Source organism: Bilifractor sp. LCP19S3_H10 (assembly GCF_052119185.1).
Lineage (GTDB): Bacteria > Bacillota > Clostridia > Lachnospirales > Lachnospiraceae > Bilifractor.
The window spans coordinates 1-115,343 of record NZ_JBQKFT010000001.1 but is presented as its reverse complement, the minus strand read 5'-3'; the positions used below and the strand labels follow the sequence as shown (position 1 = coordinate 115,343).

The 115,343-nt window shown below is 49.7% G+C and carries 92 protein-coding genes, 2 tRNA genes and 3 pseudogenes (1 of these 97 running past the window's edge); 79 read left to right on the top strand and 18 right to left on the bottom strand.

The window, feature by feature from the left end:
• Positions 1-1,278 carry the 3' portion of a hydroxylamine reductase gene (gene hcp, locus ACTQZS_RS00485; RefSeq protein WP_441474084.1) on the top strand. It extends 585 nt beyond the left edge of the window, so 1,278 of the gene's 1,863 nt are visible here — the last part of the coding sequence; its start codon lies beyond the left edge, outside the window; its stop codon occupies positions 1,276-1,278.
• Positions 1,279-1,450: 172 nt separating this feature from the next.
• On the opposite strand, the gene ACTQZS_RS00480 is transcribed toward hcp (ACTQZS_RS00485), so the two are convergent.
• Positions 1,451-2,503, bottom strand: a complete 1,053-nt coding sequence (locus ACTQZS_RS00480; protein ID WP_441474083.1) for an SPFH domain-containing protein — start codon at positions 2,501-2,503, stop codon at positions 1,451-1,453.
• Between the two features lie 368 nt (positions 2,504-2,871).
• Between ACTQZS_RS00480 and ACTQZS_RS00475 the strand changes: the two genes are divergently transcribed.
• The 8 genes from ACTQZS_RS00475 to ACTQZS_RS00440 all read left to right on the top strand — a co-directional run bounded on the left by ACTQZS_RS00475 (position 2,872) and on the right by ACTQZS_RS00440 (position 11,111).
• Positions 2,872-3,609, top strand: a complete 738-nt coding sequence (locus ACTQZS_RS00475; protein WP_441474082.1) for a hypothetical protein — start codon at positions 2,872-2,874, stop codon at positions 3,607-3,609.
• A 32-nt stretch (positions 3,610-3,641) separates the two neighbouring features.
• The gene (gene cls, locus ACTQZS_RS00470) at positions 3,642-5,204 is read left to right on the top strand and encodes a cardiolipin synthase (protein WP_441474081.1); all 1,563 of its coding nucleotides are present in this window, start codon (positions 3,642-3,644) and stop codon (positions 5,202-5,204) included.
• A gap of 453 nt (positions 5,205-5,657) precedes the next feature.
• Complete coding sequence (sufC, locus tag ACTQZS_RS00465) at positions 5,658-6,419, top strand: Fe-S cluster assembly ATPase SufC (RefSeq protein ID WP_441474080.1); 762 nt, start codon at positions 5,658-5,660, stop codon at positions 6,417-6,419.
• Positions 6,420-6,428: 9 nt separating this feature from the next.
• Positions 6,429-7,841 (top strand): Fe-S cluster assembly protein SufB, encoded by a 1,413-nt coding sequence (gene sufB / locus ACTQZS_RS00460; protein ID WP_441474079.1) that lies wholly within the window; start codon positions 6,429-6,431, stop codon positions 7,839-7,841.
• A 10-nt stretch (positions 7,842-7,851) separates the two neighbouring features.
• A complete protein-coding gene (locus ACTQZS_RS00455) occupies positions 7,852-8,928 on the top strand; it encodes a SufB/SufD family protein (RefSeq protein WP_441474078.1) in 1,077 nt (358 codons plus the stop codon).
• Positions 8,915-10,150 carry an aminotransferase class V-fold PLP-dependent enzyme gene (locus ACTQZS_RS00450; protein WP_441474077.1) on the top strand — a complete coding sequence of 412 codons (1,236 nt, stop codon included), beginning with the start codon at positions 8,915-8,917 and terminating at the stop codon, positions 10,148-10,150. The genes ACTQZS_RS00455 and ACTQZS_RS00450 overlap by 14 nt, the downstream gene beginning before the upstream one ends.
• Positions 10,140-10,631: a Fe-S cluster assembly sulfur transfer protein SufU gene (gene sufU / locus ACTQZS_RS00445; protein ID WP_441474076.1), complete on the top strand. Its 492-nt coding sequence runs from the start codon at positions 10,140-10,142 to the stop codon at positions 10,629-10,631. The genes ACTQZS_RS00450 and sufU overlap by 11 nt, the downstream gene beginning before the upstream one ends.
• A 12-nt stretch (positions 10,632-10,643) precedes the next feature.
• The gene (locus ACTQZS_RS00440) at positions 10,644-11,111 is read left to right on the top strand and encodes a DUF1934 domain-containing protein (RefSeq protein WP_441474075.1); all 468 of its coding nucleotides are present in this window, start codon (positions 10,644-10,646) and stop codon (positions 11,109-11,111) included.
• Between the two features lie 143 nt (positions 11,112-11,254).
• Here the strand turns inward: ACTQZS_RS00440 and ACTQZS_RS00435 are convergent, their stop codons facing one another.
• The gene (locus tag ACTQZS_RS00435; RefSeq protein WP_441474074.1) at positions 11,255-11,725 is read right to left on the bottom strand and encodes a hypothetical protein; all 471 of its coding nucleotides are present in this window, start codon (positions 11,723-11,725) and stop codon (positions 11,255-11,257) included.
• Positions 11,726-12,222: 497 nt separating this feature from the next.
• On the opposite strand from ACTQZS_RS00435, the gene ACTQZS_RS00430 reads away from it, so the two are divergent.
• The 6 genes from ACTQZS_RS00430 to ACTQZS_RS00405 all read left to right on the top strand — a co-directional run bounded on the left by ACTQZS_RS00430 (position 12,223) and on the right by ACTQZS_RS00405 (position 20,152).
• Positions 12,223-13,977, top strand: coding sequence for a hypothetical protein (locus tag ACTQZS_RS00430; RefSeq protein ID WP_441474073.1), 1,755 nt, complete (start codon positions 12,223-12,225; stop codon positions 13,975-13,977).
• 251 nt (positions 13,978-14,228) lie between these two features.
• Positions 14,229-15,467 (top strand): trigger factor, encoded by a 1,239-nt coding sequence (gene tig / locus ACTQZS_RS00425; RefSeq protein ID WP_441474072.1) that lies wholly within the window; start codon positions 14,229-14,231, stop codon positions 15,465-15,467.
• Entirely contained in the window at positions 15,460-16,458 is a 999-nt protein-coding gene (locus ACTQZS_RS00420; protein ID WP_441474071.1) for a sigma-70 domain-containing protein, read from the top strand. The genes tig and ACTQZS_RS00420 overlap by 8 nt, the downstream gene beginning before the upstream one ends.
• 475 nt (positions 16,459-16,933) lie before the next feature.
• Positions 16,934-17,866: a cysteine synthase A gene (cysK, locus tag ACTQZS_RS00415; protein WP_441098864.1), complete on the top strand. Its 933-nt coding sequence runs from the start codon at positions 16,934-16,936 to the stop codon at positions 17,864-17,866.
• A gap of 208 nt (positions 17,867-18,074) precedes the next feature.
• The gene (locus ACTQZS_RS00410) at positions 18,075-19,376 is read left to right on the top strand and encodes an O-acetylhomoserine aminocarboxypropyltransferase/cysteine synthase family protein (RefSeq protein ID WP_441098863.1); all 1,302 of its coding nucleotides are present in this window, start codon (positions 18,075-18,077) and stop codon (positions 19,374-19,376) included.
• Positions 19,377-19,717: 341 nt separating this feature from the next.
• Positions 19,718-20,152, top strand: a complete 435-nt coding sequence (locus ACTQZS_RS00405; protein ID WP_441098861.1) for an RrF2 family transcriptional regulator — start codon at positions 19,718-19,720, stop codon at positions 20,150-20,152.
• A 79-nt stretch (positions 20,153-20,231) separates the two neighbouring features.
• On the opposite strand, the gene ACTQZS_RS00400 is transcribed toward ACTQZS_RS00405, so the two are convergent.
• Positions 20,232-21,056 carry an HAD-IIA family hydrolase gene (locus ACTQZS_RS00400; RefSeq protein ID WP_441098860.1) on the bottom strand — a complete coding sequence of 275 codons (825 nt, stop codon included), beginning with the start codon at positions 21,054-21,056 and terminating at the stop codon, positions 20,232-20,234.
• Positions 21,057-21,421: 365 nt separating this feature from the next.
• On the opposite strand from ACTQZS_RS00400, the gene ACTQZS_RS00395 reads away from it, so the two are divergent.
• The 18 genes from ACTQZS_RS00395 to argC all read left to right on the top strand — a co-directional run bounded on the left by ACTQZS_RS00395 (position 21,422) and on the right by argC (position 39,195).
• Positions 21,422-21,492: transfer RNA gene (locus tag ACTQZS_RS00395), tRNA-Gly, on the top strand.
• A gap of 42 nt (positions 21,493-21,534) precedes the next feature.
• Positions 21,535-21,606 (top strand) — tRNA-Gly (locus tag ACTQZS_RS00390).
• 152 nt (positions 21,607-21,758) lie between these two features.
• Positions 21,759-21,929, top strand: a complete 171-nt coding sequence (locus tag ACTQZS_RS00385) for a hypothetical protein (RefSeq protein WP_441098859.1) — start codon at positions 21,759-21,761, stop codon at positions 21,927-21,929.
• On the top strand, positions 21,929-22,507 hold the full coding sequence (locus tag ACTQZS_RS00380; protein WP_441474070.1) for a hypothetical protein: 579 nt from the start codon (positions 21,929-21,931) through the stop codon (positions 22,505-22,507). The genes ACTQZS_RS00385 and ACTQZS_RS00380 overlap by 1 nt, the downstream gene beginning before the upstream one ends.
• A 165-nt stretch (positions 22,508-22,672) precedes the next feature.
• Positions 22,673-23,140: an Lrp/AsnC family transcriptional regulator gene (locus ACTQZS_RS00375; RefSeq protein ID WP_441474069.1), complete on the top strand. Its 468-nt coding sequence runs from the start codon at positions 22,673-22,675 to the stop codon at positions 23,138-23,140.
• Between the two features lie 172 nt (positions 23,141-23,312).
• Positions 23,313-24,461: an alanine racemase gene (gene alr, locus ACTQZS_RS00370; protein WP_441474068.1), complete on the top strand. Its 1,149-nt coding sequence runs from the start codon at positions 23,313-23,315 to the stop codon at positions 24,459-24,461.
• 178 nt (positions 24,462-24,639) lie between these two features.
• Positions 24,640-25,410, top strand: coding sequence for a formate/nitrite transporter family protein (locus ACTQZS_RS00365; RefSeq protein WP_441474067.1), 771 nt, complete (start codon positions 24,640-24,642; stop codon positions 25,408-25,410).
• A gap of 205 nt (positions 25,411-25,615) precedes the next feature.
• Positions 25,616-26,482 (top strand): transporter substrate-binding domain-containing protein, encoded by an 867-nt coding sequence (locus ACTQZS_RS00360; protein WP_441474066.1) that lies wholly within the window; start codon positions 25,616-25,618, stop codon positions 26,480-26,482.
• Positions 26,483-26,653: 171 nt separating this feature from the next.
• Positions 26,654-27,310: an amino acid ABC transporter permease gene (locus tag ACTQZS_RS00355; protein ID WP_441098853.1), complete on the top strand. Its 657-nt coding sequence runs from the start codon at positions 26,654-26,656 to the stop codon at positions 27,308-27,310.
• Positions 27,311-27,551: 241 nt separating this feature from the next.
• Positions 27,552-28,322 carry an amino acid ABC transporter ATP-binding protein gene (locus tag ACTQZS_RS00350; protein WP_441474065.1) on the top strand — a complete coding sequence of 257 codons (771 nt, stop codon included), beginning with the start codon at positions 27,552-27,554 and terminating at the stop codon, positions 28,320-28,322.
• A gap of 285 nt (positions 28,323-28,607) precedes the next feature.
• Positions 28,608-30,044 carry an adenylosuccinate lyase gene (purB, locus tag ACTQZS_RS00345; RefSeq protein WP_441474064.1) on the top strand — a complete coding sequence of 479 codons (1,437 nt, stop codon included), beginning with the start codon at positions 28,608-28,610 and terminating at the stop codon, positions 30,042-30,044.
• Positions 30,045-30,255: 211 nt separating this feature from the next.
• On the top strand, positions 30,256-31,551 hold the full coding sequence (locus tag ACTQZS_RS00340) for an adenylosuccinate synthase (protein WP_441098850.1): 1,296 nt from the start codon (positions 30,256-30,258) through the stop codon (positions 31,549-31,551).
• Positions 31,552-31,594: 43 nt separating this feature from the next.
• Positions 31,595-32,422, top strand: a complete 828-nt coding sequence (locus ACTQZS_RS00335) for a hypothetical protein (protein ID WP_441474063.1) — start codon at positions 31,595-31,597, stop codon at positions 32,420-32,422.
• Between the two features lie 147 nt (positions 32,423-32,569).
• A complete protein-coding gene (locus tag ACTQZS_RS00330; RefSeq protein ID WP_441474062.1) occupies positions 32,570-33,967 on the top strand; it encodes a glycine--tRNA ligase in 1,398 nt (465 codons plus the stop codon).
• A gap of 35 nt (positions 33,968-34,002) precedes the next feature.
• The gene (gene arcC, locus ACTQZS_RS00325; protein ID WP_441474061.1) at positions 34,003-34,953 is read left to right on the top strand and encodes a carbamate kinase; all 951 of its coding nucleotides are present in this window, start codon (positions 34,003-34,005) and stop codon (positions 34,951-34,953) included.
• 128 nt (positions 34,954-35,081) lie between these two features.
• A complete protein-coding gene (locus ACTQZS_RS00320; protein ID WP_441474060.1) occupies positions 35,082-36,962 on the top strand; it encodes an ABC-F family ATP-binding cassette domain-containing protein in 1,881 nt (626 codons plus the stop codon).
• 251 nt (positions 36,963-37,213) lie between these two features.
• On the top strand, positions 37,214-38,098 hold the full coding sequence (gene dapA, locus ACTQZS_RS00315) for a 4-hydroxy-tetrahydrodipicolinate synthase (protein WP_441474059.1): 885 nt from the start codon (positions 37,214-37,216) through the stop codon (positions 38,096-38,098).
• A 158-nt stretch (positions 38,099-38,256) separates the two neighbouring features.
• The gene (gene argC, locus ACTQZS_RS00310; RefSeq protein WP_441474058.1) at positions 38,257-39,195 is read left to right on the top strand and encodes an N-acetyl-gamma-glutamyl-phosphate reductase; all 939 of its coding nucleotides are present in this window, start codon (positions 38,257-38,259) and stop codon (positions 39,193-39,195) included.
• Positions 39,196-39,307: 112 nt separating this feature from the next.
• Here the strand turns inward: argC and ACTQZS_RS00305 are convergent, their stop codons facing one another.
• Positions 39,308-40,183, bottom strand: coding sequence for a LysR family transcriptional regulator (locus ACTQZS_RS00305; RefSeq protein WP_441474057.1), 876 nt, complete (start codon positions 40,181-40,183; stop codon positions 39,308-39,310).
• 123 nt (positions 40,184-40,306) lie between these two features.
• Between ACTQZS_RS00305 and thiE the strand changes: the two genes are divergently transcribed.
• The 3 genes from thiE to ACTQZS_RS00290 are packed head-to-tail and all read left to right on the top strand — an operon-like array spanning position 40,307 to position 42,706.
• Positions 40,307-40,981 (top strand): thiamine phosphate synthase, encoded by a 675-nt coding sequence (thiE, locus tag ACTQZS_RS00300; RefSeq protein ID WP_441474056.1) that lies wholly within the window; start codon positions 40,307-40,309, stop codon positions 40,979-40,981.
• A gap of 1 nt (position 40,982) precedes the next feature.
• On the top strand, positions 40,983-41,984 hold the full coding sequence (locus ACTQZS_RS00295; protein WP_441474055.1) for a class I SAM-dependent methyltransferase: 1,002 nt from the start codon (positions 40,983-40,985) through the stop codon (positions 41,982-41,984).
• Between the two features lie 11 nt (positions 41,985-41,995).
• On the top strand, positions 41,996-42,706 hold the full coding sequence (locus ACTQZS_RS00290; protein ID WP_441474054.1) for a C39 family peptidase: 711 nt from the start codon (positions 41,996-41,998) through the stop codon (positions 42,704-42,706).
• 148 nt (positions 42,707-42,854) lie between these two features.
• Here the strand turns inward: ACTQZS_RS00290 and ACTQZS_RS00285 are convergent, their stop codons facing one another.
• Both ACTQZS_RS00285 and ACTQZS_RS00280 read right to left on the bottom strand, forming a co-directional pair.
• A complete protein-coding gene (locus ACTQZS_RS00285) occupies positions 42,855-43,481 on the bottom strand; it encodes a YczE/YyaS/YitT family protein (RefSeq protein ID WP_441474053.1) in 627 nt (208 codons plus the stop codon).
• A 151-nt stretch (positions 43,482-43,632) separates the two neighbouring features.
• Positions 43,633-44,640 carry a LacI family DNA-binding transcriptional regulator gene (locus tag ACTQZS_RS00280; RefSeq protein WP_441474052.1) on the bottom strand — a complete coding sequence of 336 codons (1,008 nt, stop codon included), beginning with the start codon at positions 44,638-44,640 and terminating at the stop codon, positions 43,633-43,635.
• Between the two features lie 326 nt (positions 44,641-44,966).
• Here ACTQZS_RS00280 and ACTQZS_RS00275 point away from each other — a divergent pair, with 326 nt between their 5' ends.
• The 5 genes from ACTQZS_RS00275 to ACTQZS_RS00255 all read left to right on the top strand — a co-directional run bounded on the left by ACTQZS_RS00275 (position 44,967) and on the right by ACTQZS_RS00255 (position 52,634).
• Positions 44,967-46,370 carry an L-fucose/L-arabinose isomerase family protein gene (locus ACTQZS_RS00275; protein WP_441474051.1) on the top strand — a complete coding sequence of 468 codons (1,404 nt, stop codon included), beginning with the start codon at positions 44,967-44,969 and terminating at the stop codon, positions 46,368-46,370.
• A gap of 2 nt (positions 46,371-46,372) precedes the next feature.
• Entirely contained in the window at positions 46,373-47,203 is an 831-nt protein-coding gene (locus ACTQZS_RS00270; RefSeq protein WP_441474050.1) for a transketolase, read from the top strand.
• The gene (locus tag ACTQZS_RS00265) at positions 47,196-48,131 is read left to right on the top strand and encodes a transketolase family protein (RefSeq protein WP_441474049.1); all 936 of its coding nucleotides are present in this window, start codon (positions 47,196-47,198) and stop codon (positions 48,129-48,131) included. Before ACTQZS_RS00270 ends, ACTQZS_RS00265 begins: the two co-directional genes overlap by 8 nt.
• Before the next feature lie 21 nt (positions 48,132-48,152).
• Positions 48,153-49,640, top strand: coding sequence for a glycerol kinase GlpK (gene glpK / locus ACTQZS_RS00260; RefSeq protein WP_441474048.1), 1,488 nt, complete (start codon positions 48,153-48,155; stop codon positions 49,638-49,640).
• Positions 49,641-49,829: 189 nt separating this feature from the next.
• Positions 49,830-52,634 carry a family 78 glycoside hydrolase catalytic domain gene (locus tag ACTQZS_RS00255; protein ID WP_441474047.1) on the top strand — a complete coding sequence of 935 codons (2,805 nt, stop codon included), beginning with the start codon at positions 49,830-49,832 and terminating at the stop codon, positions 52,632-52,634.
• Between the two features lie 82 nt (positions 52,635-52,716).
• Here ACTQZS_RS00255 and ACTQZS_RS00250 read toward each other — a convergent pair whose 3' ends face one another.
• From ACTQZS_RS00250 to ACTQZS_RS00230, 5 genes are all read right to left on the bottom strand, one after another.
• Positions 52,717-54,279: an ASKHA domain-containing protein gene (locus tag ACTQZS_RS00250; RefSeq protein ID WP_441474046.1), complete on the bottom strand. Its 1,563-nt coding sequence runs from the start codon at positions 54,277-54,279 to the stop codon at positions 52,717-52,719.
• A gap of 303 nt (positions 54,280-54,582) precedes the next feature.
• A complete protein-coding gene (locus ACTQZS_RS00245) occupies positions 54,583-56,193 on the bottom strand; it encodes a hypothetical protein (RefSeq protein WP_441474045.1) in 1,611 nt (536 codons plus the stop codon).
• A complete protein-coding gene (gene tnpA, locus ACTQZS_RS00240; protein ID WP_441474044.1) occupies positions 56,186-56,599 on the bottom strand; it encodes an IS200/IS605 family transposase in 414 nt (137 codons plus the stop codon). Before tnpA ends, ACTQZS_RS00245 begins: the two co-directional genes overlap by 8 nt.
• A complete protein-coding gene (locus ACTQZS_RS00235; protein ID WP_441474043.1) occupies positions 56,577-56,774 on the bottom strand; it encodes a hypothetical protein in 198 nt (65 codons plus the stop codon). Before ACTQZS_RS00235 ends, tnpA begins: the two co-directional genes overlap by 23 nt.
• Complete coding sequence (locus tag ACTQZS_RS00230) at positions 56,774-57,229, bottom strand: hypothetical protein (RefSeq protein WP_441474042.1); 456 nt, start codon at positions 57,227-57,229, stop codon at positions 56,774-56,776. Before ACTQZS_RS00230 ends, ACTQZS_RS00235 begins: the two co-directional genes overlap by 1 nt.
• Before the next feature lie 346 nt (positions 57,230-57,575).
• Here ACTQZS_RS00230 and ACTQZS_RS00225 point away from each other — a divergent pair, with 346 nt between their 5' ends.
• Complete coding sequence (locus ACTQZS_RS00225) at positions 57,576-58,040, top strand: DUF2798 domain-containing protein (protein ID WP_441098833.1); 465 nt, start codon at positions 57,576-57,578, stop codon at positions 58,038-58,040.
• Between the two features lie 538 nt (positions 58,041-58,578).
• Positions 58,579-59,100 carry a phosphatase PAP2 family protein gene (locus ACTQZS_RS00220; RefSeq protein ID WP_441474041.1) on the top strand — a complete coding sequence of 174 codons (522 nt, stop codon included), beginning with the start codon at positions 58,579-58,581 and terminating at the stop codon, positions 59,098-59,100.
• A gap of 233 nt (positions 59,101-59,333) precedes the next feature.
• On the opposite strand, the gene ACTQZS_RS00215 is transcribed toward ACTQZS_RS00220, so the two are convergent.
• Positions 59,334-60,278 (bottom strand): DMT family transporter, encoded by a 945-nt coding sequence (locus ACTQZS_RS00215; protein WP_441474040.1) that lies wholly within the window; start codon positions 60,276-60,278, stop codon positions 59,334-59,336.
• 332 nt (positions 60,279-60,610) lie between these two features.
• Here ACTQZS_RS00215 and ACTQZS_RS00210 point away from each other — a divergent pair, with 332 nt between their 5' ends.
• The 6 genes from ACTQZS_RS00210 (at position 60,611) to ACTQZS_RS00185 (ending at position 68,913) form a co-directional block, all read left to right on the top strand.
• On the top strand, positions 60,611-61,639 hold the full coding sequence (locus tag ACTQZS_RS00210) for a Gfo/Idh/MocA family protein (RefSeq protein WP_441474039.1): 1,029 nt from the start codon (positions 60,611-60,613) through the stop codon (positions 61,637-61,639).
• Between the two features lie 54 nt (positions 61,640-61,693).
• Entirely contained in the window at positions 61,694-62,122 is a 429-nt protein-coding gene (locus ACTQZS_RS00205) for a hypothetical protein (RefSeq protein WP_441474038.1), read from the top strand.
• Positions 62,123-62,782: 660 nt separating this feature from the next.
• Positions 62,783-63,358: an RNA-guided endonuclease TnpB family protein gene (locus ACTQZS_RS00200; protein WP_441474037.1), complete on the top strand. Its 576-nt coding sequence runs from the start codon at positions 62,783-62,785 to the stop codon at positions 63,356-63,358.
• Positions 63,359-63,537: 179 nt separating this feature from the next.
• On the top strand, positions 63,538-63,855 hold the full coding sequence (locus ACTQZS_RS00195; RefSeq protein ID WP_441474036.1) for a hypothetical protein: 318 nt from the start codon (positions 63,538-63,540) through the stop codon (positions 63,853-63,855).
• Positions 63,856-63,962: 107 nt separating this feature from the next.
• The gene (locus ACTQZS_RS00190; RefSeq protein ID WP_441474035.1) at positions 63,963-66,260 is read left to right on the top strand and encodes a glycoside hydrolase family 3 C-terminal domain-containing protein; all 2,298 of its coding nucleotides are present in this window, start codon (positions 63,963-63,965) and stop codon (positions 66,258-66,260) included.
• A gap of 175 nt (positions 66,261-66,435) precedes the next feature.
• Positions 66,436-68,913, top strand: a complete 2,478-nt coding sequence (locus ACTQZS_RS00185; protein ID WP_441474034.1) for a glycoside hydrolase family 2 protein — start codon at positions 66,436-66,438, stop codon at positions 68,911-68,913.
• A gap of 21 nt (positions 68,914-68,934) precedes the next feature.
• Here ACTQZS_RS00185 and ACTQZS_RS00180 read toward each other — a convergent pair whose 3' ends face one another.
• A complete protein-coding gene (locus ACTQZS_RS00180) occupies positions 68,935-70,134 on the bottom strand; it encodes a helix-turn-helix domain-containing protein (RefSeq protein ID WP_441474033.1) in 1,200 nt (399 codons plus the stop codon).
• A 230-nt stretch (positions 70,135-70,364) separates the two neighbouring features.
• Between ACTQZS_RS00180 and ACTQZS_RS00175 the strand changes: the two genes are divergently transcribed.
• From ACTQZS_RS00175 to ACTQZS_RS00160, 4 genes are all read left to right on the top strand, one after another.
• A complete protein-coding gene (locus ACTQZS_RS00175) occupies positions 70,365-73,004 on the top strand; it encodes a glycoside hydrolase family 3 C-terminal domain-containing protein (protein WP_441474032.1) in 2,640 nt (879 codons plus the stop codon).
• A 77-nt stretch (positions 73,005-73,081) separates the two neighbouring features.
• Complete coding sequence (locus ACTQZS_RS00170) at positions 73,082-75,829, top strand: family 78 glycoside hydrolase catalytic domain (protein WP_441474031.1); 2,748 nt, start codon at positions 73,082-73,084, stop codon at positions 75,827-75,829.
• Between the two features lie 99 nt (positions 75,830-75,928).
• Positions 75,929-77,329 carry an MFS transporter gene (locus ACTQZS_RS00165; RefSeq protein ID WP_441474030.1) on the top strand — a complete coding sequence of 467 codons (1,401 nt, stop codon included), beginning with the start codon at positions 75,929-75,931 and terminating at the stop codon, positions 77,327-77,329.
• A gap of 769 nt (positions 77,330-78,098) precedes the next feature.
• Positions 78,099-79,016 carry an AraC family transcriptional regulator gene (locus tag ACTQZS_RS00160; RefSeq protein ID WP_441474029.1) on the top strand — a complete coding sequence of 306 codons (918 nt, stop codon included), beginning with the start codon at positions 78,099-78,101 and terminating at the stop codon, positions 79,014-79,016.
• Here the strand turns inward: ACTQZS_RS00160 and ACTQZS_RS00155 are convergent.
• Entirely contained in the window at positions 78,985-79,209 is a 225-nt protein-coding gene (locus ACTQZS_RS00155; protein WP_441474028.1) for an AAA family ATPase, read from the bottom strand. The genes ACTQZS_RS00160 and ACTQZS_RS00155 overlap by 32 nt on opposite strands.
• Before the next feature lie 56 nt (positions 79,210-79,265).
• Between ACTQZS_RS00155 and ACTQZS_RS00150 the strand changes: the two are divergent.
• The 6 genes and pseudogenes from ACTQZS_RS00150 to ACTQZS_RS00125 all read left to right on the top strand — a co-directional run.
• Positions 79,266-79,451, top strand: a pseudogene (locus tag ACTQZS_RS00150) (phage tail tape measure protein); the annotation flags it as partial.
• Between the two features lie 137 nt (positions 79,452-79,588).
• The gene (locus tag ACTQZS_RS00145) at positions 79,589-79,768 is read left to right on the top strand and encodes a hypothetical protein (protein ID WP_441474027.1); all 180 of its coding nucleotides are present in this window, start codon (positions 79,589-79,591) and stop codon (positions 79,766-79,768) included.
• Positions 79,722-80,903, top strand: a pseudogene (locus ACTQZS_RS00140) (flavodoxin domain-containing protein); the annotation flags it as partial. The gene ACTQZS_RS00145 and the pseudogene ACTQZS_RS00140, both read left to right, overlap by 47 nt.
• A complete protein-coding gene (rd, locus tag ACTQZS_RS00135; protein ID WP_441474304.1) occupies positions 80,877-81,113 on the top strand; it encodes a rubredoxin in 237 nt (78 codons plus the stop codon). The pseudogene ACTQZS_RS00140 and the gene rd, both read left to right, overlap by 27 nt.
• A gap of 100 nt (positions 81,114-81,213) precedes the next feature.
• Positions 81,214-81,393: pseudogene (locus ACTQZS_RS00130) on the top strand (DNA topoisomerase III); the annotation flags it as partial.
• Positions 81,394-81,549: 156 nt separating this feature from the next.
• Positions 81,550-81,639, top strand: coding sequence for an HNH endonuclease (locus ACTQZS_RS00125; protein WP_441474026.1), 90 nt, complete (start codon positions 81,550-81,552; stop codon positions 81,637-81,639).
• A 6-nt stretch (positions 81,640-81,645) separates the two neighbouring features.
• On the opposite strand, the gene ACTQZS_RS00120 is transcribed toward ACTQZS_RS00125, so the two are convergent.
• Both ACTQZS_RS00120 and ACTQZS_RS00115 read right to left on the bottom strand, forming a co-directional pair.
• Positions 81,646-81,951: a helix-turn-helix domain-containing protein gene (locus tag ACTQZS_RS00120; RefSeq protein WP_441474025.1), complete on the bottom strand. Its 306-nt coding sequence runs from the start codon at positions 81,949-81,951 to the stop codon at positions 81,646-81,648.
• Positions 81,952-81,956: 5 nt separating this feature from the next.
• On the bottom strand, positions 81,957-82,322 hold the full coding sequence (locus ACTQZS_RS00115; protein ID WP_441098814.1) for a type II toxin-antitoxin system RelE/ParE family toxin: 366 nt from the start codon (positions 82,320-82,322) through the stop codon (positions 81,957-81,959).
• 181 nt (positions 82,323-82,503) lie between these two features.
• Here ACTQZS_RS00115 and ACTQZS_RS00110 point away from each other — a divergent pair, with 181 nt between their 5' ends.
• The 3 genes from ACTQZS_RS00110 to ACTQZS_RS00100 all read left to right on the top strand — a co-directional run bounded on the left by ACTQZS_RS00110 (position 82,504) and on the right by ACTQZS_RS00100 (position 84,056).
• The gene (locus tag ACTQZS_RS00110) at positions 82,504-82,923 is read left to right on the top strand and encodes a tyrosine-type recombinase/integrase (RefSeq protein ID WP_441474024.1); all 420 of its coding nucleotides are present in this window, start codon (positions 82,504-82,506) and stop codon (positions 82,921-82,923) included.
• Positions 82,924-83,328: 405 nt separating this feature from the next.
• A complete protein-coding gene (locus ACTQZS_RS00105; protein WP_441474023.1) occupies positions 83,329-83,808 on the top strand; it encodes a low molecular weight protein-tyrosine-phosphatase in 480 nt (159 codons plus the stop codon).
• A gap of 92 nt (positions 83,809-83,900) precedes the next feature.
• A complete protein-coding gene (locus ACTQZS_RS00100) occupies positions 83,901-84,056 on the top strand; it encodes a hypothetical protein (protein ID WP_441474022.1) in 156 nt (51 codons plus the stop codon).
• A 132-nt stretch (positions 84,057-84,188) separates the two neighbouring features.
• On the opposite strand, the gene ACTQZS_RS00095 is transcribed toward ACTQZS_RS00100, so the two are convergent.
• Entirely contained in the window at positions 84,189-84,857 is a 669-nt protein-coding gene (locus tag ACTQZS_RS00095; protein WP_441474021.1) for a Crp/Fnr family transcriptional regulator, read from the bottom strand.
• A 265-nt stretch (positions 84,858-85,122) separates the two neighbouring features.
• Here ACTQZS_RS00095 and hcp (ACTQZS_RS00090) point away from each other — a divergent pair, with 265 nt between their 5' ends.
• The 4 genes from hcp (ACTQZS_RS00090) to ACTQZS_RS00075 all read left to right on the top strand — a co-directional run bounded on the left by hcp (ACTQZS_RS00090) (position 85,123) and on the right by ACTQZS_RS00075 (position 91,540).
• Complete coding sequence (gene hcp, locus ACTQZS_RS00090) at positions 85,123-86,766, top strand: hydroxylamine reductase (RefSeq protein WP_441474020.1); 1,644 nt, start codon at positions 85,123-85,125, stop codon at positions 86,764-86,766.
• A gap of 186 nt (positions 86,767-86,952) precedes the next feature.
• On the top strand, positions 86,953-87,156 hold the full coding sequence (locus tag ACTQZS_RS00085) for a hypothetical protein (RefSeq protein WP_441474019.1): 204 nt from the start codon (positions 86,953-86,955) through the stop codon (positions 87,154-87,156).
• 410 nt (positions 87,157-87,566) lie between these two features.
• Positions 87,567-88,859: a phosphopyruvate hydratase gene (gene eno / locus ACTQZS_RS00080; protein WP_441474303.1), complete on the top strand. Its 1,293-nt coding sequence runs from the start codon at positions 87,567-87,569 to the stop codon at positions 88,857-88,859.
• 701 nt (positions 88,860-89,560) lie between these two features.
• On the top strand, positions 89,561-91,540 hold the full coding sequence (locus ACTQZS_RS00075) for a glycoside hydrolase family 31 protein (protein WP_441474018.1): 1,980 nt from the start codon (positions 89,561-89,563) through the stop codon (positions 91,538-91,540).
• A 70-nt stretch (positions 91,541-91,610) separates the two neighbouring features.
• Here ACTQZS_RS00075 and aguB read toward each other — a convergent pair whose 3' ends face one another.
• Positions 91,611-92,489: an N-carbamoylputrescine amidase gene (gene aguB, locus ACTQZS_RS00070; protein ID WP_441474017.1), complete on the bottom strand. Its 879-nt coding sequence runs from the start codon at positions 92,487-92,489 to the stop codon at positions 91,611-91,613.
• 384 nt (positions 92,490-92,873) lie between these two features.
• Here aguB and pepT point away from each other — a divergent pair, with 384 nt between their 5' ends.
• The 13 genes from pepT to ACTQZS_RS00005 all read left to right on the top strand — a co-directional run bounded on the left by pepT (position 92,874) and on the right by ACTQZS_RS00005 (position 115,029).
• Entirely contained in the window at positions 92,874-94,085 is a 1,212-nt protein-coding gene (gene pepT / locus ACTQZS_RS00065; protein ID WP_441474016.1) for a peptidase T, read from the top strand.
• 306 nt (positions 94,086-94,391) lie between these two features.
• Entirely contained in the window at positions 94,392-95,417 is a 1,026-nt protein-coding gene (locus tag ACTQZS_RS00060; protein WP_441098805.1) for an SPFH domain-containing protein, read from the top strand.
• A 250-nt stretch (positions 95,418-95,667) separates the two neighbouring features.
• Positions 95,668-95,862, top strand: a complete 195-nt coding sequence (locus ACTQZS_RS00055) for a PTS ascorbate transporter subunit IIC (RefSeq protein ID WP_441098804.1) — start codon at positions 95,668-95,670, stop codon at positions 95,860-95,862.
• Between the two features lie 245 nt (positions 95,863-96,107).
• Positions 96,108-96,860: a LytR/AlgR family response regulator transcription factor gene (locus ACTQZS_RS00050; RefSeq protein WP_441474015.1), complete on the top strand. Its 753-nt coding sequence runs from the start codon at positions 96,108-96,110 to the stop codon at positions 96,858-96,860.
• A 4-nt stretch (positions 96,861-96,864) separates the two neighbouring features.
• Entirely contained in the window at positions 96,865-98,244 is a 1,380-nt protein-coding gene (locus tag ACTQZS_RS00045) for a GHKL domain-containing protein (RefSeq protein WP_441474014.1), read from the top strand.
• A gap of 368 nt (positions 98,245-98,612) precedes the next feature.
• Positions 98,613-101,195, top strand: coding sequence for a glycoside hydrolase family 2 TIM barrel-domain containing protein (locus ACTQZS_RS00040; RefSeq protein WP_441474013.1), 2,583 nt, complete (start codon positions 98,613-98,615; stop codon positions 101,193-101,195).
• Between the two features lie 342 nt (positions 101,196-101,537).
• Positions 101,538-104,657 (top strand): glycoside hydrolase family 3 C-terminal domain-containing protein, encoded by a 3,120-nt coding sequence (locus tag ACTQZS_RS00035; RefSeq protein WP_441474012.1) that lies wholly within the window; start codon positions 101,538-101,540, stop codon positions 104,655-104,657.
• Positions 104,654-105,037, top strand: a complete 384-nt coding sequence (locus ACTQZS_RS00030; protein WP_441474011.1) for a hypothetical protein — start codon at positions 104,654-104,656, stop codon at positions 105,035-105,037. The genes ACTQZS_RS00035 and ACTQZS_RS00030 overlap by 4 nt, the downstream gene beginning before the upstream one ends.
• Positions 105,038-105,215: 178 nt before the next feature.
• Positions 105,216-108,020 (top strand): family 78 glycoside hydrolase catalytic domain, encoded by a 2,805-nt coding sequence (locus ACTQZS_RS00025; RefSeq protein ID WP_441474010.1) that lies wholly within the window; start codon positions 105,216-105,218, stop codon positions 108,018-108,020.
• Complete coding sequence (locus tag ACTQZS_RS00020) at positions 107,998-109,755, top strand: MFS transporter (RefSeq protein WP_441474009.1); 1,758 nt, start codon at positions 107,998-108,000, stop codon at positions 109,753-109,755. The genes ACTQZS_RS00025 and ACTQZS_RS00020 overlap by 23 nt, the downstream gene beginning before the upstream one ends.
• A 40-nt stretch (positions 109,756-109,795) precedes the next feature.
• A complete protein-coding gene (locus ACTQZS_RS00015; protein ID WP_441474008.1) occupies positions 109,796-110,938 on the top strand; it encodes an alpha/beta hydrolase fold domain-containing protein in 1,143 nt (380 codons plus the stop codon).
• Positions 110,939-111,127: 189 nt separating this feature from the next.
• Positions 111,128-112,417: a glycoside hydrolase family 5 protein gene (locus ACTQZS_RS00010; protein ID WP_441474007.1), complete on the top strand. Its 1,290-nt coding sequence runs from the start codon at positions 111,128-111,130 to the stop codon at positions 112,415-112,417.
• A gap of 140 nt (positions 112,418-112,557) precedes the next feature.
• A complete protein-coding gene (locus tag ACTQZS_RS00005) occupies positions 112,558-115,029 on the top strand; it encodes a glycoside hydrolase family 3 C-terminal domain-containing protein (RefSeq protein WP_441474006.1) in 2,472 nt (823 codons plus the stop codon).
• The last annotated feature ends 314 nt before the right edge of the window (positions 115,030-115,343 follow it).

Genomic DNA, 115,343 nt, shown 5'->3' with positions numbered 1-115,343 from the left:
GCACTTGTGATGGAGACCGGACGCTATGGCGTTCGCGGCATGGATCTGCTGGACCGCGCCAACACGGAGACATACGGCAATCCGGAGATTACAAAGGTGAATATCGGCGTTCGCAGCAACCCGGCGATTCTGATTTCCGGTCATGATCTGAAAGATCTGGAGATGCTTCTGGAGCAGACGCAGGGAACCGGCGTGGACGTATACACACACGGCGAAATGCTTCCGGCGCATTACTACCCGGCGTTCAAGAAATATGAGAATTTTGCCGGCAACTACGGAAACGCGTGGTGGAAGCAGAAGGAAGAGTTCGAGAGCTTCAACGGTCCGGTTCTTCTGACCACGAACTGCCTGGTTCCGCCGAAGGATTCTTACAAGGATCGTCTGTTCACAACCGGCAATGCCGGCTATCCGGGCTGTGTTCACATCGACGCGGATGAGAATGGACACAAGGATTTTTCCGCGATCATCGAGATGGCTAAGAAACTGCCTTCACCGACGGAGATCGAAACCGGAGAGATTGTCGGAGGCTTCGCGCATAATCAGGTATTTGCGCTTGCGGACAAGGTGGTGGACGCGGTAAAGAGCGGAGCGATCCAGAAGTTTATCGTGATGGCCGGCTGCGACGGCCGCGCGAAGACCAGAAGCTACTATACGGATTTCGCGAAGGCGCTGCCGAAGGATACGGTGATTCTGACAGCGGGCTGCGCGAAGTACAGATACAACAAGCTTGATCTCGGAGAGATCAACGGGATCCCGAGGGTACTGGATGCTGGACAGTGCAACGATTCGTACTCCTTGGTTCAGATTGCGCTCAAGCTGAAAGAGGTGTTCGGATACGACAATCTGAATCAGCTTCCGATTGTCTACAACATCGCATGGTATGAGCAGAAGGCGGTAATCGTACTGCTTGCTCTCCTTTACCTGGATGTCAAGCACATTCATCTGGGACCGACGCTGCCCGCGTTCCTTTCCCCGAATGTCGCAAACGTGCTGGTGAAGTATTTCGGCATTTCCGGAATCGGCACCGTTCAGCAGGATATTGACTCCATGCTTGGAGGTTCTGATCAGCTGATCCGCGCGGATATGATTGTCGGCGATATTGTGCAGGCATATCCTTCTCTGGTGCCGGTAATGCTCAGCTGCGGTCTTCACTGCATCGGCTGCGGTGTCTCTGAAATGGAGACACTTGAAGAGGCATGCATGACCCACGGACTGGATGTGTATGATATGCTGGATATTCTGAATGACGAGCTTGCGCACGAAAAGAATAACAAGTGATTTTCTGATGCAGATATGAGAGACCGCCACACCGGCTGTATTGCAGTTGGTGTGGCGGTCTTTTATTTACGCGAACAGTGAGCCGCAGCCGAATGCGAAGTATTCGTGTGCGGCGAGCGTCGCGATAGCGAGATAAAACTCGCGCAGCGTGTTTTATCTCGTTGGCGGTGCGTTATATTTCAGTGTTGTCAGAGCGCTGATCTTCAGAGACAACAGAAGAATTGATCGCGGCGGAAGCGGCTGCCGCTTCCCGTCCGCCCCGTCCGGTCTCGTTCGTGATGCAGGGATCCTTCGGAACTGGCGGCTTCGGTTTCGCGTTGCGGTTGATGGGTGTCGCATCACCGATTCCCAGTGCCTCCCCGGCTACGCCGAGAGAGGAGATGACATTCGCAATGTCAGAAGGCATGTAGATCTTGGTGGCTCTGCCGTCGGAGACGTCCTTGAGGGCTTCGATTCCCTTCAGCTTCAGGACACTCTCACTGATGCCTGCCCTGTTCAGATCGCTGATACCTGCAGCCTCCGCCTCATAGACGAGCTTGATGGATTTTGCGCGCCCCTCGGCCAGAGCGATCTGAGCGTCACGTTCCGCTTCAGCGGCCAGAATCTTCGCCTTCTTGTCGCCCTCTGCCCGGCTTACAACGGCTTCCTGATGCGCCTGTGCCTCCAGAACAGTCTGACGGCGCTCGCGTTCTGCCCTCATCTGCTTCGTCATGACCTCTTCGATCTCCTTCGGGGGCTGGATATTCTTGATTTCCACGCGGGTGACCTTGATGCCCCAGGGATCGGTCGCCTCGTCGAGAATTGCCTGCATTCTTCCGTTGATCGTCTCGCGGGAGGTGAGCGTCTGATCCAGTTCCATGTCGCCGATGATGTTCCGCAGCGTCGTTGCGGAGAGGTTCTGCAGACCGGAGATCGGATTTTCAATTCCGTAGGTATATAGCTTCGGATCAAATACATAACAGAAGACAACCGAGTCGATCATCATGGTGACGTTGTCCTTGGTAATGACTGGCTGCGGCGGAAAGTCCAGTACCTGTTCCTTCAGGGATACTTTTTTGGCGATTTTTTCAACGATAGGCATTTTCAGATGAAGACCCGCATTCCAGATTGTCTTGAACTTTCCGAGGTGTTCAATGACGTATGCCTCTGCCTGCGGAACAATCCGAATGTTCGCCGCGATCAGCCAGATAACGAGAATCGCCAGAATAATCCAGATAACTGCCATATGAAATACTCCTTTCATGGATGACTGCAGGGCTGCTTATATGCAGCGCATGAAGCAGCGCGGCAGCCGGGTTTATACAGTATTGTAGTGTGGGTAAAGCCCGCGCAGGCGGCTGTCGAAGTCTCTGCCCGCGTTCTTACGAGATGGCGGCTTCAGCTGTATCATTAGTATATCATGACATATCCGCCATCGCATTAATTATTTTCGGAAAGTAAGTGAACTATCTAAAAATAGTGAGAATTGTATTCTGCGAACGTAAGGTATGCGACAGTAAACCCTCATCCCCCGCAGCCGGATTGTTTTTAGGTGTCTGAAGTTATAAAATAGATAGTAACTCGTTACAAAAACTGAAGAAATGTGAGGACAATATGCGATTTAAGAAGAAAAATACGGAGGTGATTGATGACCCGGTCCGTCACGCGGAATCCGTGTATCAGAAGAGATTTCACGTTGTGCAAAAGGCAGTACCGTGGGAATCGGTTTCTGGTGTATGCGTGACCTCGCAGTTTGCTTCCCTGGGAAAGGGGTATCAGAGACACTGCGGCCCTGTGGCGATTACAAATCTGATTCTGACACTGGATAAATGGTCTCTATGTGGAAGAAATCGGGGAAATTCTGTAAGAATGAACGGGAGATCTACGGATTCCGGGCAGAACTGGCAGGATTCCGGGCAGTCTCTTCTGCCGGAGGACGTTTTCCTTCGGGTGAGCAGAATCGGTGAAAAAACGCTGATCTATCATAACATGGATCTTTTTCATCATTTCGGAGGAACCAGTGATGCTCTGACGGGACTTTATATCCGGGTCTGCCTGAGAAGGTATCACCTGTCATGCTCCGTCCTGCCATGTGTTCCGTATCGGAAGGGCCTTTTCATGGAATGGGCGAAGGAGGGACGGATCCTGTATCTGCAGCTGCGGAATCATCCCTGCTACGGGGATCATCATGTGATCTGCTACGGGGCAGTAGAGGTAGAAAGCGGGGACCGGGAGGAGCACGAGCTCTACCTTGCGATCGCGGACGGATGGGCGCCGCATCTGCGGTATCTTGCCGTGTCCGGACTCGGGATCTGCTTCGTGCATCAGATTATTCCGGAGAAGAACAGATAAAAAATATCCGCAGGGAGAACAGGAGGAGCGCTTTGAGTGAGAAGATGAGAGTCGAGCAGAAGAGCTGGACAAAGACAAGTATTGTGCGGGTGTTTTTCTTCGTGATCCTGATCGTTATACAGTTCGCGTGGATTTTTACAATGATCACCAGTCTGGAGGCCAGGCTGCCGTGGCTTTCCACGACGATTACCTTCGGCGCCATGATTCTGACGCTTACGATTTTTGCGCGGCACATGAACGCGTCGTATCGGATGTTTTGGATGATGGTTGTAATGGCTTTCCCGATGGCGGGAATTGTCTTTTACGCGATCATGGGAAGAAAAAATTCCACCCGGCGCATGCGGCGTGAGTTTGAGGCAATCGATCATGAGCTGTTCCGGAAGCTGAAGCAGAGCCGAAAAACGCTGGAGACATTGGAAAAAGAGGATCAGAGAGCTGCCGGAGCCTCCAATTATCTGTGGAAGACCTGTGGTTTTCCGGTGTACCAGAACACGCGGGTGAAGTTTTTTCCGGATGCGGCGGAAGCCTTTGAGTCACAGCTTCAGGATCTTGAGAATGCGCAGCATCATATCTTCATGGAATATTTCGCAATTGAAGAGCAGGGCGCCTTTGAAAGAGTGTTCCGGATTCTGAAGAAGAAAGCCGCGGAGGGCGTGGAGATCCGCATGATCTACGATGATATCGGAAGCATTGCTTTTCTGAACCGGAAATTTAACCGGAAAATGGAACAGGCGGGCATTCACTGTATCCGTTTTAACCCTGTGCTCCCGCTGCTCAATATCTTCATCAACAACAGGGATCACAGGAAAATCATGGTGATTGACGGAAAAATTGCCTATACCGGCGGATACAATATGGCGAATGAATATTTTCATATAACAAAACCGTATGGCTTCTGGAAGGATACCGGAATTCGTCTGGAGGGCGCTGCCGTGCGCAGTTTTTCTCTGATCTTTCTGGAAATGTGGGATCTGCTCAGTCACACCGACCCGGATTGCGATGTGAAGAAATATCTGCCGGAGATTCCCGGCGGGATCGAGAGTGACGGCTATGTGCAGCCCTATGCGGACAGCCCTCTCGACGATGAGCCGACCGGTGAAGAGGTGTACATGAATATGCTCAGGTCGGCCAAGAACTACGCGTATTTTGTGACACCGTACCTGATTATTACGGACGAAATGCGGCGGGAGATGGTGGGCGCCGCGAAGAGAGGGGTTGACGTGAGAATCATCACCCCGGGGATCCCGGACAAGAAACTGGTCTACCAGGAGACAAGGTCCTACTATTCGGGACTGGTCCGTGGAGGTGTGCGGATTTATGAGTATACGCCGGGCTTCTGTCACGCAAAGATGAGTATCGTCGATGACCGGTCGGCCACAGTCGGGACGATCAATCTGGATTACCGGAGCCTGTATCTTCATTTCGAGGATGGGGTTCTGTTCCACCGCAGCAGTATTGTCGGGGAGATCAAGGCGGATTTTGAGAAGATGCTGCTGGAATCCGAAGAGGTGACGGATCGATACCGGAAGGGTGCGCAGACGATCCTGCAGCGGTCTGTGCGCGCGCTTCTCCGGTTCGTTGCGCCGCTTCTCTGAGACGGTAAACAGCGTCACATACTTTATTGGGTGGGGATTGCTTCGTGTTCTGCACCAGAGTCTCTTATGTTGTGCTTCTCGTGTGACGATCCGTTGTGTCGGATCCCTGTCCGCTGGGATTTGCGTCTCTTACGCGCGTTTTGCGTGCGACGCTCCTGTCTGCGTTTTCGAAGATGTGATACAGCAACAGGAATCCTTCCCGGTTTTGCAGAATGCCGCTTGCAATTGAAAATACAGTGTTATATAATGAAGCGACTGAAAAGTGTAGCATTTTACTAGGGTTTATTTTACAGGAACCGCGAAAAGCGAGGAGATGGAGGACTCACACGGTATGCGATGCTATGTGCCGCGTGCCGCGCGAGTGCGTATCACGAAGAAATTCGCGGCCTGTACAGTTTGCGATCCAAGCAGATCGCAGGAATGTTTTACGGACAGTGATATCAGGAGGATGTTATGGCAGATATTTTATTACAGGTGAAGGACCTGTCAGTCAGTGTAGAGGACAAGGATATCCTGAAGGGATTAAACCTTGAGGTGAGAAAGGGAGAGACCCACGTTCTGATGGGACCGAACGGAGCGGGCAAATCCACACTCGGAAATGCGCTGATGGGCAATCCGAACTACATCGTCAAAAGCGGCGATATTATTTTTAACGGCAAGAGCATTCTGGATGAGCCGGTGAATCAGAGAGCAAAGGACGGCCTGTTCATGTCCTTCCAGAACCCGCTTGAGGTTCCCGGAATTTCTCTTTCGAACTTTATCCGCAACGCGTTGGAGAACCGGACAGGCGAGAGAATCCGTCTCTGGGATTTCCGCAAGAAGATTGCGGCGGCAATGGATGTTCTGCAGATGGACCACTCCTACGCGGAGCGTGATCTGAACGTTGGCTTCTCCGGCGGCGAGAAGAAAAAGGCAGAGATTCTTCAGCTGCTCATGCTGAATCCTTCTCTTGCGATCCTTGATGAAACCGATTCCGGTCTGGATGTCGACGCCGTGCGCACCGTATCCAAGGGAGTTGAGGAGTATCAGAAGAACAGAGACGGAGCGCTGATCATCATCACACACAGCACTCGTATCCTGGAGTCGCTTCATGTGGATGCCACACATGTCCTCGTAGACGGCACGATCGTTGAGAACGGCGACGCGTCACTCGTAGATGAGATCAATGAGAACGGATTTGAGCGATTCATTAAGGAAGAAAACGGAGAGGCATAAGGAGATCATATGGCAAAGGAAAAGACATACGTCGAGGATATAGACCGGAGTATGTACGACTTCCGAAATGAGGAAAAAGATGAGTTCCGAATCGAGGAAGGCCTGACTCCGGATATTATCCTTGAGATTTCAAAAGAAAAAAATGATCCGGAATGGATGAGGGAGTTCCGTCTGAAATCTCTGGATATCTACAACAAAAAGCAGGTTCCGGACTGGGGACCGTCCATTGAAGGCCTGGATATGGACAACATTGTTACTTATGTGCGTCCGAATTCCAAGCGTATGGCAAAAGACTGGAACGATGTTCCGGATGAGATCAAGGACACATTTGAACGTCTCGGAATTCCGCAGGCGGAGAGAAAATCTCTTGCGGGCGTGGGCGCGCAGTATGATTCCGAGCTTGTATATCACAACGTAAAGGACGAGGTGGCGGCACAGGGCGTCATCTACACGGATATTGAAAGTGCGCTCCGCGGAGAATACGCGGATATGATCCGGAGCCATTTCATGAAGCTGGTACCTCCGACCGATCATAAATTCGCGGCTCTTCACGGTGCCGTATGGTCGGGCGGATCCTTTGTGTACGTTCCGAAGGGGGTTCATGTGGACATTCCGCTGCAGTCCTACTTCCGTCTGAACGCCAAGGGCGCGGGACAGTTTGAGCATACGCTGATCATCGTGGATGACGATGCATACCTGCATTTCATCGAGGGCTGCTCGGCTCCGAAGTATAATGTGGCAAACCTCCACGCGGGCTGCGTCGAGCTTTACGTAGGAAGAAATTCGACACTTCGCTACTCCACGATCGAGAACTGGTCAAAGAACATGTACAACCTGAACACAAAGCGTGCGCGGGTTGAAGAGGGCGGAAAGGTAGAATGGATTTCCGGTTCCTTCGGCTCACACGTATCCTATCTGTATCCGATGAGCATTCTGGCCGGAAGAGGCGCACGGGCGGAATTCACAGGCGTGACCTTTGCGGGAAAGGGACAGAATCTTGACACCGGATGCAAGATGGTGCACAGCGCACCGGATACTTCCTCCTATGTCAGCACCAGATCCATCTCGAAGGACGGAGGTATCAGCACCTTCCGCAGCTCCGTTGTGGTCAACAGTCAGGCGAAGAACAGTAAGTCATCGGTGTCCTGCCAGTCTCTGATGCTTGATGCCGAGTCCAGATCAGATACGATTCCGGCAATGGATATCCGGACACAGCAGGCAGATATCGGACATGAGGCAAAGATCGGCCGTATCAGCGATGACGCGGTGTTCTATCTGATGAGCAGAGGACTGTCCGAGGAGGATGCCCGCGCGCTGATCGTCAGCGGATTCGCGGACAATGTAGGCAAAGAGCTTCCTCTTGAGTACGCGGTTGAGATGAATAATCTGATCCGTCTCGAGATGAAGGGCAGTATAGGTTAAGGAGGCAGATATGGGAGAAAACGGAAATATTAAAATCAACCGGCTGCCGGCTATTACCTGGTACTGGCTGAATATGAATGAGGCAAGTGTCGGAACAAAATTTTCCGGCGCGGCTGTGGCTGACGCGGAGGTTCCGGAGGGTATACAGACCCGTGAGTCAGAGAAAAGTCTGTTTCCGGAGCAGCCAACCGGAGCGGGAAAGGCATTTACAGAGGCAGTAGAAGCATCCGCGCAGGGCGTACAGGTGTATGCCGCGCCGGCGGGCACGAAGACGGTGGAGCCTCTTCGCCTGAAGTATACCTATCAGGACGGTGACAGAAGGGTGAACGCGGTGAACCTTGTGGCCGAGAAGAACAGCGAACTCACCGTTGTGATGGACTATACCGCTGTTCCGGACGCTTCCGGTGCCGCGGCGGTTCAGACAAAATTTTCTGCCGGCGAGAATTCAGTTCTCCGCCTGGTGCAGATCGTCCGGGTCGGTCAGAATTTCAGCTTTATCAATGATCTCGGAGGAAAAACAGGAGACAACGCAAGGGTTGAGGTTATTCACCTCGTGCTTTCCGGAAAAGAAGTCTATCAGGGCTACCAGATCGATCTGGCCGGTTACCATAGCAGCCTGAAGACAGATATCGCCTATCAGGTCGCTGGGAACGGTCATCTCGACATGAACTACTTCGCAAATCACATCGCCAGAAAGACTGAGTGCGAGATTAATGTCAACGGTGTTCTGCGCGACAAGGCCTCGAAGATTCTGCGTGCCACGATCGATCTCAAGCGGGGCGCTGTGGGCGCGGTCGGAAATGAGAAAGAGGATGTTCTTCTGATGGATGAGGGCGTCAGAAACCAGACGATACCGCTGATCCTGTGTACAGAGGAGGACGTGGTTGGAAATCACGGAGCCACGATCGGAAGACTGGATGAGAGCCTCATGTTCTATCTCGAGTCGAGAGGACTGGACAGAGAAGAAATTTATGAAATGATGGCCAAGGCCAGAATTGACGCCACGGTGCGGATGATCCCGGATGAGAAGACAAAAGAGGACATCAATGAGTTTCTGGGAGGAGGCCTGGAGAATGACGAAGACTGAACGCAGGGAGGAGGATGAGCGGATCCGCAGGGATTTTCCGCTTCTGAATCCCGGTGAGGCATATCTGGATAATGCGGCGACAACCCAGAAACCACAGGCTGTTCTGGATGCGGTTACAGAGTACTATCGGAAATCAAACGCAAATCCGCTCAGAGGACTGTATGCACTGAGCGTAGAGGCAACCAGGGAATACGAGGATGCGCGGGAGGCGGTCCGCTCGTTCATCAACGCGAAGAGTACGGAAGAAATTATTTTTACCAGAAACGCGACGGAGAGTCTGAATCTGATCGGCTATGCGTGGACGGAGGATCATCTGAGCGCTGGAGACGAGATACTGATCACCGTTATGGAACATCACAGTGATATGCTTCCGTGGCAGCAGGCCGCAAGAAGAACCGGCGCGGTTCTGAGATATCTGGAACCTTTAGAGGACGGCACCATCACGGAGGAGATGTTCCGCAAGGCTCTGACGCCAAGGACCAGACTCGTGTGCATGACGCAGATTTCCAATGTGCTCGGCTGCAGAAACGATGTGAAGACATTTGCGTCCATCGCTCACGAGCAGGGAGCGGTGTTTGTATGTGACGGCGCACAGAGCGTGCCCCACATTCCGGTGGACGTGCAGGACCTGGATGTCGATTTTCTGGCATTCTCCGGTCACAAGATGCTTGCGCCGATGGGAATCGGCGTGCTGTACGGCAGGAAGGAGATTCTGGAGAAGATGCAACCCTTCCTGTTCGGAGGAGAGATGATCGAGTACGTCACCCGCGAGGGCGCGACCTACGCGGAGCTGCCGCACAAGTTCGAGGCAGGAACCGTAAACGCCGGAGGCGCTGTCGGCCTTCACGCGGCGATCGATTACTACAACAGGATCGGGTTTGACCGCATCATGGAGCGGGAGGAATACCTGACCCGATACACCATGGAACGGATGAGAGAAAATCCGTATATTACAATTCTCGGGTCGGAGGATCCGAAGAACCATCACGGCATCATCACCTTCAAGGTCGAGGGAGTTCATCCTCATGACATTGCGGCAATTCTGGACAGTCTTCATGTGGATGTCCGGGCAGGCCACCACTGCGCGCAGCCGCTTCTGAAGTTCCTTGGCATCCCGTCCACCACGAGAGCCAGCTTCTGCTTCTACAATACGGAGGAAGAGGCAGACAGACTGATCGATGCTTTGAATTCGGTGAGGAAGGAAATGGGCTATGCAGAATAATACATTTTATAATGAGATTCTGACCGATCATAATCTTCACCCGGCGCACAAGCATGAGCTTGAGGACGCGGATTATGAACTGGAGGGTGTGAACCCGAGCTGTGGGGATGATATCGTCCTGAAGCTGAAGATTAAAGACGGAAAAATTACAGACGGGGCGTATGTCGGAGATGGCTGTGCCATCTCACAGGCTTCCGCGGATATGATGCTGGATCTGATCATCGGAAAAACTATTGAGGAGGCAAGACATCTCTCTGACATTTTCCTTCGAATGATCAAAGGAAAAATTACGGATGAGGAAAGAGACGAGCTCGAGGAGGCCGGCGTTCTTCAGGATATTTCACACATGCCTGCCCGTGTAAAGTGTGCCGTCCTCGGATGGCATACGATGGATGAGATTTTCGATGATCCGGAGAAGGCGAAGAAGAACTTTACGTCGATTAAGGGACCGTCCGATTCCTCGAACATCTGTCATATGTAACCGGTACAGAAAATGGATAAAAATGTCATTGTCTCATTAAAGGGTTTTCAATATGTCCGGTCAGACGATGAGAACAAACCGGTGGAGATTATGATGCCCGGAGTGTACTACCATAAGAACGGTCAGCATTATGTCGTGTTTGATGAGGTTGAGGAAGGGTTATCCGGAAAGACGCACAGTGTCCTGAAATTTACAGAGGACAGGCTTCTCGTCCGCAGAAGCGGGACGATCGAGGTAGAAATGCTCTTTGAGAAGGAGAAGAGAACATGTGCGTCCTATCATACACCTTTCGGGATGATGAATCTGCAGATCGCCGCAACATCGTTCCGGCTGGAGGAAGAGGAAAACCGCATCGATTACCGAGTGGGCTACGCGCTTACCGTGGAAGACGATGTAACCGCGGACTGTGAGGTTGAGATTCGCATTGAGTCAAGACACGGCGGGGAGTTCCATCTGACTGACAGCCAGAGTGAACGGTGAAAACGCGAAAAACGTTTTATAATAGGATCAGGCTTAAGGCCTGCATAATGCATAACAAAGAGAAAGAGGTCAGAATCTCAGAATTCTGACCTCTTTTCATAATGACCGCTGAATGCGGATCAGATTGGGAAGATGCGAAAACGTTACTCCTCGCCGCGTCCCTTGCGGAGCAGCTGTTCCATTTTGCTTTCTTTCTTTTTCTTGCCGGCATTATCAAGCTTGCCGCGAATTGCGCGGACATCTGTTATGTACAGGCCGGAAATCGTAGCCTTGACTTCCTTCTTCAGGGGAATGACGTCAAATACGTTCTTGTCGCAGATGAAAGAAGAAACCATGGCACCTCTTCCGGTATTGACTCTGGCCTTTACGACAGGAAATTTACGACCGCGGAGCATTTTCGGGGTCTGCTGCAGGACAATATCCGGAAAACCGGCATCCTTCAGTTTTACCTTTTTCTTGTCAATAACCAGCATTGTGACATTTTGCTTTTGCGCATCGATCTGCTCCTGCTGTTCCGCCTGCTTCTTCTCGGCGCGTTTACCCAGAAAATACAGGATGGCAATCACAGCGGCGGCGATCGCAATTACGATGATCAGAACTACCCACCAGCGCATGTCCTCATACCTCCTACCTTTATGTTGAAAATATCTATCCTATTCTAGCATTCCTGCGGGCAAAAGGCAATCGGAACCATTCATGGTGCGTCCGAAATCTTTGTCGGATCTGTATGACATATCCGCCGGATTATTATCCGGAAAGCAGGGAGGAGACGGCGGATCTTGCGCGCTTTCAGCTGTGCGTGTAAACAGCCAGTTGTTTTCCGGCAGACAAGGCGAAGACAGCGGATAAAGAGCGCTGCCATCAGCGCGTGAGGAGGTGTTCCGGAGCGCGGATATTGCGAAGAACGCATATTTGCGTTATGATTTACGCGAACAGTGAGCCGCAGCCGAATGCGAAGTATTCGTGTGCGGCGAGCGTCGCGATATCGAGATAAAACTCGCGCAGCGTGTTTTATCTCGATATTCACACGGTCGGCCAGTCCGGCAAGGTATGATGAGGTTAATTTACGAGATGTATTCGCAGGAAGAGAGATGCCTGCAGGGGGTATCCGTTGACTGATAACAAGAACAGGCGGAGAAATTCAAGCGGAGACAGCAGAAAAGCTGACGGAAAGAATTCCGGTATGCAGGAACTGAGAACAGGTGATGAGCAGAAACCGGAACAGGATGAGGAGCGGCTGGCAAGAGAGAGAGCACGAAGGAGACGAAGGCGGCAGGAGATGGCGCGCAGGCGTCGTAAACGCCGCAGAATCATCCGAATGGTTCGGATTTTTCTGTGTATCGTGGCAGCTGTACTGGGCTTTGCCGGCGTGATGGCTGTTGTCGGAAAATACAGGCGGGACAAGGCTAAGACAGAATCGGATGCTGCCGCGGCGAAAGCGACGGCCCAGACAATGGATACCTATCCGGGATCCGAGGTGCTGAATCTTACGTTTCCGGTTCTGACGCTGGATGAGGCTGCAACTTCCGGGACATCGCAGTCCGGATCGGCGGATCAGGACGAAACATCAGATCAGAACCGTGCAGCGGATCAGGATGACAGCTCGGATCCGGGCGGGACGTCAGAAGACAATGACACATCGGATCAGAACGGCACAGCAGATCAGGAGGACGGCACAGAGGATGCAGATTCTGCGGATGAAAGCATTGCAGAGAGTTCGTCGTCGGGAACCGACGGAGTTTCTGTTCTGACGGTTACGGAGTTCAAGGAGATCCTTCAGGATTTGTATCGCCGAAACTATGTCCTGGTCGATCCTGAAAGCATTGCCGACAGCGGAGACGGCACGATGAAGGAAGGAAAGGTATCGGTTCCTATCGGGAAAAAACCACTGACCATCACGGAAACAGGTGCCGGTTATACGCCGGGTTATGACGGACATGCAGACAGCCTGACGCAGAAGGAGGATGGAAGTCTGACAAATACCTATACCGATTCGGACGGGAAGGTTCAGACGGGAGATGTCGATGTCATCACCTGCCTTGACGCTTTTATCAGGGAACACCCTGATTTTTCCAGTCAAGATGCCCGCGGTGTCATCGCTGTGACCGGGCAGAACGGGATGTTCGGATATGCTCTTGAGGTGAGCGGAAGTCAGGCAGGAAAGCTGAGCGCGGACGCGGTCCGTGAGGTGCAGGAAAACGAAGCGCGTTATTCCGGATCCGATACGGGAGATACCGGAACAGGCAGCACGGGAAGTGCAGACGCTGGAACAGAAGGTACAGGAACAGAAAGTATGGAATCAGGCGCTTTCTCAGGAACTGACGGCTCCGGGACAAATCTGATTCAGCCGGGAAACGTCGGAGATGATTCGGAGGAATCATCGGGGACAGAAAGCGTCTCTGCGGACAGTACTGAGAATGCGGACAACCCGGGAAGTGCAGGAGGCGTGACTTCTGAAATCACAGAAACACAGGTGGAACAGAATAAGGAAACGCTTTCTTCTTTGATCAAGGCGCTACGGAATGAAGGCTGGTGCCTGGCAAGCGGTACTTATGCGGATATCAGCTATGCCGGTGATTATGAACTGATAAAGGCGGATGCGGACAACTGGGAGGAGAAGATCGGAAGCCTTCTCGGGAATACTGACATTCTGGTTCTTCCTCATGGGGGAGATATCGGAAGCTGGAGCGGTTATTCAGACGGTGATTCGCGGTACGAATATCTGAAGAGCCTGGGTTTCCGGTATTTTATGACAGAAAATGATCAGGAGCTGACATGGATTCAGACGGGGAAGGATTATGTACGAATCGGGATGCATACGATTTATACTGCCGACGTCTACCAGACTGTTATGAATCTGCAATAGGGGCAGTGTCCGGTGCATGAGCGGTTTTCCGGCAGCAGGGCAAGAGACTGTAGTGAGTATGGAGCAGAGTGCAGTGCCCGGTGCATGAGCCGTTTTCCGGCAGCAGGACAAGAGTCTGCCGTGAATATGAAACAGATAAACGTGCCCTGGATGCAGGGCATCACAGATCGGATACTTCGCCAGTGGAAGACAACATCGGCTACAGACAAAGGACAATACTCTGCGGGCGCAGTTTTACAGGATGAATCATTATGAAAAGAAAAATATTAATAACGGCGATGTGCCTCATGGTAACGTTGTCTGCCGCGGGATGCGGAGCATCTGGCGGAAAAAACACTGTACAGGAAACGTCACAGGAAACATCATCGGACACGTCGGTGATCTCGTCCGGGTCTGACGGAGCAGAGGCGGCTTTATCCGCGTCTTCCTCCTCGGGAAGCCTTACGGATCAGATTCTCGCCGCTCCGGTCAGGGACGGGGATTTCAAGATCGCAGACGCGATTACGCTGGGCAATTATAAGAAACTGAACCTCACGAAGGAGATTCAGACCGTGACAGATCATGATATCACTTCCTATATTGAATCACAGATGACACCGGAGGAGGTGACAGACAAGAACGCAGCAGCGGCATTGGGAGATACCGTAGATATTGCCTATGAGGGGAAAATTGACGGGAAGGCTTTCGATGGCGGATCCAGTGACAGCTATGACCTTACCCTCGGATCCGGAAGCTTTATTGAGGGATTTGAAGACGGCGTGGTAGGAATGAAGAAAGGAGAAACGAAGGATCTGAAGCTTCGTTTTCCAGATAATTACTATTCCTCCGATCTTGCCGGAAAGGATGTCGTTTTTACTGTTACGGTAAATGCCATCAAAAGGATACCGGAGCTGACGGATGACTGGGTAAAGGATTATACAAATAATTCGATCTCTGATGTTGCGGATTACAGGGAGTCTGTCAGGAAATCTCTGACACAGCAGGAAGAGGAAAAAGCAGAGTCCGAGCTTCAGGGAGAGGCGTGGAATCAGGTGCAGCAGGCCAGTGTCTATCATTTCCTGCCAAAGGAATATGTAAAGAACGGGGAAGAATCATTCGAAGCCAATATCAAGTCAGAGGCGGAGAAATACGGTCTCTCGCTGGATGAATATATAGAGCAGTCCGGGATCGACCAGGATACCTACAGCAAACAGAAAGAACAGAATGGGAAGTATGCGGCCGCAAGTAAACTAATGCTGGGTGCTCTGGTGAAGGCGGAGAAGCTTTCGGAGAATAGTCCGGCCTACCAGAAGGAACTGCAGAAGGCGGCAGATCTCTACGGCGTTTCTTCTGATGATCTGATCAGCAAAAACGGGAAGGATAACGTTTATAACTATGTTATGACAAATGTTGTGCTGGACCGGATTATCGGCTATGCTCGTGTAAAGGAAAAGAAGGTATCATCAGCTGAAAATACAGATCAGGATTTGACAGGTGATTACAATGGATAAGGATAGAAACATGAAGCCGGAGGAATTCCGGAAGAAGCTGCAGAGGATTCTTCAGAATGCCAACGATCTCGGGGGACATATAGCAAAAAATGATGTAAGTAAGTTTTTTGAGGAGGACGGTCTATCTGCGGAACAGATGAACCTGGTGTATGATTTCCTGTTGTCAAAGAAAATCATTGTGGAAGGTATTGACAGGAAATTGCCATTGGAAGCGACAGGGGGATCAAATGAAGCGGCGGAGCCGGAGGCTTCCGATGATGAAAATGACGGCTATCTCTGGACGGACGAGGATCAGGCATGGCTGGAGGATTATGCCGAAGAGCTGAGCGGGATTCGCGCGGAAGAGGACGGAGAATGGGAGCGCCTGGCGGAGGAATGCAAGAACGGAAGCACGGCGGCAAAGCGAAGGATCTCGGAGCTCCTTCTTCCGGAGGTTGTCGAGACGGCAAAGCAGATGTATGAGCCCGGTGTGCACCTCTCAGATATGATACAGGAAGGAAGCCTGAATCTGGTTCTGTATCTGGACGGGCTGGATCCCTCTGAGCTGACGGATCGTGAGAACGTGAGGCGGAAGCTTATGACAGAGGTCCGCGAGGGAATTCTGGCGATGCTGGAGGAGCAGCGGGACATCCATACACGGGATGAACGGATGGTGGAAAGAGTCGAGGATTTGAAGAGGAGTATCACGGCTCTGAAGGAACAGCTCGGCAGAAAGGTCTATGTCGATGAGTTGGCGGAGTATATGAATATTTCAGAAGATGAAGTGGAGGACATCCTCCGCCTGGCGGGAGAAAATATTCCGGAAGACGGGGGAGAACAGGGAGGGCCGGTCTCCGGTGCGGTTTCCGGAGAAGACGCGGGCGGAGCACCGTTTTCTGCGGAAACAGACAAAACCATGAAAAACGGCGCTTCTTACCGGACTTCCGGGGTTCCTGACCGGAAGGGGAGGAAGACTTTTTATAATCCGGCCGGGCGCATCCGCCGGAGATGAGAATATAAAATCCAGGGTGAGATTTTTACAAGAGTATAGTTTGCCAATTGAAAAAATACAGCTGTGAGAGTATATAATGAGAGAAGTTACAGCCGGAGCAGACGTATGTCAGGGAGACACGCCTGCTCCGGCATATTTTTTTTAAAACTTCTAATTTCCTATTGACAAACAGGACATTAATCCCTATAATCCTATATATCAGCTAGGAAATACGAGATATAGGAGGTAACAAAGATATGAATCACCAGTTGAACAACCTTCCGGCTGTGAACGGAGACATGCGATGTTGTTGCCTCCGGTCGACAGAATAATACAGCAGAAGAGAACAGAGAAGTGAACGGCAGACAAAGCCGGTGAGACAACGGTTAAGTGATGCAGGGCTTCCAGTAATGACGGATGAGCAGAACTTATCACAGAAGGAACACAAACGGAACAATCATGAGATCCTCGGCAGAGGAAGAAAAGGAGATTTGAAATGGCTAATATTTACAAGAACGCAACAGAACTGATCGGCAAGACACCGCTGGTAGAGCTTACAAGCTTTGAAAAGGAGTACAACCTCGACGCGAGACTGCTGGTAAAGCTTGAGTACTTCAACCCGGCGGGAAGCGTCAAGGACAGAATCGCAAAATATATGATCGAGGATGCCGAGAAGTCCGGAAAGCTTCAGCCGGGCGGGACCATCGTAGAGCCGACCTCCGGAAACACCGGAATCGGTCTTGCGTCCGTAGCTGCTTCAAAGGGCTATAAGGTTATCCTGACAATGCCGGAGACCATGAGCGTCGAGCGACGCAATATCCTGAAAGCATACGGCGCACAGCTTGTTCTTACAGACGGAAGCAAGGGCATGACCGGTGCAATCGCAAAGGCAAAAGAGATTGTGGAAGCAACACCGGGAGCGGTTCTTACCGGACAGTTTGACAATCCGGCGAACCCGAAGGCTCATTATGAGACGACCGGCCCGGAGATCTGGAACGATACCGACGGAGAGGTAGACTACTTCCTGGCAGGCATCGGAACAGGCGGAACCCTTACCGGAACAGGCAAATATCTTAAGGAGCAGAAGCCCGACGTTAAAGTGATCGCCATCGAGCCGACAACATCACCGGTTCTTACGGAGGGCCATGGCGGACCGCATAAGATTCAGGGTATCGGCGCGGGATTTGTTCCGAGCATTCTGGATCAGAAGGTTTATGACGAGGTTATCACTGTCGATAACGAGGTTCCCTTCCAGACCGCAAAGGAACTGGCACATAAGGAGGGAATTCTGGTTGGAATTTCTTCCGGCGCGGCACTCTGGGCAGCTCTTCAGGTAGCAAAACGTCCGGAAGCCAAGGGCAAGACAATCGTAGCGCTTCTCCCGGACAGTGGTGACAGATATTATTCAACCGCACTGTTTGAGAATTAATTAAGAAATATAACGCAGACGAGAAAAACACGACAGCCGGCGGCATGAGCGCAGAGATAGAATGTGTGACAGCCGGCGGCAGGAGTGCAGCGATGAAATGTGCGACAGCCGGCGGCAGGAGTGCAGAGATGGAATGTGCGACAGCCGGCGGTGCAGAATTTGAGACACGGAGATTTTACCGATCAATCTGAATGACAGGAGAAAAAATATGAGCGAATTAGCAGATAGAAAGCTTCACTTCGAGACACTTGCCCTTCATGTAGGACAGGAGCAGGCAGATCCTTACACTGATTCCAGAGCAGTTCCGATTTATCAGACATCGTCCTTTGTATTCCGCAACAGTGATCATGCAGAGGCAAGATTTGCGCTGAAGGACGCCGGCAATATCTACGGAAGACTGACAAACCCGACAGAGGATATTTTTGAGAGACGTATTGCAGCTCTTGAGGGCGGAGTTGCGGCACTTGCCGTTGCATCCGGCGCAGCTGCTGTGACATACGCATTCCAGGCAGTCGCAAAGGCGGGCGATCACATTGTCTCCGCGAAGAATATTTACGGCGGCACCTATAACTTCCTTGCACACACATTTGTTGATTATGGTGTTACCACTACATTTGTAGATCCCTTTGATCTGAAGGCTGCGGAAGCGGCAATCAAAGAAAACACCAAGGCGCTCTACATCGAGACGCTCGGAAATCCGAACGGCGAAGTAGTGGATATTGAGGCATGGGCAAATATTGCTCATAAGCATGGCCTTCCGCTGATCATTGATAATACTTTTGCAACACCTTATCTGATTCGTCCGATCGAGTATGGCGCTGATATCGTTGTTCATTCCGCGACAAAGTTCATCGGAGGACATGGAACCACCATCGGCGGCGTTATCATCGACGCAGGAAAATTTGACTATAATTCTCCAAAGTGGCCGTGGCTGTCCACTCCGAACCAGTCCTATCATGGTCTCACCTTTGCCAAGGATACGGCTCCGGCGACAATTGCGACTTATATCCGCGCAATTATCCTTCGTGATGAGGGAGCTACGCTTTCACCGTTCCACGCATGGATTTTCCTGCAGGGCCTTGAGACGCTGAGCCTTCGTGTGGAGCGTCAGGTTGAGAACACAAAGAAGGTTATTGAATATCTGCAGACAAAACCGGAAGTGGAATCCATCAGCCATCCGGCTGCATCCAAGGATCCCGCACAGCAGGCACTTTACAAGAAGTATCTTCCGAACGGCGGCGGCTCGATTTTCACCTTTGATCTGAAGGGCGATGAGAGACATGCCAAGGATTTCATCGATCATCTGAAGCTGTTCAGTCTCCTGGCGAATGTAGCGGATGTAAAATCTCTGGTTATTCATCCGGCATCCACCACTCATTCTGAAGATAACGACGAAGAGCTTGCAGATCAGGGCATCAAGAAGAATACGATCCGCCTGTCCATCGGTACAGAGCATATCGATGATATCATTGCAGATCTTGAAGAGGCATTTCAGGCTGTAAAGCAGTAAGGAAAAAGCAAACGCAGAAGAAAGAATGTCAGCCGGAGCTGTTGCGGCTGACATTTTTACTTACGCGAACAGTGAGCCGCAGCCGAATGCGAAGTATTCGTGTGCGGCGAGCGTCGCGATAGCGAGATAAAACTCGCACAGCGTGTTTTATCTCGTTACTCGAATAGGAAGTGAGGCGCGGCTGCTTACACGAAGAGCAGCCGGGCGGTGCAGGCAGCGCAGGCAGAAGATGTGAACGGCTGCTGCTGTGTGGACGACGAGCAGACAGTTGAGTCGGGGCTGTGCACCGCTGAATCAGACGATGGACTGTCAGGTGTGCCTGGTATGATGGAGGGAATGAAATGAAAATATCTACAAAGGGAAGATACGCTCTGCGCATGATGCTGGATATTGCACAGCATGATACGGGAGAACCGGTGAGAATCAAGGATATTTCCGCCAGACAGGATATCTCGCTGAAATATCTGGAACAGATCGTATCTGTATTGGTGCGCGCGAACTATCTGCGCAGCATCCGCGGCCCGCAGGGCGGCTACCGGCTGACGAAGAGACCGGAGGAATATGTGGTAGGTGATATTCTCCGCCTGACGGAGGGAAGTCTCTCACCGGTGGAGTGTCTGTCGACAGATCGTAATGACTGTCCGCGCGCAGACAGTTGTGTGACACTGCGGATCTGGAAAGAACTGGATGAAGCGATCAGGAGTGTCGTGGACAAGTATACCCTTGAGGACCTCCTGAACTGGAGCGAACAGACGGTGAATAATTTCGTGATCTGAGAAGAGCAGCTGTGTTGTCTGCGCGTGTTACGGAATAAGATTACGGAAAAAATCGCATTCATGAGACTGACATGACGTGTCAGGTGGCCGAAGGCGCATCCGGAGTGCTGTGCTCTGCCGAAGCTGCTGCGCGGGCGGGAATGTCTCCGACTCCGCTGAGAACCGCGGACGGACGATAACCGTACATCCGGAGCGTGTCCGGGGTGGAAATGCCGGAAAGAACCAGAACGGTGGACATACCGCTCTCCAGGCCGGAGATGATATCGGTATCCATGCGGTCACCGATCATGACGGCATCCGCGGAATGACAGTTCAGCATGCGCAGACCGGTGCGCATCATCAGGGGATTCGGCTTGCCGCAGAAATACGCCTTGACACCCGTAGCAATTTCAATCGGTGAAATAAGTGCGCCGCAGGCAGGAGCAATTCCATTCTCAATGGGACCGCTGACGTCGGCGCATGCCCCGATCAGCTTGGCGCCGCCGAGAACCAGGTTGCAGGCCTTGGTCAGAGAATCAAGGGAATAATTGCGTCCTTCACCGACGACCACATAATCGGGATCCACATCATTCATCACGATGCCGGCGTCGTACAGAGCGTTCAGAAGACCGGCTTCGCCGATCACATAGGCGGAGCAGCCGGGCGCCTGATCCTGAAGAAAAGCTGCAGTCGCCTGCGCGCTGGTATAGAAGTGCTCCTCGCCGACTTCAAGACCCATGCGGGCCATTTTTTGCTGCAGACCCTTCGGTGTCAGATTGGAGTTGTTGGTCAGAAAGAGAAATTTCTTGTCATTGTCCTTCAGCCAGTTGAGAAATTCCGGTACGCCCGGCAGGATCTCGTTTCCGTGATAGATTACGCCGTCCATATCGGAGATAAAACCATGTATATTGTTGAAATCAATCATTTTTCATATTCCTCCCGTTCGAAATATTACGTAGATGGACTTTGCTGCAGTGCAGAACAGGTGGAGCCGTATCTGCAGCCGGGGGGTCATCGCCGTTCCGCCTGCCATGGAAACAGAAAAGAACAGGTGAAGCCGCGGCTGGAGTTCTCCATATCTCTCTATCTTAATCCCGCGGCAGGAATCTGTCCATGAGGTTCCTGCGCGTTTTTACATACAGTTCATGAGGCGGAAAATTTCAAAAAGTGAAGTGGAAAAGGTGAAGTGAAATTTCAAAAAGTGATTGACAGCCTGGAAACTGTGTTATATAATCTAACACGTTGACACGGAAAGACAGATCGGATCTGATCCGTCAAAACCATAGCGATGCAGGTGTAGTTCAATGGTAGAACACCAGCCTTCCAAGCTGGATACGTGGGTTCGATTCCCATCACCTGCTTGAACAGAGGAATATCATTCATTTCTGTTCTTAATTGAATATGCGCGAGTGGCTCAGGGGTGGAGTACAACCTTGCCAAGGTTGGGGTCGCGGGTTCGAATCCCGTCTCGCGCTGATTATACCGGAAACCAGATCAAAGGTTTCCGGTTTTTTTTATTGTTTTGAGATTTGTACGTCATCTGCTTTCACTTTTTTTGTATTTGTATTAAGATAGAGACGTAACGTTTGGCGTTCGGATTTGTGTTACACGGAGAAAGGAGATCTATATGGCAGTATTGGACGGATGTGAAGGAGCTAAGAAGACACCTGTATTACAGGAGGTCAAGTGCCCGGTATGCGGCGAGACCGTAGAGGTTTTCACGAAGGAGAGTATTCTCGCGGCAGACTCCAAGTGCGAGAAATGCGGGTATGTGTTTAAGGCCGGAGAGCATATCTGATGACCGGTCCGATCTCTGAAATTATGTCAGGGCTCACGGAAGCCCTGGCCGTCGGCAGCCTGATCCTGGGGATTCTTCAATGTTTCTTCGGCTTCAGGCTGCTTCGGTTCTGGATCTCTGTGACGGGATTTCTTCTCGGCCTGTACCTGGGCAGGACGATCTCCTCGAAATTCATTTCCGAACCGCGGTATGCACCATGGCTGATCGGCGTTGTCTGCGGATTTCTGCTGTGCTTTTTTGCGTACAGAATTTATCTGTCCGGAGTATTCATTTTCTGTGGCCTTCTGGCGGCATCTGTGATCGGTATGATTCCGTTTCCTGAGGGACGCGCGTGGAAAGTAGTGCTGTATATTCTGATGGCCGGTGGATTTGTGCTGGCAGGTGTGCTGGCAGTGAAGTTCTCACGGCCGGCCGTGATCTTTATTACCGCCGGGGCAGGAGCCGCCGTATCCGTACATGCGCTTGCGCTGATGAAAACGAACCTTTCGGGGAACCCGGATCTTCAGAAGCTGGTCATTGCGGTCCTGTTTGCGGCCGGTGCGGCGGTGCAGTTTCTGACAAGCAGAAGGAACGCCTGAAGTCTGAGCACGCCGGTATTCTCTGCCCTTTGCCGTGCCGAAAGCGGTGGCAAGGGCTGGAATGAAGTGATATTTTCTGCTTGCACATGAAAATTTATCGTGTATACTTTATTTTTGCAGAATAATTTTGGATTTCTGCAAAAATATGATGCGAGGCAATGTTATATGGATCAGATTGACTATAAGATCTTAAAGGCGCTGCAGGAAAATGCAAGAGAGACCGCGTCCAATATTTCCAAGCAGATTCATCTGTCTGTTTCTGCTGTGATCGAGCGTATCCACAAGCTGGAGGAGAACCATGTGATCGATAAATATACGATCATCGTCGATGAGAAGCAGGTCGGAAATCTGATGACGGCTTTAATGGAGGTCGCTCTTGAAAAACCGATGTATTATGACGGTTTCGCGGATGCAATCCAGGAGATGGACAGCGTTGTTTCCTGCTACTATGTGACAGGAAGTATGGATCTGCTTCTCAAGATCGCGTGCAACTCACCGGAGGAGCTTGACCAGATCCACCGAAAGATCATGGAGCTTCCGGGAATCAAGGACACAAGGACGCACGTGGTTCTGAAGAATGTGAAAAATGTATACTCGGCGATCCGCAAGCCGAAAAACCCTGAGAAAAAGTAGAGAAGAAAGCGGCAAAAAAAGAAGCAACAAAAAGAAGAAGCAACAAAAAGAAGAAGTAACAGCAAGAAGCAATAATGCAAAAAAAAGAAGTAAAAAAGAAGCAAGCGAAATAACAAGAGAAATGCAGGGTAATTGCGGAAAGAGATTAAAGTAACCGAAAGAAGGAACAGTCATGGATAAGTATCTGAGAACGTATGCGGAGGTTTCTCTCCCGGCTATTCATCACAATGTTGAGGAAGCCAGGAAACGGATTCTGCCGGGGACGAAGATCCTGGCGGTGGTTAAGGCCGATGCTTACGGACACGGTGCCGTGCGGGTCGCAGAGTCGCTTGAGGATATTGCGGACTTTTTTGCTGTCGCGACACTTGAGGAAGGAGTGGAGCTGCGGGAGCATAATATTGTGCGTCCTGTGCTGATTCTGGGATATACCTCACCGAGACAGTACAGTGAGATGATTGCATGGGACATACGCCCAAGCATATATAATTATGAAGATGCCCGGAAGCTGAATGAGGATGCGGTTCGGGAAGGGAAAAAGGCACGGATTCATATCGCGCTTGACACGGGAATGACAAGGATCGGATTTCAGGTCACAGAGGAGGCCGCGGATGAGATACTGAGGATATCCGAGCTCCCGAACGTGGAGATCGAAGGTCTATTTACGCATCTGTCCTGCGCGGATATGACAGATAAAACATACTGTGAGGAACAGTTCGGGAAGTATGACGCAATGCTCTCAATGCTCGCAGAGAGAGGGGTCAGCATTCCGATCCGGCACGTCTGCAACAGCGCCGCGATTATGGAGTACGAGCCGGACGATCCGCACCGTTTTGAGATGGTGCGTTCAGGAATTATCACGTATGGAATCTATCCGTCGGAGGAAGTAAGAAAGGACAGACTCGATCTGATTCCTGCGCTTGCGTGGAGGGCGCATGTCATTCATGTGAAGGATGTCGGACCTGGTATGGGAGTCAGCTATGGAGCAACTTATGTTACCAGCCGTCCGGTAACCAGAATTGCGACCGTATCAGTGGGATACGCCGACGGATACCCGAGAGCACTTTCCTCTAAGGGCAGAGTTCTGATTCACGGAAAGTCCGCACCGATTCTCGGGCGCGTGTGTATGGATCAGATGATGGTCGATGTGACGGATATTCCGGATGTCAGGGTGGAGGACATTGTCACACTGGTCGGACATGACGGAGAGGGTTATATCCCGATAGAGGAGATCGCGGATCCCGCGGCCAGCTTCAATTATGAGATGCTCTGTCATATATCACCAAGAGTTTATCGCGTTTATACTAAGAAATTGTGCATTTAAGCACAAATATTTAGGGAGCGGGTTGGAAAACACGCGCAGAACTTTGTGCAGAAAACTCGCAAGAAAAAGATGCAAAATTCTGTGAATTCAGATAAAGTATAGATGGAACATGAAAAAGGATGTTCTGAGTGAAACGGCTTCAATATTTCATCAACTATTTAGAGGAGGAGATTGCTGGATGTTTGGTCAGGAATATGATGCTTTATCGAATGGCGCAGTCGCGAAAAGAAATCTGCTTCAGAAGAACCCGCTGGGTTATCTGCTGCTGAGCGCACTTGCGGGAATGTATATCGGATTTGGAAACCTGCTCACAAATGTGGAGGGAGGGCTTCTGAACGGAGCTCCTTATACGAAGATCGTCATGGGCGTATCCTTCGGAGTAGCTCTGAGTCTTGTAGTTATGGCTGGCGCCGAGCTTTTTACCGGAAACAATCTGGTAATGATGAGCGGTGTGCTTAAGAAGAAAATAGGAATCGGCGATGCCTGCAAGGTGTGGGTTGTCTGCTGGATCGGCAATCTTCTTGGCGCGATTGTACTCGCTCTTCTGTTCCATTTTTCCGGAATGAATACGGAGGCGGTTTCTACATTTCTTGCCACAGGTGCGGCGGCAAAGATGAGCGCTCCGTTTGTGCAGCTGCTGATGCGTGGTATCCTCTGCAATATTCTTGTCTGCCTCGCAACCTGGTGCGGCGTGAAATTAAAGAATGAAGCAGCGAAGCTGATTATGGTCTGGTGGTGCCTGTTCGCGTTTGTTACCTGCGGATTCGAGCACAGCATCGCAAATATGACACAGCTCACGGTAGCGCTTTTGGATCCGGCGGGACAGGCGGTCACCATCGGAGGATATTTCTATAATCTGATCACGGTCACAATCGGCAATATGATCGGCGGAATCCTTTTCGTCGCGATTCCTTACTTCATTGCACAGATCAGGGACCAGGCTGCGTAAGAGAACTCGGAGCATGGTGTTTCACTGCATATGGTTAATCCCCGGCGGGGCATAAGCCTGCCGGGGATTTTTCAGGTTTTTCTTGACACCGATTTCCTGCCTATGATACCATAGCCGTGCGCAAGTGATTTTATCGTGGTAAAGTTAGAACGTGTTGATACGACACGGTTATGATAGCCGCGGATCAGGAAAGGGAGAATTACATATGAAAAAGAAAATCATCAGCGGTGTACTGGCTGCTTCTATGGTACTGGCTATGGCAGGATGCGGAAGCACGGCTTCGGATACAGGGGCATCCGCGGCGGCTTCTTCGCAGGCAGTGACAGCTGCTTCATCCAGCGCATCCGGATCATCGTCCGGGAGTGATGTGGATTATATCAAGAACAAGGGAAGCCTTATTGTAGGAATTACCGATTTTGCGCCGATGGATTATAAGGAAGACGGATCAGATGAGTGGATCGGCTTTGACGCGGACCTTGCCCGTGAAGTCGGAAAGGATCTTGGCGTTGAGGTAAAGTTCGTCGAGATTGACTGGGACAACAAGATCCTGGAGCTTGACAACAAGAGCATCGATGTAGTCTGGAATGGCATGACGCTTACCGATGAGGTCACAAAGTCAATGGCCTGCACGAACGCATACCTGAACAATGCGCAGGTTGTGGTTGTTCCGGAGGACAAGGCGGATAAGTACCAGACCGTTGATTCCCTGAAGGATCTTTCCTTTGCGGTTGAGGCCGGTTCTGCGGGTGAGGAAGCGGCAAAGGAGAACAAGCTGAATTACACTTCCATGTCATCGCAGGCAGATACCCTGATGGAGGTATCCGCAGGAACCTCTGATGCCAGCATTATTGATCTGCTGATGGCGGGTGCGATGATCGGAAAGGGAACCAGCTATGAGAAGCTGACCCATACGGTTGAACTTACAACCGAGGAGTATGGCGTCGGATGCCGCAAGGGCTCTGATCTGGCTGATTATATCAACCAAGAATTTGTGAAGCTCTACCAGGACGGAACAATGAAGACAATCGCCGAGAAATACGGCGTACAGGATGCTCTTGTGGAGCAGAAATGATCCGGAACAGATCCGGTTCCATATAAGTGATGACTGCCCCGCTGACAGTGGGGCATGAAGGTTTATCGGACTGTCACATGAACAGGGGCGTCTGCCGCCGGTATTGACCGGCGGAGCGGCGCCGGTTTGTGTGACAGTTTTGAGTGTATAAAAGAATTCGAGGGCATATTTATGTTTGCTGAAGTTACATTATCCCTGCTCGAGGGCTTCCTCATGACGCTGAAGCTGTTCGCGCTGACACTGGTTTTTTCGCTTCCGCTCGGACTGTTCATCAGTTTCGGATCCATGAGCAAGGTAAAAGTGATCAACATACCAATTAATTTCCTGATCTGGATCGTCCGCGGAACTCCGCTTCTGCTGCAGCTTCTGATTATATATTATGGCCCCGGAATTATTATGCAGAAAAACATCTGGGGAGCCGGAGACGGAGGAAGATTTATCGCGGCGCTCGTTGCCTTTGTCATCAACTATGCCTGCTATTTTTCCGTGATTTACAGGGGCGGGATTCAGGCAATCCCGGTCGGTCAGTATGAGGCCGGTGAAGTGCTCGGAATGACCAGGGGACAGATTTTCCGAAAAATTGTACTTCTGCAGGTTGTGAAGCGGATTGTTCCGCCGATATCCAATGAGATCATCACACTGGTCAAGGATACTTCTCTGGCGAGGGTTATCGCGGTCTATGAAGTAATCTGGGCAGGGCAGGCATACATTAAAAGCGCGGGAATCATCTGGCCGCTGTTTTATACCGGAGCATTCTATTTGATTTTCAGCGCACTGCTGACATGGCTCTTCCATTATATAGAGAAAAGACTCAGCTATTTCCGCTGACAGGCCAGCAATACAGCAGATTCCGCTGGCAGAGCGGGAATAAAGTAGTCTCCGCTGGCAGAGCGGGAATGCAGTAGTTTCTGTTGGCAGAGCGGGAATACAGTAGTTTCCGCTGACAGAGTGCGAATATAGTGGCTTTGTGTTTGCCGGCCGGGAATGGAGCGGTGACCGGCGATGTGTGCAGGAGTCTGGTGAGCCTGCAGGCGTATAAGGACAAATATCAGTAAAGGAGTAGGAGAAGATGGCTCTACTGGAGGTTAGCAATATACAGAAAAGCTTCGGGGACACCGAGGTTCTCCGGGACATCAGTTTTTCGATGGAGAAGGGGCAGGCGCTGTCAATCATCGGTTCTTCCGGAAGCGGTAAAACCACATTGCTGCGCTGCCTGAATTTCCTTGAAAAACCGGACAGAGGCAGGATACAGATCCGTGATGAGATTCTGTTTGACGGAGAGAACAGAAAAAAGGCATCGGAAGAGGAAATCCGGAAGAAAAGGCTTCATTTCGGCCTGGTGTTTCAGTCCTTCAATCTGTTTCCGCAGTACACAGCACTGGAGAATATTATGCTTGCGCCCAAGCTGGATGCGCAGGCGCATCACAGGACTGACAACGGAGAGATTGAGGCGAGGGCGAGGGAACTTCTGGAACAGATGGGACTGTCCAACCGAAGCGACAACTATCCGCATCAGCTTTCCGGAGGACAGCAGCAGAGGGTGGCGATTGCGAGAGCACTTGCTCTTCAACCGGATATTCTCTGCTTCGATGAGCCGACATCGGCGCTTGATCCGGAGCTTACCGGAGAGGTGCTCCGGGTAATCCGCGAGCTGGCAGATAACCATACGACGATGATCATTGTGACACATGAGATGAAATTCGCCCATGATGTGGCGGATCAGGTGATTTTCATGGATAACGGCATTATCCTGGAAAAGGGAACACCGGAAGATGTGTTTGAGCATCCCGCGCACGAGAGAACAAAGCAGTTCCTTGCCGGATATAGCAATCCGCAGTAACAGCACCAGAACGGATCCGGAGGATGCCGCACGGTATGGGATCTGTGCAGGCATCTGTGCATCTGTACAGGCACGCATATTTCAGGGTCTGGCAGGTTGCTTTTAAATTATGAATGCTTTATAATTATAGCGCAATTGTGCCCGGAATTTCCGGCGCCGGTTGCGCTGTTGCTTTTCAAAGAGAAATGCCGTGAGGGATATGTTCCTGATGGCGTTGATGAAAGCAGCAGAAATAAAGGAATCACTTACAGTCACGCGGAAGTGACAGGAAGGAAGCAGAATCTTATGAGCACAACAGACCGTTACAGCAGCCCGCTTTCCGAGCGTTATGCAAGCAAAGAGATGCAGTACATTTTTTCCCAGGATTTCAAGTTCTCGACCTGGAGAAGACTGTGGATTGCTCTGGCAGAGACAGAGAAAGAGCTCGGACTTCCGATTACCCAGGAACAGATCGATGAGATGAAGGAGCATGTCACGGACATCAATTATGATGTGGCAAGAGCGCGCGAGAAGGAAGTGCGTCACGATGTAATGTCTCATGTATATGCCTACGGTGTTCAGTGCCCGAAAGCGAAGGGAATCATTCACCTCGGCGCAACCTCCTGTTACGTCGGTGACAATACAGATATCATCATTATGAGTGAGGCGCTGAAGCTGATCCGCAGAAAGCTTGTCAACGTAATCAATGAGCTTGCGAAGTTTGCGGACAAGGAGAAAAATCAGCCGTGCCTCGCATTTACACATTTTCAGCCGGCACAGCCGACCACGCTCGGCAAGCGTGCCACCCTGTGGCTCAATGAGTTTGTGATGGATCTGGAGGATCTGGAATACGTACAGAGCACCCTGAAGCTTCTGGGCTCCAAGGGAACTACAGGTACGCAGGCAAGCTTCCTGGAGCTGTTCAACGGTGATCAGGAGAAGTGTGACAGGCTGGACCCGATGATCGCGGAGAAGATGGGCTTCACTTCCTGCTATCCGGTATCCGGACAGACCTACTCGAGAAAGGTCGATACCAGGGTGTGCAATGTTCTGGCGGGCATCGCGGCAAGCGCGCACAAGTTCTCCAATGACATTCGCCTTCTGCAGCACCTGAAAGAGGTTGAGGAGCCATTCGAGAAGAGCCAGATCGGATCATCCGCCATGGCCTATAAGAGAAATCCGATGAGAGATGAGAGAATCGCGTCTCTGTCGAGATATGTGATGATTGATGCGCTGAACCCGGCAATGACGTCTGCGGAACAGTGGTTTGAGAGAACGCTCGATGATTCTGCCAATAAGAGAATCTCCATTGCCGAGGGATTTCTGGCGACGGACGGTATTCTGGATCTGATGATGAATGTGGTGGACGGACTCGTCGTTTACCCGAAGGTTATCGAGAAGCATCTGATGGCTGAGCTTCCGTTTATGGCGACGGAAAACATCATGATGGATGCGACGAAGGCCGGCGGAGATCGTCAGGAGCTTCATGAGAGGATCCGTGAGCTTTCCATGGAGGCCGGAAAGACGGTCAAGGTGGAGGGAAAGGATAACGATCTGCTGGAGAGAATCGCGAAGGATCCGACCTTCCATCTGTCCCTTGAGGATCTGCAGAAGTCTATGGACCCGAAGAAGTACGTGGGACGCGCGCCATATCAGGTAGACAAATATCTGAACGAGGTGGTTTATCCGATTCTGAAGGAGAGAAAGGATCTGCTCGGTATGAAGGCGGAGATCAACGTCTGACATAGGGCACAAGTACCGAAGAAACAAAGACAGGATCGCCGCGTATGAGAAACGCGCGCACGGACGATCCGTACTTGAACATATTGTGATGCCCCGGCTTTGGGGCATGGAAATGTATCTGTTTGCGATGCCCTGACCTTGGGGCATGGAAATGTATCTGCTGGATTGTCTGCATATTGCCAATGCAGACGAAGAATAAGGAGGACCTAGAATGGTAAAAGCAGTTGTAGGAGCGAACTGGGGAGACGAAGGAAAAGGCAAGATCACCGATACTCTGGCCAATGAGGCGGATGTGGTCATCCGTTTTCAGGGCGGAGCCAATGCCGGTCACACAATCGTAAATGAGTATGGAAAGTTTGCGCTCCACACGATGCCGTCAGGGGTGTTTCACCAGAATATCATGAATATCATCGGAAACGGCATGGCCTTTGATATCGACAAATTTCTCAGTGAGCTCTCGGACATCACATCAAAGGGAGTGCCGACGCCGCAGCTCATGGTTTCTGATCGTGTTCAGGTTATGATGCCGTATCATGTGAAGTTTGATTCTCTGGAAGAGGCGCGGCTTGCGGGTAAATCCTTCGGATCCACCAAATCCGGAATTGCGCCTTTCTATTCGGATAAGTTTGCCAAGATCGGATGGCAGATCAATGAATTTTACCAGGATGACGACGTTCTGATGGAGAAGATCAACCGGATCGCGGATCAGAAGGATGTTCTTCTGGAGAACCTCTATCACACCGACCCGATTGACCGTAAGGGACTGCTTCAGTGGATTAAGGAGAGACGGGAGAAGGTGAAGCCTTATCTCGGAAATGTGTCCCTCTATCTGGACGGTGCGATCCGGGAAGGAAAGACCATTCTTCTCGAGGGTCAGCTCGGAACGATGAAGGATCCGGATCACGGCATTTATCCGATGGTTACCTCCTCTTCCCCGCTTGCCGGATACGGAGCGATCGGAGCGGGAATTCCTCCGTATGAGATCAAACAGATTGTCGTTGTGTCAAAGGCATATTCTTCTGCGGTCGGCGCCGGGGAATTCGTATCGGAGATCTTCGGAGACGAGGCGACAGCTCTGCGAAATCACGGCGGAGACGGCGGCGAATATGGAGCGACCACAGGACGTCCGAGACGTGTGGGCTGGTATGACTGCGTCGCCTCAAAATACGGATGCAGGCTGCAGGGCTGCACAGATGTTGCGTTTACCGTGCTGGATGATCTTGGATATCTCGATGAGATTCCGGTATGTGTTGCTTATGAACTCGACGGAAAGGAAATCACGGAATTCCCTGTGACAAAGGACCTGAAGAGATGCAAGCCGGTATACAAGGTATTCAAGGGCTGGAAATCCGATATCCGCGGAATCCGCCGCTTTGAGGACCTTCCGCAGGAAGCACAGGATTATGTGAATTTCATCGAGAGCCAGATCGGTTATCCGATCACCATGGTTTCGAATGGACCGGGAAGAGACGATATTATTTACCGCAAGAGCAGCCTGAAGAAATAAATCCGGTTTTTGCCCCGGACAGACACGGAAGGAGCTGACGGAAATGAGAAGGACCGGCAGAGGGTTACGCCTGGCAGTCGGTATCCTTGCGGCGTCCGCGGTATTTTCCCTGGCGGGCTGTTCTCTGCCGAACAGCAACGAAAACACAACCGTTTCCGTGAATGAAACGGGGACTGTCACGGAGAATATCGTGGAGGCAAAGGGAGACGAGGATTATACGGAGGATGATTTAAAGCAGTATATTGAAAATGCTGTCGCTGATTATCATTCGTCGGATGAGAAGGCTGTCCGGATGGAATCCTGCAGTGTGGACGACAGCTCGGTTACGATCAAAATGACATACGCCTCCATGGAGGATTACAGCAGCTTCAATCACGTCGGGGCATTCCTTGGAACGCTTGCGGAGGCGGAAAAGGCCGGCTATTCTATGGATCAGAACTTCCTTGACCGGAATGGAAATCCCGCGGATCCGGACGTTCTGGCATCGAGAGCAAAGGAGTGGAAGGTTGTGATCTTTTCCGAACCGGTCATGGTGAGACTTCCGGACAAGATTCTGTATGCGACGGATAATGTGTCGATCACGGGACGGCTGTCCGCGACGGTCAACACCGTATTGTCTCAGGATGAAGGTGACGAAGACGTGTCGTCAGGAAGCTCCGGTAGCGGAACGGTTTCTTCATCCGGGTCACAGGGGAGCGCGGGAGAGAAGACCTCTTCTGCGTCGAAAAGTCAGGGAGCGGTGTCTTCATCAGAACAGGACGCAGGGACGAATCTGATCACAGATACAGGAAAATCCGGAGAGAACGAGGACAGGGAAATATCCCGGTTTGTGACAGTTTCCGACCGATATGCATACATCATATATAAATAGATATTCACCGGATTAGTATAAACAGATATTATTCACCAGATCAGAACAGACGCGCATGGCGTGCTGTACTGCAAGCCGCACGGCAGGACGCAATAATTTTGTGCCCGGGAAGAGCCGGCGGACAAGAGGAAAAGGAGATGGATCAGGATGGAAAAGACAATGGACAAGATCATCGCAGTGGCAAAGAACCGCGGATTTATATACCCGGGCTCCGAAATTTACGGAGGTCTCGCTAATACATGGGATTACGGCCCGCTGGGTGTTGAGTTTAAAAATAATGTCAAGAGAGCCTGGTGGAAGAAGTTCGTTCAGGACAATAAGCTGAATGTAGGCGTAGACTGCGCAATTCTGATGAACCCGCAGACGTGGGTGGCATCCGGACATCTGGGAAGCTTCTCCGATCCGCTCATGGACTGCAAGGAGTGCCATGAGCGTTTCCGGGCGGACAAGCTGATCGAGGATTTCTGCCAGGAGAAGGGCATTGAACTGGAGAATAACAGCTGTGACGGCTGGTCCAATGAGAAAATGATGGACTTCATCAAGGAGCATGAAATTCCGTGCCCGAGCTGTGGCAAGCATAACTTCACTGATATCCGTCAGTTCAACCTGATGTTCAAAACATTCCAGGGCGTAACCGAGGACGCGAAGAATACCGTATATCTGCGTCCGGAGACCGCACAGGGCATTTTTGTGAACTTCAAGAATGTACAGAGAACCTCCCGCAAGAAAATTCCTTTCGGCATCGGTCAGATCGGAAAATCCTTCCGTAACGAGATTACGCCTGGCAATTTCACCTTCCGTACCCGTGAGTTTGAACAGATGGAGCTGGAGTTCTTCTGCGAGCCGGACACCGATCTGGAGTGGTTCGATTACTGGAGAAGCTTCTGCCATAAATGGCTCAATGATCTCGGACTGAAGGACGATGAGCTGAGACTTCGTGATCATGCCAAGGAGGAGCTCAGCTTCTACAGCAAGGCGACGACCGATATTGAGTTCCTGTTCCCGTTCGGATGGGGAGAACTCTGGGGAATCGCTGACCGGACAGACTATGACCTCAGCCGCCATCAGGAGGTTTCCGGTCAGGATCTTACCTATTTTGATGATGTGAAGAAGACCAAATACATTCCGTATGTTATTGAGCCGTCTCTGGGAGCGGACCGTGTCGTTCTGGCGTTCCTGTGCTCAGCATACGATGAAGAGGTTCTGGATGCGGAGAAGAATGATGTCCGCACAGTTATGCATTTCCATCCGGCACTTGCTCCGGTGAAGATTGCGGTTCTTCCGCTGTCCAAGAAATTAAATGACGCAGCAGAGAAGGTATTTGATAAGCTGGCAGACAAGTACAACTGCGATTACGATGACCGCGGAGCGATTGGAAAGAGATATCGCCGTCAGGATGAGATCGGAACTCCGTACTGCATCACCTACGATTTCGATTCCGAGAATGACCAGGCGGTTACCATCCGTGACCGTGACACCATGGAACAGGTTCGTGTAAAGATTGACGAGCTTGATCAGTGGTTTGCCGGAAAGTTTGACTTCTGAGAAGAGAAGCAAAAGCATAAAGGAGGAGCTGGTTCATGCAGAGAAAAAAGGTTGTAGTGGCGCTCGGCCACAGGGCGCTTGGGAAAACCTTCGCGGATCAAAAGAAGGGCGTTGAGAATGCGGTAAAATCCATTGCGGATCTGGTGCAGGCCGGAGCAGGCGTGGTAATCACCCACAGCAACGGTTCTCAGGTCGGAATGATTCATACGGCGATGAATGAATTCACAAAGGCTCACAGCGACTACGTCGGAGCTCCGATGTCTGTCTGCTCTGCCATGAGCCAGGGATATATCGGATATGATATTCAGAATTCTCTGCGCGCGGAGCTGCTGAGGAGAGGAATCTACAAGCCGGTTGCGACGATCATCACCCAGGTTACCGTGGATCCCTATGATGAGAATCTCTATGAGCCGAGTAAGGTAATCGGAAGGATTCTCACGGAGGAGGAAGCAAAGGCAGAGGAAGAAAAGGGTAATTACGTCACGAAGACGGAAGAGGGATATCGGAGGATTATCGCTTCTCCAAAGCCACAGGATATCATTGAATTGGAGACGATTCAGCTTCTGCTGGACGCCGGACAGGTTGTTATCGCAGGAGGCGGCGGCGGAATCCCGGTTCTGGAACAGGGACCGGAGCTCAAAGGAGCCAGCGCTGTTATCGAGAAGGATCTTGTCAGCGAGAAGCTTGCCGAGAAGCTCCGGGCCGATGAGCTGCTGATTCTGACCAGCGTCGAGAATGCGAAGATCGGTCACGGAACCGACCATGAACAGCCGATTGGAAGGATTTCCGTTTCCCAGGCGGAGGAGTATATCCGTGCCGGGGAATTTGAATACGGAACAATGCTGCCGAAGATTCAGGCAGCAGTTGATTTCCTGAAGAGCGGCGGAGAACGCGCGGTGATCACATCGATCGCGAAAGCCCGAGACGGTTACGAGGGCCACGCGGGAACGATCATCGTCAAAGATGATGCTGTGACGGAAGAATAACGTCCGCACGATATCTTGTGCCACAAGGTGTATAAGCTGAGAATTGCAATTCAAGGGAAGAAACAGAGCTGCTGCATAAAAACGGATGCCGCAGCTCTTCTTTCTTTCCCGGACGCAGGAGAGAGACAATGAACATTTTGAATCTGGAGCACATCAGCATTTCTTTTGTATCACGGGTCCTTCTGGATGATGTGACCGAGGGAATCAGCGACACCGACAAGATCGGAGTGATCGGGGTGAACGGGACAGGAAAATCGACGCTGCTGGCGATTGCGGCAGGCCGTCTGGAGCCGGATTCAGGAAAGGTGGTCAAGGGAAATACCGTCCGGATTTCTTATCTTCCGCAGAACCCGGTTTTCGATAACAGCAGAACACTTCTGGAGAATGTGGCGGAGGCGGTCAGCGGGAAGGCAGATCACTGGGACACAGAGGGAGAGGTGCGCGCGAGACTTATGGATTTCGGGATTCCTGATCCCGATTGCCGTCCGGAGATCCTGTCCGGGGGACAGAAGAAAAGGGCGGCGCTTGTCGCCGCGATCCTGACGCCGTGTGATCTCCTGATTCTGGACGAGCCCACAAACCATCTCGACCATGAGATGATCGAGTGGCTGCAGAATTATCTGCAGAATTTTCGCGGGGCAATTCTGATGGTTACCCATGACCGCTATTTTCTGGATCAGGTCACAAATCAGATCCTTGAGGTGGACCGGGGAAAGACTTACCGCTATCAGGCGGGATATTCCGGTTATCTGGAGCTGAAACAGGAAAGAATGAACTTTGCCGTTGCGGCGGAGCGAAAGGCGGCCGCCCTGTATCGCAAGGATCTTGCGTGGATCATGCGCGGAGCGAGAGCGAGATCGACAAAACAGAAGGCGCATATTCAGAGGTTCGAGGCGCTCAGAGACCGGGAGAAAATCGTGGAGGAGAGGCAGGTAAAGCTGAATTCCCTTCCGTCCAGGCTCGGAGGCAAGACGATTGAGCTCAAGCACGTCAGCAAAGGCTACGGACAGAAAGAGCTGATTCATGATTTTTCCTACAACTTTGGCAAGACTGACCGGATCGGCATCATCGGTCCGAACGGTTGCGGAAAATCCACGCTTCTGAAGATCATAGACGGAAAGCTCCTACCGGACTCCGGTGTGGTGGAGATCGGGCAGACCGTTAAGATCGGCTGCTTCAGCCAGGAAAATGAACAGCTTGATCCGAACGAGCGGGTGATCGATTATATTAAGGACACCGCTGAATTTATCCGGACCACGGACGGGCTGGTATCCGCGAGCGGCATGTGCGAGCAGTTTCTGTTCGACAGCGAAATGCAGTACTCTCTGATCGGCAAATTATCCGGAGGAGAGAAGCGGCGTCTCTATCTGCTGAAGGTGCTGATGGAAGCTCCGAATGTACTGATCCTTGACGAGCCGACCAATGATCTGGATATACAGACGCTGCGTATTCTCGAGGATTATCTGGATCGTTTTGCCGGCATTCTGATCGTCGTGTCGCATGACCGCTATTTTCTGGACCGCGTGGTGACCAGGATCTTTGCTTTTTCGGGGAACGGGAATCTGATCCGAAGTGAGGGCGCATATACCGAATATCTGGAGCATATGGAAACACAGGGGATTCCTTCAGGAGCTGCAAAAAACACTGCGGGTGCAGCGGAAGAGAGAAGTGGAGCGTGTGACGGAAAGGCGGACGGGAGCGCCGCTGAGGAACGATCCGGCGCAGAGCTCTATGCGGCACAGAAGGAAGAGCAGAAGAAGGCAAGAAAGCGGACCAGGCTTTCCTACCGTGATCAGCAGGAATATGATCATATTGAGGAAGAAATCGATCAGCTGGAGCAGAAGAGCCGGGAACTCGAGGAGCAGATGGCGGAGTCAGCGACGATGTATACGAAGCTCTCCGATCTGTCAAAGGAGAAGGAAGCGGTCGATGCAAAGCTGGAGGAACGGATGGAAAGATATTTCGAGCTGCAGGAGCTCGTGGACAGCTTTGGAAAATCCGATTCGTGATTCTGTCATTATGTGAGTCTGTCATTATGTGAGACTGTCATTATCTGACTTTGCCATTATTTGAGTCTCGCCTAATAGGGGTCTGTCTTTATTTGAGACATCTATATTTAGATTTGTCTTCATCTGAGACCGACTTCATTTGAGTTTGTCTGTATTTACCGGTTATAGTTATTGATGTATACTGAGAATACAGTCAACGGATCATTTTTCAGATAAAACATACAGATTGTGGGAAACAGGAGGGAATAGGCATGGCTATATTCAAGGGCGCGGGTGTTGCGATGGCGACACCGATGAAGGAGGATGGATCGATTAATTTTGACGCGATGGAGAAGATGATTGAGTATCAGATCCGGAATCATACGGATGCGATCATCGCGGTAGGAACATCCGGAGAGGCATCAACGCTGGACGATGACGAACATCTGGAGGCGATCAGGTTCTGCGTCGAAATCACGAAGGGACGGGTTCCTGTGATCGCCGGGACAGGTTCAAACAACACCGCTCACGCGATCATGATGTCGAGGGAGGCGGAGAAGCGTGGAGCGGACGGCCTTCTGCTTGTAACTCCGTATTACAATAAGGCGACGCAGGATGGCCTGATTGCGAGTTATACGGCAATTGCGGAAGCTGTCAATATTCCGTGCATCATGTACAACGTGCCATCAAGAACCGGTACGAATATTCAGCCGGAAACCGCGGCGTATATCGGGAAGCATGTGAAGAACATTGTGGCACTGAAGGATGCCTGCGGGAACATCAGTCAGACGGCGAGAACGCTGGAACTTTGCGACGGTGTTCTGGATCTGTACTCAGGCAACGACGATCAGATCGTTCCGATCATGTCACTGGGCGGTTCCGGCGTAATCTCGGTTCTGTCGAACGTAGCGCCGCAGTTCACCCATGATATGTGCCAGAAGTGTCTGGATGGAGATTTTTCGGGAGCGGCAAAGATGCAGCTTGGTTCTCTTGCGCTGATCCGTGCGCTGTTTTGTGAGGTGAATCCAATTCCGGTAAAGGCAGCCCTGAACATGATGGGCTTCGATGCCGGAAAACCGAGACTTCCGCTCACAGAGATGACAGAGGAGCATCAGGCTTCACTGAGGGCTGCGATGAAGGATTTCGGAATTCTCTGAACAGTGTGACCGGACGCGGCAGCAGAAGAAACAAAATGTGATCGGACGCGGCAGCAGAAGAAACGAAATATGATCGGACGCAGTCAGCAGAGGCAGAGCCGGATAGGGCAAACTCAGGCAGAAAAGATTCGGAAAGAAGAAGGACAGGAACAATACAGATGAAGACAAAGGTATATATTGACGGACAGAGCGGAACAACGGGACTTCAGATCTACGACAGAATCGGAGCGAGGGATGATCTTGAGCTTCTGAGAATAGATGAAGACAAGAGACATGATATGGATGAGAGAAAGAAATTCCTGAATGCGGCGGACATTGTGTTCCTGTGTCTGCCGGATGCGGGCGCTGTGGAAGCAGTTTCTCTGATTGAAAACCCGGAGGTTCGTGTGATTGATGCTTCTACAGCACATCGGGTTGCGGAAGGCTGGACATATGGGTTTCCAGAGCTCTCAAAGGAACAAAGAGAGGCGATCCGGACCAGCAGGAGAGTGGCGAATCCGGGCTGTCATGCCACAGGGCTGATCGCAGCGACGGCTCCGCTTGTAAGGATGGGAATACTGCCTGCGGACTATCCGGTCACCTGCTATTCCCTGACCGGATATTCCGGCGGGGGCAAAAAAATGATTGCGGAATATGAGGCGGAGAACCGCAGCGGGCTTTTGGATTCACCCGGGATCTATGGCCTGAATCTGCGGCATAAGCACGTGCCGGAGATGCAGAAGATGACCGGCCTTCTCTACCCACCGGTGTTCATGCCGGTGGTTGACGATTATTACAAGGGAATGGCAGGGACGATTATGCTTCAAAACCGCCTTCTTCCCGGAAAACCGTCTGCGGAGGAGATCTGCGAACGACTGCAGGAGTACTACCGGGATGAGCACTTTGTATCTGTAGTTCCGTTTGGCCAGAATGACAGCAAGCTCTACGCCAACAAGCTGGCGGGAACCAATCGCCTGGAAATTGTCGTATGCGGACACGAGGAACAGACTTCAGTGACTGCGCTTTTCGATAATCTCGGAAAGGGTGCTTCCGGAGCTGCCGTTCAGAATATGAACATCATGCTGGGGCTTGACGAAGCCACGGGACTTGAGGACTGAGAAGAAAACGTTCCGAATTGACGCAGCAGGATGAACACAGTCCGGCAGAGCAGAAATGCGCAGCACCTGAGAAGAAAACGTCACGGATCGACAAAGCGGCGGAAGCGCGCATTTATTCGCTGCGGTATTTCAGATACTGGAGGAATTTCTTCATCGCGGCGGATGCGGTGCGGCTGTCCTTGAGAGCGATGCCGATCGTCCGAAAAGCGGGCGGATCCAGCGGTTTTATGACGACATCGTATGGGATCCGTTTCAGGATCAGCCCCGGAAGGATCGCGATCCCGAGGCCTTGCTCAATCATAGCCATGATTGCATAATCGTCCCAGGTGGTGAAGCGGATCTCCGGGTGGAGATCATAGCGCTTCAGAATATCCGTGATCTCGGACTTCCCTCCCTTCTCCAGAAGCATGAAGGGTTCTTTTTCCAGCTCTTTTACCGGAAAGGCATCCAGTCCGGCGAGCGGATGTCCTTTTGGCAGCACAGCCATCAGGGGGTCTTTCGCCAGCTCCAGGGTGTCGAATTCCGGACGGGTGGGGAGGATGAGGAATCCACAGTCGACCCGGCGCTCATCGATCCATTTTTCCGTTTCCGAATAATCACCGAGGAGCATCTCATATTCAATGTTTGGATAATCTACCTGAAACTGTCGGATGATCCGGGGAAGCCACTGGGTTGCGACGCTGGAAAAGGTACCAATCCTTATCAGGCCAGTCTGTATTCCGTTCAGATCATCCACCTCCTCCTGAAGGCGGTAATATTCCCGGCAGAGACTTTGCGCAAAGGGAAGAAGCCGTGTGCCGTCGGAGGTCAGGCTCACACCGCTGCGGTCGCGCTCAAGAAGCGTGATTTTCCAGTCTTTTTCAAGATCCGAAATCATCCGGCTGATGCCGGACTGTGAATAACCGAGAGATTCCGCGGCTTTTGAAAAGCTGCCAAGCTCAACGGTTTTTACAAAAGAGAGATATTTCTGAAGATTTGCGTCAATCATATATCTGAAAACCTCATGCAGTTGTCAATAAGTATTATTTTTGATTATAGTTTGAAGCGATTCAGCGTGCAATCAATAATTTCATTTGTCGCGTTTTACGCGCGACGGACAGGAGTCTGAAAAATGGGGAATGGGAATCAGGAGGAACTGAAGAAGGCACTTCAGCTGTATGCGGTGACAGACCGGCACTGGCTGAACGGACGCCGTCTGGCGGATGATGTTGAGCGGGCGCTGAGAGGCGGCGCAACCTTTATACAGCTTCGGGAGAAGGATGACATGAAACTGGAGCACGATGCTTTCCTGAAGGAGGCGGCAGAGATCAAGGCACTCTGCAGGAGGTATAAGGTGCCTTTTGTCATTGATGATGATGTGCAGCTGGCGCTGGAAATCGGAGCGGACGGGGTGCATGTCGGACAGAGTGACATGGAAACCGGTCTGGTGCGCAGCAGACTTGGGAAGGATCGTATCATCGGTGTTTCCACGCAGACCGTGGAGGAAGCACTCCTGGCGGAGAGCCGCGGAGCGGATTACCTCGGGGTCGGCGCGGTGTTCCCGACAGACTCCAAGGCGGATGCTTCAGAAGTGAGTATGGATGCCTTGCGTGCCATTTGCAGGGCGGTTTCGATCCCGGTTGTCGCAATCGGGGGGATTAAGGAAGAAAATGTCATGGAATTGGCCGGCTCCGGAATTGTCGGAATATCGGTCATCTCCGCTATTTTTTCAAAAGAGGATGTGGAAGGTGCAGCGAGAGCGCTGAAGAACCGTACAATACGGATGCTTGGACTATCAGAGGATTAAGATGGCGGCGAAAATTTATATTCTGGATACAGGGCCTGCCTTCGAAGAGAAAAGCCAAGAGCTACTGGAGCATCTGAAGACCCTGGGGCTGAAGGCGGATATCCGGGGAGAAATAAACGGAGAGGCGCGAAAAGCGGAAAACAGAGACGGACATAAAGACAGGTACGAAGACAAGCAAAAAGGCAGGCTGGAAGACAAGCAAAAAGGCAGGCTGAACGACAAGCATAAGAAAGGCGGGCTGGAAGCCAGGCATAAGGACGAATACAGAGCTGAACGCCAGGAGGATAAAAAGGAAAAGCTCAAAGAGGAACACAAGAGGGAGAAGAATGAGCTTTATCTCAGATATGATGAGAAGGGTCTAACATTGACTGACGGGAAAATTCAGATGCGGGGAGATTTTTCGGATATGCTGCCCCGCCTTCGGTATGACAATCTTACGCATGAACTTCTGGTGAAGGCTGCGAGAATGAAGGACATGAACAGGGGGCCGGGCAGACACCCGGTGATTCTGGATGCAACCGCAGGCATGGGAGAGGATTCCCTTCTTCTTGCTGCCGCGGGATTTGAAGTGGAGATGTATGAGCAGAATCCGGTGATTGCAGCACTTCTGGCAGATTGTCTGGAGCGTGCGGGGAAAAATCCGGCGCTGACAGAGATCATATGCAGGATGCACCTGCATGAGGGAGACAGCATAGAGGCTCTGAAGAACCTGAAGGATTTTCCGGATGTCATCTATCTGGATCCGATGTTCCCGGAGAGACAGAAGAGCGCCCTGGTCAAGAAAAAGTTTCAGCTGCTCCATCAACTGGAGATGCCCTGTCAGGATGAAGAGGTACTCCTGAAGGCGGCAGTCGGTGCCCGTCCCTTTAAGGTGGTAGTGAAGAGACCCCTGAAGGGACCAAATCTGGCCGGTATGAAGCCGGGGTATTCACTGACCGGAAAGGCCATTCGATACGATTGTTTCGTTTTTCCGGAAAATGAAGTCCGTAATGCAGAGGGGTAAAATCTGAGCAGATGACAGATCAGGGAAATGAGGAGATATATCGGTGCAGAAGAGCGGACAAATACTCTATTTATTACCGCGTTCATGTTCAGAAGCTTGGATGGCTCGGCTGGACAAAAAATGGAGCTGATGCCGGTTCAACCGGGTGCGCTTACCGGATTGAGGTTTTGCAGATCCGAATGCGGATAAAGGGAAGCTCAGCTCCTGGCAGTATGGCAAATGCATATATTAAAGATCAGGTACATCTGAATGTTCCCTGTGTTATGCAGAACCCGGAACTGCCGACCGGATGTGAATCCGTGGCGCTCACGAATCTTCTGAAATACCATGGATTTTCCCTGAGCAAAACAATAATCGCAGATCATTATATGCCGTACGGAACAAATATTGCTATTAATTTTGTTGGAAACTCACATGATTCAAATGGCGCGGGAATCTATCCGCCCGGGATTGTCGTAACTGCAAATAAGTTTTTGAAAGAGAAGAAAAGCAGACTTCGCGCTTATGATATCACCGGTTCTTCCATGGATCAGCTGTACCAGTATTTAGAGAAAAGGTATCCCTGGTATCGGGAGGAACACTGCATGGTACTTAAGGGGTATAACCGTCGGAAGGGAGAGGTGGATGTAAGCGATTCCATATCCGGAAACGTTGTGAGAAATGCTGTCCGTTTTGCCTCGATCTATGACCAGGTGGGAAGGTATGCAGCAGTGATACGTTGAGATACGTTCCCGGAAGCATGAGGCGTATAAAAGTATTGCGGACAAGAAATAAAAATCGTGGAGCAATCCTCAAAACATTGAAGATCTTTGCCTGGCATCCATGACTTGATCCGAAATAAAACAGGAGAGATTCTGAAAGTCTTCATTATTATCTGGAACCGTAGCGCATAGGTTCTGCCACCTTCTTGTTAAAGAAAGCAATCAGGGGTCCCATGAAGAAAGCGGTGACCAGCGTTCCGATTCCGATCACGCCGCCCAGAAGGCCGCCGATCACAACGCAGATCAGGTCCGTCAGAATCCGGATGTATTTGAACTTCCACCCGGTGTGGCGCTCAGAAAGAGTAATGGCAACTGCGTCGTAGGTGGAAACTCCGAGATCGGCGGTAAAGTACACGGCCGAGGCAAAGCACATGATAACGACGCCCAGGATCAGTGAGATGATTCTGAGGGCCAGGTTCGGGTCGGGATTCATCTTGTTCAGAAGGAATTCCATAAATTCCGCAAAATAACCGACAAGAAAAAGGTTGATTACGGTTCCTATGCCGATTTTTCTCCGGTTCCAGAAGAAAATGACAACCAGAAGAATGGCGTTCAGAATAGCATAATAGGTGCCGAAGTCAAGCGGCACTGCCCGTCGCACGGCATTCCACGTGCCGTGCGCAAAAACCTGAAAAGGATCCACTCCCATATCTGAATAAACAAACATCCCGACGGACAGACCGGCGACACACACGCCGATTACTGCCATCAGAACCCTTCTTGGAAATTCTTTCATAACTACGGCTCCTGCCTCTGTAAATGATTCTCTTTTGAAAAATACCTTTGTTGCTGGTTCTAAGTATAGGATAGGCGAAATGAATCTGCAACAGAATAAAAAAGAAATCCCAACAATAATTGATGATCCGGCTGCTGTTCAAGGAAACCCCTCAGGCGGAATCGCGGGAGACGATGCTGGTCGAAATCTCCGTTTTCACGGTGTGCGGAACCGGATAGCCGATCTGCCGGATCAGCTGCCGGACGGCGGTCTGCCCCATGAACAGCCGGGGAATATCGATCGTGGTCAGCGCGGGCTCCACAATCTGTCCCTCGTGTATATTATCAAAACCGATGACCGGAATGTCCTCGGGAACCCTGATATGACGAGCCTGCAGCGCCTTTATCACGCCGATGGCGATCAGATCGTTATCGGCAAAATAACAGCCGGCAAGAGCTGCGTGGGTGTCAATCAGATCCAGCATATCACGCATCGCCCCTTCAATGGTGGGGGACAATTCATGAATAACGGAATTGCCGACAGACATTCCGTGCTCTCGAACAGCCCTTTTAAATCCTACATCTCTCTCAAAAAAATTTTGAATAGAATAGGAAGACTTCAGGTGGCCTGGCTGGCAGTGGTAGTTGTCAATCAGATAATTCGTCGCAAGGTAAGCTCCCTGCGCATTGTTGATCAGAATACTGCTGCAGTCGATGGTTTCAAAGTAAGAGTCCAGGAGAACCATCGGGATATTCAGATGAAGAAACTTCCGGCAGACTTCTGACGAGATTTCCGTGCCGAGCAGAATAATCCCCGAACAGCCGGAGCCGCGGAGCTCCTCCGCAATCCGCGCAAAGTCATCGGTCTGTTCATACAGCTGAAGAGTACGAAGATGGTAGCCATTATCGCGGCATCCCTGTTCGATTCCATCGGTCAGCTCCGTAAAGATCGGCGAATAATTCAGAATCGCATTATTCGCCCGGTAAATGACGCAGCAGATATCGCCATGACCGGCGGTCTTTGCAGATTGTCTGGAAAAATCATAGCCGGCAGCCTCTGCGGCACGGACAATCCGCGCTCTTGTCGCGGTGCTGACTCCCGGTTTATTGTTCAAAGCCATTGATACAGCTGCGGGGCTTACACCAAGCTGTCTGGCAAGTTCCTTTGCGGTGACGGACATCCCTCATTCTCCTGTAAATACTGTAAATGATCTGTGAAGCAAAAATTCAGAAAGGCTGGCTGTACACAAACACAAGGTGATTGCAGAAGCTGAAATTTTCATCGCATAGAAATGCAATCCAAAAACCAGTGGTTTGCAGGTACATACAGAACCATCCTCCTGATATTGTAATGCATTTCTCTGGATACTGAAAGATCTCCGGAAAATTAAGCCGATAATTTAGTAAAATTCACTTAATAATATGTGTTGATTCAGCTGATGCACGTCTATAATTTTGATTAAGAAATTGCAGTATATAGTGGAAATATTGTGTAAGGGAGGATTCCATGGAGACGATTAAAATTGGCTTTGCGCCGACGAGGCGGTCTATATTCAGTGCGCCGGACGCGGTTAAGTTCGCGAACTTAACCAGGCAGAAGCTGAAGGAACTGAACATTTCATTTACAGATATCACAGATATCAACGAGGAGGGACTTCTGTATCAGGAGAGCGACCGTATCCGGATCGCTGAAAAATTTAAAAAGGAGAAGGTTGACGGCCTTTTTCTCCCACATGCGAATTTCGGAACCGAATATGAGTGCGCCAGACTGGCAAAGGAATTAAATGTTCCGGTTTTGCTCTGGGGACCGAGAGATGAACGGCCGGAGCCGGACGGAATGCGGCTTCGTGATTCTCAGTGCGGCCTTTTCGCGACGGGGAAGGTACTGCGAAGATTCCGGGTGCCGTTTACCTATATGACAAACTGCAGGCTTGACGACCCGGAGTTCGCACGGGGGATCACTGATTTTCTGAAGGTCTGCAATGTGGTGAAGAAATTCCGAAATCTCCGGATTCTGCAGCTGGGGCCGCGCCCGTTCGATTTCTGGTCCACCATGTGCAATGAGGGAGAATTGCTTGAGAAGTTTAATATTCAGCTGGCACCGGTTCCGCTTCCGGAGCTCACCGCGGAGCTGAATCGGGTTAAGGCGGAAGAGGCAGAGAAGGTTCAGGAGGTCATCCGTTACTGTCAGGAGAATATGAACTGCCAGATCAAGCCGGAATTACTGGAGAATGTCGCTGCGCTGAAGACCGCTATGAAGAACCTTGCAGATCTGTACGGATGCAGCGCCATCGCGATTCAGTGCTGGAATGCGCTTCAAGGGGAGATCGGCATCATGCCCTGCGCGGCCAATTCCCTTCTGAATGAGGAAGGACTTCCGGTCGTCTGTGAGACCGATATTCACGGAGCGATCACACAGGTGATGGCAGAGGCTGCCACCTTAAATGAGAAGAGGGGACTCTTCGCGGACTGGACCGTGAGACATCCGGACAATGAGAACGGAGAGCTTCTTCAGCACTGCGGTCCATGGCCGATTTCTGTGGCAAAGGAAAAACCGTCGATCTGCGTTCCTGTGGCCTTTCCATATAACGGAGCCGTTTCGGCGGAGGCGAAGCATGGCAATCTGACGCTTACCAGATTTGACGGGGACAACGGAGAATACTCTCTGTTGCTCGGTCATGCCAGGGGAATCGACGGCCCGTATACAAAGGGAACCTATCTCTGGGTTGAGGTAGAGAATCTGAAGAGACTCGAGGCAAAGCTGGTCGAAGGACCATACATTCATCACTGCGTCGCCATTCACGAGGATGTAGTGCCGGTCCTTTATGAGGCATGCAAATATCTGGGGATTCAGCCGGATTTTTATGATCCCATTGAAGAAGATGTGAAAGCATATCTGAGAGGAGAATAATCGTGAAAAATCTGAAGTATCTATCCTACAAGCTGAGAGAGGACTGCGTAAACATCATCATGGCAGGCGGAGGCGGGCACATCGGGGGCGACATGTCTGTCATGGAGATTCTGACGGACCTGTATTTCCGTCAGATGAATATTTCCCCGGAAAATCCGGAGGATCCGGACCGGGACCTTTTCATCTTAAGCAAAGGACATTCCATGGAAGCTTATTATGCGGTTCTTTGTGAAAAAGGCTTTCTCAAGCTGGAGGAGGTAACCCGCGAGTTCTCCAAATTCGGATCGAAATATATCGGTCATCCGAACAACAAGCTTCCGGGAATTGAAATGAATTCCGGATCTCTCGGCCATGGTCTTCCGGTGGCGGTGGGCATGGCGCTTGCGGTGAAGATGGACAAAAAACCAAACCGTGTATATGTAGTGACCGGAGACGGAGAGCTCGCTGAGGGATCAAACTGGGAAGGCGCGATGTCCGGCGCGATGTACGGACTGGACAATCTCGTGTGGATCGTCGACCGGAACCGGCTCCAGATTTCAGGCGGCACAGAGGATGTCATGGCACTCGAGGATCTGAAGAAGAAGGTGGAATCCTTCGGCTGGAAGGTACTGACGGCAGACGGGAATGATATCGATGCGCTGGACGGGGCGTTTGAGAAAGCAAGGCAGACAAAGGGCTGTCCGACATGTATCATTGCAAATACAATAAAAGGAAAAGGCTCACCAGTCATGGAAAATAAGGCGGGGTGGCATCATCATCTGCCGACGGAGACTGAGTATGCGTCAATCATGAAAGATCTTGAAGAAAGGAAGGAGGCGCTGGCAAATGAATAAAATAGCAAATCGCAAGGTCATCTGTGACGTACTGATGGAAGAAGCAAAAACAGATAAAGACATTGTGGTGCTCTGCAGCGATTCCAGGGGCTCTGCCTCGATGACGCCTTTCTTTGAGGCTTATCCCAGTCAGTCGGTAGAAGCAGGAATTGCGGAACAGGATCTGGTGGGAATTGCGGCAGGTCTTGCGAAAATGGGGAAAAAGCCTTTTGCAGCATCTCCGGCATCCTTCCTGACGACGAGAAGCTATGAACAGTGCAAGGTAGACTGCGCCTATTCCGATACGAATGTAAAGCTGATTGGTATCTCAGGAGGTGTCAGCTACGGGGCACTTGGGATGAGCCATCATTCAGCACAGGATATAGCGGCGATGAGCGCCATCCCGAATATGCGGGTATACCTGCCAAGTGACAGGCATCAGACAGGTAAGCTGGTGAAGGCTCTTCTGCGGGACAACAAGTGTGCCTACATCCGCGTGGGACGTAACCCGGTCGAAGATGTTTACACAGCAGAGAATTGTCCCTTCACGATGGATCGTGCAACCTGGATCCGAAAAGGAAGCGATGTTGCGATCATTGCATGCGGGGAGATGGTGCGTCCGGCTGTGGACGCGGCAGAACTTCTGGAAGCAGAAGGCATTCATGCAACCGTTCTGGATATGTATTGTGTGAAGCCACTGGATAAAAAGGCAATTATTGAAGCAGCACGAAACGCAAAGGTAGTGATTTCTGTTGAAGAACACTCACCCTTCGGCGGTCTCGGTTCTATGGTGGCGCAGGTGGTCGGGGAAAACTGCCCACGGAAAACGGTTACGATGGCGCTTCCGGATGCCCCAGTGATTACAGGAACCTCCGCACAGGTTTTTGCGTATTACGGGCTTACCGGGGAGGGCATTGCAAAAACAGCGCGTGAAATGCTGAAACAATAATCGGAGTATCGGAGTGCAGGTATGGGCAGATATATTCTCGCAGTCGATCAGAGTACACAGGGTACCAAGGGACTGCTTTTTGATGAATCAGGAGAACTTTCTGCGCGTGCGGACCGGCCGCATGCGCAGATTATCAATGAAAAAGGCTGGGTAGAGCATAATCCGGAGGAAATTTTCCAAAACACCTGTGCGGTTTGCAGGGATGTTATTGAGAAGGCCGGGATTCTGCCGGAAGAAATCGCAGCCTTAGGCATTTCAAATCAGAGAGAGACAGCTCTCGCATGGAACAGGAAGACGGGAAAACCCGTCTGCAACGCGATTGTATGGCAGTGTGCACGGGCAGCAGAGATCTGCGCGCGGCATGAGAGGATGGGAGAAGCAGAACAAATCCGTCAGAAGACGGGACTGCCTCTGTCTCCGTATTTTCCCGCCGCGAAGCTTGAGTGGATCATGGAAAACGTTCCGGAGGCATACAGGCTTGCGCGGGAAGATAACCTGGCAGTGGGTACGATTGACAGCTGGCTGGTATATAATCTGACAGGAGGAGCAGAACACAAGACTGATTGCTCGAATGCCTCGAGAACACAGCTGTTTAATCTGGAAACACTGAGCTGGGATGAAGAGCTGCTGGAAATCTTCGGAATTCCGGAAAGTGCCATGCCACAGGTGGTTATGTCGGATTCAATGTTCGGCATGACCGACTTGGATGGAGCTCTGCCAAAGAAAATACCCATCCACGGGGTGCTCGGGGACAGCCATGCGGCGCTGTTCGGACAGAACTGCCGGAAGAAAGGAGAACTGAAGGCAACCTATGGGACCGGAAGCTCCGTAATGATGAATACCGGTGAAACCCGTTACCGAAGTCAGCATGGACTGGTGACTTCTCTTGCATGGGGAATCGGTGGCCAGGTCGAGTATGTGCTGGAGGGAAATCTGAATTATACCGGAGCATCGATCTCCTGGCTGAAGGATCAGATGAAAATGATTTCATCCGCATCAGAAACGGAAGCGCTTGCGTCAGCGGCAAATCCAAGGGATCGTGCTTATTTTGTACCTGCGTTTACAGGTCTTGGAGCCCCTTACTGGGACCCGGAGGCGACCGGACTTCTGACGGGTATTACGCGCACTACCGGGCGCAAAGAAGTGGTAAAGGCATGTCTGGAAAGCATTGCCTACCAGATCACCGATCTGATTGAGATAATGCGCGAAGAGACCGGAGATCCTGTGCGGACGCTCCATGTAGACGGCGGTCCGACAGGAAACCGCTATCTGATGCAGTTTCAGGCGGACCTGGCAGATACCTGCGTGCTGGTTCCCGGCCTGCAGGAATTGTCCGGCATGGGAGCCGCCTACCTGGCGGGAATCTCCTGCGGAGTCTATCCGGAGAAATCGATCTTTGATCACATCCGGACGACATCATATCAGAGAAAGATGGAAGAAAGCGAAAGAGTTCACAGATACAGGGGATGGAAGGCGGCGATCGACAAGGCGCTGAGCCATGATTTCTGACAGAATCTATGGAGATGTAATTACGAATATGATATTTCCATGTGATATCATCCGGTTTATGATTATTGTATTATTATCCGCTACAGTCCAGTCTTTTGAGCTGTATTTCAGCTGTGTCTTATCTGCATACCAGCGCATTGCGGTCCGGTCCATCCATGCTGATATAAGGTCGAGATAGAGGAGGAACTTATGAAAATCACACATATGAAGGTAAACCATCTGGTGAACCCGATCGGATACGAGCTCGATCATCCGACGGTGTCATTTGTGACCGAGGATACTTCCGGAAAGAAACAGAAGAATGCGCGCGTGCTGCTTGCAGCAGACCCGGATTTCAGGAACATTCTGTATGATAGTGGTTATCGGGAGGATCTTAGCAGCTTAGCCTATGAACTTCCGGTTTCCCTGGAACCGGAGAACCGCTATTACTGGAAGGCGTTTGTGAACGCTGACAACGGGGATTCTGCAGAAAGTGAAACTGCCTGGTTCGAAACTGTGATGAGGGGACCGTGGAAGGCAGAGTGGATCACCCCGGATGCGGATAAAAGCCTTCAGGTATGTGTTTTTCGAGATGTTGAAATTACAAAACCTCTCGCGAAAGCTCGTCTTTATCTGACGGGGCTCGGCCTCTATGAAGTATATATCAATGAGGAAAAACTGGGAGAAGAATGTCTGATGCCCGGTTTCTGTGATTATGATGCCTGGATTCCCTATCAGACGATGATCCCGGATCTCCGGCAGGGACATAACCGGATTGAAATCATGCTTGGCGACGGGTGGTATAAAGGCTGGTATGGTCTTAGAAAGAATCATGAAGTGTATGGCGACCGTCTTGCGTGCATCGCTGAGCTGAAGCTTTTTTATGAAGACGGTTCAGAAGATATCATCTGTACAGATGACAACTGGAAAGCACACAGGAGTCCTGTAATTGAAAGTGGAATCTATCCCGGTGAAGTATATGAGCCCGGGATCGATCGCAGTGAGGTGCTGAATACCAGAAAAATTGACCTTGATAAATCAAAACTCAGGCCCCGTCTCGATCCAAGGATAATCATTCAGAAAAAAATCCGTCCTGTCGCATTAATTCATACCCCCGCCGGGGAAACGGTGCTGGACATGGGACAAAATATGGTTGGATGGCTCGGCTTCCACTGTGCTGCCCCGGCGGGAACGCGGATTCGGTTCCAGTTTGGAGAGATTTTACAGGAAGGTAATTTTTATCGCGACAATCTGCGTACAGCGCTGGCTGAATTTACTTATGTATCCGATGGCACGGAGCGTACGGTACGGCAGCATTTTACATTTTATGGATTCCGTTATGTAAAAATCACAGGATGGCCGGGTGAGCCGGATCCGGATGATTTTCGCGGACTCGTGATTTATTCCGAGATGGAGGAACTCAGCCAGATCAAAACATCAAATCCTCTGGTCAACAAGCTCTTTGAAAATACAAGATGGGGTATGCGGGGAAATTTCCTGGATGTTCCCACCGATTGCCCGCAGCGGGATGAAAGATATGGATGGACTGGTGACGCGCAGATTTTCTCAGGTACAGCATGCTTCAATATGGATACCTATGCATTTTACACAAAATACGGGTATGATCTGGCCTGTGAACAGGAACGACTGAACGGGGCAGTGCCGGATGTTGTTCCTACGGCAGGCTATACCGGTACAATTTCCACTGCCTGGGGAGAAGCTGCAACCATCATTCCCTGGAATGTATATCTTCATTTCGGGGACAAAGGTATTCTGCGAAGACAATTTTCAAGTATGCGCGGGTGGGTCGATTACATGAAGAGTCAGGATGACGCCGACGGCGCCCGACGGCTCTGGCAGAGCGGTTTTCATTATGGAGACTGGCTTGCACTGGACGGAAATGTCGAAGGCGGAGTCTTTGGAGGAACGGATCCGTTTCTGATCTCCTCTGCGTATTATTACTACTCGACAAGAATTGTTGCGAAAACAGCCGAAATCCTGGGATATGAGGAGGACGCAGGGAAGTATTCGACATTGGCCAATGAAATCCGGGACGCTTTCATCCGGGAATATTTTTCACCGACAGGACGGCTCTGCGTGGATACAATGACGGCATATGTAGTTGTCCTCTATATGGGACTGACGCCGGAACATGCGGTTGATAAAGTGCGTGCGGGGCTTCTGAATAAACTTGCCCGCAATCGTTATCATCTGGAAACCGGTTTTGTCGGGACACCATATCTCATGCGTGTGCTGTCAGAAAATGGCATGAATAATTATGCGTATCACCTGCTTTTGGAAGAGGGATTTCCCGGATGGCTGTATGAGGTTCTGATGGGGGCTACCACGATCTGGGAGCGTTGGAATTCCGTGCTGCCGGATGGCAGGATCAGCGGAACGGAAATGAATTCCCTGAATCATTATTCCTATGGCTCAGTGGTGGAGTGGATGTTCCGGAATATGATCGGTATCAATCCGGATGAAAAATACGCTGGTTATAGAAGGTTCAAGCTTGCTCCGAAGCCGGATTATTCGATACCGCAGGCAGAAGGATCTTTGCGTTCCGCCTCGGGGCTCATCCGCAGTGGGTACCAGTTGCGGCAGGGGAAACTTACCATTGAGGCAGAGGTTCCGTTTAATACAGAGGCAGAAATACATCTTCCGGATGCTTGTGTTGATGAGATTCAGAATATTGCTTCAGACATGGATGGTATTATCGGCATCAGACAGGAGGATAGTGATGTGGTGCTTATCGTTCTCGCCGGAACGTATTCGTTTACTTATCGGCCGACAAAACCATATCGTAAGATCTACAGTCTGGATTCACTGATGAGTGATTTGAATGAGAATCCGAAGACAAAGGCGATTCTCGATGAGTACTTCTATTCAGAATATAAGGCAATTCCGTTTGAAAAAGAACTTTTTACGTTACGTCAGATGCTGAACGGGCCTTTCACCTACCTGCCCTATGATAAGCAGGAGAAAATAGACCGGTTACTGCGTGAGGTGGAATAGACGGAAAATAGAATGATCTGAAGCACAGAACGACCTGTTTCATGGACGGGTCGTTCTGCAGCTTCGGATGGTGTTCATATATTCAGTTGTTCTGCAGTTCCCTGTGAGCTTCCCTCTCCCTTAACTTTTTCATGACGCTCGGATATCTTCTTCCGTCCGTGTGCGGGAGGGCGGAAGCCGCCTGCATCATCTCCACAAAATTATCGACCGCGCCGAACTGCACGTATGACATGAGATCCAGAATGCGATCGATATCCGTCAGAAGATCCTTGTTCAGGAGAAGCTTTGATGCGCCTTTGAGCGAGGTATTGCCGACAGGGCAGATGCGGTCGCGCTCAACGTCGGGATACATGCCGATGTTAATCGCGGATTCCTTGTGTATATGTGCACCGAAGGCACCTGCCATATAGAACGTATCGATGTCTTCAAGGCGGATGCCGGAAGCGTGCAGCATGTACTCGATCATCGTAGCGGCAGCGGCCTTTGTGTTGATAAACTCCCGGATATCGCTCTGATAGAAATAAAGACCGGAGGAATAGCAGACAGCAGCTTCCTCCATTCCGGTGTCCGGGTTCTTTTGGATAGAGATGAGGCTACTCTTCTCGGGCTGCAGCACGCCCTGCAGGTTGATCCAGCCGTTTAGAAACAGCTCGGAGAGAAGATCGACGATGCCGGAGCCGCAGATACCGGCGGGGACTTTATCATCGATGGTTTTCAGGTGAAATTCGCCGTTCGCAAGCGACACGCTTTCCACGGCTCCCGGCGCGGCGCGCATACCGGTGTGAACAACGCCACCCTCCAGAGCGGGACCCGCGGCGCCGGCCCCACAGAGCAGAAAACTGCGGTTTCCGACGGCGAGCTCTCCGTTTGTTCCGACATCGAAGAACAGGGAGATTTTGTCTTCCTCATATATGCCGGTCGCAAGGATGCCACTGATGATATCTCCGCCGAGATAATTGGCCTTGCCTGGCACACAGTACACATAGCCGGCGATTGGAAGATCCAGATCCGTTCCGCGGAGAAATCCCGGCGCATCGGAGCGGACGGCATAGGGGGTCTGAAAGATACAGAAGGGGTCGAGGCCAATGAGAAAATGAATCATTGTCATATTGCCGGATACCACCATCGCGAGATACTCTGACGGCGCGATCCCGGTTTTGTCGCAAAGCGAGGACAGGAGATCGGTCAGAGTTCTTATCGTCGCTCTGCGGATCTCGTCGAGATGCGCGGGGTTGTCCTTTGCGTAAAAAATACGGGTGAGGATATCCTCGCCGAAGGCGATCTGCCGGTTGTATGCGCTGGCCTCTTCAATGGTTTCGCCGGATTTACAGTTCAGCACGCGCATGTAAACGGAGGTACTTCCGAGATCGACCGCGAGTCCGTAATGGCTCTTCTCCGTGTCTCCGGCCTCCAGATACAGAATCTCCCACAGTGCTCCGTTCCAACCGAGAGAAGCCGTGACCTTCCAGCCTGCATTCTCACACAGAGGGTATAGCTGACGGAGAGCAGCGGCAGAGAATGATGCGGAAATGCCCTTTTCCTTCAGAGCATCTAGGATGCGCGCCTGGGAGGAACGGCAGTCTTCCTCAGAGGGCGGATTCATTTTCAGAAAAATCTTTCGGCTCAGACCAGATATCGGTTTCATAGATAATATCCTTTCGTTTGCTGCAGGCGGAAATCCGCTGCTTTTCGGCTGTGGGCAGTTGCTATCGTCTCCTTTAACCATAGGAGTAAGTTTGAGCTATTCTGACTGCTCCCACGGGCAAGCCCGTGGGGTTCTGGCTGCCAAGTTTAGCTTGTAATCGTATACCATTTTCAGGCTTTGGAGTTACAAGTGTAAATCTGTTTGAATCAGGACTTTCATTACCAAGCAGTCCAACGACCACATTAGCGGTAAATTTCTGCTTTTCAGCAAGGAAGTACAGTCAATCGCCCTGATATTGAATTGTTAAGCTACTTTAATTCCGCTATTCAGTATCTTGATTTTATTAGCCTTAATCCATGCGATTAGGGCTTTTTCTTTGTTGTATTGAGCCTTAAATTCTGTAATACATTTTTCTTTATCTATGTTCTGTGTTCTATAATCGTAACAGTAAAGCAGATATGATGAATACCAGTCTCTTTGTACTTCAGTACCATCACGAAGTTTATACAGCCTGTCAGACAATTTCTTTTTGATGTAATCATCAGCCGTATGGTCGTACTGGCTTGCCCTGTAATTGTTCGGAACTTCTATATATGTACCACCCGTGACCTTAAACTTCTTTTCTACTGTAGTCTGAAATCCAGAGGGGCAGCGGTTCTTTATGGATTTACCGAAACGCTTTTTCTTATTGAACTTTCCTTTGTTATTAATGGTAGTTTCTTTAGTTCGTTTCATCAGCTTGCCTGCATTTTTAGGCTCTGTCACAAATATGTCTCCGAGACTTCGCAAATGGTTAGAATCCTCATTTATTGCGAGCTGCCTGTTTACTGCATTGATACGGCACAATTCAGCATGTTTAGATCTCAGCTTCTTATAATGATTTGAATATTTCCAGGTCTTACGACCTTTCTTAATAGTGCCATCATCATTATAATTCTGTGGATTCGTTGCCCGCCTTGACCTGTCCATGGCGCGGTAAAGGAGCCGTTCCTTTCTTTCGGATGTCTGGATACTGTTACCACGCTCCGAAAGATTTTTTAAGCCAACCTCGGTATCTGATGTATATGCAACCGTCTGCGTTCCGATATCAGCGCCTATCGTACCCTTGCCGTATATGTGACGGGGATTGCCGTACTTGTCATATTTAGGCATCGCTTTTCCTTCGATGGTTAGATGTAGATATAGTCTGTATTTACCTCTTATCAGCTTAGGCACGAGAGTAGCATAGCATGGTCTGTATGTATCTATGCAGCAGTCATCTTCGATAAGTGTATTAACAGCTTTATTATCTATGTTCTCTGGTTCGGCAAGATAAGATAAAACGGCATCTACTTCATCCTGTTGAAATCTGTCATTTACCTGTATTCCAAACATAGTTTTACCAAGCCTGAATTGCAGTTTATTATCCTTAACGGACATTGAGATGCCACGGTTTATCTGTTTGGCCCTGATGCAGGGTAAATCTCCATATTTTGAAAAATGTATTGTTTTGCCATTATCATAGAGGCATTTTTCGATACCACGCCATACATCCTCAGCTTTGGTGAGGGCGAATATGGCATCTATACCGTATTTCTTGCCTATCGGAATCATGGACTTTCTGCAAAAATCCCATGTGACGTTATATGCAGACTGCATTTCATTAAGCTGTTTTGCCAAGACCTTACGTTTATCTTTGTCTTGAGTATTACCATACAATTTAAGCAGTTTACGATATCTTTTCGTACGCAAGAGCTGGTCATAATTCTTTCTCATAAGCCCGACAAGTTCATTGCCTGCTTTTCGTATCTTATCGGAAAAAGTAACTACCTTCACGACATCAGAATAAGACATATCGGTTTCGACAACCAAGATATGTCTGTCAGAAAGTTTATGAAATTGCTTCAAGGTTTTCTTGTATTCTTCATCAGTCATGATTTTTCTGTTCCTCGATATATTTTTTAACTGTAGCTTCGCTTATATGTCCTACCGTTGATACAAAATATCCCCTTGACCATAATACTCCACAACGGGAGTAAAACTGTTTCAGCTGCGGGAAAACCTTAAACATTTCAATAGCGCTGATACTTTTAAGCGTCCTTACTATATCACAGGGAGCAACTGTCTGCGGACAATCCACGAATATATGTATATGGTCTGGCATCACTTCCAATGCTTTGATTTCATATCTGTATTGATTGCAGATGTCAGCAAGGATGTTTTTTAGTTTATCGTCAGCGCCTTTCTGCAAGACAGAAAATCTGAACTTAGGGCACCAGATGATATGATACTGCGTCAGATATTTACAATTCGAAGCACTATGATATTGTTCCTCGCTCATTGTCTTTTTCTCCTAATTGATATTTTTCCTGAATCCCTCTGCGCATCAGGTCAAGAAATGTAATGGTTTCACCTTCCTCGACAGAATAGATGCGTGCAAGGTTCTCAAGCTGGGTCTTCCATTCAGACGGGATAGAAATATTGATTTGTACGTTATTACTTTTAGAGCGTGCCATTATTTATAATTCCTCCATGCTTTCAAAAGTTCATTTGTTGTAAAATCAGGCTCTAAGCCTTTTGATTTCAGCAGATTTTTTACAAACTTTGCATCGAATTTATCATCAGGAGCCATAGTGCCTTTTGCCATTTCAAAGGCATAATCATCCATCAGTTTTACGAATGATTTATTTTGTTTCATCCAATTATTTATATGCTTCTTTTTGGCAAGACGCTCATTATCTTTACTCTTATCTCTGTTCTTGTAAGAGTATCCAGCATATGCTTTTGAGGCTGTCTTATACCCATATCCTTGAGCGTCATCAAGCACTTCGCCCGTATTGGCGTCCACAATACAAAATCTTGTTTCTGTTGTATCATAAGCAGGATGATTTTCCCACGGCTCGTTATTATTTATGACTTCATCATGATGCGTTGTTCTTGTAAAGGGCATTGCTTTATATGATTCACGCATATTTATATCCTCATAAGCTGAAACTATTATTGATTTATACATAGATTATATATTCGATCTATGTATGCGTCAAGTAGTAGAAATGTAGTTTTACACAGAAAAGTGGCTTTCATCCCACAGGCAAGCCTGTGGGTTTTACGCCGCAATTTATAACGGGGAATCAAAAGATATTTGCGTAACGAGAAAACAAAAAATTTACATAACGAGAGATCAAAAAAGCTTTACATGACGTGGAAGAATATGCTATGATAGGCAGGTTAATTTAAGAATACGGTTTAATTGGAAACGCACACTCTCTTCAGTGATAACGAACAACACGTCATATATCGGAAGGAGTGTCTTTTTTATGCCCGAAAACAAGTTCGAAAATTTCATTTTTACTGTGATCATGGCTTTTATTATGGTCTACGCGATGATCTGCTACAACATTTCTCTGAATATCGGCGGGATGAGAGACGCCGTGTTCGGAATGGCCTTCGGGGAGCTCAGGATTATGTGGCCGGTGGCAATTGTGCTGGAAATGTTTGTGATGGAAAAACCTGTGATGTATCTGACAGGCAGAGTCATCTCGGATAATATGCCGCCCTTTTTCATTCTGCTGATCCGCTGCTCTCTGACCGTGTGCCTCATGTGCCCGGCGATGAGCCTGGTCGCGACGATTTTATTCAAAGATTTTCATGAGGCCGGATTCATCGGTGTATGGCTGCAGACAGCCGCAATGAACTTCCCCATGGCGCTCGCGTGGCAGATCTTTTTCGGCGGTCCGTTGGGAAGACTTATATTCCGCAAATTGTTCCGGAAGAAATCCTGAAAAACGGTAAAAACGGAACATGCCGCGAGGCAGTTCATTATCATTTTCCGGAAATACACCGGCTGTACACCAGGACAGTATCAGATCCGTTTCCGGGAGATGGAAATGAATGACAATTTCTGACAGCAATCGTATAGCCTGAATATAAAATGACAGGAAGCCCGGGTGGTAATGCCCGGGCTTCCTGTCGTTCTTAGGAAGGAGAAAACTGATCTTTTCGATCAGAAATATGAAAAAGAAACGTCTGTGCTGGTCGTTTCTACATTTTTGATACTACTCTGAATTTGTGATAAAGATTTGCTCAGTCTATGAACATTCTGTGGCCCCGAAAGAAGCATCCCGTCTGCCGGGGAGGCGCAGACGAAAGAAGACTGGTCAGAGAGAGACCCTTTCATTCCGTCAATTCCCGTATTGTTTACATGTGCTGACTTTAAAAATACACATTCTGCCTTTATAATGTAGCTGTGCAGGAAGTGAAGCCGGAGAGAGGAGTTTTTTCCGGTTCTCCGGCATTAATAAAAACGGGGAGGGAAAATGCATGGAAAAACTGAGACAGGCAGACCGTGACATCCTGCTCTGGATTCAGAACAATTTCAGAAACAGATATGCAACGGTTTTCTGGAAGATTATGACCGCACTGGGCAACCTCGGAATATTCTGGTTCGCGGTCTGTGCGGTCATGTGGTTTATGCCGCAGTACAAAAGGACAGCTGAGACAGCACTGGCATCTCTTGCGGCCTCTGCCGTCATAATCAGCCTGGTTTTGAAGCCGATCTTTCACAGGGTTCGTCCGTATGACACGCATGAGGTCCTGATTCCGCTGATCCCTCATCCGAAGGATCTTTCATTTCCATCCGGCCATACCGCTGCCTCCTTTTCGTGCGCAGTCGTATTTATGCTGCGAGTTCCGGCACCCGCAGGAATCCTCTTCCTTGTGATTGCCGCGCTCATCGCGTTCTCCAGAATCTATCTTGGCGTACATTACCCGACCGATGTCGCCGCGGGCGCCGGAGTCGGTATTCTCTGCGCGGTATGCTGTGCGTGGCTGATACCCGCATAAGTAAGATATGCCGATGCACGGATCATTACCACTATACGGATCATTACCATTATACGGATCATTACCACTATACGGATCATTACTGCTATATGGATGATTATCGCTATATGGATCAATGCCACAATGGAGGAGTTTCCGGCACGCACCGGACTGGGATTCGAGGAACTGATGCGCCAGGAGGTATCCCGTCCGGAGAATCCGGAATTCCGCCTTTTTTGGGGGCGGAAATCAGATCAGCTCCGGACATGAGCGGAAGTTTTCCGGCGGCTGAACAGCATGCCGCCCAGCAGGCACAGCAGGACGCCGACAATGATGAAGGCGGATCCGGCGGCGAAGGAAAGACCGACGGTTTCGTGGAAGAAGATCACACCCATGATGGTGGAGGTCAGGGGCTGAATCGGGTAGAGTGCCGAGCAGTTGCTTGCCGGAAGGACAGCGAGTCCCTGATTCCACAGAATATAAGCAATACCGGTGCACAGGATACCGAGATATAATAAGCCCGCAATCACACCTCCGTTGATGTGAATCGTCGAATGAGTCACAGCGTGTTCGATCAGTGCGAAGATGAATTCACAAACTGCCGCCACTCCAATGGCATTTCTGGTGATGACGAGCGGATTGTATTTCGCAAGACCCTGACGGGTAAGAACGGAGACGAGAGACCACAGAAGAACAGAGGCAATCGACATCAGTATGCCCGGGAGATTGATGTTTCCGCCGGTTCCCAGGATCAGATAAACGCCGAATACCGCCAGAAGGATTCCGATGATCTTGCTTCCGGTGAGCTTCTCATGAAGAATCGGTACTGCCATAAGAGATATGGTAACCGGGCACATAGAATTGATCAGCGAAGCCATTGATGAGCCTGCGTACTTGGTGCCCATCAGCTGGATGCCGACGCCGATTGCATAGCCGAACACGCCCATCAGAATGACGTATTTCCACCCTTGCCCGTCAATCCTGGTACTTCGTCCCTGTTCATCCGTCTCGTCGGCATTCCATTTCCGGCTTCCGGTCTTCACGATGATACTCAGGGCAGCAAAGGCAATCGTAAAACGGCAGAACATGACGGCAAAGGTCGGCATATATCGCAGGACGACCGAACTAACCACGTAAAGGCTCCCCCACAATACAAACACAAAGATAAGACCCAGATAGGCAACAGTATTTTTTTTCACAATAATTCCTCCTCATGATTTCACAGGCCTTTATCTTAACACACGGAGAACAGAACGGCGCATCTTTCTTCGTATTTTCTTTTTCTTCCTTTGATATGTGGCGTTTTCATGTGGCTTTGAAATGAATATATTTCTTTTCATAGGTGGTTTTGGGATTAAAGAAAGCGGCGAATCGAACCCCGGATGTGTTGTCGAAGAGGAACCGGATGTGCCTGTGCTAAGCGGAAATGGCATGGCGCGTAGATGCAGGTGGATGAGATGCTGGTGGATGGAAATACCAGTGGATGGAAATACTAATGGATGGTAATTGATGGAGATATGGAGAGACAGATATGAAGCTAGCGATAATCGGAACCGGAAAAATAGTACAGGAAGCTCTTTATGCAATAGATTCTTTGCGCGGCATTGATACCCGGGCCATCTTCGGAAGGCCGCACAGCCGGGAGAAGGCGCGAAGTCTAGCGGATCAATACAGGATACCGGAGGTGTATACCGATTACGAAATGCTCCTGGAACAGTCAGACGCGGATACGGTATACATCGGTCTGATCAACAGCGTACACTATGCTTACGCGAAGGAGGCATTGCTTCACGGGAAAAACGTGATTCTGGAGAAACCGTTTGTCCTTGAGAGCAGTCAGGCGGAGGAACTGCGCGATCTGGCCAGGGAGAAAAATCGAATCATTCTGGAGGCTGTCACTGTGCTGCACAGCGCTGTCTTCCGGAAAATGCGGGAATGTCTTCCCGGTATTGGAGCCCCAAAGCTTGTCCTCTGTAATTATTCTCAGTATTCCCGCAGCTATGATGCGTATCTGAACGGTGTGATTGCTCCCGTGTTTGACCCGGCGCAGTACGGCGGGGCAGTGAACGATCTCGGGGTATATACGATTCACTACTGTGTCGGCCTGTTCGGAATGCCGGAGGATGCGGAGTATTTCCCAAACAGGGGCTATAACGGGGTGGACACTTCCGGAGTTCTTGTCCTGACGTATCCCGGTTTCATCTGTGTATGCGCGTCCGCAAAAGACTCGGACAGCCCGGGTTTCATCAGTGTCCAGGGAGAAAAGGGATGGATGCGTGCAGACGGGAAGCCGAACGTACCGGAAAAGCTGACGATTCAGACGCTTGATCTGGGAAATCCGTCGGTCAGTACAGATGCGGCGGGCGCGACTGTGCGGAAATCCATTGTAAAGGATTATTTACCGCCTGCAGTCCGGCACCGTATGACGCAGGAATTTGCGGACTTCGCGGAGATTATTGACGGGAAGGAGAATGCGGTAGCGGACGAACTGATGGAGGAAACCATTCAGGTGGTGAAGGTCCTTGAGATGGCAGGCATGCAGGATCACATGCGTTCATGATCCAGAATGCCGCATGTCCCTTGCCAGGATTAATACAAATAGGGGAATTTGTTTATGAAAAGATTCACAATTTTTCTAACCGCCGCCATAAGTATTTCACTGTTATCCGCTTGCGGAGATCGTCAAACATACGAAAGCCATACATCTGAACCGATGAAAGAGCAGCCAACAGCCACGCCTGAACCTATTGAAGAAATACCAACGGTCACACCCGAACCTTCTGAAGAGACACCAACGGTCACACCCGAACCTACTGAAGAAACACCGACAGTCACACCTGAGCCTACTGAAGATTCACAGACAGATGAAATATGGTGGCGTTCTATCACAATCACGACAACCGCACCAGCTCCAGAAGACACAAATCCATACGGCTACAACATGAGTCAGTATTCTGATGGAGAAGATTTATACGATGATAATGAGGATGATTTTGAGGACGAAGAAGAAGCAGAAGATTATTATGATGACTATGGAGAATAATATAATAATTTTTACGATATTTATATCCTCGCTGACTGGTATGACCTTGATGGAACAGAACTGAAGGAAGCAGTAAAGGAAACCTTTGAGCAGAGAAGCACAGGGTTTGATGACGTAAGCGGTAAACAGCCAGTACCTTATTAAAAAATACAGCTGCCATTTCTGGCAGCTGCAAGTTATCGTATGCCGAGAAGAATATCAGCCAAGGTGAAAGAGCAGAGAAGAATGCAAATGAAAAATATAAATAAATCCCAATTATGATTGGATATTGGGAGAAAGGAGGATATAATTGGGAGTAGAGATTTTCTCCCAACGGCAGAGAATATCTCCCAAAATAATGAATAAAATGGGCGATAAATATTCGCTTTGGGAGAAAGGAGAACTCATCATTGCGAAAATTTGATTATTCTTATGTTGTGGATCATATTGTTCCGCACTCTCATGCACGAGAAAAGGACAGGACAGGTCAACCTGATGACGAAGGACAACTGGCTCGGAACTGACGCCGGAGTGGTGGATCGGATAGCATACTAACCAAAGGTCGGATGCTATTTTTGAGAAAAACTGTATATTTATGATGGTGGAGAAGATGCCATCTGCAACAGGTGAATTCCTGCGGCAGGTGGCATTTTTTATCTCTTATAATGGGTGCTTGCCGGGATGCAGGAAACTCTCTTTCATGAGTTTGAGCAGACGGATGAATTCGTCACCTGGGCTGAATATCTGTTTTCGTCTTCGCACGCTCAGAAACACATCCGGAGACTTTACAGGAAAAAACAGAATGCAGTGAAGGATTACCTTCACAAAGTGACCAGATGGATTGCAGAATACTGCAGAAAAGAAGATATCCGCTGTGTGGTTGTGGGAGACATCCGAAATATCCGTAAAGAGAAAGATATGGGGCATAAGACCAACCAGAAGTTTCACGGACTGCCATATAACAGGCTGTATATCATGCTGGAATATAAGCTGAAACTGTATGGGATCCAATTGATAAAACAAGAGGAAAGCTATACCAGCCAGTGCAGTCCATTATCACCGGGAGTATCAAAAAGATATGCAGAAGCATCAAACCGAAAAGAACGGGGCGTGTATATAACTGACGGAGTAAGATACAATGCAGATGCAGTAGGCGCATTTAATATCCTGCGGAAATATCTTTCCGTATTCGGAAAGCAAAAAGAACTGTCCGTAACCGGACTGAAAAATCCAAAAATAATAAAAGTAGCTGCATAGCCGAAAGGCAAGCAGTATTGGTGTCATGGATGCACCCTGAAAAAAGGCGGTATCCCGCCAGATTTCAGATGCTCTGGTAACTTAGTTGCCGAGTAGTTCACGGCATTGTTAATATGTTTACCGATGGTTTTTACATCACGGTCAAAAAGCTCCGCCATTTGATTTCGTGTAAGCCACGTTTGAAAATCCCGTACAGATGCCCTGCGGGGAAGCCTTTTGAACAGGGAGAGAAAATAGCGGGCTGGAGAGCCTGCGAAGTGGAAGGCGGCGCTTATGTAAACGGAAGGGACGTTATTCTGTGTGACGGAAGCAGCGCAGTATTCCGATATATTTCCCTGGACCGGACGCCGCAGGAAGTTATCACTGACTGCAGTGGGGACGGAAAACTTACGGTTTTGGCAGATGGAAAAGCAATTGCGGAAGCAGAGCCGGAAACCTATGAAATCAAAGTAACCTGTAAAGGAGATGTGGTACTGCATTCCGTGACCATTCAGTAAAGGAAATGCAAACCTATTTTTACAATAAATAACTCAAAACTATAATACGAAAAGAAAAATATATGCTATCTTTATCCCAAAGAGAAAGATTGGCAGGAGGATGAAACATGGAAACAGCAAAAATAAAAGAATTGGTCTCCAGAATGACTCTGGAGGAGAAAGCATCTTTGTGTTCCGGGCTTGATTTCTGGCATACAAAAGGAGTGGAACGTCTCGGAATCCCTTCGGAAATGGTCTCAGACGGACCTCACGGACTCCGCAAGCAGGACGATAAAGCAGACCATTTGGGAATCAACGACAGCATTCAGGCTGTTTGCTTTCCAGCGGGATGTGCAACCGCATCCAGCTTTAACCGTGAGCTGGTGACAAAACTTGGAGAAACACTGGGGGAAGAGTGTCAGGCAGAAAATGTAAGCACAATCTTAGGCCCGGCTATGAACATTAAGCGTTCCCCGCTGTGCGGACGTAATTTTGAATACTATTCAGAGGACCCGCTTGTGTCAACGGAAATGGCAGGTGCGTTTGTCCACGGCGTCCAGAGCAAACATATCGGAACAAGTCCGAAGCATTTTATGGCAAATAACCAGGAATATCACCGCTTAACAAGCTCTTCAGAAATGGATGAACGCACCATGCGTGAAATTTACCTTGCTTCTTTTGAAGGAATGGTAAAGAAGGAAAAGCCGTGGACCATTATGAACGCATACAACAAGCTGAACGGCACATACCTTTGTGAAAATAAAGAAATGCTCACAGATGTGCTCCGCAAGGAATGGGGATTTGACGGCTATGTAATGACAGACTGGGGTGCGATGAATGACCGTGTGGAAGCTCTGAAAGCAGGCTGCAATCTGGAAATGCCGTCCTGTGAAGGCGCTACGGATGTGGAAATTGTTGCCGCAGTACAGGACGGAACACTGGATGAATCTGTACTGGACAAGTCCTGTGAAGAATATTTGAATGTTATTTTCAAATATGAGGAAAACAGAGACAAAAACGCGGTATTTCAGCATGAAAAAGACCATGAGACAGCCCGGGAAATCGAAGAGGAGTGTATTGTGCTTCTGAAAAATGAGGATGCGCTTCTCCCGTTGTCCGCAGACAAAAAGGTGGCTTTTATCGGCAAATACGCCGAGGAACCACGCTATCAGGGCGGCGGAAGTTCCCACATCAACAGCTTTAAAACAGAATCTGCAATGGACGCCGTAGAATTTCTCGCAACTGTAAAAAAGGAAAACATCACATTTGCCAAAGGCTTTGATGATGTTGAGGATAAAGTGGATGAAGCATTGGCTGCAAAAGCCGTAGAGGCTGCTGCTAATGCGGATGTGGCGGTAATCTTTGCCGGACTGCCGGACAGCTTTGAATCCGAAGGGTATGACCGGAAGCATCTTGGGATGCCGAACTGCCAGAACGCACTGATTGAAGCGGTGGCGGAAGCACAGCCGAACACCATAGTTGTGCTTCACAACGGCGCTCCGATAGAAATGCCGTGGCTCGGAAAAGTAAAAGCCGTGCTGGAAGCCTACCTGGGCGGACAGGCTGTGGGCGGCGCAGTGGTCAATGTGCTTTACGGAAATGCAAATCCAAGCGGACGATTGGCGGAAACATTCCCACTTCGGATACAGGATACGCCGTGCTATTTGAATTACGGCGGAGAACATGACAAATCGGTTTATTCAGAGGGCGTATTTGTGGGATACCGCTATTACACATCCAAAGAAATGGAAGTCCTGTTCCCGTTCGGATACGGATTGTCTTATACGACCTTTTCTTACGGCAATCTTACGGTGGACAAAAAGGAGTTTAAGGAAAGTGAAAAACTGCTGGTATCCGTAGACGTAACAAATACAGGCGCATGTACAGGAAAGGAAGTCGTACAGCTTTACGTAGCGCCGAAGGGCGGAACAATCATCCGCCCGGTACGGGAGTTAAAAGCATTTGAAAAAACAGAACTTGCACCGGGTGAGACAAAAACCGTCACCTTTGAACTTGACAGCAGAGCCTATGCATACTGGAATACGGAAATCCATGACTGGCATGTGGAGACCGGAGCCTATGAAATCCAGATTTGCCGGAATGCACAGGAAGTGCTTCTGTCAGAGGAAGTACAGGTAGAATCAGAAACCGTCCTGCCGAAAGTGTATACCCTCAATTCCACAATGGGAGAAATCATGGCAGACCCGAAAGGAAAAGCCATATTGGAACAGGCAATGGGTGAAATGGAAGGAATGGACGGCGAGAGTACAGAGGAACAGATGCAGGATGATTCCGGAGTGATCAATGACGAGATGATGGCGGCAATGATGGAAGCCATGCCGCTCAGACAGATGCTGAGTTTTGTACCGGGAGTGACAAAGGAAGCACTGAACCAGCTTGTTGCAGCGCTAAACGCAGCAGAATAAACATACAGATCTACAAAAAAATACCGGGACAGGGGATTCAAGTTTCCTCTGTCCCGGAGTTTTTTTGAAAAATTGTGTTACAAAATTATAATAATAAACTTATATTTATAATACGGAATACTCTTCAACTGTTAGAATATTTAAAAAATGAACAAGCTGCATTAGGGAGGTCCGTATGAAAAAAATATCTTTAAACCAGAATTGGCAGTTTGCCAAAGGAACCATAACAATGATGGAGTTAATGATGGGAGACGCAGGAAATATAGAAAATATTGATTTGCCCCATGATGCCATGATTTATCAGGAAAGAACTCCGGCAACTGCGAATGCACATCAGACAGGATTTTATCCGGGCGGTGAATATACTTACATGAAAAAGTGGGAGATTCCGGAAGCGTGGAGGGGATGTACAGTTGTTTTGGAATTTGAAGGTGTTGCAGATACCTGCCGTATTTATATGAACGGGGATCTTGTAACAGAGCATGTGAATCCATATACAGGTATTTTTGCAGACGTCAGCGGTTATCTGAAGTATGGCCAGGAAAATGAACTGAAAGTAGAAGTATGCAGTATAGAGCAGTCCAGCCGCTGGTATAGTGGTGCGGGGTTATACCGTTCTGTGTATGCATGGGTGGGAAAGACTGTGCATATTCCTGCCCAGGGGGTGCGTGTTACAACAAGAGAAGCTGACTGTGAGGCGGCAGTCGTGGAAGTAGAGGTTCCAATCTGTAATCGGGGAATGGTTTCCGAAACGGTACAGGTGGAAATTACATTGACCGGACCGAATGGGGCAGAAGCAGCCGCAGAGCACATACCGGTAACTGTTTTTGGAGAAAGCACGCAGATGTGCTGTCAGTGTTTGCTTGTAGAGCATCCTGCATTGTGGAGTGATGAAACACCAAATCTATACTCCTGCCGGATTACAATTTCTGAGGATGAAAATCCGATAGACAGTGTAAATATTTCAACAGGAATCCGTACACTTCGGCTGAATGCAAAACATGGTCTGTTGGTGAACGGTAAACCAACGAAACTGAGGGGGACTTGTATTCACCATGATAATGGGATTATCGGAGCAGCAACATTTCCAGATGCGGAGTATCGGCGTTGCCGCCAGATGAAGGAAGCCGGATTTAACGCTCTTCGAAGTGCACATCATCCGATGAGTAAGGCAATGCTGGATGCCTGTGATAAGCTGGGCGTGTTGGTGATGGATGAACTGAGTGATATGTGGACTCGGACAAAGAATCCCCATGACTATGCAAATTATTTTCCGACACATTGGAAGCAGGATGTGTGGGACATGGTGGAAAAAGACTATAATCATCCATGCGTGATTTTGTACTCGACCGGAAATGAGATTCCGGAGGCGGGCACTCAAAAAGGGGCAGAATGGAATCGGAGGATTCATGCAGAAATGAAACGGCTGGATGCCACACGCTATACGACGAACGGAATCAATGGTCTGATGGCAGGAAATGACCGAATGGGCGAAATTATGTGCCAGGCTACAGGGATGACTCCGGAGCAGCTTGAAGCGATGCAGCAGCCGGATGAGCAGAAGCGTGGAGGCGCAGATGAAATCAATGGGATGGCTGAGGTTATGGTGGGACCGCTGGCAGATGCGATTGCCACCAGTCCGATTCTGGAAGAAATGATAGGAGAATTTGCTGCGGCAAATGACATTGCCGGATATAATTATCTGACGGCATTACATGAAGAAGATCACATACGTCATCCGAATCGGGTTGTGCTTGGCACAGAGACTTTTCCGGCGGACATTGTTCATTTGTGGGATATCGTAAAGCGCAATCCACATGTGTTAGGAGACTTTACATGGACCGGATATGATTATCTGGGAGAGGCCGGATGCGGTATATTCCATTATAATGGAGGAGTGAATTTTTCAGCGCATTGGCCGGACAGACTGGCAGGTATCGGTGACATTGATATTCTTGGTGATCGTAAACCAATCAGTTATCTGCGGCAGGCAGTATTTGGAATTGGCCATGCACCATCTATCGGTGTACTTCGGATGGATAAGGCAGGAATTGAAGTCGGAAAAACACCGTGGATGTGGAAGGATAACCTTGCAAGCTGGACATGGCCGGGATATGAAGGGGAAACAGCAAGTGTGGATGTTTATGCCAATGCAGATGAGGCAGAACTGTTCTTGAATGGGGAAAGTCTGGGACGAAAGTCGATTGGCGGAGTATATGTTGTGACGTATGAGGTACCTTATCATCCGGGAAAGCTAGAGGCAGTCAGTTATCTGAACGGAGTGGAGGCAGGCCGGGCTGTCTTACAGACAGCAGGGAAAGCGGTGAAGCTTAAGGTTGAAGCCGACCGGAATGAACTTCCTGCTGACGGAGAAAGTCTTACTTTCGTAAAAATCAGACTGGAAGACGCAGCAGGAAATTTCAATCGTCGGGAAAGTGCAGCAGTTACAATTAAAGTAGAGGGATGTGCTGCATTGCAGGGATTCGGAAGTGCAGACCCGAGCTGCGAAGGAAGTTACCAGTCTCATACATGGAATACCTATGACGGCAGTGTAATGGCAGTAATCCGGGCTGCAAAATGTTCGGGGAAGGCAGTCGTAACCATTTCAGCGGTAAATTTTGCAGAAGAAAAACTCGTTCTGAACATCAAATAGAAAGATGCCCCGCCTGGTATATTAGTAGATTTTGTGGGTCTGATTCCGATACTGTGTCGGAGTCAGACCATATTTTTTCTTAAATACAGTCTGAAAGTAAGACTGACTGGAAAAACAAAGATAGTTACTGATTTCGCTTAATGTCTTATCCGAATATGTCAGGAGACTTTTTGCCTCTTCCAGCTTACACCGCATAATGAAGCTGCAGACATCGAAGCCGAGCTCTTTTTTGAACTTGTTTGTCAAATAAGAGCGGCTTCTTCCGATATGCTCAGCTACATCGCCAACCTGAATGGATTCGTTGATGTGGTGAGTAATAAACTGAATACACTCAAATATTTCCAGAGACATTCCCTGAGGAATTTTATTTTGCGAAACCCGTTCCGTAAAATCAATCAGCATAGAATAAGACAAGGTTTCAATGTGGGAAATATTCTGCAGCTTTTCACATTCACGGATATATACATCGGCAAGCTGGTAAGCCTGTTCCATATCCATTCCTCCGGCAATGGCACTTCTTGTAACAATTGCAACAGTTGTAATGAAAACATTCTTTTCCTGCCGGAGGGAGTTGTCAGCCATAAGACCACCCGATAATTCGGAGGGGGTGTTTAACAATGTTTTCATTTTTTCGACGTCTCCATTTTGAATATACTGCAGAAGTTTCTGTTCAAACTGGTAGGTATTATGAAAATGCTGTTCTTCCTTTGCATTCATCACCTGATTGGAATGTACATTGGAAAACTCGCTGATGCTGCTTATGTTTTCCAGATTAAAATGCTGTCCAACAGAAATATATTCATCGTTGAAACACAGGTGAAGCCAGGCAAGTGTCTGGAGAAACTGGTTAAAGGAAATCTGAGGAATATTGACCAGAAATTGGAGTATATCCGGTTTGTGTTCCTGACTGATTGCCCATTCCTGCATGAAAGTGCGAAGTGTAAGATCTGAAATAGGTGTGCTGAATACAGGGCCAATGATGATTACGCAATCAGCATGCTCCGGCTTTATATAACCATAATAGCCGAAGGACTGCGAGATAAAATAGTCCGGGTTTTTTGTGAAATGTCGGAAACCGGACAGGATGCCTTTAAAAACAGACGGATCTTCCAAAATCGAAGGAAAGGAACAGTCATTGTCGGGTGAAGCGTGGTAATAGCCAATCGGTATGGAGGTTGATGCATAAAATAATTCACAAAATGCCTTTAAATCAGTAATCATGGAAGACTCCTCCAGGTAAAACCGTACTTTTAAACTCTCTTTGAAATGGATGAAATACTAATTATAAGGTGTTCTATTTATAAAAACAAGGACAAAATTGAAATATTGTAATCAATATTGTAATACAAAAATTATATGGTTTGATATTTTATTTTATAGATAACTCGTAACTGTGAGGGTACTGAACAGTTACGATAACTCAATGAAAGTATTTAAAAGGAGAACTCAACATGGGAATGGAAGATTTTTGGGAACAGCTTCCGACAGGAAAAGAAGATAAACCATTGCTTTTTGAAATGGGACCGCTGGAGTACGATTTTCATGATATTGACGGATTGTATTTTATGCTGGATCGTCGACTATCCGGCTGTCTGCTTATGATGTGGGCAAAGCCGATGAATCCGGATATTCAGGGAACCGTCACCTTAGATAGCAGGGTGGTATCCGGCTGTATCAACCAATATATGGAAGTTATGGGAAATATGTGGGTGCTTGGAATTCCGCTTCGGGGACTTGTGACAGAGTACGGTCGGGAATATCAACTTCACGTGGAAGGTTTTGTGGACATGGATGGGAATGCGATGAATCCGCAGGATTTTACGGTCAGAGGTGTGGAAAAAGTGAAACCGAAGCCGGAAGATGCAGCACATGAACAGATTGCACTGGAAGCCGCCAGGGAGGGAATCGTTCTTTTGAAAAATGAGGCGGAAGTTCTTCCACTGAAGAAGGGAACGGTATTGAATCTGTTTGGCAGAGGTATTCACGAATTTCGTATCGGAGCAGTGGGGGCAGGCAAAATCAATCCTCGCTACAGTGTTAATTTTGTGGAGGCTGTCAGGGAAGGAGAAGCTTATTCACTGAATGAAGAACTGGTTGAATTTTACGGCTGTGACAGGGATGAGATACCGGAGGACGAGATGTTGATGCGTGCAAAGAAATTGTCCGATACGGCAATCGTGTTCCTGACACGTGCAGCAGGAGAAAACCAGGATGCTTCCACGGCGAAAGGGGAATACTATCTGAGCGAGGCTGAAGAAGCACTTATTGCAAAAGTAACGGATACATTTGCAAAGACAATTGTGGTTTTAAATGTCGGATATCCGATTGATGTGACATTTGCAGAAAAGTATGCAGTTGCAGGACTTATATATTCGGGATTTGGTGGAATGCTTGCAGGACCGGCACTTTCGGATATCCTGAGCGGGGCTGTAAATCCGTCAGGGAAGCTGCCGGATACATGGGCAAAGGATTATTTTGATATTCCGTCGTCGAAAAATTTCTATGACTGTGTAGATAAAACACGTCTGACAGCAGATGAAAATATATATGTGGATACTTGTTACGAGGAAGACATTTATGTGGGATATCGTTATTTTACAACATTCAGGAAAAAAGTGGCGTATCCGTTTGGCTACGGATTAAGTTATACAGAGTTTTGTATCAGGCAGGAGAATATTCGATTTGACGGGGAAGTACTGGAACTGGATGTATATGTGAAGAATGTCGGGGAAAAAGCCGGAAAAGAAGTTGTTCAGGTTTATGTAGGCAAACCGGAATCAGAACTGGAGCAGCCGGAAAAAGAACTGGTATTCTTTGAAAAAACAAAGGAACTGCTTCCGGGAGAGGAACAGAAGATTCCTGTTCATGTTCCGGTGAAAGTATTGACTTCATATTCGGAAGAAAAAGCGGCGTATATTTTATCAAAAGGATATTACCGTATTTATGTGGGAAACGGTATTGAAGCAGCGGAATGCGGCGGATTCGACGAAGAAGAAACAAGAATAATCAAACAGGTAACCAATCTGCTTTGCTGCGATTACAAATTTACAAGATTATCCAAAACAAATCCGGATGATACATGGCCGACAGGAGCGCATTCCGGAGTGGTCAAAAATAAGTTGACATTTTTGCCTTATGAGAAGAGGAAACATTATCCTGCAAAGTTTGATATGGAGAAACCGGAAGAGAAGGTAACATTTGATGCTGTAAGAAAAAATCCGTCACGTGCGGCTGAGTTTGTGGCACAGATGTCACCGGAGGAACTTGCCCGCATCAGCATCTGTGCCTCGGCAGGGTGGGGAATGGAAGGTATCGGTGAGGCAGGTCGTGTATTTCAGACAGAAGGATATGATTTGCCGGACTTTCCGGTGAGCGATGGAAACAGCGGAGTCAATCTGAACATCAAAAATATTGGAATGCCGTCAGGCGTTACAATCTGTGCTTCGTTCAATAAAGAATTATCGGAAGCAATCGGGTGTGTAATCGGGGAAGAAGCGAAGGCATTGGGCATGCCGCTGGTTCTTGCACCAGCATTTAATATTCACAGAAATCCGCTAAATGGACGACAGCCGGAATATTTTTCGGAAGATCCGTATTTGTCCGGTGTCATGGCCGGATTTTATGCAAAAGGATTGGAAGGAGCCGGGATCGGAAGCTGCTATAAACATTTTATCGGGAACAACTGTGAATCTTCCAGAAAGCGAAATCAGAGTCTGATTTCCGAACGTGCAATCCGGGAAATTTATTTCCGAACTTTTGAATATGCGATGGATGTTCATATGCCAGCCAGCTTTATGACGGCGTATAATGCGGTAAACGGCTGCCCGACAGCAGCGGATGAAGAACTTCTACAGGGGCTTCTCAGAGAAGAAAATGGGTTTGCCGGTTTTGTAATGACGGATTGGACAACCTATGACAGTGTAGATGTGGCAGCAATGGTACAGGCGGGAAACTGCTGGATTACGCCGGGCTCTAATGATGATACATATACCGGTCAGATAAAGAAAGGATTGGAGAACGGTACCATAGACATGGCAAGACTTCAGGAGAATGTTACCGCTCTGATTCGTACAATGGCAAAATTTTCGTAACTGTTCAGTACCCTCACAGTTACAAATTTTCATAGAATAGAAAGAATCAGAAAAACAAAAAGAGAGAGGAAATGCATATGATTCGTGATTTGACAATAGAATACAGAAAAAATCCGATAGGAATCGATGAGAAACCACGTTTCTCATGGAAGTTGGAGAGTGAAAAGCAGGATGTTGTGCAGACAAACTACCAGATTCAGGTTGTCAGCGGAGGCCGGCTTATGTGGGACAGCGGCCGGGTGAAAAGCGACCAATCCGTTCTGGTGCCATATAAGGGTGCTGCATTGAAAGAGATGACTGTTTATCAGGTGCAGGTCAGTGTATGGGATAATTACGGAGAGCTGGGACAGGTGACAGGAAACTTTGAAACCGGTTTGATGAGAGAAGAAAACTGGAATGCAAAATGGATTACCCATACACTTCCGGCTGAAGAGACTGCATGTCCGGTATTTGTCCGCAGCTTTTCTCTGGACAGACCGGTGAAGAGAGCAAGGCTGTATGCGACTGCCTGTGGTGTATATGAGGCATTTATTAACGGAAGGAAAACAGGAGACTTGTTCATGGCTCCGGGCTGGACATCTTATCATCACCGACTGCAGTATCAGACTTATGATATTACGGAACTCCTGGAAAAAGATAATGAGATTACGGTTACTGTAGGAAACGGGTGGTATAAGGGAGAACTCGGGTTTGATGCAAGACCGAATATTTACGGCGACAGAACGGCTTTGCTGGCAATGGTGCGTATCGAGTACGAAGACGGGGAAACTATCTGCATCGGCACTGATACGGACTGGCATGTGGAAACAGGAGAAATTCTGTTTTCCGAGATTTATCACGGTGAGATACAGGATTATACAAAAGAAAGAAGGCAGGTGGGAAAGGCAGTTCTGTTTGAACATACGGATGATATCGGGCAGATTGTGGCGCAGGAATCCGAGCCGGTCCGGGTAACGAAACGGTTTGATGTAAAGGAAAGGATCGTGACTCCAAAAGGAGAATTGGTGTTTGATTTCGGACAGAATATGGCAGGACTGGTAGAAATACGACTTCCAAAACTTATGGGAGACAGATTAGTTATTCGATATGCAGAAACACTGGATAAAGATGGAAACTTCTATACAGAGAATCTGCGGACGGCAAGATGTACAGATACATTCGTATACGGAGAAAAGCAGGTGGGAATGCTTGTGATGCCGCACTTCACTTTCCACGGATTCCGTTATATTTGTGTGGAAGGCGCAGGAACGGAAACAGAGGCATCGGATTTTACGGCATGTGCAATGCACACAGACATGCAGCCGACAGGAACATTCACATCCGACAACACGTTGGTTAACCAACTGCAGAGTAATATACAGTGGGGACAGAGAGGCAACTTCCTCGATGTTCCGACAGACTGCCCACAGAGAGATGAACGGTTGGGCTGGACCGGAGATGCACAGGTATTCTGTGGCACAGCCTCCTATAATTTCCACACGGCATTATTTTTCCGAAAATGGCTGCGGGATATGGCAGCAGAGACCACTCCGGAGTGGGGCGTACCTCATGTTGTTCCGAATATTCTCGGAAATCAGGCGGGAGCAGCGGCATGGAGCGATGCTGCGACAATCATTCCGTGGACGATTTATAAGGTTTACGGGGATAAAGAGATGCTTGCGGAGCAATTCCCGATGATGAAGAACTGGGTGGATTATATACATGCGAGAGTCTCGAAAAACGGATTGTGGCAGAGTGGATTCCAGTATGGAGACTGGCTGGCGCTGGACATAGAATCCGGAAGCACCGACCGGACAGGCGGAACGGACAAATATCTGGTGGCAAATGCTTATTACGCATATTCGACCAGGATTGTGCGGGATGCTGCGGATGCATTGGGGTATGCAGAGGAAGCAAAAGCATACGGTGACTTATATGAAAAAATAGTAGAAGCCATTCATGTGGAATACGTGACAAGAAGCGGACGAATGGTCAGTGAGACACAGACAGCCTGTGTGCTGATGCTGTACTTTGACTTGATAAAACCGGAATTTCGTAATCGGATTTTGGAGACATTGGAGTTAAATATCGGGGCACACCATAATCATCTGACGACAGGTTTTGTGGGTACACCGTATCTGTGTCATTGTTTGTCAGAAAACGGTCTTCACGGGTTGGCGGATGAAATCTTTATGAAAGAGGATTTTCCGGGCTGGCTCTATGCAGTAAAGAAAGGCGCAACGACAATCTGGGAGCGTTGGAATTCCATTCTGCCAAATGGGGATTTTGACGAATCAGGTATGAACTCCCTGAACCATTATGCGTACGGTTCGATTGGAAGCTGGCTGTACGAAAAAGTTGCAGGAATACGCTGTATGGAACCGGGATATAAGAAAATACGGATTCAGCCGACGCTGACAAAGGGAATGACAGAGGTGTCCGCAACTTATGAATCCATATATGGAACAATCGTAAGTGCATGGAGCTGCAGAGAAGGAAAAATCTGCGTGGACGTGCAGATTCCGGCGAATACAACGGCAGTTATCCAGCTTCCGGAGAAAGAAGCGGAATTTACGGTTGGTTCCGGCAGATATCATTACGAGTACAAGACGGATACCAATCTGAAATTCGAGAAATATTCGTTGGAGTCAACACTCGGAGAGTTGGTCGCCGAAGAACTTGGCCGCAATATGTTTGAAGAAATGGTGCCGGGAATGCTGGAAGACCCGCTGATTAAGTTTGCATTGTCCATGACCATATCCGATCTGCTTATGCAGGATGCGCAGGCAAAGCCAATGTATCTGGCAGTCATTGATGCGCTGAACGCTGCAAATTCAAAATTATAAAAAATAAGCTAAAATTAAAATGCGTACAATTAGGAATGTGATATTTTAAGCTTACAGGATATCAAGAAAAAATGTGATACGAAATGAAGGAGGAACACAATGAGTAAAAAACCATTAGGAAAGGACAAATTCGGTGTTCAGAAAGTAATGCGCGTGAAGGATTACTTCGGAGATGCTATGGGACAGTTCGCATTGAATGCGATGTCCACACTGGTAGGACAGCTTACATACTTCTATACGGATAAGGTTGGTATGGCTGCCGGGGCGATTGCAACAATGTTTATTGTCTGTAAGATTATTGACGCATTTACAGACCTGATTATGGGAAATATCATTGACCATACAAAACCGGGAAAAGAAAAATATCGTCCGTGGCTTTTGAAAGCGGGAATTCCGGCAGGTATTGTAATGGTTCTGATGTTTACGGTGCCGAAAATAGGAGATATGGGACAGATTATTTACGTGACAATAACGAACATTCTTCTGACAGCAGTATTATATACGGCAATGGCAATCCCTTATAACTCGCTTATGACCGTTCGTACGAACAGCCAGGAAGAACGAGGCATCATGGGAACATGGAGAGCGGCGACCGGTTATGTGGCAGGTATGATATTTGCAATCTGTATGATTCCGATTACGAATGCACTGGGCGGAAACCAAAACGCATGGATTAAATTTGGCTTTATCATGGGAATTATTGTAATACTGGCAGCCTTGATTTGTTATGCAACAAGCCGTGAGACAGCAACAGAGGCAGGAGCGGTAGTAGAAGCGAAAGAAGAGGATGAAGAAGTGATTCCGTTTAAGGAAGCGCTTGGAAAGCTGTTCCACAACAAATACTGGGTGATTGTTCTTGTGGTGAATCTGCTCTCATGCATTATATATGGTCTTACAGCGGGTGCGGGAGTATATTACTGTAAATGGATTTTCGGCAATGACAACCTGGTCGGCGTTCTCGGAGGAATCGGAATGATTCCGACCCTGTTAGGATTCATATTTGTAGGACCGATGATTAAGAAACTTGGTGTTGTGAAAACGCTGCTGGTGAGCTTTGCAATGGGTGCAGGAGCAAATATACTGCTTCTCTTCACAAAAGACATCTTTTTCTGCTACGCATTATTCGGAAGTATTACAACATTTGCAACCATTCCGATGATGTGTCTGGTTGGAGTTATGACGGCAATGTCAATTGATTATAATGAATATAAATATGGTGTAAGAATGGTAGCAACCTCCAACAGTGCATCCAGCTTTGGCGGTAAAGTGGGAAGCGGGCTCGGAACATCTATTATCGGCTGGTTCCTTGCGGCAGTCGGCTATGATGCTGCACTGACTGCAGCGCCGGCAGCTACAAAAATGGCAATTTACGGATTCACTATTGTAACACCGTTAGTGATATTTGTTGTTATGTTTATTCTTGTAAGCAAGTTTGATCTGGAAAAAACACTTCCTGCGATGAAAGAAGAAATTGCAAAAAGAAAAGCACAGAATGCCTAAAAAAACGCCAAAAAGCTTCCTGTATAATTTAAATAGGTCAAGAGATTGACAAAAAAATACCTCAAGTAAAATTAGATTATTACTGACCGGCAAGTTGGTAAAATCTAACGAATACAAGAGGTATCTACAATGAATATTAAAGGTTCAAAGAAGAAAAATCAAGTTTTATCAGTAAATAAGAGATTCAACAGTAACGGATTTTATTCAGTGTATTGAGTGTGAATATAGCAAAAATTGCCGCTTAGTTTAGCAGACTGGGGCGGCTATTTTTGTGTCTTATTGCTTCCTATTGTGTATCCGAGACTGAAAGCTGTCAAGTATAGGCTAATAACAGCAATCAGACCTTCAAGCGTCAACATTGGCATCCCCTCCTTTAGCAAGATTTCCGTCAGCCAAGCTGGGGATTTCTATGTAATCGGAGGGGTGCTGAGTGCCGGTGGCACTCGTTTAGCACCGACCGTAACGGAGTGTAGACCACAGTCCCTCCGTAGAAGGACTAACCGCCTACCGTGTAGGTAGCACCCATAGAACGATCATAACAACCTGTGAGTGTATATGCAATCCTAAATTTGTTTTTATTGAGTGTTCACCAAAGAAGTTGTGATAACAGTATGATAACAAAATAATTCAAAATCAGAAAAACGCTCCGGATTTCCGGCTGAAAATGATAATAAAAAGACAGAAATATACGAAAAAAACGTCTTAATATGCAAGACCGATACCGTTTGAGAGGACGAACCACTTCCAGGGGCGAACCGAATTCATCGGGATGATTGATTCCACTCTTGTGGAAGCAGACTTCATCCTGAACAATCCGCAAAAAAATGTCATCTCCGAGGAGCATATCATTCCGGAAGGAAAAGATGTGGAAGCAGTCTGCCATCTGCCGTTTGTGGATGACAGACTGCATCGTCATGATCATCTTGAAATTGATTATGTATACAGCGGATGCGCCGGGCTGCAGACAGAGGATAACACCTATATCCTGAAGGAAAATGAACTCTGCATCATTCCTCCCGAGATGCTCCATAACCTGACAGTGGATGATGAGGAGAGCATCGTCATCGGGATTATGGTACGCATGTCAACATTTGATACGATCTTCGGAAATGTATTGGCCATGGATGATCTTCTCGCAAGATACTTCAAAAATATTCTATATAATAAGAACAACCGCCATAGCCTGCGTTTTCACATTTCTCCGGAAGATGAACTGTTTTCAAAGCTGATTCAGGACATCATCCTCGAAGCACACAGCTCTGCACGGTATTCCGGAGCAATAGCCAACTGCCTGATACAGGAGATGTTCTTCCTCCTTCTTCGCGAATACAGCAGCACAGCCACCTATTTCACCCGGGACGAATTTATGTCAGGCCAGAGCCAGTTCCTGATGATACTGGAATACACACAGAAACATTACGACACGGTAAGCCTGGAATTCCTGTCCCGCTTCTTTAACTACAACGAAAGCTACCTGAGCCGCATGTTTAAAGAGAAAATGAACATGAACTTTAGTGAGCTTCTGATGAACATACGAATGAAAAAGGCAACAGACCTTCTGAAAAACACACGCTACAGCATTGCGGACATCTCCGAGATGGTGGGGTACACCTCAGTCGATTACTTTACAAAAGCATTCAAAAAAACCTACCAGCTCACACCTTCCAGATACAGGAAATCTTCCTGACGGCAATCAGATGATGGACCATCGTTCCGGGGGGATCTGCCGGGGTTGTGAAGAGCCGGATGACATTGCGGAGAAGCTTCGGATGGAGCTTGGCATCAAGCTCATCAACGATCCCCAGACGCCCCTCCTTCAGGGCCATCAGGATAACAGGGAGCGCGGCAAACAGCTTGCTGAAACACATTTGATTTTTCAAAGGCATCTCTTCGGAGATGTCTTTCTTTTTGCCATTTTTAAGGAGGTGAGCGTCGTATGGCTGGCTCTCGTATTAAAGAAATCACAATAGAAATAGACGGCGATACCACAAAACTCACCACGGCTTTGAAAAAGGTCGATAAGCAGATCAGGGACACACAGAGCAGTCTCCAGGATGTGAACAAGTTGCTCAAAATGGATCCGGGGAATGCCGATCTTCTGGCGCAGAAGCAGAATACCCTCTTTGCTTTTTTTTATTATACGCAAAATAATCTTTTGTGGTGTATCTTTAGATACAGAAAAAATGATATTACAGCGCTATACTTGTATCGGAAGGCGAGAGGAGGATGTCAGAATGATACGAAAGATCATCCATATAAATGAGGAAAAATGCAATGGCTGCGGCACTGACCAACATGCCGCTGATCGATGAAAAGCTTGGCAATATCGCTGCGGTAGTATTGAACGATGTAAGAAAGAACGGAAAGAAAAGTGCTTTTGAGGAGGAGAAACATGAGAAAACATGTAAAAGGAAATGTCAGTTGGGTCGGCTATATTGACTGGGAACTGGAAAGCTTCCATGGGGATGACTATTCCATCATGAACGGCTCCAGCCAGAACGCTTACTTGATCGAAGAGGAAAAGACGGTCCTGATCGATACTGTATGGACGCCTCACCGTTTTGATTTTGTGGACAATCTGAAGAAAGAGATCGACCTTCATAAGATCGATTTTATTGTGGCAAATCATGGCGAGTGTGACCACTCCGGTTCTTTGACGGCTCTCATGGAGGAGATCCCGGACACGCCCATCTACTGTACTGCAAATGCCGTTAAAAGCATTGAGGGACAGTATGGTAAGCGCGGCTGGAACTTCCATGTGGTAAAAACCGGCGACAGCGTGGATATTGGTAACGGCAAGAAGCTCGTCTTTGTAGAGATGCGCATGCTTCATTGGCCGGATTCCATGGCGACCTTCATGACAGGAGACAACATCCTGTTCTCTAATGATGCCTTTGGCCAGCACTATGCTGTAGAAGAACTGTTCAATGACAAGGTGGATCAGTGCCTGCTGAACAAAGAAGCCATGAAGTATTTCGCCAACATTCTCAATCCGTTTGCACCGATCCTGACGAAGAAGCTGGCGGAGATCACCGGTTTTAATCTGACCTTTGATATGATCGCACCTTCTCATGGCGCGATCTGGCGTGAAAATCCGCTGCAAATCGTTGAGAAATATGCCGCGTGGGCAGATGCGTATCAGGAGGACCAGGTCACTATTGCTTATGATACTATGTGGGAGGGCACCACGAAGATCGCGCATAAGATCGCGGAGGAGATCCACCGTCAGAGTCCGGAAACCGTCGTGAAGGTTTTCAATATCGCCAAGGCAGACAAAAATGAGGTCATGACCGAAGTATTCAAATCCCGAGCCATCGCGGTTGGTTCGCCCACGGTGTCGAACAGTTACCTGTCCTCTGTTGCGGGCTGGCTGGAATTTCTGAAGCAGCTCAAGTTCAAGAACAAGAAAGCTGCTGCGTTTGGCTGTTATGGTTGGAGCGGCGAGAGCGTAAAACTCCTGCAGGCGAAGCTGGCCGAAGCAGGCTTCGAAGTTATAGAAGAAAACATCCGTAGCCAGTGGAACCCGGAAGACAGTGATTTTGCCGGGATTCCCGTCCTTGTTACATCGCTGATCGGTAAGCAGGAGGAGACTGCGGAGACAACGGACAGCAGCGATGGCAAGCCGGCCAAATATCAGTGCGGTCCCTGTGGTTATATTTATGATCCGGAGAAGGGTGATCCTGACAGTGGAATCGCACCCGGAACTGCATTTGAGGATCTGCCTGATGACTGGTGCTGCCCGATCTGCGGTGTGAGCAAAGACATGTTCGAGAAAATGGGTTAAATATGCAGCATGAATGTAAGATCACGGTTCTGGAGACCAAAGTCTTCCCAGACCTTGCGGAACAATATCTGGCGGATCCCAAGTTAATAATCAGTGTCAATGTAAAAAACCGTTTGAAAGGCTGTGGATCTTCAGCATGGAGGACGCGGCCATCCGGGAAGGTTTCCGGGATTTGAAACCCGGAAGCGCTTATGACAACTTATATGAAGCAGCCCTTTGCCGGGAGCGTGCCGACTGGATCGTCGGAATGAACGCCACCCGGCTTTTTTTATGCCTGTATTCTTCAGGCGGTATCGGATTACAGAGCAGCTAAGAAAGCCAGGAACAAAAGAGAACAGGCCGAGGTGCTGCGATTCTTCCATTCGCAGTGGTTTGGGGTTCTGACAGAGATTGATCCGGAATATCTGATCCGGAGACTGGACGAGGAGGGCTGACAATGGACAGAAACAACTGGAGAGCGCTGTGCAAGCGGTGCCACGATAAAAAAACCGGACGGGAGGATTCCCATCCGGTGTACAGGTACTGAAATTTGTTATTTTGTAATTGGTGACATTCTTCTGTGCGGATCAGTCTGGACAGTGAGTGTAAGACCGAGTGTATCAAATATTTTAAGCAGCGTTGTCAGGTTTGGAGAAGATTTTCCTGATTCAATCCTGGCAACGGATGAGTGTGGAAGACCGCACATCTCTGCAAGGTCACGCTGAGAAAGGTTTAGATTATGGCGCTGGTCAATCATGGCGCTGACAATCTTAGCTCTTTCTTCGACTTCATCAATATCCCTGCCGATTTCGGGATTTGATTCACGCACGTGTTTTTTATAATCGTTCCATGTTGCCATAGCATTCACCTCTTTTCATGCCGTGATTTCCAGTCGTCTCTTTCGGCAAGAGCCTGATTGATCTCACGTTGGGGAGTCTTTTGGGATTTCTTGCGGAACTGGTGAAGTAGAACAAAGGTATTGTTTTCAAAATAGAAATAGAAAACCCTGTTGTTGCCGGGACGCAGTTCCCAGATGTCCTCGACAAGATGTTTCGTTATATTTGTTCCAAGCCTTGTGCCATTCTCCTGCAGAAGCTCAATGTAAAAAGATATCTGCTGATGCTGTATTCTGGCATCTTTATTTTTGCCGGCTTTCTTTTGCAGGTCATCAAGAAACTCCCAGAGCTGCGAGTAACCATTGGAATCTTCATAGAATTCAATGTTGTACATGTAAGCTCCTTTCGTTCAAGAATATGATAGCAAAAATGCGTTCAAGCGTCAAGAGGATATGAATAGATGGCGGGGAAGGTCTGAATCCCTGTGAGCCACGGCTCGGAAACCGCCCCCCTCTCGCGTGCAAAACCGCAAAATTCAAGGGAGGGGGTGTAGGGCAACCGTATATAAGAAAAATGTGAAATCTGGAAAGCTGCAGGCAACCGAAGCCCGAGCCGATGATAGAGGGATACACCGGTTTTCTTTACTACTAAAAGAATGGAAAACCTCTGGTCGCCCTGCACTGGAGCACTATTTTCGGAATGCGGTCAACCGTTACAATGAGATTTACAGAGTACAGATGCCGGCGATTACGCCGCATGTATGCCGCTACACCTACTGCTCGAACATGGCAAGAGCGGGGATAAATCCGAAGACGCTGCAGTACCTGATGGGGCATTCAGGCATCAGCGTAACGATGAATACCTACACGCATCTGGGACTGGAGGATGCGGAAAATGAACTGCGGAGACTGTCGGAGATAAACAGCGCGCGAGCGGAACTTGACCGGCTGAATGGATCGGACTTCAGCATCGAGAGCAATGTGAAATTCGGATAAGGGCAAAAAATAGACTGGATGAATGTGACCGGAAGAATTATACAGATCAGAAAGACCCGGGAGGCAGATGTGATTGTGCAAATGCTTCCCGGGTCTTTTGTCGTCTCCGGTATCATGGTAAACTGAAAAAACAGATAAAAAATGTACATTTGCCAGGCCGACATTTTTCCCTCTGGGGAAACGGCTCTTGAATGTCCGCAGTATACCACATCCTGCCGCCCATTGCCGCTTCCGGGCACCCGCTGATTTCAGGTAGTAAATACTGCGGAAGCCTGCCGCACACTGCCGCCTGGGGCCTTACTACCGGAATTTTCGGAGCATGGTGTACATTTGAAAGAGAAGAAGAAACCCCGCAAAAGAGCACAGAACACGGCACTTTGCGGCATCTGAGAAAGGAAATATTATATGACGAGGATACTTTTTGTTTGCCACGGCAACATCTGCCGTTCTGTAGCAGCACAGTACATTTTTCAGAACATAATTAATATGAGAAAGATCGAGGATCGTTTTCTGGTGGATTCCGCGGCAACCTCGACGGAGGAAATCGGGAGCCCTGTGTATCCGCCGATGGAGCATGCGCTCCGGCAGAGCGGGGTTCCGATTGGAAATCACCGGGCAAGGAGGCTTCAGAAATCGGATTATTCGAAGTACGATCTCATTATCGGAATGGATGAAGAGAATGCTTATTACATGAGGCAGATTCTGGGGGAAGATTCGGAGAATAAAGTGCATTTTCTGATGGAGTATGCGGGTCAGCCGGACAAGCGGATCGACGATCCATGGTATACCAGAAAATTTGATCTCTGCGTTTCGGAAATCACGGAGGGATGCATCGGTCTTCTGGAGCGACTTGCGGGACAGATGCCGGGTGGGTCCCGGTCCTGATTTTCCGTTTTCCAATGATAGCATAAACGAAGAGGAGCGGAGTTCTCTTTTCAGCTGTCTTCTTTGATCAGGTTTATTTGAGACATTATAATATGAATAATCTGTATCTTCGGAAATATTACAGTGAGACGCTGCACTCGGAGACCCTGGGGATCATACAGCTGGAAAATGATCACAAGACAGAATATCAAAGCTCGAGGCCGGCCGGCTCGGTCGCGAGTGGAAACGGATCGGAGCAGAGAACCTGATCATCACGAAGAAAAACCGCGCGGCCATGATCGTCGACAACCGGACGCTGACCGCGCACTGGAAATCGCTGATCGAGAAATATCCGGTTTGACCGATTGAGGACGGAATGGATTCCCCAAGTGCGAAGGTAATTAATATTCTGTTCCCTTTTGTATTTCAAAGTGGTTTTTTTCAAATGTGATCAGTCCTTCGGATTTCATTTTTCCCAGTTCTTTTGAGAGTGCGGTCCGGTCGACATTCAGATAGTCAGCAAGCTGCTGGCGGTCAAAGGGGATGTCGAACCGGTGGCCGCCGCTCTGTAGGGCTACCGAATTCAGGTATGCCAGTACCTTGCCCCGGATGGTTTTGGGTGAGGTGTGGAAACTGCGGCCGGACAGAACAAGGTTTTTATGTGCGGTAACCACAAGAAGGCTGGTCAGGAACTTCCGTACCCAGGGGTGTGTGGTTGAATCGGTTTCTTTCAGGACATGAATTTTGAGGAAAAGAATCCGTGAGTCTTCATTTGCCACGACATCGACCAGCAGAGGTTCGTTATGCAGAAACGCATAGGTCTCTGCAAAAAAATGGCCGGAACCGACGTGACTTAAGATGGTGCGGTTCCCCCACATATCGTTGTTTTCTATTCTTACGCTTCCCTCCAGGACCAGTCCCATTTTGTCGGTTTTACTTCCGGCCAGAAGGATGGAAGCGTCTTTTTTGTATAAAAGCTCGCGGGCTTGAAGTGCCAGCAATGCATCGTGAATTTCTTCTTTGCTTAATCCCTTGAAAAGAACGTTTTTCGAGAGCATTTCTTCATTCATTTTCGTCTCCTTAGCCGCAGAAGGGGCTTCATCAGTGCAAAATAGGACTGTGAAAGGCTGCCTTGTATTGGAAAGAGTCACACGGTTGAAAAAAATAATTATGTGGTAATGACAACATACTTCTGCTTTTCATCCTACTATACTGTACACAGAAAGACAACAAGTGACTGCCGCTGTATTCCAGGCTGTACAAAGGTCTATGTAATCCGGGAGGCAGCAGAGGCAAAGGAAGAATGCCCTTTGGGGCGATAGAGGAGGTTTATTGATGGAAAACAAGATGTTCTGTTATCAGTGCCAGGAAACAGCGGGATGTAAGGGATGTACGATCTCCGGTGTCTGCGGAAAGAAACCCGAGGTTGCCCGTATGCAGGATCTGCTTGTGTATGTGACGAAAGGACTTTCGTGTGTGACAGCAAGGATGCGCGAGGAAGGGATTCCCGTGGAAAAGGATGTAAACCATATGGTTACAAGAAATCTTTTTATCACGATCACCAATGCAAACTTTGACAGGGAAGCGATTCGCAAAGCAGTTGAGGAAACGCTGGCAGTAAAGCAGGATCTTCTTGGAAAGCTCGAGAACAAAGAGGGACTTCCGGAAGCCGCATTCTGGAATGGCGCGGAGGATTCCTTTGACGCCAAGGCGGCAGAGGTTGGCGTACTTTCGACCAGGGATGAGGATATCCGCTCTCTTCGCGAGCTGATTACCTATGGTTTAAAAGGACTTTCGGCCTATTCCAAGCATGCAAATGCGCTGCTTCAGGACAATGAAGAAGTGGATGCGTTTATCCAAAAAGCACTTGCGAAGACTCTGGATGATTCTCTTGGAGTAAACGATCTGGTGTCTCTTACTCTGGAGACCGGTAAGTACGGTGTAGACGGTATGGCTCTTCTGGATAAGGCGAATACAGAGGCCTATGGGAATCCGGAAGTGACGCAGGTTGACATTGGTGTCCGTAAAAATCCGGGTATTCTGATCTCCGGTCATGACCTTCGCGATCTGGAAATGCTTCTGGAACAGACGAAAGGGACTGGTGTAGATGTCTATACACACTCCGAGATGCTTCCGGCACATTATTATCCGGCATTTAAGAAATATCCGCATTTCGCAGGAAATTACGGAAATGCATGGTGGAAACAGAAAGAGGAGTTTGAGAAGTTCAATGGTCCGATTCTGATGACGACCAACTGTGTGGTGCCTCCCGCAGAGAGCTATAAGGACCGCCTCTGGACGACCGGAGCGGCAGGATTCCCCGGCTGCAGACATATTGACGGCGCATATGGCGAGACCAAGGATTTCTCTGAAATTATTGCCCAGGCAAAGACATGTCCTGCTCCTACAGAGATCGAGACAGGAACCATTACCGGCGGATTTGCACATGAGCAGGTATTTGCGCTTGCGGACAAGGTTGTAGACGCGGTCAAGACCGGAGCCATCCGGAAGTTTGTTGTAATGGCAGGATGCGACGGAAGACACAAGACACGGGAGTACTATACAGAGTTTGCGAAGAGACTTCCGAAGGATGTGGTGATTCTGACAGCAGGATGCGCGAAGTATAAATATAACAAATTGGATCTTGGCGATATTGGCGGAATTCCGAGAGTTCTGGATGCGGGTCAGTGCAATGACTCCTATTCCCTGGCACTGATCGCCTTGAAACTCAAGGAAATATTCAAGCTGGATGATATCAATGATCTTCCGATCGTGTTTAATATCGCATGGTATGAGCAAAAGGCCGTCATTGTACTCCTTGCACTTCTGTACCTGGGTGTAAAGAATATCCATCTTGGACCGACGCTTCCGGCGTTCCTTTCTCCGAATGTGGCAAAGGTGCTGGTGGATAACTTTGGAATCGCGGGAATTGGAACTGTGGATGATGATCTGAAGCTTTTCTTTGGAGACGAGGCATAAATAAGGCGGAAGAGCTTTTCCATGACAAAGAGGATTCCTGCGCTTGTTAAAAGGTTCCTTGAGTTACAATATTGTCAGGTCGATGTCCGGAGATTTCTGGGTGTCGGCCTGGTTCAGTTTATCCTGCAATTTTTCCTTCTTTGATTATCGGCATTCAGGATATCGGAATAAGTGAAATAAAAAAGAATGTATACCTGGCCGGTGATTCTGCGCAGCGGCGTCAATGCGAAGGGACAGACGGTTCATTATCTCCTATATTACGCAGAAGATCCGCGGGTGGTACACAATCCTTATAGCACGGTGACAGATCTGCTCAGTGGCAGAAGATATGTCCCGGGTGAGAAAATCGAATTGAGGGATTGGGATGTAAAGGTGCTTGTGGAGAGTTGAAATTTGCAGGCCGGATCAGGCAAAGACACCGGAAATCTTTGCCTGACCGCCTGGAGTCGATTATAAAATTCCGATGTCGAAATAAGATTCCGATGCTGAAATAAGATTGCGGTTGACAATCAAATGCTGTTAGTGTACACTAATAATTAGTTAGAGATACCTAACGCACAAAAGGCTGATGATCCTGAATTTTCGCTGCTTGTCATGATGTACAACAACAGAAATGATCACCAGATGCCAACTGGATAAAGCTATAGCAGGACAGAAAACTATTGTGGATAGAACACTATAGCAGGGCAGAAAACTATTGCAGGATAGAACGCAATAACAGGATAAAAAGCCGTTTCAGGAGTGAAAGCAACAGGAATGGTTACCAGTTATGTCTCAGGAAGACAGGAGGAGACGATATGCTGAAACATTTACAGATTGAAAAGGTGATTGGACGAGAGATCATAGATTCCAGAGGCAATCCCACGGTTGAAGCTGAGGTGATTCTGAATGACGGAACTGTCGGAAGAGGAGCCGCGCCCAGCGGAGCGTCTACCGGTGAATTTGAGGCGATTGAGCTTCGGGACGGAGACAAAGAACGATTTGGCGGAAAGGGCGTGTCTAAGGCCGTCAACAACATAAACACAATCATCAATGATGCAGTCAGAGGACTGGACCCGCAGGATGTATATGCGGTAGATAACGCGATGATCAGAGCGGACGGTACGCCAAACAAGGCGAAGCTGGGAGCAAACGCAATTCTTGCGGTATCCATCGCCAGCGCGAAGGCTGCGGCAGAATCTCTCGGAATTCCGCTTTTCCGCTTCCTTGGCGGCGCGAATGCCAACCGTCTTCCGGTTCCGATGATGAATATTCTGAACGGCGGGGCGCATGCGACGAATTCAGTGGACACTCAGGAATTCATGATTATGCCGGTGGGAGCATCTTCCTTCCGCGAGGCACTTCGCTGGTGCACAGAGGTCTTCCATTCACTTCAGAAAATTCTCAAAGCGGAGGGGAACACCACCGCGGTCGGAGATGAGGGCGGTTTTGCGCCGAATCTGAAGGATGATGAAGACACCATCGAGCATATTCTTCAGGCAATCCGCGACGCGGGTTATCGTCCGGGCGAGGATTTTGTTCTTGCCATGGATGCGGCATCCTCTGAATGGAAGAGTGAGAAGGGGAAGGGATATTATCACCAGCCGAAATCCGGCAGGGATTTCACCTCTGAGGAGTTGATTGCGCACTGGAAATCGCTGATCGAGAAGTATCCGATCTGGTCGATTGAGGACGGTCTGGACGAGGAGGACTGGGAAGGTTGGCAGAAGATGACGGATGAGCTCGGAGACAAGGTACAGCTGGTCGGCGATGATCTCTTTGTGACAAATACAGAACGGCTTGAGAAGGGAATCCGGCTTGGCTGCGCGAATTCGGTTCTGATCAAGCTCAATCAGATCGGATCAGTGTCTGAGACGCTTGAGGCGATCAAGATGGCACATAAGGCTGGATACACGGCAATCACGTCCCACAGAAGCGGCGAGACAGAGGATACCACAATCGCCGATCTCGCCGTTGCGCTCAATACACGCCAGATCAAGACGGGAGCGCCAAGCCGCAGTGAGCGTGTCGCGAAATACAACCAGCTTCTCCGGATCGAAGAGGAACTCGGCGAGTCTGCCGTATATCCCGGAAAAAAAGCATTTAACCGCTGAGAAAAATCACAGAAATATAAGATCAATGACAGGCAGGAGCCGGTTCCGTTTATGGAACCGGCTTTTCTGAACTTATTTTACCCTATCATGAGGAAAAGAAGATTAAAATGGGGCAGCTGAAGAAAGCTCTTAGGGCGAATTTCCAGGGATACGAGGTTATCCGCTAGCTGCTGCATGCTCCGTCTTATATAATGATCCGTATGCGGATGAAATCGGCAGAACCATCCGGTTTTCAGTCCTGTGTTCAGTGTGGACGATTACGAAAGATAAAACATATTATGAATTCTTCCACTCAAACAACTGATCTTCAAGAACTGGTGTGATATACTGTATAAGCTCTTCGAAAACGCAGACAAGATCGTCGCACGCGAAGCGCGCGTAAGAGACTGTCTGCGATTTCGAAGGCAACAGGTATGAGGATGAAGCGCGGAGGCGCGAAATCCTCATACCTGAAGGATTGCGGGAGTGCGAAGCACGGAGCAATCCGTAGCTTATACAGTATGTTATCGTATGGCCGTATCCTATATAGGCTCTTCGAAAACGCAGACAGGCCGCCTGCCGCGAAGCGCGCGTAAGAGACTGCCTGCGATTTCGAAGGCAACAGGTATGAGGATGAAGCGCGAAGGCGCGCAATCCTCATACCTGAAGGATTGCGGGAGTGCGAAGCCATTGAGAAATTTATACAGTGTGAAGGAGACACCATGATCAGACATTATATAATCGGAGAGCCGATCGAGACAGATTCCGTTGTGCTGAATATACCGGCTGAGACAGGGGAGATTCCGGGTTTTGTTATGGATCCCGGCGCGAAGGCGATTCGTCATCGAATGGACAGGGAGGATGTTATTTACGGACTCGGAGAAACTGTCCGCGGGATGAACAAGAGGAACTGGCTGTACATCAGCAACAACACCGACGACTATATGCATACGGAGGGAAAGCATTCCCTTTATGCCTCCCAGAATTTTATCCTTGTTTTTTCTCCGCGGGCTTCTTTCGGACTTTATGTCGATACGCCGGGAAGAGTGACGTTTGATCTGGGATATACGGACCCGGATGTGATGGAGATTCGTCTGGATGATTTTGACGCGAATCTCTATGTGGTTCAGGATTCGACGCTTCCCGGAATTGCGCATGAATTCCGGCACTTAGTGGGCCGAAGCTATATTCCGCCGAAGTGGGCCTTCGGATTCGGGCAGAGCCGGTGGAGCTACTGCACGGAGAAAGAAGTGGAGGAGGTCGCTGATCGTTATCAGCAGGAAGGCATTCCGCTTGACAGTATCTATCTCGACATCGATTACATGGATCACTACAAGGACTTTACAGTTGATGAGCAGGCTTTTCCGGATTTCACGGATTTCTGCGCGGAGATGAAGAAAAGGGGAATCCATCTGGTGCCGATCATCGATGCGGGTGTGAAGATGGAGGATGGCTATGATATCTGTGAGGAGGGGAGAAAAGGCGATTACTTTGTCAAGGATGAGGACGGAAACGACCTGGTGGCCGCTGTCTGGCCCGGGAAGGCGCATTTTCCGGACTTTATGAAACCGGAGACGCGGAAGTGGTTCGGGGAGCATTACCGTTTTCTGCTGGATCAGGGCGTGGACGGGTTCTGGAATGATATGAATGAGCCCGCGATTTTCTACACGGAGAAGCATCTGAACGAGGTGTTCCGGCGGATCGACGAACTGAAGGGGGAGAATCTGGATATAGAATCCTTTTCTGAGCTGACGTCTCTGGTCGGAGGCCTGTCGAACAATCCGGAGGATTACCGGAGCTTTTATCACACATACATGGGAAAAACCTATCGCCATGACAAGCTTCATAACCTGTACGGTTATCTGATGACGAGGGCTGCCGGAGAAGCGTTCCGGACGCTTTGCCCGGATCGGAGGATCCTGCTGTTTTCACGGTCATCCTACATCGGGATGCATCGCTATGGAGGTGTCTGGACCGGGGACAACAGAAGCTGGTGGGAGCATCTGCTTCTCGGCATGCAGCAGATGGCGGGCCTGAATCTGTGCGGCTTTCTGTATTCCGGATCGGATATGGGAGGCTTCGGTGACGACGCAACGGAGGATCTGATGATGCGGTGGCTGGAAATGGCTCTTTTTACACCACTGTACCGCAATCACAATGCGAAGGGAAACCGCTTTCAGGAGCTCAGCGCGTTTGCGCATCCGGAGCGCTTCCGCCCGATCATCGAACTCAGATATGCTTTGCTTCCTTATATTTACAGTGAGTTTATGAAGGCAGCGCTCCGCGACGGCATGTACATGATGCCGCTCGCCTTCCAGTGGCCGGACGACAGAAGAGCAGTGGAGACAGAGGATCAGCTGCTTGTCGGGGAAAGCGTGATGATCGCGCCGGTGTACCGGCAGAACGCTTCCGGCCGTTATGTCTATCTGCCGGAAGATATGATGCTTCTGCGTATGAGAAGCTGGAACGATTACGATGAGATTCAGCTTTCAGAGGGCGATCACTATGTGAAGGCAGAGCTCGGGGAAGTGCTGATTTTCATCCGAAAGGGACATGTGCTTCCGCTCTGCCATCCGGCAGCAAATACGGCAGCTCTCGATTACAGCACGATCCATTACATTTGTAACGGGGGATGCCCGGAGGATTACGAGTTATATAACGATGATGGAATTACTCCCGTGAAAGATCCCCTTCGGGCGTGACCTTCTGCTTTTTCGATGTGAATCTCCGGATGGGTGAAGCTGTCCGGAAATGAACAAGAAAATGATTGTGTTAACGTTCATCCTTTCCGGTTTCCCCCATGGTAAGGAGTTCTCCGTACATCTCAGGCCGGCGGTCGCGGAAGACACCCCATTCGCGGCGCATGGAAGCGACGGCGTCCAGATCAAACTGTGCCGTCACGAAGGTCTCACTCTCCCGGTCCGCAGAAGCGACAATTTCTCCGTCCGGTCCCGCGATAAAGGAGGAGCCGTAGAAAGTGATGTTTGTGTAATCCTGTTCCTCGTAGCCCACCCGGTTTGAGGCCACAAGCGGCATGATATTGGCGGCGGCATGACCCTGCATGCAGTTTCTCCAGTGAGGCATGGAGTCGATGCCGAGATCCGGCTCGCTTCCGATGGCCGTCGGATAGAGCAGGATTTCCGCGCCCATCAGTGCCATGCAGCGGGCAGCTTCCGGGAACCACTGATCCCAGCAGATGCCGACGCCTATTTTTCCGAACCGGGTGTCCCATACCCGGAATCCGGTGTCTCCCGGAGCAAAATAAAACTTCTCCGCATACGGAACACCATCCGGTATATGCGTTTTGCGGTATTTGCCGAGAATTTTACCGTCGGCATCAATCATTGCGACGCAGTTGAATGCCAGATTCCCGGCATCCTCATAGAAGCATATGGGGAGGACAACATGCAGTTCCCCTGCAATGCTCTGAAAGCGCTTTACTGCCGGGTTGTCTTCCATTTTCGTGGCAAGGTGAAGATATTCATATTTGTGCGTTTTGCAGAAATAGGGGCGTTCAAAAAGCTCCTGAAGCAGGATGACATTGGCCCCGGCCGCAGCAGCATCCCGTACAATCTTTTCCGCCTTGTCCAGTGTTTCCTCCGCGTTCCATGAGCAGGCGAACTGTGTCGCCGCAAGAGTTACCTTTCGCATTGCGAAATCTCCTTTCAGCAGAATTCTAATAAAGAATGGTTTTGTGTGACAGACAGAAAAAGGCATCAGTTCGCGTACGGAACTGATACCTCCTTGTATCCTTCGCAATTTGTAACGATTCAGCACACCATTATCCAGGCGAAAAAAACGCTTGTCAAAGGCCGCCGCAATGATTATAGCAACTTTACTACTGAATAAGGATACCACCGTAAGAAGCAGAGGAATATACTTATTTTCTTCCATACAGAAATTCATTGATTTTTAAAGACCTTGAACCGTGGGCTTCTGTTTATTAATGCTGTATTTGGCGGACTGGCGCAGAAAGCCTGTTTTCAGTATAATAGAGACATCGCTTTACGATCAACAGAAAGGGAGGGAATCAGCTTGGCAGAAAATAAAGATTTCATTCATCGTTTTCTCAATTACGTTCAGATCGATACGCAATCCGATGAGGATGCGACAGATCAGCCGACAACTGCAAAGCAGAGGGCTCTCGCAGAGCTTCTTGAAAAAGAACTGCAAAGTCTGGGCGCCCGGACGGATTACGACCGGGAACACTGCTACGTTTATGCAGCTATTGCTTCGCATGGGAGTGGTTTTGAATCCATGCCGCCACTGGGATTCATTGCTCATCTCGATACGTCGCCGGAGGTGAGCGGAAGCAGTGTGAAGCCGAGAATCATTCAAAATTACCAGGGCGGGGACGCATTATTAAAAGAAGAGGATTTTCCGGAGCTTACGAGACATCGCGGGGAGGATCTTATAGCATCAGACGGGACGACACTGTTAGGTGCGGACGACAAGGCGGGAATCGCGGAGATCATGAACCTTGTGCAGTATTTTCATGATCATCCGGAGGAACCGCACCGGGCGGTACGCATTGCATTTACGCCGGATGAGGAAACGGGACGCGGCACAGAGCATTTTGACACGGAGCGCTTCGGGGCAAAAGAGGCATATACCGTAGACGGCGGGACCTTCGGTGTCATCGAATATGAGTGCTTCAATGCGGCGGAAGCGCGGGTTATGATCCATGGCAAGAATGTCCACCCGGGAAGTGCGAAAAACCAGATGAAAAATGCCTGCCTGATCGCGATGGAATTTGCTTCGATGCTTCCGCCGGCTGAAACACCGGAGCACACAGAGGGATATGAGGGATTTTACCATCTCGACCGGGTAGAGGGCAGTGTTGAACAGACAAACCTTCAGTACATCATCCGGGACCATGACAGGGAACGGTTCGAGGCACGAAAAGAAACGATTCGCTCGATTGCGGCGTATCTGAATCAAAAATACGGTGAGGGAACTGTTGACGCGTCGATCCGGGACCAGTATTACAATATGGCCGAGGTTATGAAGGATCATATGGATCTGGTCGGGCGTGTGCAGAAAGTTCTGTCGGACATGGGAGAAGTGTGTGTCACAAGCCCTATCCGTGGCGGTACAGACGGCGCAGCACTGTGTTTCCGGGGCATTCCATGTCCGAATCTGTGCACGGGAGGGTATAACTATCACAGCCGGTTCGAGTATGCGAGCGTGCAGGAGATGGAGAAGACCGCGGAGATGCTGATTCGAATCGCACAGCTGCGGCAATGATGGGAAAAGCATTTCCATACGATATCGGGTTTCAAGACAGGCAGAATGCTGTTTTCAAAAGGAAATTATATGCCGGATTAAGGGGCTGCCGCATTGCGAACAACCCCTGTTCTCTTCTTCCGGACAAATATCATCCAGACTGCCCGCTGCCGGTATGGAGGATACTTCCGCCTCCGCAGGTTATTGTTGGTGCTGTCATGTATTGACATTTTTACAATATATGATATCATTATGATATCAAATAAATATCGTCTTCGGGCCGCGATTGCCCGGAAGCCTTTTTTAGGGGTAGAAAGGAAAAACGTTATGGAAGAGAAGCAATTGGTGAAGAAGAACAATGGGATGCCTGTTTTGCTGCTGCTGGTTGCGCTGTATGTAGCGTCTGTTTTTCTGTTTGTGACAGGAATCAAGCTTGGAACGGAGGATTCTCTGTTTCTTCCGGCCTTCCTTCCGGCGATTCTGTGGTGGGGACTTGGATGGATCTTCTGCATGGGATTGAAGGTTGTCAAGCCGCAGGAAGCACTTGTGCTGACGCTTTTTGGCAAGTATATCGGGACGATCAAGACGGATGGATTTTACTATGTGAATCCTTTCTGCTCGTCAGTAAATCCAGCCGCGAAGACAAGGCTGGGACAGAGCGGAGATGTGAATGAGAACGCTTCGGCCCATGGGATTCAGCTGTCGCTTTCTTCCGTGAACAAGACAGAGGAGCCGGCGAACTGGAAGATTTCTCTGAAAGCGATGACCCTGAATAATGCGAAGCAGAAAGTCAACGACGTACTTGGCAACCCGGTGGAGATCGGCGTGGCAGTGATCTGGAGAGTCAGTGACACAGCGAAGGCAGTTTTCAATGTCGATAATTATAAGGAATATCTGTCGCTCCAGGTAGATGCGGCGGTGCGGGATATCGTGAAGATTTACCCGTATGATGTGGCACCGAATATCGATACGACCGGTGACGGACAGGCTGACGACGGAAGCCTTCGCGGGTCTACGACGGTTGTGGCGGACCGGATCCGTGACCTGATTCAGAAAAAGGTAGAAAATGCCGGACTTGTGATTGAAGAGGCAAGAATCACGTATCTGGCTTACGCTCCCGAGATCGCCGCGGTGATGCTCCAGAGACAGCAGGCTTCCGCAGTGATTGACGCGAGAAAGATGATCGTGGACGGTGCGGTCGGTATGGTTGAGATGGCACTGGAGCGACTGAAGGAAAACGGCGTGGTGGATCTCGACGAGGAACGGAAGGCGGCAATGGTGTCGAACCTGCTGGTGGTTCTGTGCGGCAACCATGACGCACAGCCTGTTGTGAATTCGGGAAGCCTGTACTGAAACTGAATGATGAACGCGGCGGCGCTGCCATTCCGGGTTAGTATGGTCTGGCGAAGGCCGCCGCTTCCTTTTGAGACGTGCTGAGAGGTTTTTTACGATAGTTTCGTATAAGGCTGACCAAAACAGTGTTGCGCGAACAAACCGCTTCCACCCGCAGATGGAAAATCTGTCAGCCCAAAAACCAGGATATATTTCTGAAGGGTGTGAGCAAACAGTTTCCGGCTGTGGTAGACAGAAAGCAGGTGAGCAGATGGCGAAGAAGCAGGTACCGCTTCGATTGAATGAAAAATTGTATGACGCGATCGCAGCCTGGGCGGAGGATGATTTTCGTTCGGTGAACGGGCAGATCGAGTATCTTTTGACGGAATGCGTAAAGCAGAGAAAAAAGGACGGGAAGTATGTGTCGGAGCACCTCGATGAACCGCCGGAACTGGACATCCGATAAATGGCCATGCTATCTGCAGCGCTATATACGTACGGGATAGGTGTCTGCGGCTACCCGCTGCTTTACCGCTTCCGTGTGTACGGCATGGAGGCTGTGAAGCAGCGGGTTCGGGAAGGCAGGAATTTTACAGCCTGACGAGGACAATTGTGCGTTAAAGGGATGTAAAATCAGGCAGAATGCGATAGGATGATTGCAGGGTTGAAGTTCATGATCTGCAAGCATCCTATTGACAGGTATGTCAGTGGATGAAAAATGTATGCGTGATTTTGTCGGGAGAGGATGAGGAGATGCTTCGAATTGCGATTGTTGAGGATGATGAGAATTACCGCCGGGAGTTCCGCACATATCTGGAACAGTACGGAAGAGAGCATGGCGAAGTTTTTTCCATCCGGGAATTCTCCGATGGAGACGGAATTCTGAATCCGTATACACCGGATTACGATATTATTCTGATGGATATTGAGATGGCATTTGTCGACGGGATGACGGCGGCGCAGGAGATCCGGAAATCGGATACGGAGGTCTGCATCATCTTTATTACCAATATGCCTCAGTACGCGATCAAGGGCTATACGGTCGGCGCACTGGATTATATTCTGAAGCCGGTTTCCTACTATTCCTTTTCGGAGACCATTACACGTGCACTGGGAAGAAGGAAGACAATCCAGAATAAGTACGTGATTTTGAATGTCAAGGGCGGGATGCGGCGGATTTCCACTTCTTCCATCCGTTACATTGAAGTCATGAACCATGAACTGATTTTTCATCTGGTTTCAGAAGAGATAACCTCAAGAGGCGCGCTGAAGGAGGTGGAAAAGGAACTATCCGGCGAGTATTTCTTTCAGTGTAACAAGGGCTTTCTGATTAATCTGGCTTATGTAGACGGTGTCGTCGGGAATGATGTTCAAATCGGGGAGGACCGTCTGCAGGTGAGCCGGGCCAGGAAAAAGCCTTTGATGGATGCTTTGAATCAGTATATGGCTGAGACAGGGAGGTAACAGGATGGATGTATACGGGCTCCTGTTTCGTACAGCTTCCGGAAATGTCCTGCCGGATCTTAAGGACACACCGGGAATTTATTATGCAATCACCTATATGATTGCTTTTGCAATCATCAGTCATTACCGGCCGGCCAGGAGAAAGGGCTGGAAGAGAAATCTGATTTTTCTGGGAATGGGAGGATTTCTCATTTTTTACATGACGGTGACGAAGAATCCCCCTCTTCCGTTATTCCTTCCGGTTGTGATGGGTACCATTGTTCAGATTTTTCTCGGCTTTTACTGGCTGACAGAGATGAACTGGAAGAATTGTCTCTTTGATACGCTTCGCGCCTTTATTCTGGGAGAGTTTGCGGCTTCTCTGGAATGGCAGCTTTATTATTTCGGTTTGACAGAATTAAGGGTTGCCTTGAATCCGCTGACAAATCTGATCTTTATGCTGCCGACCTATGCCGGTGTATTCGTTCTGGCTGCTGCGCTGGAGAGGAAATATGACAGCCGGTCCGGAAGGTATGAACAGCTGGAATTACATGGACATGCACTTCTTGGGGAGATATTGATCATCGGCGCGGTGTATTTCATGAGTGATATCAGCTTTGTGCTTCAGCGGGCGCCTTTTACCGCCAGGTACACATCGGAAATCCTGCTGCTTCGAACCGTTGTGGATTTTGCCGGGGTTGTTGTTCTTTATTTTTATTCCATTGTGCTGCACCAGGCGCAGGAGCAGATGGAGCTGCAGACCATGCAGAATATTCTTCAGCTTCAATATTCTAATTATCAGACCTCGCGGGAGAGTGTGGATCTTGTCAATCAGAAATATCATGATCTCAAGCATCAGATTGCAATTCTGAGGGACGGCATCGATTCTGAGGAAAAAGTACGGTATCTTGACAAGATGGAGGAGGAGATCAAGCTGTACGAGGCGCAGAATAAGACCGGCAACGAGGTCCTGGATACGATCCTGACCAGCAAGGCCATGGTTTGTCAGAGATATCACGTGGAGTTTACTGTTGTGGCGGACGGAGCGGCGCTGAGCTTTATGTCAATCATGGATATCAGCTCGTTGTTCGGAAATGCCCTGGATAACGCTATTGAGGCGGCAAAGCAGATACCGGACAGGAAGGAGAGACTGATTCATCTGACGATCGCGAGGCAGAAGAACTTTGTCAATATCACGCTGCTCAACCGCTTCAGCGGTGCGGTCAGTTTTCGAAACGGCCTTCCGGTGACGACCAAACAGAACCACGCTTACCACGGATTCGGAGTCAAGAGTATGCGCTCCACGGTGGAGAAATACGGAGGTTCACTGACGGTAGGCGCGAAGGATGGATGGTTCAGTCTTCACATCCTTCTGCCGGGCACACAGAGCCGCAGGGAAATCTGACCGACAGGAACGAGGCGTGACCGGAGGAAAGTGCGGCTGACATGTGGATCGCGCCGGAAGTATCACAGGAAGTGAAAACAGACAGATGACGCAAAAAAATGAACCATTTGCGTCATTTGTCTTTTTTTATCCTTTTTTGTGGTAGGCTTGAAAATGTGAGATAAGGGTTTCCGCATGACAAGGCTGTCTGCAGAGGGAAGATTCCTGGGACAGCCGAAGTGAAAACACAGGCGGAAGCCGGGAATACAGAACGAGATAAAACACGCTGCGCGAGTTTTATCTCGCTATCGCGACGCTCGCCGCACACGAATACTTCGCATTCGGCTGCGGCTCACTGTTCGCGTAAATAAAAATTCAGGAGGCAGATCATGATCCGATACGATTTTAACAATGACTGGACGGTAAAACATCTGGGAAGCAGTGAAGAAGGGATAAAGGTCCGGCTCCCATATGACGCCATGCTTCGCGAGAAAAGATCCGGGGAGAGCGCGGGAATGCATAATGTCGGCTGGTTTGCCGGAGGCGATTATGAATATGTTCATCGCTTCGAAGTGCCAGCGTCTTTTGAAGGAAGAAACGTGTTCCTCCTGTTTGAGGGAATCTACCGGAATGCTGAGATCTTCGTTAACGGATGCAAGGCGGTGTCGCGTCCGTACGGCTACACGCAGATCCAGACAGAAATATCAGCTTATCTGCATTATGGCGCCTCAAATGAAGTGCGGGTTGTGGCACATAATGCGGATCAGCCGAACAGCCGCTGGTACAGCGGCAGCGGAATTTACCGGCCGGTCTGGATGTATGTCGGAGAGGCCGATTATATTCCGTTATATGGCCTGAAGGTTCGCACGTTGTCAGTGTGTGATTACAACAGCGAGCATACCTGCGGAAAAGCGCAGGTTGAGGTCCGTGTGCGGACCAGTGCCGCTGGTATGGTCAGTCTGCAAATGACGGATCCGGACGGAAGAAAAGCTGCATATGCAGAAGAGCAGTCCGCTGCGGTTTCTCCTGATGAAGAAGCTGTGTGTGGGTCTTCCGATGAAGCAGAAGAGTCAACGGCAGGAATTCACACAGAGAAAGACAGAAGGGCTGCGGAACATTTTGAGGCAGTATTCCACATTTCGATCGACCGGGCACGACTCTGGAATCCGGGGCGCCCGGAGCTTTACCGGTGCCGCGCAAGGTTTGCGGATGACACCAGTGAGGTGACCTTTGGAGTCCGCGAGCTTTCCTGGGACGCAGAACGCGGTATGCAGATGAATGGAAAACGGCTGCTTCTGAAGGGCTGCTGCATTCATTCAGACAATCAGCTGCTGGGCGCGGAAACTTATCCGGAAGCCGAAGAGCGGAGAGTAAGAATTCTGATGGAAAACGGCTACAACGCCATTCGCAGCGCGCACAATCCGGCTTCGGAATATCTGCTTGAGGCATGCGACAGGCTGGGAATGCTGATGATGGATGAATATGTGGACTGCTGGTATATCCACAAGACGCGATTTGATTATGCCGGAGAAATGACAAAATGGTATCGCTCAGATCTGCGTGATATGGTGGATAAAGATTACTGCCATCCGTCTGTAATTCTCTATTCTACGGGAAACGAGGTGGCGGAAACCGGCGAGAAGAGAGGCATTGCGCTGACCCGGGATATGACGGAATATCTTCACAGACTGGACGGCTCCCGTCCGGTCACCTGCGGCGTCAATATCTTCTTTAATCTGATGTATGCGATGGGATTTGGCGTGTACAGCGATGAGAAGGCGGCAAAAGAGGCGGCCGCCGCAGAAAAGGCAGCAGAGCAGGGAAAGGAACGGAAGAAAAAGAAGACGGTCGGCAGCGAGTTCTACAATCAGATGGCGGGCCTTCTCGGTGACAAGACGATGAAGCTCGGCGCAACGCTTCACGGCTGCGATGTCAAGACGAGGGATGCGTTTGCCGCGATGGATGTTGCCGGCTACAATTACGGTATTTACCGCTACCGGCACGACCTGAAGAAGTATCCGGACCGGCTGATTCTCGGAAGTGAGACCTTCTGCAACGATGCGCATGATTTTATGAATCTGGCGAAAAAGAACCCGCGTATTGTCGGTGATTTTGTGTGGGCAGGCATGGATTACCTCGGAGAGGCGGGAATCGGATCCTGGGAATACGAGGATTACGCGCCCAAGGACGCGGATCAGGCAGGATGGATTTCCGCGGGAAGCGGCAGAGTGGACCTTACGGGAAAAGCAATCGGCGAGGCCAGCTGGACCCGGGTCGCCCTCGAGCAGGAGACCGGCCCGTTTATCGCCGTAAAGCCGGTCTATCAGAACGGCAGGCATACTCCCTCTGCATGGAAGATGTCGGATGCCATCGAAAGCTGGTCCTGGAGAGGCTGCACCGGAAAGAAGGCAGAGATCGAGGTGTACGCCAGGGCGGAGCGTGTGGAGCTCTTCCTGAACGACAGAAAGGTCGGAAGCGCAAGACTGCACGGGAACTGCATTGCCAGATTCAAGGTTCCGTATGAGGACGGAGTGCTTCGCGCCGTTGCCTATAACGGTGATGACAGCCGCATCGGAACCTGCCGGCTGGAAAGCGCAAAGGAGGAAACGACTCTTCAGGTGATCCCGGAATCTGCCATGGAGCGGATCTCCGGCTGCGATACTCCGGATCTGACGGGAAAGCGGCTCACCGCACAGGCCGGAAGGCTCTGCTATTTCCGCATTCGTTACACCGACAGGGACGGCATCTGGAAGCCAATGGAAAAGCACAGAGTGCATATCGAGGTGGAAAACGGGGAACTTAAGGCACTTGGGAATGCCTGCCCCTACAATCCGGAAGGGTATTTGCAGGATACAGTTTCTACCTATTATGGAGAGGCGCTTGCGATTGTACGGGTCGGTGAGAGCGGCACACTGAGGCTGACCTGCAGAGACGAAGAGAGAAGCCGGGACCTGGAGATGGAAATCGTGTAAAAAGCCGAAGTGACGTGCAGGCGGCACAAACGCCGCGACAGGCAGACGAAACCGGTCACATGCAGGCCTGCTCCGTGCTGCGCAGTCCTGCATTTTTACTTACGCGAACAGTGAGCCGCAGCCGAATGCGAAGTATTCGTGTGCGGCGAGCGTCGCGATAGCGAGATAAAACTCGCACAGCGTGTTTTATTTCGTTCAACAGGTACGTACGTTTTTGTACCGATTATGCTAAAAAATGAACCGTTCGCGCTAAAAAAGGATTTGGTTCCGTTTCTTCTTTATAATGAGAAGCATGGAACACAAATCCGCGCGGACGTTTTTTTATGTACAGGGAGGCAGAGAATGAAAAGGAAAAAATCAGCCAGAGCATGGCGGGGACTTACCGGCGTGTCGGCGACTGTAATGGCAATTCTGGTTGCCGGTTCAACCGTTGCAAACGCAAATGCAGCCTTTATCAATACGAGACTGGGAACCGCCAGTCAGAAGATGGTCGATTCTTCTACAGAAGACAGCATGTACTATGACTCCGAATTTTCATCGCTGGAGGATATGTACAATGCGAAGGTAAAGCTGGCCGAGGAGATCGCCGGCGAGGGAACTGTACTTTTCAAAAATGACAATGCGGCACTTCCGCTTGCAAAGAATGAAAAGATTACGCTCTGGGGCATGAATTCACATTATCCGACGCTGGGCGGCATGATCGGATCCTCAACAGCATCCGACACAAAGAACGGGCAGGTTCCGGTGGACCTGGAGCAGGCGTTCACCCAGAAGGGCTTCACGCTGAATCAGAACTTCATTGACCTGTATTCGAGCAAAGAGGCGTCCGAGTACATGAGAACCGGTTTCGGACAGCCCGGGCACGGCCTGATGCCGGCATTCACACCGACCTATGAGACACCGGCGGCTTATCCGGTCGGAGAGATTCCGGCCGATCTCTATACGGAGGATACGCTGAGCAGCGCCGATGACACGACGGCAGTTGTCGTGATCTCGAGAGACTCTTCCGAGGCGGCAGACTATGAGCCGGGGATGAAGAATGCCACAAAGGGCGACTCTTTTGAGCGTCCGCTTGCTCTGTCAGATTATGAGAAGTCCATGATAGATCTCGCAAAGAAGCACAGCACGAAGGTTGTTGTCCTTCTGAATGCGGATAATCCAATGGAAATTGATTCGCTGAAGAAGGATCCGGATATTGATTCGATCGTATGGGCGGGTGAACCCGGAATGTACGGATTCCTCGGAGTTGTAGATGCTCTGGACGGAGATGTAAATCCATCCGGAAAAATCACGGATACCTATGCGGTGAATTCGGTTTCCTCTCCTGCAATGCAGAATTTCGGGGTTTATACCTATACGAATGCATCCAACAACGGCGGCACGCTGACCGAGGACAATAAGGCAGACTGGTTCGCGGTTGAGACCGAGGGAATTTACGACGGTTATAAGTATTATGAAACCCGTTATGAGGATCAGATGCTCGGTCAGGGCAATGCGGATGATAAGGCGGGGTCTTCTACCGGAGATGCCTGGGATTATCAGAATGAGGTTTCCTACCCCTTCGGATATGGACTGTCTTACACGACCTTTGAACAGAAACTGAACAGCGTGGACGTATCTCTGGGAGATCAGGGAAGCGCCTCCGTTACCGTTACCAATACCGGAAAGACTGCCGGCAAGGACGTGGTGGAACTCTATGTACAGACACCATACACAGAGGGAGGCCTGGAAAAATCAGCGATTCAGCTGGTCGGATTTGCGAAGACGTCCGAGCTCGCGCCGGGGGCGTCGGAGGATGTGACAGTTTCCTTTGATCCGCAGTACATGGCGTCCTATGACGAAACCGCAAAGGACGGAAATGGCGCGTGGGTTCTGGATGCCGGGGATTATTATTTCTCCATCGGAAACGGGGCACATGAGGCGCTGAATAACGTGCTGGCGAAAAAGACCGGCTCCACCGGCAAGCTGGAGATGACGACGGATGATGAGAAGGCAAACCCGGACAATGCAATCGTCTGGAATCTTGACAAGCAGGATATCGATACCTATTCCCAAAACGTATCCAACCAGCTTCAGGACGCAGACATTAACAAGCAGATTCCGGACACGGCAGAGTATTCTACCAGAGCAGACTGGACAAAGGGCTGGAAGACCGTGGATTCTCTGACACCGACCGATGAGATGATGACCGGACTGACAAACAGCAAATATGAGCTTACCGAGAACGGTGACGGCGAGAGCTGGGGAGAGGACAACGGTCTGAAGCTTATCGATATGGTTACGATTAAGGATGGAAAAATTACCGGCGTAACCGACATTAATGATGAAAAATGGGACAAGCTGGTATCTGAGATCACGCTGGATGAGGCAATTCAGTTTATCGAGAAGGGTGGAGATGACAATGAGAATATTGATTCCATTCTCCTTCCAAGATCCGATCAGAACGACGGTCCTCTCGGCTTCACCTATGACCAGGTAGCCGGATATTATATTCGCTGGGACAAGAACAGCGACACCAACCATCCGACATACACGACGGCGGAAGATAAAGACGGCACCTACGCGGATAATGTCATGCCGACGGAACCGGTTGTGGCTGCAACCTTTAATCAGGATCTGGTTCACCGGGAAGGTGAGCTTCTTGGAGAGGGTGGCCTGTGGTCCAATGTTGCAGGAATCATTGCTCCGGGAATCAATCTTCACCGTGTGCCGTACAACGCGAGAAACCATGAGTATTATTCAGAGGATTCCGTGCTGACAGGAACTCTTGCGGTAAGCCTGTGCACAGGAATTCAGTCCAAGGGTATGTATGCGGAGCCGAAGCATCTGGCCGCAAACCATCAGGAAACAAACCGGTCCGGCATGTCTGTATTTTCCAATGAGCAGGGGATGCGCGAGAACGAGCTCAGAGGATTCCAGATGGTGCTGTCCACCAACAGTGCCGGAAATGTAATGACATCCTTTAACCGTCTGGGAACGGTTTTCGCAGGTGCAAACGAGAATCTGCTGATCAATATTCTGCGAAATGAGTGGGGATATGAAGGCGCGGTCGTAACCGATATGATCAATGGCGCCGATTACATGAACTGGAAGGATATCACCTTTGCAGGCGGCGGAAACTGCCTTACGACTTCTGCTTACGACACATCGAAAATCGGCACCATGGCAGCTTCAAAGGCACTCATCGCTAAGGATACTGCTTTCCAGAAGATGATGAAGACCAATATCAAGTACTGGCTGCACACACTGGCGGGAAGCCTCGTGATGAACGGAATTACGCACACCACCGAGCTGAAGCATGTAACTCCGTGGTGGCAGGCGGCAATCTATGGAGGAATTGCCCTGTTCGCGGCGCTGACGGTTATCTTTGCCGTACTCTATGTTACCAAAGAACGCAAGCTCAAGGCTGTTCAGATCGTGGATGCATCCGGAGCAGACGCAGATGAGGAGGTAAAAAAATGAAAAACAGAGCAGCAGGATTTTACCTGACACTGGCTGCCGCCATCCTGGCGGTAGCATCCATCATCATGTATACACGCGCCATGTACAAGACGCCGGCGGTATTTGTCACTCTGGCAGCAGTAGTGGTGATCGAGGCTGTGACAATCATTCTGAACCGGAGGGGACTGAACAGCTGGCTTCCGCTGGTCGGAGCAGTGCTGATGGGTTTTGCAGCTGGATATTCGTTTAAGCCGATGGTCAATCAGATCGGCTATGTGATTGCCGGGCTGGATCAGATCGACACACTGATTCCGTTCATCATTTTTGCAGGAATTGCGATCGTCGGAATGCTGCTTTACCTGATTGCGGGGTTTTTGAAACAACAGAAGGATGAAAGATGAACAGACTGCGGAAGCGCAGCTGATTGGAAATGGAACGGCCGCTCAGAAAAGGGCGGCTGGTTTCAGGTTGAAATACCAGGTACGACTTTACGAAGCACCATCATGTTAAAATAATTGGTGTGTTAATTTTCTGAATGCTCTGCGAGTGGAAGCGGTCGAGGGAAAGGGGTGCAGATAAATGCTGAGGATTCGTTCATTTACCGTGCAGAATCTGGAAGAGGGATGTGTGACAGATTCCTCAAACCCTGCGTTTTGGTGGGAGCTTGAGAGTACCGGGAAGGATGTGAAACAGACCTGCGCGGAACTTACCGTCGGAGACTGGACGGTGAAGCTCGCCGGGGAAAACCGTGCGGTTTATCGCGGCGCAAGTCTCAGATCTTTTACAAGATACCGGGCGGAGCTTTGTGTCACGGATAATCACGGAGAGAACGCATCGGCTGAGCTTTTCTTTGAGACGGGAAGAATGGGAGCACCCTGGATCGGAAGATGGATTTCTGACGGCGCGTACCGTTTTACAGAGAAAAAGGCTTCTCCGGTCCCGATGCACTTCAGGAAATGTCTGAACCTTACGAAGAGAGTAAAAAGGGCGGTGCTGTACAGCACCGCTATGGGTATATATCAGTTCTATGCGGATGGAGAGAGAGTCGGCGGAGATTATTTCGCCCCGGGTTTCACGGCATATGGGAAGCAGCTTCAATACCAGACATATGATCTTACGGAGCAGTTTGAAAACTGTGGCACACACATTCTGACCGCGGTCGTCGGTGGCGGCTGGGCTGTCGGACGCTACACCTATAAAGAACGCTGCCGGATTTACGCGAACCGTCAGGCGCTTCTGGCTGAGGTCCGGATCTGGTTTGAGGATGGATCGGAGCAAGTGATCGGAACAGGATCCGACTGGGAGGTATCCATGAACGGACCGTTCCTCGCAGCGGAATTCTACAACGGCGAGTCCTTTGACGCAAGGCGCATGGCCATGCTCGGTCATGCTGGAGACAGAACAGACGCGGCAAATCAAACGGACGGATGGCATCCGGCGCGTGAGGAAAAACTGAGAATTCACCCGGACATAATCGCACAGTACGGAGACCCCGTGCGTGCGCATGAGGTTTTCCACCCCGTAGCGGTCACCCGCTCGCCTTCCGGAAAGATTATTTTTGATTTTGGACAGAATCTTGCGGGAGTAATCCGCATCCGTCTGAAAGGAAGTGCCGGGCAGAGGATTACCATCACCCATGCAGAGGTTCTGATGGACGGAGAATTGTACCGGGAGCCTCTTCGAAGTGCACGGCAGGAGGCTATTTATATTCTGAAGGACGGTGTGCAGGAGTACGCGCCGTCTCTCACTTATATGGGATTTCGGTATGCTGCCGTCGAAGGCGCGGAAATAATGGCGCTTTCTGACGCTGCGGATCAGGCTGCGGAAATCCGTTCATCTTCCTGTGCTGCGGCTGTTGAAGCGTATCATCAGAGATCCTCCTTCACTTCAGCCGGCGAGGCGGAGAACCCTACGGCTTCTGAAGGTGACCTGCCTCAGATTCTGAGGGTGGAAGCAGTGGCGCTGTATTCCGACATCCGTGACAACGGAAGCTTTTCCTGCTCGAATCCGGATCTGAACCGTCTTCAGGAGAATATCCGGTGGGGCGCGAAGTCCAACTTTGTCGATATTCCGACAGATTGTCCGCAGAGAGATGAGCGGCTTGGCTGGACCGGCGATATCGCTCTTTTCTCACGGACTGCAGTATATAATTTTGATATGTCCCGCTTCCTTGGAAAATGGCTGCGGGATGTGAAGGCGGAGCAGAGATGGGGCGGCGGGATTCCGATGATTGTCCCCTTCGTCAAGGTGTACTGGCAGTGGGAGCTGGTCGTGACGATGGCGGTGGATCACTGGGGCGACGCCTGTATTCTGGTGCCGTGGGCGGAGTATCTTTCCAAAGGGGATCCATCTATTCTAAGAGAGATGTATCCGGTTATGGAGAAGTATCTCAGGGCCTGCCGTTTCTGGGCCGGACTTTTTTCCTTCGGGAAGAGACGGTATATCTGGAAGCTTCTGCATCATTACGGCGACTGGTGCGCACCGGGAGTTGACATGTGGACATGGATGCGCAGAGGTAAGTATACGGCGACGGCCTGCCTGTCGAACTCGGCGGCAATTGTCAGCCGGATTTCAGAGATTCTGGGGAAGAAGGAGAATGCCGCGAAGTACCGGAAGCTGCATGAGGATACGGCTGACGCGTACCGGAGTCTTCTCATGGATCCGGACGGAAGGGTTAGGGATGAATTCCAGACCGCATACGTACTCCCCTTGTATTACGGAATGCTGCAGGGAGAGGACCGGAAGAAGGCGGCGGAACATCTGGCACGGATGGTAAGAAAAAATGGTTATCATATCGGAACAGGTTTTCCGGGAACGCCATATGTGCTGTTTGCGCTGGCAGATAACGGGTACCCGCAGGAGGCGTTCCGCATGCTTTTGAATGATACGTGTCCGTCATGGCTCTATGAGGTAAAGACCGGAGGAACAACCATCTGGGAGAGATGGGATGCACTTCGTGAGGACGGAAGCTGTAATACCGGGGAGGGTGACGGAACCGGAGGCATGGTGTCCTTCAACCACTACGCAAGCGGAGCGGTGGGAGATTTCTTTTACCGGAGAATCGCGGGGATCGAGCCGCTTGAGGCCGGGTACCGCAGATTCCGCATCCGTCCTCTGATCTGCCGTGATGAAGAAAATAATGGAAGGTTTTTTCTCACGCAGGCGAGAGGAAGCGTCAGAGGCGCGTACGGAGAAATTGTCAGTGACTGGAAAATTGTCGACGATACATTTGAAATTCATATCCGCGTTCCGGCTGGAACAACCTGCCGCGCAGAGCTTCCTGACGGAAGCTGCCACGAAGTGGGAAGCGGAAGCTGGACCTACGCCGTAACGGTTGTCAAAGGAGAGGAAGGAGTACAGAGTGAAGATCACGAAAATTGCTGAAAAGTCTGCATTTCATACCCGGATCACGTCTTCTAATGTAAAAATTAAGGAGATGTTTTTCGGATATCTGGGAGCGCCGTTTCTGGCAATGATCTCAAATGCTGTTTTTGCGGCGTATCTGAATCGTTACTATGTTGATGTATTGGGATGGACAAAATTTGGTCTGTTCTCAGCGCTTCTTCCCATGGTTTCGGTGATATTTGTCATCGCGGGAAATTTCGTGGTGGGAAGTCTCATTGACCGGACGAGGACGGCAGCCGGAAAGGCGAGGCCATATCTTCTGCTGTCGATCCCGCTTCTGGCGGCGGCGATTCTGCTTTTGTTTCTGACGCCGGTAAAGGGAAGCGGTCTGGCGCAGATTCTCTGGATTGCGGTGTCCTATAATCTTTATTACGCTGTAGCGTATCCCTGCTATTACACAGCGCACAACTCCATGGTATCTCTTTCTACCCGGAATTCTTCCCAGAGAGGCATTCTGGCCACTTTATCGAACGCGTCGACAGTCGGAGCTGCGGGTGTGGGCGGCAGCATACTTGTGCCGATTCTCCTGCAGAGCTATATGTTTGTCACAGATGAGAACGGGCTGAATGTGGAGGCAAGCTACCTGCACTGGAGAGTGCTTGCGGTCTTTCTGGCCATCCTGACCGCGGTCGGAGTTCTGTTGGAATATTATTATACCCGTGAGAGGATCACAGAGGAAAGTCAGAATCTGAATCTTCAGGAAAAGAAAATCCCCACCAGAGAGCATATCCGTGCTTGTGTCCATGACCGGTACTGGTGGATGATGATTCTGTTTGTTCTGGTCTTTCAGATGGGTCAGGCATTCAAAAACGGATCTATGAGCTTTTTTGTCCGGTGGATGTTTGACGGTGTGATTCATTCCTCAAACCCGGAACAGATGTCCGGTACTCTGATGTCGACGCTGGGACTTGTGGGAGGAATTCCGACGGTAATCGGTATGTTCCTTGCATGGCCGCTCGCAAATAAGCTTGGGAAGAAAAAATCAATTCTGCTTGGTCTCATTTTTGCACTTGCCGGGGGCATGGTCGCGTTTCTCAATGTCAATAGCTTTGTGATCGTATGCATCGGCGTGATTCTGAAAGGAATTGGAATTATTCCGGCGCAGTATGTTCTTCTTGCGCTGCTCTCGGATGTACTTGATCACCTGGAGGCGAAAAACGGATTCCGGAGTGACGGATTTACCATGTCGATCTACAGCGCGGTTTTCGTCGGACTGGCAGGAATCTGCAACGGCGTTCTGAACGGTATGCTGGCTTCCTCCGGATATAATAACATCGGCATCGCAGCTGATCCGGCAAGCGGGAAGTTTATTCAGGATATTTCCTCATGGACCGGGCGGGTTGTATACCGACAGTCACTGGGAACGGAGCATGTGCTTGCGTTTCTGTATCTGGCGGTGGACATGATTACCTTCGCGGTCAGTATTTTCCTGATTCTCGGGCTGAATGTGGAGAAAAATCTGAAGGAAGATCAGGAGATGATTCTGGAGCACCAGAAACAGGCTGTTCTGGCCGAGGGCGGCGTCTGGGAGGATCCGTCCGTTAGAGAGAAGCGGGAGCAGGAGGAAGCGGACCGCAAGGCGGAACAGGACCGGATTGCAGAGCTGCAGGCATACTGCAGAAAAAAGAACCTTGATTTCGAAGAAGAAAATCGGAAATATCTCGAAAAAGAGGCAAGGAAAAAGAACTCACTGATCGGAAAACTCCTGGGGTAAGGAAATTCTGACAGGTCAGAAATGGAGAGGTGCAGAGAAGATGAATGTAAAGAAAAGAAAGGTGGGCAGAGTGGTGCGGAGCATTCTCCTTGCTGTGGTGATTGCGGCTGCCGTGATAATGGGAATCTGGCATAAGACAACGGCAGCAGTCTTCCATAATCTGACACAGCCACACGTCCGTGTGCCTGACACGGATACATGGACGGGCGGTGAGTCTTATTTGAAGATTCCATATAGTTCGGTTTCTGATTCGGATTATGTTGACCTTTATGTTCCTTCCGATGTGAAGAATCCTCCGCTTTTGATTCTGGTCCACGGGGGCGGTTTTGTCACAAATGACAGTCAGTCAAAGCAGGCGGTGCTGATGTACCGGTATTTCCGGGATCATGGATATGCGTGCGCCTCGGTCAACTACAGACTGGCAGAGGAAGCTCCTTTCCCCGGGGCAATTGAGGATGTGAAGGCGTGTATCCGGTTTCTTCAGGCAAACGCCGGGACCTATGGATATGATTCCGGGCGAATGGCCATATGCGGTGAATCCGCAGGAGGCTACCTGGCAATTGCCGCAGCCATGACGAATGATGAGGAGTTTAACAGCCTGCCATATATCGGAGAAAGCAGCGGGGAATCAGACGGCTGTTCCGATGATGGAAGCAGCGGCAAACAAGAGGAAGAACAGAGCTCTGCTGCGGGCGAAGATTCCGTACCGGCAGAAGGTGTCAATCCGGCGATCCGGGTTCTGATCGACTATTATGGAGATGTTGATTTCACGAGCCTGGATGCTCAGTGGAAGGAGATCGGTTATTCTTCTGTCGTGCGCTCGATTGCCAACGGATGGATTCAGAAAAACCTTCCGGAGGGCTACACGGATATCCACAGCTACTGGCTCCGCAAGGATATTTCGAAGCTGAGTAAAGACGAGCTGGCGCCGATGCTTCTGAATAATTACATTGATGAAAACCTACGTCCGGATTCCGATCTGTCCGTCTACATTTCCCATGGAGATGCAGATCTCACGGTACCGGTCACACAGTCTCAGAATCTGTATTCGAAAGTATCCGGCATCATCGGTACCGGGCGGACAAAGCTGAATATCGTAAAAAATGCGGGCCACGCAGGAGACGGGATGTACTCGGATCGGGAACTGGAGAAGATGGACCGCTTTATACAGGCACACATGTAGAAACGGGTGGCCTTTTGCAGAGCGAGGCTGTCCGTTCGCATGCCGGAGACGGACTGCACACCCGCAGACGGGAAAAATACGGCAGTGACTATGTATCGGCGATATATGCATATGCCATGTTAAACTGCTGAAGCTGGATCTGGAATGACCAGGGGAAGAAAAGCCTGCAGGAATAACCGGAGGAGAAAAATGGAGAAGACGACACAGAACAATCCGTTTCACGGGGTAAATCTGGGAAACTGGCTGGTGCTGGAGAAGTGGATGTCTCCGGAGATGTTTGACGGAACGGATGCGGAGGATGAGACATGGCTGAACCGGGAGGCGTCCTGGGGGATTATTCCGGAGAATTCGTTCTGGGCGAAGCTTCCTGCTGATGATCCGGGATATCAGACGGGGCAGATGACCAGAGAGAAGCTGGATCAGCGCATGAAGTATCACAGGGAGACCTATGTGCAGGAGAAGGATTTTGAATGGCTGCACAATCATGGAATCACCCATGTGCGCATACCGGTGCCGTTTTTTATCTTTGGGGATCGTAAACCCTATAAAGGCTGTCTGGAATACCTGGACCGGGCATTTGTGTGGGCCCAAAAGTGGAAGATCAAGATTCTGATTGATCTTCACACGGCCTGCGGGGGACAGAACGGTTACGACAACGGAGGAATTACAGGCGTATGCAAATGGCACAAGAATCCGGAAGAGGTGGAGTTTGTGCTGCACGTTCTGGAGAGGCTGGCGAAGAGATATGCGGAGGAAAGCGCACTCTACGGCCTGGAGGTCCTGAACGAGCCCATCAGCCGCCTGGTATACCTGACGGCGCCTTCCACAGGGAAGGCCAGGGATCTTGAGGAGGCGGAGGGCTCCGGTCATGTACCTACCGTTTTTCTGAAGGATTTTTACCGGAGGGCGTACCACAGAATCCGCAGATATCTGCCGGAATCCAAAACGATTGTCTTTCATGACGGGTTCCGGCTGAATGTGTGGGGAGACTATTTTGTCCGCCATAAGATGAAAAACGTCTGTCTCGACACGCATATGTATGTTTTTGCCATGGAAAACTTTTTTCCGGTGCATAAGCCCTGGGTATATCGTACCTACCTGGCGATCAACAAACAGAGAATCCGGCTGGCGCAGAGTTATACGCCGGTTATTGTGGGAGAATGGTGTGTCACGAATGAATATGCCTTCGGGATTCGAAGGGATTTCACCAGAGGGGCACTTTCCGGAATGGCAACCTCTCCGGACGCAAGGAGGTACCAGATCAATGTTCCGCTTCCTGAGCGGGAGAAACAAAAGCGGTTCCTGCGTCTTGCCCGTGCCGAGCTTCGCACCTGGGAAGAGACAGAGGGGTGGTTTTACTGGAATTATCAGCTTCTGCGGGACCGGAGAAAAAAGACAGATGAATATTTTAAGGAAGCCTGGGATTTCGCGCGGTGCATGGAACGCGGATGGCTCCCGGCTGCATTGGAGAGCGAATAACGGCCGGCGATCACGGATATCCGATACACGGAAAACATGGCCGTCAATGCGGGACTGTACTGGAGATGGAATAATTGTCGGCGATCCCTGACATGAAGAAATTGATTTTTTGTCAACAATGAATGAAAGGACTTTATTTTATGAAACACGCGGATATTGTCAATCGGATGACGGCGGAGGAGAAGGCCGCATTTCTTTCGGGGAAAAGTGAATGGGAGTCCTGGAATTTTGAACGGATCGGAATTTCGTCGATCTTTATGTCGGACGGACCGAGCGGAATCCGCAAGCAGGCCGGCGAGGGCGACCACCTTGGCTTGAATCCCTCGGTTCCTGCGACGTGTTTTCCGTCGTCAGCGACTCTCTGCAACAGCTGGGACGCGGCCCTGATGGAAGAAGTCGGAGAGGGACTGGGAAGGGAAGCCATGGCGGAGGGAGTCAATGTACTTCTGGGGCCGGGCATGAATATCAAGCGGAATCCGCTTTGCGGACGTAATTTTGAATATTTTTCCGAGGATCCGTATCTGACGGGGAAGCTGGCAGCGGCAGAAGTGCGGGGAATTCAGTCCCGGGGTGTGGCTGCCTGCTGCAAGCATTTTGCGGTGAATTCGCAGGAGACCCGGCGGATGGCCATGAATGCGGTTATCGATGAAAGGACACTTCGGGAGATTTACCTGACTGCGTTTGAAATCGCGGTGAAGGAGAGCCACCCGAGGGCGATGATGTCAAGCTACAATGAGGTGAACGGAGTATACGCGAACGAAAACCGTCATCTGCTGACAGATATTCTGCGGAAGGAATGGGGGTTTGACGGTTTTGTTGTGACCGACTGGGGCGCAAGCAATGATCATGTTCTCGGTGTGAAGAACGGCTCAAACCTGGAGATGCCGAATCCGGGACTTGATTCGGCCAGAGAACTCCTGGCTGGGGTTAAATCAGGCAGGATTTCGCAGGATGAGGTGGATCAGAGAGTCGATGAGCTGCTGGATGTGGTGCTGGAGCTTACCGCTGAGGCAAAAAAGGTCCGTCAGAATCATGACGATCATGACGGTTCTGTGCAAGCTTCCTGTTTGGATAAAGACGCGATACACCGTGATAACCACCGTCTTGCACGAAAGGCAGCGGCAGAGAGTATGGTTCTTCTGAAGAACGAGGATCGGATTCTTCCATTGAAGAGCAGGACAAGGATCGCCATCATCGGAGATTTTGCATTTGAACCGCGCTATCAGGGCGCCGGTTCCTCGATGGTGAATGCGACGAAGGTAGAAAACATCCGGGATCTCGCAGGCGGCTATGATCTTCAGGTTGTGGGCACGGCAAGAGGATACCGGAGGGATGGGAGTGAGGATGCAACCCTGATCGGGGAAGCGGTTTCCCTGGCGAAACAGGCAGATGTTGTGTTGCTCTTCTTTGGCCTGAATGAGCAGTCCGAGTCTGAGGGCCTTGATCGCACACATCTTCGCATTCCGCAGAACCAGATCACTCTGATGCGCGAGATTCAGGAAGCAAACCGGAACACGGTCGGAATTATCAGTGCGGGATCGGTCATTGAGATGCCCTGGCACAGCCTTTTCAAGGGGCTTCTTCACGCGTATCTACCGGGACAGGCTGGCGCGAGTGCAATGCTTGACGTGCTCACCGGCGCGGTAAACCCATCCGGACACCTCGGAGAAACCATTCTGAATAAATATGAGGATACACCGTCGTATTCGTATTATCCGGCTCTTGAGCGAAACTCTGAATATCGTGAGAGCGTATTTGTGGGATACCGGTATTTTGAGACCGCAGATGTTCCTGTGCTCTTCCCGTTTGGGTATGGGCTTTCCTATACCACCTTCGAATATTCCGCTCTGCAGGTAGAAGAATCGGGAATCCGGTTCACGCTGAAAAATACCGGCACCCGTGACGGCGCCGAGGTTGTGCAGATGTATGTGGGAATGAAAGATTCCGCTCTTTTCCGACCGGTCCGTGAGCTGAAGGGATTTGCTAAAATCTTTCTAAAGGCCGGAGAAGAAAAGAAGGTGAGTATCCCGTTTGATGACAAGACCTTCCGTGTGTGGAACCGCATGACGGACCGCTGGGAAATCGAAGGCGGAACCTATCTGATATCTGTCGGTTCCAGCTGTCAGGATCTTCGACTGACATGTTCGGTGGAAAAGCAGGGGGATCTGGAGCGGATTCCCTATGACAGGGAGAAATGCGGCTGCTATTACAAGGCGGACATCCGAAGAGTCTCTGATGAGGCGTATGAAGAGATACTGGGGTATCCGGTTCCTTCCGGCTCCTGGAACCAGAAAAGCCTCGGTATCAACGATGCCCTGTGCCAGATGTATTACGCGAAGAGTCCCATCGCCAGAAAGATATATAAGGTTCTGGACAGGAAACTGAAAAAATCGCAGGCGGAGGGAGGCGTTCCGGATCTGAATACGATGTTCCAGTATAATATGCCGTTCCGCGCCATTGCCAAGATGACCGGCGGCCTGGTCTCGATGGAAATGGTAAAAAGTATTGTAGAGATGGTAAACGGACACTTCTTTCGGGGAATGGGAGGTGTCATCAGCGAATTTTTCCGGAACAGGAAAGAAAATAAGCAATATCTCCGGAAATTAAAATGAAATTGAAACGAATATGAAATCGATAGGAACAGACAAAGGCAGGTTCGTGACGGACCTGCTTTTCTGGCAGTGCGCCTAGCGGCGCACGTTTCCAACGGGTTCAAGTCCCGAATCCACCCGGTAGTGGGAAGGATATAGCCGAAGGCAAGGGTGTCCGCCGCGAGACGGAATCTGAAGGAAGCTGGATGTGGGGAACATACTAACCCACGGGCAAATCTCCGGTCTGACGTACAGAAATCTTATACGAGGTTATGCATGAGGGTAAGGCTGCTGCACAAGTCGAAGCCCAATAACTACACGGAATCATGCATGAT

Excerpts from the sequence above, each read along its gene's own strand:
- ACTQZS_RS00480 (WP_441474083.1), bottom strand. The coding sequence starts at position 2,503 with ATGGCAGTTATCTGGATTATTCTGGCGATTCTCGTTATCTGGCTGATC.
- ACTQZS_RS00475 (WP_441474082.1), top strand. The coding sequence starts at position 2,872 with ATGCGATTTAAGAAGAAAAATACGGAGGTGATTGATGACCCGGTCCGT.
- sufC (WP_441474080.1), top strand. The coding sequence starts at position 5,658 with ATGGCAGATATTTTATTACAGGTGAAGGACCTGTCAGTCAGTGTAGAG.
- sufB (WP_441474079.1), top strand. The coding sequence starts at position 6,429 with ATGGCAAAGGAAAAGACATACGTCGAGGATATAGACCGGAGTATGTAC.
- ACTQZS_RS00455 (WP_441474078.1), top strand. The coding sequence starts at position 7,852 with ATGGGAGAAAACGGAAATATTAAAATCAACCGGCTGCCGGCTATTACC.
- ACTQZS_RS00450 (WP_441474077.1), top strand. The coding sequence starts at position 8,915 with ATGACGAAGACTGAACGCAGGGAGGAGGATGAGCGGATCCGCAGGGAT.
- sufU (WP_441474076.1), top strand. The coding sequence starts at position 10,140 with ATGCAGAATAATACATTTTATAATGAGATTCTGACCGATCATAATCTT.
- ACTQZS_RS00440 (WP_441474075.1), top strand. The coding sequence starts at position 10,644 with ATGGATAAAAATGTCATTGTCTCATTAAAGGGTTTTCAATATGTCCGG.
- ACTQZS_RS00435 (WP_441474074.1), bottom strand. The coding sequence starts at position 11,725 with ATGCGCTGGTGGGTAGTTCTGATCATCGTAATTGCGATCGCCGCCGCT.
- tig (WP_441474072.1), top strand. The coding sequence starts at position 14,229 with ATGAAAAGAAAAATATTAATAACGGCGATGTGCCTCATGGTAACGTTG.
- ACTQZS_RS00420 (WP_441474071.1), top strand. The coding sequence starts at position 15,460 with ATGGATAAGGATAGAAACATGAAGCCGGAGGAATTCCGGAAGAAGCTG.
- cysK (WP_441098864.1), top strand. The coding sequence starts at position 16,934 with ATGGCTAATATTTACAAGAACGCAACAGAACTGATCGGCAAGACACCG.
- ACTQZS_RS00410 (WP_441098863.1), top strand. The coding sequence starts at position 18,075 with ATGAGCGAATTAGCAGATAGAAAGCTTCACTTCGAGACACTTGCCCTT.
- ACTQZS_RS00405 (WP_441098861.1), top strand. The coding sequence starts at position 19,718 with ATGAAAATATCTACAAAGGGAAGATACGCTCTGCGCATGATGCTGGAT.
- ACTQZS_RS00400 (WP_441098860.1), bottom strand. The coding sequence starts at position 21,056 with ATGATTGATTTCAACAATATACATGGTTTTATCTCCGATATGGACGGC.
- ACTQZS_RS00385 (WP_441098859.1), top strand. The coding sequence starts at position 21,759 with ATGGCAGTATTGGACGGATGTGAAGGAGCTAAGAAGACACCTGTATTA.
- ACTQZS_RS00380 (WP_441474070.1), top strand. The coding sequence starts at position 21,929 with ATGACCGGTCCGATCTCTGAAATTATGTCAGGGCTCACGGAAGCCCTG.
- ACTQZS_RS00375 (WP_441474069.1), top strand. The coding sequence starts at position 22,673 with ATGGATCAGATTGACTATAAGATCTTAAAGGCGCTGCAGGAAAATGCA.
- alr (WP_441474068.1), top strand. The coding sequence starts at position 23,313 with ATGGATAAGTATCTGAGAACGTATGCGGAGGTTTCTCTCCCGGCTATT.
- ACTQZS_RS00365 (WP_441474067.1), top strand. The coding sequence starts at position 24,640 with ATGTTTGGTCAGGAATATGATGCTTTATCGAATGGCGCAGTCGCGAAA.
- ACTQZS_RS00360 (WP_441474066.1), top strand. The coding sequence starts at position 25,616 with ATGAAAAAGAAAATCATCAGCGGTGTACTGGCTGCTTCTATGGTACTG.
- ACTQZS_RS00355 (WP_441098853.1), top strand. The coding sequence starts at position 26,654 with ATGTTTGCTGAAGTTACATTATCCCTGCTCGAGGGCTTCCTCATGACG.
- ACTQZS_RS00350 (WP_441474065.1), top strand. The coding sequence starts at position 27,552 with ATGGCTCTACTGGAGGTTAGCAATATACAGAAAAGCTTCGGGGACACC.
- purB (WP_441474064.1), top strand. The coding sequence starts at position 28,608 with ATGAGCACAACAGACCGTTACAGCAGCCCGCTTTCCGAGCGTTATGCA.
- ACTQZS_RS00340 (WP_441098850.1), top strand. The coding sequence starts at position 30,256 with ATGGTAAAAGCAGTTGTAGGAGCGAACTGGGGAGACGAAGGAAAAGGC.
- ACTQZS_RS00335 (WP_441474063.1), top strand. The coding sequence starts at position 31,595 with ATGAGAAGGACCGGCAGAGGGTTACGCCTGGCAGTCGGTATCCTTGCG.
- ACTQZS_RS00330 (WP_441474062.1), top strand. The coding sequence starts at position 32,570 with ATGGAAAAGACAATGGACAAGATCATCGCAGTGGCAAAGAACCGCGGA.
- arcC (WP_441474061.1), top strand. The coding sequence starts at position 34,003 with ATGCAGAGAAAAAAGGTTGTAGTGGCGCTCGGCCACAGGGCGCTTGGG.
- ACTQZS_RS00320 (WP_441474060.1), top strand. The coding sequence starts at position 35,082 with ATGAACATTTTGAATCTGGAGCACATCAGCATTTCTTTTGTATCACGG.
- dapA (WP_441474059.1), top strand. The coding sequence starts at position 37,214 with ATGGCTATATTCAAGGGCGCGGGTGTTGCGATGGCGACACCGATGAAG.
- argC (WP_441474058.1), top strand. The coding sequence starts at position 38,257 with ATGAAGACAAAGGTATATATTGACGGACAGAGCGGAACAACGGGACTT.
- ACTQZS_RS00305 (WP_441474057.1), bottom strand. The coding sequence starts at position 40,183 with ATGATTGACGCAAATCTTCAGAAATATCTCTCTTTTGTAAAAACCGTT.
- thiE (WP_441474056.1), top strand. The coding sequence starts at position 40,307 with ATGGGGAATGGGAATCAGGAGGAACTGAAGAAGGCACTTCAGCTGTAT.
- ACTQZS_RS00295 (WP_441474055.1), top strand. The coding sequence starts at position 40,983 with ATGGCGGCGAAAATTTATATTCTGGATACAGGGCCTGCCTTCGAAGAG.
- ACTQZS_RS00290 (WP_441474054.1), top strand. The coding sequence starts at position 41,996 with ATGACAGATCAGGGAAATGAGGAGATATATCGGTGCAGAAGAGCGGAC.
- ACTQZS_RS00285 (WP_441474053.1), bottom strand. The coding sequence starts at position 43,481 with ATGAAAGAATTTCCAAGAAGGGTTCTGATGGCAGTAATCGGCGTGTGT.
- ACTQZS_RS00280 (WP_441474052.1), bottom strand. The coding sequence starts at position 44,640 with ATGTCCGTCACCGCAAAGGAACTTGCCAGACAGCTTGGTGTAAGCCCC.
- ACTQZS_RS00275 (WP_441474051.1), top strand. The coding sequence starts at position 44,967 with ATGGAGACGATTAAAATTGGCTTTGCGCCGACGAGGCGGTCTATATTC.
- ACTQZS_RS00265 (WP_441474049.1), top strand. The coding sequence starts at position 47,196 with ATGAATAAAATAGCAAATCGCAAGGTCATCTGTGACGTACTGATGGAA.
- glpK (WP_441474048.1), top strand. The coding sequence starts at position 48,153 with ATGGGCAGATATATTCTCGCAGTCGATCAGAGTACACAGGGTACCAAG.
- ACTQZS_RS00255 (WP_441474047.1), top strand. The coding sequence starts at position 49,830 with ATGAAAATCACACATATGAAGGTAAACCATCTGGTGAACCCGATCGGA.
- ACTQZS_RS00250 (WP_441474046.1), bottom strand. The coding sequence starts at position 54,279 with ATGAAACCGATATCTGGTCTGAGCCGAAAGATTTTTCTGAAAATGAAT.
- ACTQZS_RS00245 (WP_441474045.1), bottom strand. The coding sequence starts at position 56,193 with ATGACTGATGAAGAATACAAGAAAACCTTGAAGCAATTTCATAAACTT.
- tnpA (WP_441474044.1), bottom strand. The coding sequence starts at position 56,599 with ATGAGCGAGGAACAATATCATAGTGCTTCGAATTGTAAATATCTGACG.
- ACTQZS_RS00235 (WP_441474043.1), bottom strand. The coding sequence starts at position 56,774 with ATGGCACGCTCTAAAAGTAATAACGTACAAATCAATATTTCTATCCCG.
- ACTQZS_RS00230 (WP_441474042.1), bottom strand. The coding sequence starts at position 57,229 with ATGCGTGAATCATATAAAGCAATGCCCTTTACAAGAACAACGCATCAT.
- ACTQZS_RS00225 (WP_441098833.1), top strand. The coding sequence starts at position 57,576 with ATGCCCGAAAACAAGTTCGAAAATTTCATTTTTACTGTGATCATGGCT.
- ACTQZS_RS00220 (WP_441474041.1), top strand. The coding sequence starts at position 58,579 with ATGGAAAAACTGAGACAGGCAGACCGTGACATCCTGCTCTGGATTCAG.
- ACTQZS_RS00210 (WP_441474039.1), top strand. The coding sequence starts at position 60,611 with ATGAAGCTAGCGATAATCGGAACCGGAAAAATAGTACAGGAAGCTCTT.
- ACTQZS_RS00205 (WP_441474038.1), top strand. The coding sequence starts at position 61,694 with ATGAAAAGATTCACAATTTTTCTAACCGCCGCCATAAGTATTTCACTG.
- ACTQZS_RS00200 (WP_441474037.1), top strand. The coding sequence starts at position 62,783 with ATGCAGGAAACTCTCTTTCATGAGTTTGAGCAGACGGATGAATTCGTC.
- ACTQZS_RS00190 (WP_441474035.1), top strand. The coding sequence starts at position 63,963 with ATGGAAACAGCAAAAATAAAAGAATTGGTCTCCAGAATGACTCTGGAG.
- ACTQZS_RS00185 (WP_441474034.1), top strand. The coding sequence starts at position 66,436 with ATGAAAAAAATATCTTTAAACCAGAATTGGCAGTTTGCCAAAGGAACC.
- ACTQZS_RS00180 (WP_441474033.1), bottom strand. The coding sequence starts at position 70,134 with ATGATTACTGATTTAAAGGCATTTTGTGAATTATTTTATGCATCAACC.
- ACTQZS_RS00175 (WP_441474032.1), top strand. The coding sequence starts at position 70,365 with ATGGGAATGGAAGATTTTTGGGAACAGCTTCCGACAGGAAAAGAAGAT.
- ACTQZS_RS00170 (WP_441474031.1), top strand. The coding sequence starts at position 73,082 with ATGATTCGTGATTTGACAATAGAATACAGAAAAAATCCGATAGGAATC.
- ACTQZS_RS00165 (WP_441474030.1), top strand. The coding sequence starts at position 75,929 with ATGAGTAAAAAACCATTAGGAAAGGACAAATTCGGTGTTCAGAAAGTA.
- ACTQZS_RS00160 (WP_441474029.1), top strand. The coding sequence starts at position 78,099 with ATGATTGATTCCACTCTTGTGGAAGCAGACTTCATCCTGAACAATCCG.
- ACTQZS_RS00145 (WP_441474027.1), top strand. The coding sequence starts at position 79,589 with ATGAGGAAAAATGCAATGGCTGCGGCACTGACCAACATGCCGCTGATC.
- ACTQZS_RS00125 (WP_441474026.1), top strand. The coding sequence starts at position 81,550 with ATGGACAGAAACAACTGGAGAGCGCTGTGCAAGCGGTGCCACGATAAA.
- ACTQZS_RS00120 (WP_441474025.1), bottom strand. The coding sequence starts at position 81,951 with ATGGCAACATGGAACGATTATAAAAAACACGTGCGTGAATCAAATCCC.
- ACTQZS_RS00115 (WP_441098814.1), bottom strand. The coding sequence starts at position 82,322 with ATGTACAACATTGAATTCTATGAAGATTCCAATGGTTACTCGCAGCTC.
- ACTQZS_RS00105 (WP_441474023.1), top strand. The coding sequence starts at position 83,329 with ATGACGAGGATACTTTTTGTTTGCCACGGCAACATCTGCCGTTCTGTA.
- ACTQZS_RS00100 (WP_441474022.1), top strand. The coding sequence starts at position 83,901 with ATGAATAATCTGTATCTTCGGAAATATTACAGTGAGACGCTGCACTCG.
- ACTQZS_RS00095 (WP_441474021.1), bottom strand. The coding sequence starts at position 84,857 with ATGAATGAAGAAATGCTCTCGAAAAACGTTCTTTTCAAGGGATTAAGC.
- hcp (WP_441474020.1), top strand. The coding sequence starts at position 85,123 with ATGGAAAACAAGATGTTCTGTTATCAGTGCCAGGAAACAGCGGGATGT.
- ACTQZS_RS00085 (WP_441474019.1), top strand. The coding sequence starts at position 86,953 with ATGTATACCTGGCCGGTGATTCTGCGCAGCGGCGTCAATGCGAAGGGA.
- ACTQZS_RS00075 (WP_441474018.1), top strand. The coding sequence starts at position 89,561 with ATGATCAGACATTATATAATCGGAGAGCCGATCGAGACAGATTCCGTT.
- aguB (WP_441474017.1), bottom strand. The coding sequence starts at position 92,489 with ATGCGAAAGGTAACTCTTGCGGCGACACAGTTCGCCTGCTCATGGAAC.
- ACTQZS_RS00060 (WP_441098805.1), top strand. The coding sequence starts at position 94,392 with ATGGAAGAGAAGCAATTGGTGAAGAAGAACAATGGGATGCCTGTTTTG.
- ACTQZS_RS00055 (WP_441098804.1), top strand. The coding sequence starts at position 95,668 with ATGGCGAAGAAGCAGGTACCGCTTCGATTGAATGAAAAATTGTATGAC.
- ACTQZS_RS00050 (WP_441474015.1), top strand. The coding sequence starts at position 96,108 with ATGAAAAATGTATGCGTGATTTTGTCGGGAGAGGATGAGGAGATGCTT.
- ACTQZS_RS00045 (WP_441474014.1), top strand. The coding sequence starts at position 96,865 with ATGGATGTATACGGGCTCCTGTTTCGTACAGCTTCCGGAAATGTCCTG.
- ACTQZS_RS00040 (WP_441474013.1), top strand. The coding sequence starts at position 98,613 with ATGATCCGATACGATTTTAACAATGACTGGACGGTAAAACATCTGGGA.
- ACTQZS_RS00035 (WP_441474012.1), top strand. The coding sequence starts at position 101,538 with ATGAAAAGGAAAAAATCAGCCAGAGCATGGCGGGGACTTACCGGCGTG.
- ACTQZS_RS00030 (WP_441474011.1), top strand. The coding sequence starts at position 104,654 with ATGAAAAACAGAGCAGCAGGATTTTACCTGACACTGGCTGCCGCCATC.
- ACTQZS_RS00025 (WP_441474010.1), top strand. The coding sequence starts at position 105,216 with ATGCTGAGGATTCGTTCATTTACCGTGCAGAATCTGGAAGAGGGATGT.
- ACTQZS_RS00015 (WP_441474008.1), top strand. The coding sequence starts at position 109,796 with ATGAATGTAAAGAAAAGAAAGGTGGGCAGAGTGGTGCGGAGCATTCTC.
- ACTQZS_RS00010 (WP_441474007.1), top strand. The coding sequence starts at position 111,128 with ATGGAGAAGACGACACAGAACAATCCGTTTCACGGGGTAAATCTGGGA.
- ACTQZS_RS00005 (WP_441474006.1), top strand. The coding sequence starts at position 112,558 with ATGAAACACGCGGATATTGTCAATCGGATGACGGCGGAGGAGAAGGCC.